The 115,343-nt window shown below is 33.6% G+C and carries 108 protein-coding genes and 2 tRNA genes (1 of these 110 running past the window's edge); 59 read left to right on the top strand and 51 right to left on the bottom strand.

Annotated features, from left to right (window positions below):
• From DMB71_RS06980 to DMB71_RS06990, 3 genes are all read left to right on the top strand, one after another.
• On the top strand, positions 1-2,140 hold a 2,140-nt coding region (locus tag DMB71_RS06980; protein WP_162614796.1), incomplete at its 5' end, for a T9SS type B sorting domain-containing protein.
• Between the two features lie 48 nt (positions 2,141-2,188).
• Positions 2,189-3,100, top strand: a complete 912-nt coding sequence (locus DMB71_RS06985) for a PorP/SprF family type IX secretion system membrane protein (RefSeq protein ID WP_111364844.1) — start codon at positions 2,189-2,191, stop codon at positions 3,098-3,100.
• Between the two features lie 8 nt (positions 3,101-3,108).
• Positions 3,109-5,121 (top strand): OmpA family protein, encoded by a 2,013-nt coding sequence (locus DMB71_RS06990; protein WP_111364846.1) that lies wholly within the window; start codon positions 3,109-3,111, stop codon positions 5,119-5,121.
• A gap of 57 nt (positions 5,122-5,178) precedes the next feature.
• Here DMB71_RS06990 and DMB71_RS06995 read toward each other — a convergent pair whose 3' ends face one another.
• Complete coding sequence (locus DMB71_RS06995; RefSeq protein WP_111364847.1) at positions 5,179-5,520, bottom strand: hypothetical protein; 342 nt, start codon at positions 5,518-5,520, stop codon at positions 5,179-5,181.
• Positions 5,521-5,635: 115 nt separating this feature from the next.
• Between DMB71_RS06995 and DMB71_RS07000 the strand changes: the two genes are divergently transcribed.
• The 17 genes from DMB71_RS07000 (at position 5,636) to DMB71_RS07080 (ending at position 26,288) form a co-directional block, all read left to right on the top strand.
• A complete protein-coding gene (locus tag DMB71_RS07000; RefSeq protein WP_008467378.1) occupies positions 5,636-5,851 on the top strand; it encodes a helix-turn-helix domain-containing protein in 216 nt (71 codons plus the stop codon).
• A 554-nt stretch (positions 5,852-6,405) separates the two neighbouring features.
• The gene (locus DMB71_RS07005) at positions 6,406-6,831 is read left to right on the top strand and encodes a CBS domain-containing protein (protein WP_111364849.1); all 426 of its coding nucleotides are present in this window, start codon (positions 6,406-6,408) and stop codon (positions 6,829-6,831) included.
• 154 nt (positions 6,832-6,985) lie between these two features.
• Entirely contained in the window at positions 6,986-9,277 is a 2,292-nt protein-coding gene (locus DMB71_RS07010; RefSeq protein ID WP_111364851.1) for an NADP-dependent malic enzyme, read from the top strand.
• A 79-nt stretch (positions 9,278-9,356) separates the two neighbouring features.
• A complete protein-coding gene (gene ruvA / locus DMB71_RS07015; protein ID WP_111364852.1) occupies positions 9,357-9,938 on the top strand; it encodes a Holliday junction branch migration protein RuvA in 582 nt (193 codons plus the stop codon).
• A gap of 25 nt (positions 9,939-9,963) precedes the next feature.
• Positions 9,964-17,181 (top strand): T9SS outer membrane translocon Sov/SprA, encoded by a 7,218-nt coding sequence (gene sov / locus DMB71_RS07020; protein WP_111364854.1) that lies wholly within the window; start codon positions 9,964-9,966, stop codon positions 17,179-17,181.
• An 86-nt stretch (positions 17,182-17,267) separates the two neighbouring features.
• Entirely contained in the window at positions 17,268-17,648 is a 381-nt protein-coding gene (gene gcvH, locus DMB71_RS07025) for a glycine cleavage system protein GcvH (protein ID WP_111364855.1), read from the top strand.
• Positions 17,641-18,024 carry a VanZ family protein gene (locus DMB71_RS07030; RefSeq protein ID WP_111364857.1) on the top strand — a complete coding sequence of 128 codons (384 nt, stop codon included), beginning with the start codon at positions 17,641-17,643 and terminating at the stop codon, positions 18,022-18,024. The genes gcvH and DMB71_RS07030 overlap by 8 nt, the downstream gene beginning before the upstream one ends.
• 115 nt (positions 18,025-18,139) lie before the next feature.
• Positions 18,140-18,883 (top strand): deoxyribose-phosphate aldolase, encoded by a 744-nt coding sequence (gene deoC, locus DMB71_RS07035; RefSeq protein WP_111364859.1) that lies wholly within the window; start codon positions 18,140-18,142, stop codon positions 18,881-18,883.
• Between the two features lie 19 nt (positions 18,884-18,902).
• Positions 18,903-21,023, top strand: a complete 2,121-nt coding sequence (locus DMB71_RS07040; protein ID WP_111364860.1) for an energy transducer TonB — start codon at positions 18,903-18,905, stop codon at positions 21,021-21,023.
• A 159-nt stretch (positions 21,024-21,182) separates the two neighbouring features.
• Positions 21,183-22,085, top strand: a complete 903-nt coding sequence (gene cyoE / locus DMB71_RS07045) for a heme o synthase (protein ID WP_111364862.1) — start codon at positions 21,183-21,185, stop codon at positions 22,083-22,085.
• Between the two features lie 2 nt (positions 22,086-22,087).
• Positions 22,088-22,675, top strand: coding sequence for a cytochrome c oxidase subunit 3 (locus DMB71_RS07050; RefSeq protein ID WP_111364864.1), 588 nt, complete (start codon positions 22,088-22,090; stop codon positions 22,673-22,675).
• A 42-nt stretch (positions 22,676-22,717) separates the two neighbouring features.
• The gene (locus tag DMB71_RS07055) at positions 22,718-23,701 is read left to right on the top strand and encodes a cytochrome c oxidase subunit 3 (protein WP_111364865.1); all 984 of its coding nucleotides are present in this window, start codon (positions 22,718-22,720) and stop codon (positions 23,699-23,701) included.
• 19 nt (positions 23,702-23,720) lie between these two features.
• The gene (locus DMB71_RS07060) at positions 23,721-24,071 is read left to right on the top strand and encodes a cytochrome C oxidase subunit IV family protein (RefSeq protein ID WP_111364867.1); all 351 of its coding nucleotides are present in this window, start codon (positions 23,721-23,723) and stop codon (positions 24,069-24,071) included.
• A gap of 79 nt (positions 24,072-24,150) precedes the next feature.
• On the top strand, positions 24,151-24,792 hold the full coding sequence (locus DMB71_RS07065) for a hypothetical protein (RefSeq protein WP_111364868.1): 642 nt from the start codon (positions 24,151-24,153) through the stop codon (positions 24,790-24,792).
• A gap of 11 nt (positions 24,793-24,803) precedes the next feature.
• Entirely contained in the window at positions 24,804-25,490 is a 687-nt protein-coding gene (locus DMB71_RS07070) for an SCO family protein (RefSeq protein ID WP_111364870.1), read from the top strand.
• Between the two features lie 2 nt (positions 25,491-25,492).
• Positions 25,493-26,035 carry a DUF420 domain-containing protein gene (locus DMB71_RS07075; RefSeq protein ID WP_111364871.1) on the top strand — a complete coding sequence of 181 codons (543 nt, stop codon included), beginning with the start codon at positions 25,493-25,495 and terminating at the stop codon, positions 26,033-26,035.
• Positions 26,025-26,288, top strand: a complete 264-nt coding sequence (locus DMB71_RS07080; protein WP_111364873.1) for a hypothetical protein — start codon at positions 26,025-26,027, stop codon at positions 26,286-26,288. The genes DMB71_RS07075 and DMB71_RS07080 overlap by 11 nt, the downstream gene beginning before the upstream one ends.
• An 18-nt stretch (positions 26,289-26,306) precedes the next feature.
• On the opposite strand, the gene DMB71_RS07085 is transcribed toward DMB71_RS07080, so the two are convergent.
• Positions 26,307-27,713 carry a DUF4403 family protein gene (locus DMB71_RS07085; RefSeq protein WP_111364874.1) on the bottom strand — a complete coding sequence of 469 codons (1,407 nt, stop codon included), beginning with the start codon at positions 27,711-27,713 and terminating at the stop codon, positions 26,307-26,309.
• 177 nt (positions 27,714-27,890) lie between these two features.
• On the opposite strand from DMB71_RS07085, the gene DMB71_RS07090 reads away from it, so the two are divergent.
• The 7 genes from DMB71_RS07090 to tsaB all read left to right on the top strand — a co-directional run bounded on the left by DMB71_RS07090 (position 27,891) and on the right by tsaB (position 35,865).
• Entirely contained in the window at positions 27,891-28,592 is a 702-nt protein-coding gene (locus DMB71_RS07090; RefSeq protein WP_111365123.1) for an ABC transporter ATP-binding protein, read from the top strand.
• The gene (locus DMB71_RS07095) at positions 28,585-29,829 is read left to right on the top strand and encodes an ABC transporter permease (protein ID WP_111364876.1); all 1,245 of its coding nucleotides are present in this window, start codon (positions 28,585-28,587) and stop codon (positions 29,827-29,829) included. The genes DMB71_RS07090 and DMB71_RS07095 overlap by 8 nt, the downstream gene beginning before the upstream one ends.
• A 2-nt stretch (positions 29,830-29,831) precedes the next feature.
• Positions 29,832-31,097: an ABC transporter permease gene (locus DMB71_RS07100; RefSeq protein ID WP_111364877.1), complete on the top strand. Its 1,266-nt coding sequence runs from the start codon at positions 29,832-29,834 to the stop codon at positions 31,095-31,097.
• Between the two features lie 37 nt (positions 31,098-31,134).
• Positions 31,135-32,256: an efflux RND transporter periplasmic adaptor subunit gene (locus DMB71_RS07105; protein ID WP_111364879.1), complete on the top strand. Its 1,122-nt coding sequence runs from the start codon at positions 31,135-31,137 to the stop codon at positions 32,254-32,256.
• A gap of 79 nt (positions 32,257-32,335) precedes the next feature.
• Positions 32,336-33,787: a TolC family protein gene (locus tag DMB71_RS07110; RefSeq protein WP_111364880.1), complete on the top strand. Its 1,452-nt coding sequence runs from the start codon at positions 32,336-32,338 to the stop codon at positions 33,785-33,787.
• 6 nt (positions 33,788-33,793) lie between these two features.
• Positions 33,794-35,086 (top strand): efflux RND transporter periplasmic adaptor subunit, encoded by a 1,293-nt coding sequence (locus DMB71_RS07115; protein WP_111364882.1) that lies wholly within the window; start codon positions 33,794-33,796, stop codon positions 35,084-35,086.
• 107 nt (positions 35,087-35,193) lie between these two features.
• A complete protein-coding gene (tsaB, locus tag DMB71_RS07120) occupies positions 35,194-35,865 on the top strand; it encodes a tRNA (adenosine(37)-N6)-threonylcarbamoyltransferase complex dimerization subunit type 1 TsaB (protein WP_111364883.1) in 672 nt (223 codons plus the stop codon).
• A gap of 2 nt (positions 35,866-35,867) precedes the next feature.
• On the opposite strand, the gene DMB71_RS07125 is transcribed toward tsaB, so the two are convergent.
• The 3 genes from DMB71_RS07125 to DMB71_RS07135 all read right to left on the bottom strand — a co-directional run bounded on the left by DMB71_RS07125 (position 35,868) and on the right by DMB71_RS07135 (position 38,218).
• Positions 35,868-36,680, bottom strand: a complete 813-nt coding sequence (locus DMB71_RS07125) for a mechanosensitive ion channel family protein (RefSeq protein WP_111364885.1) — start codon at positions 36,678-36,680, stop codon at positions 35,868-35,870.
• Positions 36,681-36,766: 86 nt separating this feature from the next.
• Positions 36,767-37,174: a YtxH domain-containing protein gene (locus DMB71_RS07130; RefSeq protein WP_111364886.1), complete on the bottom strand. Its 408-nt coding sequence runs from the start codon at positions 37,172-37,174 to the stop codon at positions 36,767-36,769.
• A 144-nt stretch (positions 37,175-37,318) separates the two neighbouring features.
• Positions 37,319-38,218, bottom strand: a complete 900-nt coding sequence (locus DMB71_RS07135) for a NifU family protein (RefSeq protein WP_111364888.1) — start codon at positions 38,216-38,218, stop codon at positions 37,319-37,321.
• 143 nt (positions 38,219-38,361) lie between these two features.
• Here DMB71_RS07135 and DMB71_RS07140 point away from each other — a divergent pair, with 143 nt between their 5' ends.
• Both DMB71_RS07140 and DMB71_RS07145 read left to right on the top strand, forming a co-directional pair.
• Positions 38,362-39,351 (top strand): PorP/SprF family type IX secretion system membrane protein, encoded by a 990-nt coding sequence (locus DMB71_RS07140; protein ID WP_111364889.1) that lies wholly within the window; start codon positions 38,362-38,364, stop codon positions 39,349-39,351.
• Between the two features lie 10 nt (positions 39,352-39,361).
• Complete coding sequence (locus DMB71_RS07145) at positions 39,362-39,880, top strand: gamma carbonic anhydrase family protein (protein WP_111364891.1); 519 nt, start codon at positions 39,362-39,364, stop codon at positions 39,878-39,880.
• 89 nt (positions 39,881-39,969) lie between these two features.
• Here DMB71_RS07145 and DMB71_RS07150 read toward each other — a convergent pair whose 3' ends face one another.
• From DMB71_RS07150 to DMB71_RS07170, 5 genes are all read right to left on the bottom strand, one after another.
• Complete coding sequence (locus DMB71_RS07150; RefSeq protein ID WP_111364892.1) at positions 39,970-40,683, bottom strand: LytR/AlgR family response regulator transcription factor; 714 nt, start codon at positions 40,681-40,683, stop codon at positions 39,970-39,972.
• Between the two features lie 128 nt (positions 40,684-40,811).
• Positions 40,812-41,927 (bottom strand): sensor histidine kinase, encoded by a 1,116-nt coding sequence (locus tag DMB71_RS07155; protein ID WP_111364894.1) that lies wholly within the window; start codon positions 41,925-41,927, stop codon positions 40,812-40,814.
• The gene (locus DMB71_RS07160) at positions 41,928-42,260 is read right to left on the bottom strand and encodes a DUF4907 domain-containing protein (protein WP_111364895.1); all 333 of its coding nucleotides are present in this window, start codon (positions 42,258-42,260) and stop codon (positions 41,928-41,930) included. It abuts the gene before it with no gap.
• The gene (locus DMB71_RS07165) at positions 42,247-43,254 is read right to left on the bottom strand and encodes a Kelch repeat-containing protein (protein ID WP_111364897.1); all 1,008 of its coding nucleotides are present in this window, start codon (positions 43,252-43,254) and stop codon (positions 42,247-42,249) included. Before DMB71_RS07165 ends, DMB71_RS07160 begins: the two co-directional genes overlap by 14 nt.
• A 14-nt stretch (positions 43,255-43,268) precedes the next feature.
• On the bottom strand, positions 43,269-44,111 hold the full coding sequence (locus tag DMB71_RS07170; RefSeq protein ID WP_111364898.1) for a DUF6268 family outer membrane beta-barrel protein: 843 nt from the start codon (positions 44,109-44,111) through the stop codon (positions 43,269-43,271).
• 231 nt (positions 44,112-44,342) lie between these two features.
• On the opposite strand from DMB71_RS07170, the gene DMB71_RS07175 reads away from it, so the two are divergent.
• The gene (locus DMB71_RS07175; protein WP_111364900.1) at positions 44,343-45,668 is read left to right on the top strand and encodes a DUF4270 family protein; all 1,326 of its coding nucleotides are present in this window, start codon (positions 44,343-44,345) and stop codon (positions 45,666-45,668) included.
• Positions 45,669-46,904, top strand: coding sequence for an aromatic hydrocarbon degradation protein (locus tag DMB71_RS07180; protein WP_111364901.1), 1,236 nt, complete (start codon positions 45,669-45,671; stop codon positions 46,902-46,904). It begins immediately after the preceding gene.
• Position 46,905: 1 nt separating this feature from the next.
• Here the strand turns inward: DMB71_RS07180 and murI are convergent, their stop codons facing one another.
• The 8 genes from murI to DMB71_RS07220 form a co-directional block, all read right to left on the bottom strand.
• Complete coding sequence (gene murI, locus DMB71_RS07185) at positions 46,906-47,682, bottom strand: glutamate racemase (protein WP_111364903.1); 777 nt, start codon at positions 47,680-47,682, stop codon at positions 46,906-46,908.
• 150 nt (positions 47,683-47,832) lie between these two features.
• Entirely contained in the window at positions 47,833-48,336 is a 504-nt protein-coding gene (locus DMB71_RS07190; protein ID WP_170830271.1) for an OmpH family outer membrane protein, read from the bottom strand.
• A gap of 14 nt (positions 48,337-48,350) precedes the next feature.
• Positions 48,351-49,385, bottom strand: a complete 1,035-nt coding sequence (locus tag DMB71_RS07195; protein WP_111364904.1) for an OmpH family outer membrane protein — start codon at positions 49,383-49,385, stop codon at positions 48,351-48,353.
• A 42-nt stretch (positions 49,386-49,427) separates the two neighbouring features.
• Complete coding sequence (gene bamA, locus DMB71_RS07200) at positions 49,428-52,166, bottom strand: outer membrane protein assembly factor BamA (protein WP_111364906.1); 2,739 nt, start codon at positions 52,164-52,166, stop codon at positions 49,428-49,430.
• Entirely contained in the window at positions 52,099-52,839 is a 741-nt protein-coding gene (locus DMB71_RS07205; RefSeq protein ID WP_111364908.1) for an isoprenyl transferase, read from the bottom strand. The genes bamA and DMB71_RS07205 overlap by 68 nt, the downstream gene beginning before the upstream one ends.
• Positions 52,840-52,842: 3 nt before the next feature.
• Positions 52,843-53,535, bottom strand: a complete 693-nt coding sequence (gene porG, locus DMB71_RS07210; RefSeq protein ID WP_111364909.1) for a type IX secretion system protein PorG — start codon at positions 53,533-53,535, stop codon at positions 52,843-52,845.
• 173 nt (positions 53,536-53,708) lie between these two features.
• Entirely contained in the window at positions 53,709-54,593 is an 885-nt protein-coding gene (locus tag DMB71_RS07215) for an NAD kinase (protein WP_111364911.1), read from the bottom strand.
• Positions 54,594-54,684: 91 nt separating this feature from the next.
• Positions 54,685-55,344 (bottom strand): CBS domain-containing protein, encoded by a 660-nt coding sequence (locus tag DMB71_RS07220; protein WP_111364912.1) that lies wholly within the window; start codon positions 55,342-55,344, stop codon positions 54,685-54,687.
• A 115-nt stretch (positions 55,345-55,459) separates the two neighbouring features.
• On the opposite strand from DMB71_RS07220, the gene DMB71_RS07225 reads away from it, so the two are divergent.
• From DMB71_RS07225 to clpX, 6 genes are all read left to right on the top strand, one after another.
• The gene (locus DMB71_RS07225; protein WP_111365125.1) at positions 55,460-56,173 is read left to right on the top strand and encodes a pyridoxine 5'-phosphate synthase; all 714 of its coding nucleotides are present in this window, start codon (positions 55,460-55,462) and stop codon (positions 56,171-56,173) included.
• A gap of 26 nt (positions 56,174-56,199) precedes the next feature.
• Positions 56,200-56,964 carry an alpha/beta fold hydrolase gene (locus DMB71_RS07230; protein ID WP_111364914.1) on the top strand — a complete coding sequence of 255 codons (765 nt, stop codon included), beginning with the start codon at positions 56,200-56,202 and terminating at the stop codon, positions 56,962-56,964.
• A gap of 54 nt (positions 56,965-57,018) precedes the next feature.
• Positions 57,019-57,363 carry a phage holin family protein gene (locus DMB71_RS07235; RefSeq protein ID WP_111364915.1) on the top strand — a complete coding sequence of 115 codons (345 nt, stop codon included), beginning with the start codon at positions 57,019-57,021 and terminating at the stop codon, positions 57,361-57,363.
• Positions 57,364-57,475: 112 nt separating this feature from the next.
• Positions 57,476-58,798 carry a trigger factor gene (locus tag DMB71_RS07240; protein ID WP_111364917.1) on the top strand — a complete coding sequence of 441 codons (1,323 nt, stop codon included), beginning with the start codon at positions 57,476-57,478 and terminating at the stop codon, positions 58,796-58,798.
• Between the two features lie 310 nt (positions 58,799-59,108).
• Entirely contained in the window at positions 59,109-59,783 is a 675-nt protein-coding gene (clpP, locus tag DMB71_RS07245; protein WP_111364919.1) for an ATP-dependent Clp endopeptidase proteolytic subunit ClpP, read from the top strand.
• Between the two features lie 172 nt (positions 59,784-59,955).
• On the top strand, positions 59,956-61,188 hold the full coding sequence (gene clpX, locus DMB71_RS07250; RefSeq protein ID WP_008467306.1) for an ATP-dependent Clp protease ATP-binding subunit ClpX: 1,233 nt from the start codon (positions 59,956-59,958) through the stop codon (positions 61,186-61,188).
• A 112-nt stretch (positions 61,189-61,300) separates the two neighbouring features.
• On the opposite strand, the gene DMB71_RS07255 is transcribed toward clpX, so the two are convergent.
• The gene (locus DMB71_RS07255; protein ID WP_111364920.1) at positions 61,301-62,266 is read right to left on the bottom strand and encodes a GlxA family transcriptional regulator; all 966 of its coding nucleotides are present in this window, start codon (positions 62,264-62,266) and stop codon (positions 61,301-61,303) included.
• A 140-nt stretch (positions 62,267-62,406) separates the two neighbouring features.
• Here DMB71_RS07255 and DMB71_RS07260 point away from each other — a divergent pair, with 140 nt between their 5' ends.
• The 6 genes from DMB71_RS07260 to serB all read left to right on the top strand — a co-directional run bounded on the left by DMB71_RS07260 (position 62,407) and on the right by serB (position 66,137).
• Positions 62,407-62,817 carry a VOC family protein gene (locus DMB71_RS07260; protein ID WP_111364922.1) on the top strand — a complete coding sequence of 137 codons (411 nt, stop codon included), beginning with the start codon at positions 62,407-62,409 and terminating at the stop codon, positions 62,815-62,817.
• A 50-nt stretch (positions 62,818-62,867) separates the two neighbouring features.
• Positions 62,868-63,272, top strand: coding sequence for an SRPBCC family protein (locus DMB71_RS07265; protein ID WP_111364924.1), 405 nt, complete (start codon positions 62,868-62,870; stop codon positions 63,270-63,272).
• Between the two features lie 110 nt (positions 63,273-63,382).
• Positions 63,383-63,793, top strand: coding sequence for a VOC family protein (locus DMB71_RS07270; protein ID WP_111364925.1), 411 nt, complete (start codon positions 63,383-63,385; stop codon positions 63,791-63,793).
• 1 nt (position 63,794) lies between these two features.
• Positions 63,795-64,232 carry an SRPBCC family protein gene (locus DMB71_RS07275; protein WP_111365126.1) on the top strand — a complete coding sequence of 146 codons (438 nt, stop codon included), beginning with the start codon at positions 63,795-63,797 and terminating at the stop codon, positions 64,230-64,232.
• A gap of 81 nt (positions 64,233-64,313) precedes the next feature.
• On the top strand, positions 64,314-64,751 hold the full coding sequence (locus DMB71_RS07280) for a VOC family protein (protein WP_111364927.1): 438 nt from the start codon (positions 64,314-64,316) through the stop codon (positions 64,749-64,751).
• Positions 64,752-64,907: 156 nt separating this feature from the next.
• Positions 64,908-66,137, top strand: coding sequence for a phosphoserine phosphatase SerB (gene serB, locus DMB71_RS07285; RefSeq protein WP_111364928.1), 1,230 nt, complete (start codon positions 64,908-64,910; stop codon positions 66,135-66,137).
• 308 nt (positions 66,138-66,445) lie between these two features.
• Here serB and DMB71_RS07290 read toward each other — a convergent pair whose 3' ends face one another.
• Genes DMB71_RS07290 through DMB71_RS07300 form a run of 3 tightly spaced genes read right to left on the bottom strand, consistent with a single transcriptional unit; the run spans position 66,446 to position 68,744 of the window.
• On the bottom strand, positions 66,446-66,940 hold the full coding sequence (locus DMB71_RS07290; RefSeq protein WP_162614797.1) for an STM3941 family protein: 495 nt from the start codon (positions 66,938-66,940) through the stop codon (positions 66,446-66,448).
• A gap of 37 nt (positions 66,941-66,977) precedes the next feature.
• Positions 66,978-67,220 carry a redox-active disulfide protein 2 gene (locus tag DMB71_RS07295; RefSeq protein ID WP_111364931.1) on the bottom strand — a complete coding sequence of 81 codons (243 nt, stop codon included), beginning with the start codon at positions 67,218-67,220 and terminating at the stop codon, positions 66,978-66,980.
• A 12-nt stretch (positions 67,221-67,232) separates the two neighbouring features.
• A complete protein-coding gene (locus DMB71_RS07300; protein WP_111364933.1) occupies positions 67,233-68,744 on the bottom strand; it encodes a GH3 auxin-responsive promoter family protein in 1,512 nt (503 codons plus the stop codon).
• Positions 68,745-68,985: 241 nt separating this feature from the next.
• Between DMB71_RS07300 and DMB71_RS07305 the strand changes: the two genes are divergently transcribed.
• Together DMB71_RS07305 and DMB71_RS07310 are read left to right on the top strand one after the other, a co-directional pair.
• Positions 68,986-69,780 (top strand): DUF2797 domain-containing protein, encoded by a 795-nt coding sequence (locus DMB71_RS07305; RefSeq protein ID WP_111364935.1) that lies wholly within the window; start codon positions 68,986-68,988, stop codon positions 69,778-69,780.
• A gap of 244 nt (positions 69,781-70,024) precedes the next feature.
• Entirely contained in the window at positions 70,025-71,107 is a 1,083-nt protein-coding gene (locus DMB71_RS07310) for a glycosyltransferase family 9 protein (protein ID WP_111364937.1), read from the top strand.
• Between the two features lie 95 nt (positions 71,108-71,202).
• On the opposite strand, the gene DMB71_RS07315 is transcribed toward DMB71_RS07310, so the two are convergent.
• The 3 genes from DMB71_RS07315 to sppA form a co-directional block, all read right to left on the bottom strand.
• Positions 71,203-73,806 (bottom strand): AsmA family protein, encoded by a 2,604-nt coding sequence (locus DMB71_RS07315; protein ID WP_111364939.1) that lies wholly within the window; start codon positions 73,804-73,806, stop codon positions 71,203-71,205.
• Between the two features lie 175 nt (positions 73,807-73,981).
• A complete protein-coding gene (locus DMB71_RS07320; RefSeq protein WP_111364941.1) occupies positions 73,982-74,929 on the bottom strand; it encodes an alpha/beta hydrolase family protein in 948 nt (315 codons plus the stop codon).
• A gap of 12 nt (positions 74,930-74,941) precedes the next feature.
• Positions 74,942-76,699 (bottom strand): signal peptide peptidase SppA, encoded by a 1,758-nt coding sequence (gene sppA, locus DMB71_RS07325; protein WP_111364942.1) that lies wholly within the window; start codon positions 76,697-76,699, stop codon positions 74,942-74,944.
• 139 nt (positions 76,700-76,838) lie between these two features.
• Here sppA and folK point away from each other — a divergent pair, with 139 nt between their 5' ends.
• The gene (gene folK, locus DMB71_RS07330; RefSeq protein WP_111364944.1) at positions 76,839-77,972 is read left to right on the top strand and encodes a 2-amino-4-hydroxy-6-hydroxymethyldihydropteridine diphosphokinase; all 1,134 of its coding nucleotides are present in this window, start codon (positions 76,839-76,841) and stop codon (positions 77,970-77,972) included.
• 92 nt (positions 77,973-78,064) lie between these two features.
• On the opposite strand, the gene DMB71_RS07335 is transcribed toward folK, so the two are convergent.
• The 3 genes from DMB71_RS07335 to DMB71_RS07345 all read right to left on the bottom strand — a co-directional run bounded on the left by DMB71_RS07335 (position 78,065) and on the right by DMB71_RS07345 (position 81,337).
• Entirely contained in the window at positions 78,065-80,251 is a 2,187-nt protein-coding gene (locus DMB71_RS07335) for an Ig-like domain-containing protein (RefSeq protein WP_111364946.1), read from the bottom strand.
• 42 nt (positions 80,252-80,293) lie between these two features.
• Complete coding sequence (locus tag DMB71_RS07340; RefSeq protein ID WP_111364948.1) at positions 80,294-80,830, bottom strand: RNA methyltransferase; 537 nt, start codon at positions 80,828-80,830, stop codon at positions 80,294-80,296.
• 75 nt (positions 80,831-80,905) lie between these two features.
• Positions 80,906-81,337: a DUF1573 domain-containing protein gene (locus DMB71_RS07345; protein WP_008467274.1), complete on the bottom strand. Its 432-nt coding sequence runs from the start codon at positions 81,335-81,337 to the stop codon at positions 80,906-80,908.
• Positions 81,338-81,494: 157 nt separating this feature from the next.
• On the opposite strand from DMB71_RS07345, the gene mutS reads away from it, so the two are divergent.
• The 4 genes from mutS to DMB71_RS07365 all read left to right on the top strand — a co-directional run bounded on the left by mutS (position 81,495) and on the right by DMB71_RS07365 (position 84,961).
• Positions 81,495-84,101: a DNA mismatch repair protein MutS gene (gene mutS / locus DMB71_RS07350; protein WP_162614798.1), complete on the top strand. Its 2,607-nt coding sequence runs from the start codon at positions 81,495-81,497 to the stop codon at positions 84,099-84,101.
• Positions 84,102-84,264: 163 nt separating this feature from the next.
• A tRNA-Gly gene (locus tag DMB71_RS07355) sits at positions 84,265-84,337 on the top strand.
• A 15-nt stretch (positions 84,338-84,352) separates the two neighbouring features.
• Positions 84,353-84,438 (top strand) — tRNA-Leu (locus DMB71_RS07360).
• 139 nt (positions 84,439-84,577) lie between these two features.
• Entirely contained in the window at positions 84,578-84,961 is a 384-nt protein-coding gene (locus DMB71_RS07365) for a DUF1508 domain-containing protein (protein WP_111364950.1), read from the top strand.
• 121 nt (positions 84,962-85,082) lie between these two features.
• Here the strand turns inward: DMB71_RS07365 and DMB71_RS07370 are convergent, their stop codons facing one another.
• Positions 85,083-85,298 (bottom strand): PG1828 family lipoprotein, encoded by a 216-nt coding sequence (locus tag DMB71_RS07370; protein WP_008467260.1) that lies wholly within the window; start codon positions 85,296-85,298, stop codon positions 85,083-85,085.
• 317 nt (positions 85,299-85,615) lie between these two features.
• On the bottom strand, positions 85,616-86,845 hold the full coding sequence (locus tag DMB71_RS07375) for a 3-deoxy-D-manno-octulosonic acid transferase (protein ID WP_111364952.1): 1,230 nt from the start codon (positions 86,843-86,845) through the stop codon (positions 85,616-85,618).
• A 136-nt stretch (positions 86,846-86,981) separates the two neighbouring features.
• Here DMB71_RS07375 and DMB71_RS07380 point away from each other — a divergent pair, with 136 nt between their 5' ends.
• From DMB71_RS07380 to DMB71_RS07400, 5 genes are all read left to right on the top strand, one after another.
• On the top strand, positions 86,982-88,115 hold the full coding sequence (locus DMB71_RS07380) for a DegT/DnrJ/EryC1/StrS family aminotransferase (protein WP_111364954.1): 1,134 nt from the start codon (positions 86,982-86,984) through the stop codon (positions 88,113-88,115).
• Between the two features lie 44 nt (positions 88,116-88,159).
• Complete coding sequence (gene galE, locus DMB71_RS07385) at positions 88,160-89,176, top strand: UDP-glucose 4-epimerase GalE (RefSeq protein ID WP_111364955.1); 1,017 nt, start codon at positions 88,160-88,162, stop codon at positions 89,174-89,176.
• Between the two features lie 77 nt (positions 89,177-89,253).
• Positions 89,254-90,159 (top strand): DMT family transporter, encoded by a 906-nt coding sequence (locus tag DMB71_RS07390; protein ID WP_111364957.1) that lies wholly within the window; start codon positions 89,254-89,256, stop codon positions 90,157-90,159.
• A gap of 52 nt (positions 90,160-90,211) precedes the next feature.
• On the top strand, positions 90,212-90,406 hold the full coding sequence (locus DMB71_RS07395; RefSeq protein WP_111364959.1) for a hypothetical protein: 195 nt from the start codon (positions 90,212-90,214) through the stop codon (positions 90,404-90,406).
• Positions 90,391-90,684 (top strand): hypothetical protein, encoded by a 294-nt coding sequence (locus DMB71_RS07400; protein WP_111364960.1) that lies wholly within the window; start codon positions 90,391-90,393, stop codon positions 90,682-90,684. The genes DMB71_RS07395 and DMB71_RS07400 overlap by 16 nt, the downstream gene beginning before the upstream one ends.
• A gap of 127 nt (positions 90,685-90,811) precedes the next feature.
• Here the strand turns inward: DMB71_RS07400 and fabD are convergent, their stop codons facing one another.
• Together fabD and DMB71_RS07410 are read right to left on the bottom strand one after the other, a co-directional pair.
• Positions 90,812-91,684: an ACP S-malonyltransferase gene (fabD, locus tag DMB71_RS07405; RefSeq protein WP_111364962.1), complete on the bottom strand. Its 873-nt coding sequence runs from the start codon at positions 91,682-91,684 to the stop codon at positions 90,812-90,814.
• Between the two features lie 70 nt (positions 91,685-91,754).
• Complete coding sequence (locus DMB71_RS07410; RefSeq protein ID WP_111364963.1) at positions 91,755-92,117, bottom strand: DUF983 domain-containing protein; 363 nt, start codon at positions 92,115-92,117, stop codon at positions 91,755-91,757.
• Positions 92,118-92,213: 96 nt separating this feature from the next.
• Here DMB71_RS07410 and DMB71_RS07415 point away from each other — a divergent pair, with 96 nt between their 5' ends.
• A complete protein-coding gene (locus DMB71_RS07415; RefSeq protein WP_111364965.1) occupies positions 92,214-93,077 on the top strand; it encodes a helix-turn-helix domain-containing protein in 864 nt (287 codons plus the stop codon).
• A gap of 214 nt (positions 93,078-93,291) precedes the next feature.
• Here the strand turns inward: DMB71_RS07415 and DMB71_RS07420 are convergent, their stop codons facing one another.
• The 6 genes from DMB71_RS07420 to DMB71_RS07445 all read right to left on the bottom strand — a co-directional run bounded on the left by DMB71_RS07420 (position 93,292) and on the right by DMB71_RS07445 (position 97,894).
• A complete protein-coding gene (locus DMB71_RS07420) occupies positions 93,292-93,825 on the bottom strand; it encodes a YceI family protein (protein ID WP_109191894.1) in 534 nt (177 codons plus the stop codon).
• Positions 93,826-93,968: 143 nt separating this feature from the next.
• On the bottom strand, positions 93,969-94,196 hold the full coding sequence (locus DMB71_RS07425; protein WP_111364966.1) for a (4Fe-4S)-binding protein: 228 nt from the start codon (positions 94,194-94,196) through the stop codon (positions 93,969-93,971).
• 167 nt (positions 94,197-94,363) lie between these two features.
• The gene (locus tag DMB71_RS07430; protein ID WP_111364968.1) at positions 94,364-95,080 is read right to left on the bottom strand and encodes a pirin family protein; all 717 of its coding nucleotides are present in this window, start codon (positions 95,078-95,080) and stop codon (positions 94,364-94,366) included.
• 427 nt (positions 95,081-95,507) lie between these two features.
• Positions 95,508-95,918, bottom strand: coding sequence for a DMP19 family protein (locus DMB71_RS07435; RefSeq protein WP_111364969.1), 411 nt, complete (start codon positions 95,916-95,918; stop codon positions 95,508-95,510).
• A 128-nt stretch (positions 95,919-96,046) separates the two neighbouring features.
• A complete protein-coding gene (locus DMB71_RS07440) occupies positions 96,047-96,406 on the bottom strand; it encodes a hypothetical protein (protein ID WP_111364974.1) in 360 nt (119 codons plus the stop codon).
• Positions 96,407-96,412: 6 nt separating this feature from the next.
• On the bottom strand, positions 96,413-97,894 hold the full coding sequence (locus DMB71_RS07445; protein ID WP_111364975.1) for a helix-turn-helix domain-containing protein: 1,482 nt from the start codon (positions 97,892-97,894) through the stop codon (positions 96,413-96,415).
• A 210-nt stretch (positions 97,895-98,104) separates the two neighbouring features.
• On the opposite strand from DMB71_RS07445, the gene aceB reads away from it, so the two are divergent.
• Positions 98,105-99,706, top strand: a complete 1,602-nt coding sequence (aceB, locus tag DMB71_RS07450; protein WP_111364977.1) for a malate synthase A — start codon at positions 98,105-98,107, stop codon at positions 99,704-99,706.
• A 120-nt stretch (positions 99,707-99,826) separates the two neighbouring features.
• Positions 99,827-101,107: an isocitrate lyase gene (aceA, locus tag DMB71_RS07455; protein ID WP_111364978.1), complete on the top strand. Its 1,281-nt coding sequence runs from the start codon at positions 99,827-99,829 to the stop codon at positions 101,105-101,107.
• An 80-nt stretch (positions 101,108-101,187) separates the two neighbouring features.
• On the opposite strand, the gene DMB71_RS07460 is transcribed toward aceA, so the two are convergent.
• From DMB71_RS07460 to DMB71_RS07495, 8 genes are all read right to left on the bottom strand, one after another.
• A complete protein-coding gene (locus tag DMB71_RS07460; protein WP_008467238.1) occupies positions 101,188-101,763 on the bottom strand; it encodes a Crp/Fnr family transcriptional regulator in 576 nt (191 codons plus the stop codon).
• A complete protein-coding gene (locus DMB71_RS07465; protein WP_111364980.1) occupies positions 101,763-102,083 on the bottom strand; it encodes a DUF6370 family protein in 321 nt (106 codons plus the stop codon). The genes DMB71_RS07460 and DMB71_RS07465 overlap by 1 nt, the downstream gene beginning before the upstream one ends.
• A 2-nt stretch (positions 102,084-102,085) precedes the next feature.
• Positions 102,086-103,261, bottom strand: a complete 1,176-nt coding sequence (purT, locus tag DMB71_RS07470) for a formate-dependent phosphoribosylglycinamide formyltransferase (RefSeq protein ID WP_262510411.1) — start codon at positions 103,259-103,261, stop codon at positions 102,086-102,088.
• A 223-nt stretch (positions 103,262-103,484) separates the two neighbouring features.
• A complete protein-coding gene (locus tag DMB71_RS07475) occupies positions 103,485-105,353 on the bottom strand; it encodes a peptidase U32 family protein (RefSeq protein ID WP_111364983.1) in 1,869 nt (622 codons plus the stop codon).
• A gap of 145 nt (positions 105,354-105,498) precedes the next feature.
• A complete protein-coding gene (locus DMB71_RS07480) occupies positions 105,499-106,086 on the bottom strand; it encodes a hypothetical protein (protein WP_111364984.1) in 588 nt (195 codons plus the stop codon).
• 123 nt (positions 106,087-106,209) lie between these two features.
• On the bottom strand, positions 106,210-106,665 hold the full coding sequence (locus DMB71_RS07485) for a ferritin-like domain-containing protein (protein ID WP_111364986.1): 456 nt from the start codon (positions 106,663-106,665) through the stop codon (positions 106,210-106,212).
• Positions 106,666-107,128: 463 nt separating this feature from the next.
• Complete coding sequence (locus DMB71_RS07490) at positions 107,129-108,319, bottom strand: pyridoxal phosphate-dependent aminotransferase (RefSeq protein WP_111364987.1); 1,191 nt, start codon at positions 108,317-108,319, stop codon at positions 107,129-107,131.
• Between the two features lie 74 nt (positions 108,320-108,393).
• On the bottom strand, positions 108,394-109,491 hold the full coding sequence (locus tag DMB71_RS07495; protein ID WP_111364989.1) for a fatty acid desaturase family protein: 1,098 nt from the start codon (positions 109,489-109,491) through the stop codon (positions 108,394-108,396).
• A 107-nt stretch (positions 109,492-109,598) separates the two neighbouring features.
• Between DMB71_RS07495 and rsmG the strand changes: the two genes are divergently transcribed.
• The gene (rsmG, locus tag DMB71_RS07500; RefSeq protein WP_111364990.1) at positions 109,599-110,228 is read left to right on the top strand and encodes a 16S rRNA (guanine(527)-N(7))-methyltransferase RsmG; all 630 of its coding nucleotides are present in this window, start codon (positions 109,599-109,601) and stop codon (positions 110,226-110,228) included.
• A 63-nt stretch (positions 110,229-110,291) separates the two neighbouring features.
• On the opposite strand, the gene DMB71_RS07505 is transcribed toward rsmG, so the two are convergent.
• The 5 genes from DMB71_RS07505 to DMB71_RS07525 form a co-directional block, all read right to left on the bottom strand.
• Positions 110,292-111,023: a hypothetical protein gene (locus tag DMB71_RS07505; protein ID WP_111364992.1), complete on the bottom strand. Its 732-nt coding sequence runs from the start codon at positions 111,021-111,023 to the stop codon at positions 110,292-110,294.
• 271 nt (positions 111,024-111,294) lie between these two features.
• Positions 111,295-112,920 (bottom strand): L-glutamate gamma-semialdehyde dehydrogenase, encoded by a 1,626-nt coding sequence (gene pruA, locus DMB71_RS07510; RefSeq protein WP_111364993.1) that lies wholly within the window; start codon positions 112,918-112,920, stop codon positions 111,295-111,297.
• 152 nt (positions 112,921-113,072) lie between these two features.
• Positions 113,073-113,459, bottom strand: a complete 387-nt coding sequence (gene apaG / locus DMB71_RS07515) for a Co2+/Mg2+ efflux protein ApaG (protein WP_008467225.1) — start codon at positions 113,457-113,459, stop codon at positions 113,073-113,075.
• A gap of 79 nt (positions 113,460-113,538) precedes the next feature.
• Positions 113,539-114,792 (bottom strand): type IX secretion system plug protein, encoded by a 1,254-nt coding sequence (locus tag DMB71_RS07520; protein ID WP_111364995.1) that lies wholly within the window; start codon positions 114,790-114,792, stop codon positions 113,539-113,541.
• A 74-nt stretch (positions 114,793-114,866) separates the two neighbouring features.
• On the bottom strand, positions 114,867-115,343 hold the final stretch of the coding sequence (locus DMB71_RS07525; RefSeq protein WP_111364996.1) for a DEAD/DEAH box helicase. Its footprint extends 2,430 nt past the window's final position; 477 of the gene's 2,907 nt are visible here — the last part of the coding sequence; the start codon falls outside the window, past its right edge; it ends in the stop codon at positions 114,867-114,869.

The following is a 115,343-nucleotide window of genomic DNA, read 5'->3' on the forward strand; positions in this document are numbered from 1 at the left end:
TGGAAAAGTTAAGTTTGAAATCGTGGGAACGCTTCCGACAGGATTAACTTTAAATTCAGATTACACCATCACTGTTGCGCCAAACACGCCAGCTGCAAATTATAATGTAGAATATAAAATCTGCGAAAACACAAATCCAACAAACTGCGATTCTGTAATTACAGTAGTAAAAGTTACAGGTGGAAATCTTGTAGCAAATGAAGATTTAGTGCCATCAGCAGTTGGAGTAAACATTCCGCAGAAAGTAATCAACGTTTTTGAGAATGATACTAAAGATGGAAATAAATTAACGCCATCAGACGTAGATCTTAAAGTAACTCAAGCAGATCCAAAAGGATATTTAACTGTAGATGCAGACGGAAATGTTGTATTAGCACCAAATGCACCTGCAGGAGAGTATGAATTGACATACACAATATGCGAGAAATTAAATCCAAATAACTGTGATTCAAATGTTGTAAAAGTTACCGTAACCGAACCAAAAATGACAGTAGTTGCAAATAGCTATTGTTCAAACAATGTTCCTTATGTTAATTATACAGTTGCACCAGAAAATTTCACAGCACATAATTCATTAACTGTTAGATGGATTGATAGCAACAATAATGTTGTGGCAACTCAGACCAATCTGCCATTAAGCGGTAACATTTTATGGCCAGGAGCAGAGATTGACAGTAACCAAAACGGAACAGATTGGCCAGGATGGATTTTAAATAACGGAATATGGGCAGAAGGAGCAGATGGATTTGAAGCTACTAGAAATGGAGTGAAAATTGAGTTTTCATTAAATCCGACGGTTACAGTTTCTGTTGCTTATCCGCCAGCTACGCCAGATTGTAACGCTCGTCCAACATTTAGCATAAAAGCAAATAATGATGAGGCGGGACCAGTAAATGCAAAGAAAGGGGTAAATGCTAACATTAATATTTTTGAAAATGACTTATTAAACGGAGCAAAATTTAAAGCTTCAGATGTTGTTTTATCAGTTCCAGTTGTACATCCAAATATTTCATTGAATGCAGACGGTTCAATCAACATTGCAGCAAATACACCAGATGGAGTTTACGAATTGACTTATCAGATTTGTGAAGCTGCAAATGCATCAAATTGCAGTCAAGCGGTAATTAAGATTACGGTTGACAATGTTGTAGATCCAACTCCGCCAACAGAAAATAAAATTATACTGAACAATGAAAATGATATTAGTGCTGACGGTATTAATGGTTCATTAGAATTTGTAAATGTTTTAGAAAATGATTTAATAAACGGGCAGCCAATAAATCCTGCAGATGTTATAATTAAGCCCGTAACAGAAAGTCCATATTTTGAATGGAATGCTGACGGAACGGTAAATGTTAAGCCAAACACGCCAGGAGGAAATTATCCGTTGACTTATCAGGTTTGTGAAAAAGCTAATGGGGCAAATTGCTCAACAGCTGTATTAAATGTTTTTGTTGAAGTGCCAGCTATTTCGGTAATCAAAACAGCAGTTTTCAATGACGAAAATAAGAGCGGTTTTGCAAATGCAGGAGAAACCATTACATACAAATTTACAGTAACCAATACAGGAAATGTGCCTTTAGTTGGAATTACAATAAACGATCCATTGTCAGGAGTTGTAGTTTCTGGACAAGCAATCAATTTGGGTGTAAATGAATCTAACGAAACGAATTTCACAGCGGTTTACAAAATCACTCAAGAAGACATTAACCGAGGCAGTGTGAGTAATCAGGCAACTGTAAAAGGAAGTAGTGTAAGAGGAGTTGTAGTCGAAGATCAGTCAGACGATGCAAGCAACAGTGGAGACAGTCCAACAGTTTTAGACTTAAACGGATGTTCAATTAAAGTAATGAATGCTTTCTCTCCAAACGGAGACAACAAGAATGCAAGATTCTATATAAGAGGAATAGAATGTTACCCAGAAAATACAGTAGAAATTTATAACCGTTGGGGAGTTTTGGTTTTCAATATAGATCAGTATAACAATAATGACAGAGTTTTTGTTGGATATTCTAACGGACGCTCTACGATCAAACAAACAGATGGTCTTCCAGTTGGAACGTATTTCTATATCTTAAAATACAAAGACAGCGCTCAGAAGTCTCACCAAGAATCTGGTTACTTATACCTAAATAAATAAAATGGAATACGGCTTAGTTAATTCTAAGCCGTTCTAAAAACTTAATAAATGAAAAAATTAATTTTAGTTTTTATGTTTTTTTCGATTGTGTCCAATGCGCAGCAAGACGCGCAGTACACACAATATATGTACAACACAATCGAAGTCAATCCCGCGTATGCAGGTTCACGAGGAGCTTTAAGCGTTTTTGGTTTATATCGTACACAATGGATTGGACTTGACGGAGCGCCAGAAACAAGCACGTTTTCTGTTAATACACCTTTAAATAACAGCGATTTAGGACTTGGAGTTTCTTTGGTAAATGATAAAATCGGACCAACGGTAGAAAATACTTTATCGGCAGATTTGTCTTATACAATTCCTACTTCAGAATCATGGAATTTATCTTTTGGTATAAAAGGAACAGCCAATCTTTTCAATATTGATATTAATAAATTAAGCTACGAAGATCAGGACGATCCGCAGTTTCAGAATCTTAAAAATAAGTTTTCGCCAAACGTTGGAGCTGGAATTTATTATCATTCAGATAGAGCTTACATCGGATTATCGGTTCCTAATTTCATAGAAACAAATCGTTATGATTCAGATGATGTCGCTATTTTCAAAGAGAAAATCAATTATTATTTAATAGCCGGTTATGTATTTAATCTGGATCGTTTAGAATACATCAAATTCAAACCAGCATTAATGACAAAAATGGTTGAAGGAGCACCTTTACAAGTCGATGTATCAGGAAATTTTATGTTTAACGACAAATTCGTTTTAGGACTTGCTTATCGTTGGAGTGCATCTGTAAGTGCAATGGCAGGATTTCAAGTGACAAAAGGAATGTACATCGGTTATGGTTACGATCATGAAACTACACAATTAAGAAAATACAATTCTGGATCTCATGAGATTTTCTTAAGATTCGAATTCTTTAATAATTACAATAAAATGATATCCCCAAGATTCTTTTAATACGACCTATGAAAGCTATAAAATTAATTTTGATTGTTTTACTGTCTAGTTTTATTTCAAATGTGAATGCGCAAAATCTATTCACTAACATGAATATAAAATATGCAGATAAAAAATACGAAGAATACGCTTACGCGGATGCAATAAAAGTTTACGAGACTTTGGTAACTGATCAGACTACCGATCAAGGAATAATTCAGCGTTTGGCAAATTCATATTATTTTAATGGAGAATTGAAAAGCGCATTAAAATGGTACGAACAGTTATTCGTGATAAACGAAAACCAAGATGCCGAATATTTGTATCGATATGCGCAATCGTTAAAATCAGTAGGAGACTATCGAAAGTCTGATGAGATTTTACAAAAATTCAATCATAAGGCAAGTGCAGAAAAAAGAGCAGATTTAATCAGAAATGATAAAAACTACTTGGAAGATATTAAAGAAAACTCAGGCAGATTTCAAATTGCTGATGCTGGAGTCAATTCTAGGTATTCAGATTACGGAAGCGTTGTTTACAATAACAAAATTGTTTTTACTTCTGCACGTGATACGGGTGGAGTTGTGAAAGCTAATTTTCAATGGACAAACAGATCGTTTTCTAGATTGTACACAGCCGATTTACTTCCAGACGGAAGCGTTGGAAAGCCAGAACTTTTGGTAAAAAGAAAAAAAGACAATTTTAATGAGTCAAGTCCGATTTTTACAAAAGACGGACGCACTATGTATTTTACGCGAAATAATTTTACAGATGGTAAAAGAAGAAGCAACGATAAAAACGTAACGCTTCTTAAATTATACAAAGCAGAACTTGTCGATAACACTTGGCAAAATGTAAAAGAACTTCCATTTAATAGTGATCAATACAGCACGGCACATCCAGCTTTAAGTGTTGACGAAAAAACATTGTATTTTGCATCAGATATGCCAGGAACGTTAGGTCAGTCTGATATTTATAAAGTTGCAATCAATCAAGACGGAACTTTTGGTACGCCAGAAAATTTAGGTCCATCTATAAATACCGAAGGAAGAGAAACTTTTCCTTTCATTTCTGGAGATAACGAATTGTATTTTGCTTCTGACGGACGTCCAGGCTTAGGCGGATTGGATATTTTTGCTTCTCGCATAAAGGCAAACGGAAGTTATGATGATGTTTTAAATGTTGGCGAACCTGTAAACAGCAAGCAAGACGATTTTGCTTTCAGTATTGACAGTAAAAGCAGAAGCGGTTATTTTTCTTCAAATAGAGAAAGCGGACTAGGTTTAGATGATATTTACAGATTTACAGAAACAAGAAGATTAATCTGCGAGCAAAACTTGTCAGGAACAGTTACCGATGCAGAAACAAACGAAATCTTAGCCAATACCTCTTTGACTTTGTTTAATGAAAAATTTGATCCAGTTGGAACAATCACTACAGACGAAAAAGGAAACTACATTTTTCCTGATTTAAGATGTGGCAAAAAATATACTATTAGAACTGCTAAAACAGATTACAATGCCAAAGAAGTTGCGGTAACAATCCTTAAAGAAAAAGGAGAAACTACTCAAATGATTGCATTAAACAAAGTTTTCAAACCTCTTGTTGCAAAAACTGTAGCCATCAAAAAAACGACAATTAGTCCAGTAAAAGTGGGTTCTATAAGAGTAGGAGTAGATATTGCAAAACTGTTAAATCTGCCTATGAATTTCTTTGATTTAGGTAAAGCGACTATTAAAAAGACATCAGAGCCACAATTAATGAAAGTGGTAAATCTTTTAAATGAATATCCAACAATGAAACTGGATATTCGTTCACATACAGACAGTCGTTCTTCTTCAGAAAGCAATCAGATTCTTTCAGAAAAAAGAGCGCAGTCAACCAAAAATTGGCTAATTCAAAAAGGAATCAGCGAAGACAGATTGACAGCTAAAGGTTATGGTGAAACGCAATTAGTCAACAAATGTGCTGATGGCGTAAAATGTACAGAAAAACAGCACATGCAAAATAGACGAAGCGAGTTTATTATTGTGTCGATGTAAAAGAATACTCATATAAAATTAAAAACCCTTTTCTGAATTTTAGAAAAGGGTTTTTATTTATGAATTAATGCAGTTTGAATCGTTCATTACTATTTCATTAATCTCACTTAAAAATTCAAATTCATCCAAAGGAATTAATTGCAATACAGTTTCTAATATTAAACTCACATTAATAGACTGTTTTTTATTATTCTCTAAAAATATATGAGCGTTTTGATCTAGAGCCAAAATAGATAGTTTCAGCATATCGGAAATAAAATAACCCATTTCAGAATAATTTTGAAATTTAATCTGAGCAACATTTGAATCGGTTTTATCATTTCCTGGTTTTAAAGTATGAAAATATAAAGTGGTTAATTTTTTTAGATGATCTAAATTTTTGATTTCGGTCGCTTCCATAATAATGTTTAGTATTTCTATGATGAAATTCAAATGTACGAAAAACTTTAAATAACATACTATAGTATGTTAAAAATAATAAATAGAAAACGCAAATTGTCTGAAATTAAAAGAAGTGGAGCAGTCAGAAGAATTAAAGCGTTTAGGAGCTCGAATTAAAGAGCTTAGAAATGCCAAAGGATTATCACAAGCTAAACTAGGATTGTTGATATTGAAAGATCAGCAATCTATACATAAAGTTGAAGCAGGTGAATTTAATCCTACTTATATTTATTTACTTGCACTGGCTAAAGGGTTAGAAATTTCAATAAGTGAATTGCTTGATTTTTAATCTAAAATATTATTTCCTTAGTCCCAGCGTGACGAAATATTTATAGAAAAAATATTATATCCCATCCAAAAGCCCCAGCGGGGTGATATGTCGCTCCTCTGGAGCTTTTTTCTTTTACCATGATTTTTTGGCTATAAATATTATGCTCCTTTGGAGCTTTTTTCTTTCGCTATAATTTTTACCTATAAATATTATGCTCCGGGAGCATTGTTAATGTTCAAAAAAAAAGAAAAAACTCCGTTAGGAGTTACAGATCGGTAGAACGCAAAGGTCTATCCGTGTTCATATGTCCCGTAGGGACATTTGATTGGATATTAAAAATCAATTAATAAAGATGAAATTTATATTTTGTTGTCTGTGCATCAGAACGTTAAAAAATCTACTTTTTCTCAAAAAACAATTCTAAACAAATTCATTCTTTAAACTATAATTTTGAAAATCTAAATTTTTATGTATTTTGTTTAAAATGAATCGGTTATGATTTTAAAAAATCGATTTCGTTGCAAATTGTGTTGGTTTTTGTTTTAACTTTATAAATCTAAAAATTTTTCATTATGACTGTAGATCAAATACTTAAAGCAAAAGGAAGAAATGTTTATTCGATTTTCTCCAATTTAACGGTTTATGATGCGTTAAAAGTGATGGGAGAAAAAAACATTGGGGCAATTTTAGTTATGGATGATAATATTTTAAAAGGAATATTATCGGAGAGGGATTATGCCCGAAAAATTGTACTGAAAGATAAATCTTCAAAAGAAACTTTTGTTCATGAGATTATGGAAAGTCATGTTTTTACAGTAAAACTTTCAGATAATCTTGAAGATTGTATGGAACTTATGAGCGAAAAAAGAATAAGACACCTACCTGTTTTAGAAGATGGAAATGTGGTTGGAGTTATTTCAATCAGCGATGTAGTGAAGGCAATTATAGAAATTCAGAAAGACACAATCAACCATTTGAATTCTTATATTTCTCAATAAAGCATACCTAAAAACGATAAAAATTCAAACGAGTCCAATTTCTATTGGACTTTTTCTATTTATTCGAATAAATTTTAGGAAAAGAAAACGCTAAAAAGACGCCATTTTAAAACAAGACTTATATCTTTGTAAGCTAGAATAAAAGCTAAAAACAATGAACAAAGAGAGTAAAAGAAGAGAAGCGTTACTGTATCACGCAGAACCAACTCCAGGAAAAATTCAGGTAGTTCCAACAAAAAAATATGCAACCCAGAGAGATTTATCATTGGCCTATTCGCCAGGAGTTGCAGAACCATGTTTAGAAATCGCAGCAAACAAAGAAGACGTTTATAAATATACAGCAAAAGGAAATTTAGTAGCCGTAATTTCAAACGGTACAGCTGTTTTAGGACTTGGAAATATTGGTCCAGAGGCAGGAAAGCCTGTAATGGAAGGAAAAGGTTTATTGTTTAAAATTTTCTCAGACATTGATGTTTTTGATATCGAAATTGACACAGAAAATGTTGAGGAATTCATTCAGACTGTAAAAAATATTGCTCCAACTTTTGGAGGTATCAATCTTGAAGATATCAAAGCTCCAGAATCTTTTGAAATAGAAAGAAGATTGATCGAAGAATTGGATATTCCAGTAATGCACGACGATCAGCACGGAACAGCAATTATATCTTCTGCAGCTTTAATCAATGCACTTGAATTGGCAGGAAAAAAAGCTGAAGATGTAAAAATGGTAGTTTCTGGTGCAGGATCTGCTGCAATTGCTTGTACAGATTTATATGTTTCACTTGGAGTAAAAGTAGAGAACATTTTAATGTACAACAGTAAAGGTCTTTTAACAAAAGACAATCCATCTTTATCAGATTTACAATTAAAATATGCTATCGATGGCGCTAAAATCCCTTTAGACGAAGCCGTAAAAGGTGCAGACGTTTTCATCGGATTATCTTCTGGAGATATTCTTTCACCAGAAATGTTATTGACAATGTCAAAGAATCCGATTGTATTTGCAATGGCAAATCCAAATCCGGAAATCGATTATAATTTGGCTGTAGAAACTCGTAAAGATGTTATTATGGCTACGGGACGTTCAGATTTTCCTAATCAGGTAAATAACGTATTAGGTTTCCCTTATATCTTTAGAGGGGCGCTAGACGTAAGAGCGACAAAAATTAACGAAGAAATGAAAATGGCGGCTGTAAAAGCCTTAGCTATTTTGGCAAAAGAACCAGTTCCAGAGCAGGTAAACGTAGCTTACGGTGCAACAAAACTTGGTTTTGGTCAAGAATATATCATTCCTAAACCATTCGATCCTAGATTGATTACCGTTGTAGCGCCTGCAGTTGCAAAAGCAGCAATGGAATCTGGAGTGGCAAAAAATCCTATTACAGACTGGGCAGCTTATGAAGATCATCTTCGCGAGCGTATGGGTAATGATAACAAAATGGTGCGTTTGATTACCAACCGTGCAAAATTAGATCCGAAGAAAATTGTTTTTGCTGAAGCAGATCAATTAAATGTTTTAAAAGCAGCTCAAATTGTTTACGAAGACGGAATCGGATTCCCAATTTTATTAGGAAACAAAGAAGTGATTTTAGAGTTGAAACAAGAATTAGGTTTCGATGCTGATCTTGAAATCATTGATCCTAAAACAGATGAAGAAACTGAAAGACGCAATAGATTTGCTAAATCATTTTGGGAAGCAAGAGGACGCAGAGGAGTTTCTAAACTTGACGCAGAAAAATTCATGCGCGAAAGAAACTATTTTGCAGCCATGATGGTGAATGAAGGAGAAGCTGATGCATTGGTTACAGGACATTCTAGAAGTTATCCTTCTGTTGTAAAACCAATGATGCAGCTAATTCCAAAAGCGCAAAATGCTTCACTTATTGCTACTGCAAACATGATGCTTACATCTCGTGGGCCAATGTTCTTGTCAGACACTGCAATCAACATTAATCCATCTGCGCAAGATTTGATTAATATTGCAATTATGACTTCTAAAACAGCAAAAATGTTCGGAATTGAGCCGGTTATAGCAATGGTTTCGTTTTCAAACTTTGGTTCTTCAACTAGCGAAAGTGCTTCAAAAGTTAGAGAAGCTGTAGCTTACTTGCATAAAAACCACCCAGAATTAATTGTTGATGGAGAAATTCAAGCAGATTTTGCTTTAAATCCAGAAATGCTTCAAGAGAAATTCCCATTTTCTAAATTGGCAGGTAAGAAAGTAAACACATTGATTTTCCCTAATTTAGAATCAGCAAATATCACATATAAATTATTAAAAGAATTGTACAAAGTGAACTCAATTGGGCCAATTATGATGGGTATGGGCAAACCAGTTCACATTTTCCAATTAGGTGCTAGTGTTGAAGAAATGGTTAACATGGCAGCAATCGCTGTTATTGACGCACAGGAAAAAGAAAGCAAGAAGAATAAAATAACACAATAAACGTTCTTACAAAGGATTGAACAAATTTGTCGTAGTTTTATGGCATTTTTGTTATATTTGATACTAATAAACTATATTTATGATAGCACAGTTGCAGGGGAGATTAGTAGAAAAGAATCCTACAGAGGTTGTAATTGATTGTGGAGGAGTTGGTTATCAGGTGAATATATCGCTTCACACTTTCTCCTTAATTCCAAATTCTGAAAATATAAAATTGTATACGCATCTTCAAATTAAAGAAGATGCGCATACTTTATACGGTTTTGTCGAAAAATCAGAACGCGAAATTTTTAGAATGCTGATTTCTGTTTCGGGAATTGGAGCCGGAATCGCAAGAACAATGCTTTCGTCTATAGAGCCAAAGCAAATTATAAATGCCATTGCATCGGGAGATGTAGGTATTATCCAGTCTATCAAAGGGATTGGAAACAAAACAGCACAAAGAGTTATACTGGATTTAAAGGAAAAAGTTGTTAAATTGTATAATATTGATGAAGTTTTTGCTGTTCAAAACAATAGAAACCGAGATGAAGCGTTATCTGCTCTAGAAGTTCTAGGTTTTGTGCGAAAAGCTTCTGAAAAAGTGGTAGACAGAATTGTTAAAGAAGATCCAGAAGCTACTGCTGAAACAATTATCAAAAAGGCTTTAAAAAGTTTATAAATTTCATTTTATATAAAAGAATTCTATGCGTAAAATTTGTATTTTGTTGCTGGTATTACTCTGCGGTAATGTTTTGCGCGCACAGGTTACACCGGTAACTCAAGATACAACTAAGACTCAGTTTTCAGTAGGTAAGATAGATATCGAAGATCCTCCAAGTGTACTTTCGGCATATAGATACGATCCTATTACAGATCGTTATATTTACACCACTTCGGTAGATGGTTTCTCTATCAATTACCCTTTAATTTTAACTCCAAAAGAATACGAAGATTTAGTTCTAAAAGAATCCAGACGGAATTATTTTAGAAAAAAATCAGATGCCATTGACGGCAAAAAAGCTGGAGCCGAAGCAGCCAAAAAAGATTTATTACCCAGATATTACATCAACTCGAGTTTATTCGAAAGTATTTTTGGAAGCAATACCATAGATGTAAAGCCCACAGGATCAGTAGAAATGGACTTGGGTATGCGTTATACTAAACAAGACAATCCTTCATTTTCGCCAAGAAACAGATCTTCTCTTACTTTTGATTTTGATCAAAGAATCAGTATGAGTTTAATGGGGAAAATTGGAACTCGTTTGGAGGTAAATGCTAATTACGATACACAATCTACGTTTGCTTTTCAGAACTTATTTAAACTGGCTTATACGCCTTCAGAAGACGATATTGTTCAGAAAGTTGAGGTGGGTAATGTCAGCATGCCATTAAACAGTACGCTTATTCGAGGCGCACAAAGTTTATTTGGGGTAAAAGCCCAGCTGCAATTTGGTAAGACAACCGTTACTGGAGTTTTCTCAGAACAAAAGTCTCAAACCAAAAGTATAGTCGCAGAAGGTGGAGGAACTGTGCAGAATTTTGATTTATTTGCTTTAGATTATGATAATGACCGACATTTCTTTTTATCACAATACTTTAGAAATAAGTATGATGCTTCATTAAAAAATTATCCATTAATAGACAGCCGTGTCCAAGTTACAAGAATTGAAGTTTGGGTAACCAACAAGCAAAATAGAATAACAACAGGAAATAATAACTTAAGAAATATTATTGCGCTTCAGGATTTAGGAGAAGGTCAAGTTACTGGTGTTCCTGATAACCAAGTTGTAGTAATTACAGATCCTACGGGTTTCTTTAATAATCCGATAGATTCTCCAACTGACAACACGAATAATAAATACGATCCTGCTGCAATTGGAAAACCTGGAAGTTATTTAAATCCTAATATTAGAGAAATTGTAACCGCAAAATCTGGATTTAATAATGCTAATACAAATGAAGGTACAGACTATTCAGTTCTCGAAAACGCTAGAAAATTAACTACACAAGAATATACTTTTAACCCGCAGTTAGGTTATATCTCATTGCAACAGCGTTTGGCCAATGACGAAATTTTGGCTGTTGCATTTGAATATACGGTTGGAGGAAAAGTGTATCAAGTTGGGGAATTTGGTAGTGATGGTGTGGATGGAACTGTAGTGACAGGAAACAATAACGGAAATCAAGCGATTGTAACACAGAGTTTGGTTTTAAAAATGCTAAAAAGCAGTTTGACAAACGTACAGAATCCAGTTTGGAACTTGATGATGAAAAACGTGTATCAAATTCCGCAAGCTTATCAAATCAAACAAGAAGATTTCAGACTTAACATTCTTTACACAGATCCTTCGCCAATCAATTATATTACGCCGGTTCAAGGAACTCTTTTCCCGGATGATGATCCTGTAAATCCTGATCCAAACAATTATTATATTACAAAGACACCATTATTAAATGTATTTAACTTAGATCAATTAAATTATAACAATGATCCGCAAAAAGGTGGAGATGGTTTCTTTGATTACGTTCCTGGAGTAACAGTTGATGTACAGAATGCACGAATTATTTTTACCACTAAAGAGCCTTTCGGAGAACTTTTGTTTAAAAAATTAAACACAGGTACAGGAGAAAATTATAATGATCCAACTACATACAACCCTAACCAGAAGAAATATGTTTTTAGGAACATGTATAGAAATACTCAGGCGGGAGCTTTGCAGGATAGTGATAAAAACAAATTCTTATTAAGAGGAAAATATAAATCTTCAGGAAGTAATGGTATTCCGATTGGGGCTTTCAATGTACCGCAAGGTTCCGTAGTAGTAACAGCGGCAGGCCGAGTTTTAGTAGAAGGTATAGATTATAGTGTAGATTATCAATTAGGAAGAGTGCAGATATTAGATCCTTCACTTCAGGCTTCTAATACCCCGATTGAGGTTTCGTTAGAAAATAACTCAATTTTTGGGCAGCAGACAAGAAGATTCATGGGATTCAATATTGAACATAAAATCTCTGAAAAGTTTGTTGTGGGTGGGACTTTCTTAAAAATGACAGAACGTCCTTTTACTCAAAAGTCAAGCTACGGACAAGAATCTGTAAATAACACTATTTTTGGATTTAACGGAAATTACTCTACAGAAGTTCCATTTTTAACAAGATTAGCCAATAAACTACCAAATATAGATACAGATGTTCCTTCTAATCTTTCGATTCGTGGAGAAGTTGCATTTTTGAAACCAGATGCTCCAAAAGCAAGTGATTTTGAAGGCGAGGCTACTATTTATATCGACGATTTTGAAGGTACTCAGACTACTATCGATATGAGATCTGCTTATGCTTGGAGTTTAGCTTCAACACCATTTATTAATTCAGCTAACGATAATACTTTTAATGCTAATTCAAATACACTAGAATACGGTTACAAACGTGCTAAGCTGTCTTGGTATACTATCGATCCGATTTTCTATACTTCAAAACCATCTGGAATTTCAAATGATGATTTATCTTTAAATACAACCAGAAGAATTTACAGTAAAGAGCTCTATCCAAATACAGATATTGCGCAAGGACAGATTCAGGTGATAAATACTTTGGATTTAACCTATTATCCATCAGATAGGGGGCCATATAATAATAACCCTGATTTTGCTTTGGGTAATCCATCAGCCAATTTTGGTGGAATTATGCGTGCGCTAAACTCTACTAACTTTGAGCAGGGTAATGTTGAATATATTCAGTTTTGGGTACTTGATCCTTATGTTGGTAATGGACAAGCACTGCCAACTAACAGCGGAAAAATCTATTTCAATTTAGGTGAAGTTTCTGAAGACGTTTTAAAAGACGGAAGAAAACAATATGAAAATGGTTTAGGTCCAGATCAAGTTATGGTAAATCCGCAACCAATTTGGGGAGATGTGCCAGCATCTCAATCATTGATTTATGCATTTGATACCAATCCAGACAATCGTAAAAATCAAGATGTCGGGTTAGACGGTTTGCCAGACGCAAAAGAAGGGTCGATTTATACCAATTATGCAGGAGAAGAAGATCCTGCGGCAGATAACTATAAGTACTTCTTAAATACAGAAGGAGACGTTTTACAGCGCTATAAAAGATACAACGGCACAGAAGGAAACTCTGCGGTAAGTATTGATGATCCGAATCGTGGTTCTACAACTCTTCCAGATGTTGAAGATATCAATCGTGATAACACCATGAGTACAATCAATGCATATTATGAATATAGTATTGATATGAGGCCGGGAATGGAGGTTGGAGAAAATTATATTACAGATATTCGTCCAACTACTGTAGATCTTCCAAACGGAGGTACAACCAATGCAAGATGGATTCAGTTTAAAATTCCTGTTTCTAAACCTCAAAACACTATTGGAAATATTACCGATTTTAGATCGATTCGTTTCATGCGTATGTTTATGACCGGATTTAATGATCAAATGACGGTTCGTTTTGGAGCTTTAGATTTAGTTAGAGGAGAATGGAGAAAATACACAGGAACATTAGATGCAAATGATACAAATCCTGATGATGACGGAACTCAATTTGATGTTGCAGCAGTAAATATTCAGGAAAACGGTACAAAATGTCCAGTGAACTATGTTATTCCACCAGGAGTTCAAAGAGAGCAGTTGTACAACAACAATACAATCATTAATCAGAATGAGCAGTCTCTAGCACTTCGAATAGGAGGTTCAGGATTAGAATATCAAGATTCTAGAGCAGTTTTCAAGAATGTGAGTGTTGATATGCGTCAGTACAAAAAATTGAAAATGTTCCTTCACGCAGAATCACTTCCAAACGAAACTCAGCTTCTGGACGATGAGATGATTGGATTTATTCGCTTTGGTAACGATTTTACCCAAAACTTTTATCAAATTGAGATTCCATTAAAAGTAACAAAAACTGGAGGGTCATGTACTATAAGCCCAGATCAAGTTTGGCTTGAAGAAAACAATATAGACGTTGCTTTAGAGTTGTTGACTAGAATGAAGATTTTGGGAATGAATATCGATATTAATTCGCCAAAAAGAGATATAAATGGTATTTATTATCCAGACCGAGATCCAGATGTGCAAGGAGGTGACCAAGATGCTAAATTAACTTTAGGTATTAAAGGAAATCCGAATTTTGGATTGGTTCGAAATTTAATGGTCGGAGTAAAAAGTGCGGCAAACCATAAAGATATTATGGGAGAAGTTTGGTTTAACGAACTTCGTATGTCTGATTTGGAAAACAAGGGCGGTATGGCTGCATTATTGAATGTAGATACCAATATGGCCGATTTAATGACATTGTCTGCTTCTGGTAAAAAGAGTACGATTGGTTTTGGTTCACTTGAACAAGGAGCAAACGAGAGAAGTCGTGAAGATATTCAGCAGTACAACATTGTAACCAATATTAATCTAGGGAAATTGCTTCCTCGTAAATGGGGTATTAATCTTCCGTTCAATTATGCTATCGGAGAAGAAGTTATTACGCCAGAATATGATCCGTTTAATCAAGATATCAAGTTAGATCAATTGATTAAAGAAACTACAGATCCAGCAGAAAAAGAAAATATTAGAACACGTGCGGTTGATTATACGAAGCGTAGAAGCATTAATTTTATTGGAGTAAGAAAAGATAGAGCGCCAGAGCAGAAGCCTCATGTTTATGATGTAGAAAACTTTACTTTTTCTCAATCATACAATCAAGTGGAAAGACATGATTATGAGGTTGAAAATTACAACGATGAACAATCTAATACTGCCGTAAATTATGCTTATACTTTTCAGCCAAAAGAAGTTGTTCCGTTTAAGCAGACCCAATTCATGAAAAAAAGTGATTATTGGAAAATGCTGAGTGATTTTAATTTTAATTATCTTCCTTCAAATATCTCGTTTAATACTAATATTTTAAGGCAAAGTAACCGTCAACAGTACAGACAAGTTGAAAACGTTGAAGGTATTGGGCTTGATCCACTTTATAGAAGAAATTTTGCATTCAATTATCAGTACGGATTTGGATTTAATTTGACAAAATCATTAAAGCTAAATTATACAGCAGCGTCTAATAATATTGTTAGAAATTTCTTGAACGACGATAATACACCAAAAGAAGATTTTAATATCTGGGATGATTATTTTGACATCGGTATACCAAATCAGCACTTACAGCAACTGGTTTTGAATTATGACATTCCAATCAATAAAATTCCAGTATTTAGTTTTGTTAAAGCTACTTATTCGTATACAGCCGATTATAACTGGCAGAGGTCATCAACTGCAATGTCTCAGTATATTGATGAAAATGGAAAGTCTTGGGATTTAGGAAATACGGTTCAAAATGCTAATTCAAATACGTTTTCGACGACTTTAGATATGAATAAGCTGTATAAATATTTAGGTCTAACGCCAGGCGCAAAAACTGCAAAAGCAAAACCTGTGGCACCGCCAAAGCCAGGAGAAAAAATTGTAAACACGGCTAAACCAGTTACAAGCAGTAATCCTTTTTACGATGGTTTAATTGGAGTTTTAACAAGTGTTAAAAACGTTCAAATTAATTATACGAAAAATAGTGGAACAGTTTTACCCGGTTATATTCCAGGTGTAGGTTTCTTTGGTACTTCTAAGCCTTCGTTAGGATTTGTATTTGGTAGCCAAGATGATGTGCGTTTTGAAGCGGCTAAAAACGGATGGCTGACCAGTTATCAGAATTTTAACCAAAACTTTACACAGGTAAGCAATAAACTTTTGAAGGTAACAGCAAACATAGATTTGCTTCCAGATTTAAAAATTGATTTGGCTATGGATCGTGCTTATTCTGAAAACTCATCAGAGCAATATAGTGTTGATCCTGCAACAAATCAATATATGCCTTTATCTCCATATACGTATGGAATGTTTTCTATTTCAACGGTATTAATTAAAACGGCTTTTTCGACAAGTACAGAAACTGTGTCCTCTGCATTTGATGATTTTAGAAGCAATCGTTTAGTTATTGCAAATCGTTTGGCAGAGCAGCATTATGGTTCAGCAGCAGCAATTCCGAGATATGGAGATGTAAATAACCCGATTCCGGCTGATACAGATCCTAATTATAAAATATATGTAGCCAATGAAGGATATCCTATAGGTTTCTCAAAAAGCAATCAAGCTGTTTTACTGCCTTCATTTATGGCGGCTTATACAGGAGCAGATGCTTCTAAGAGTTCAACTGGTATTTTTAGAAGTTTCCCTATTCCAAACTGGAATGTGAAGTATAATGGTTTAATGCGTTACAAATATTTCAAAGATCATTTTAGACGTTTCTCGTTACAGCACAATTATAGAGCGTCGTATACTATCAGCCAGTTTAGATCCAACTTTGATTATTTAGAAAATCCAACAGGGCAGGATGTAAATACAAACTTCTTTAATAAAACGATTATGTCAAATGTCAACTTAGTAGAGCAGTTTAGTCCGTTGATGAGAGTTGATTTTGAGTTGAAAAATTCATTCCGTTTATTAACAGAGGTTAAAAAAGATCGTGCTTTATCTATGAGTTTCGATAATAATTTATTGACAGAGGTTAGAGGAGTAGAATATGTAGTAGGAATGGGATATCGTTTCAAAGACGTAATCATTTCGTCTAGATTAGCAGATAACCCAACTGGAATTATTAAAAGTGATATCAACATAAAAGCTGATTTTTCATATAGAAACAATCAAACCTTGGTTCGCTATTTAGATTACGATAATAATCAATTGGCGGCAGGGCAGAATATTTGGACGTTGAAATTGACGGCAGATTATGCTTTCAGTAAAAACTTAACAGCCATATTCTATTATGACCATTCGTTCTCGAAAGCAGTAATTTCGACTTCTTTCCCTTTAACGAACATTAGATCAGGTTTCACACTTCGTTATAATTTTGGAAATTAAATTTTAGTTTCTAAACTAGATTTTATTAGAAGATTATTACATTTGTGGCTCAAATTTTAAACAATTAATTTTCAAACACAACTATTATGAGCATACCAGCAAATTTAAAGTACACAAAAGATCACGAATGGGTTAGCATCGAAGGTGATGTTGCAACAGTAGGAATTACTCATTTTGCACAAAAAGAGTTAGGAGATATCGTGTATGTTGAAGTAGAAACTTTAGATCAGACACTAGATAAAGATGAAGTTTTTGGAACAGTTGAGGCTGTGAAAACAGTTTCTGATTTGTTCTTACCATTATCAGGAGAAATCATCGCTTTTAATGATGATTTAGAAAGTGCTCCTGAAACAGTAAACTCAGATCCTTATGGAGCTGGATGGATGATTAAAATAAAAATTTCTGATGCATCAGAGATCGATTCTTTATTATCTGATGAAGCTTATAAAAATTTAATCGGTGCCTAAACAACTCTTATTAATTTGGGCAATTATCTGCTCTGGAATCATTACTTATTTTTGTCTGACAGATTCTAGTAATATACCAGTGGTTAATTTTCCAAGTATTGATAAAATTGTCCATTTCTGTTTTCATTTTGGATTTACGATTTCTTGGATTTTGTTTTTCAAAAAAGAATTAAAAGGAAAAGATGCAGACGATTATAAAGCATATCTGATTTCTTTTATATTTTCTGTTTTTTTTGGAATTACAATCGAAATTCTTCAAAGTGCTCTTACAGTTACAAGGGCTTCAGATGTTACAGATGTTTTAGCAAATGCGCTTGGAGCAGTTGTGGCAGTTTTTTCTGCAATAGGATTTAAAAAACAAATCGATAAAATATAATTTTAGAAACCCACTTCGGTGGGTTTTTTATTACAAGAAAATCAAGCGCTTAAAAAGCTATGTTTTTTCAATATAAAATGTACTTTTGTGCTGGTTTTCTGCAACTTCTATCAAAATGAATGTAAAGCAATATTTGGACTCTACGTATTTAAAAACTGCATCGCAAGCTGGTCTTTCGGAAGCAGAAAATACTACAGTGGTCAAAAATGCAATTGCCGAAGCTATTCATGAAGGTTTCAAGCTGATTATGATTCGCCCAGAATATGTTGCTCTGGCCAAACAAATGATCGTAGAAGCCAATTCTGTTTTATTAGTCGGAACCGTAATTGATTTTCCAGAAGGGAAGTCAAGTCTGGAAGATAAGATTAAAGAAGCAAATGAAGCCATTGCCAACGGAGCTGACGATTTAGATTTTGTCTGTAATTACGAAGCATTCAAAAATGGTGATCTCGATTTAGTAAAAAAAGAAATCCTGATCGGAACACAAATTGGACTGGCAAATGATAAAACAGTAAAATGGATTATTGAAGTTGCTGCCTTAACAGATAAAGAAATTATTCAGCTATCTGCCTTAATAAAACATATTGTAGTATCTAATTTTAAAGAAGACGATTTTGAATCTGTTTTTGTAAAATCGTCTACAGGTTTTTATAAAACTGATGATGGTGTTCCGAATGGAGCAACAGTCCCTACTATAATTATGATGCTCGAAAATGCTTCGCCGCTTTCAATAAAAGCAGCGGGCGGAGTTCGTTCATTTGAAGAAGCCGCCGAAATGATTCGTTTAGGAGTAAAAAGAATCGGAACTTCGGCTGCAAAAGCAATTGCCAACGGAGAAATTTCACCAAATCAATATTAAATAAATCCCCAAATTTTAAGTGAATAAGTTTTTTTTGTCCCTTGTTTTAGTTTTTTCTTTTTTTATTGTTTCCTCTCAAAATGGCAGTTCTTCTGTTCAGGCTGGTTTCACGTCAGAAATGTTTCCTGTTTTTCCAAACTGCGAAAATCTGGATGGCAAAAAATTAGAAACTTGTTTTTATAAAGAAGTTCAAGATTTTGTATTTAACAATTTTCAAGTTCCTGAAAAACTAAAACAGAGCAATTACAAAGGGACAGTAAAACTACTTTTTGAAGTAAATGCCGAGGGGGAGTTTAAAGTGATTTATGTTTCTGCCGAGACGGAAGAATTGTCCGAAGAGGCCAAAAGAGTATTTGGTACATTTCCAAAAATAAAACCTTCAACTTACAATGGAAAACCAACGTATTCTAAATACACGATCTCTATTGATATACCGTTAAAAAGCGCAGAACAACTTGCGGCAGAAGCTCAGGCAGCAGCAGAAATAGAAAAGCAGACGGCAAAACCAATGACAGAATTAGATAGCATTGTATACAAAAAATACAATAATCCAGAATTCGATAGTCATTTAAATATTCCTTTTTCGCACAGTTATTATGCTCAGTTTGATGCAGAAATGAATCAAGTTGGAAGCAATAACCATACAGCTTCTAAGCCTTACACTTATGTTGAGGTTTCAAAATATTATAATTTGAGAGCAGTAAATGAGTCGTTGCAGAAAAAAACATCGACTTGGTTAGGTAGAAAATGGTGGAATGAAAATTTAGTTCAGATTCAAGGAGAAGATTACTGGTTTGCCTTAAACCCAATTGTAGATTTGCAAATGGGTAAAGCTTCAGATCTTGATGCTTCTTATACTTACGTGAATACCAGAGCGCTAAATTTTAGAGGAGGTTTAGGAAAGCAAATCAACTTTACGACTACATTTTTTGAAAGTCAGGGACGATTTGCAGGATATTTTAACGATTATGCTGAGTCTATTAAGCCATCTGGAGGAAATCCAGCTATAATTCCAGGAATTGGAATTGCAAAAAGATTCAAGACAGATGCTTACGATTTTCCTTTAGCGGAAGCGAATATTACTTTCGCACCAGGAAAAATATTTGATTTCCAGTTAGGTTATGGAAGAAATTTTATAGGAGACGGTTATCGTTCTTTGTTGGAAAGCGATGGAGCAAGTCCGTATCCGTATTTTAAATTGAATACCAAATTCTGGAAAATCAAATATACCAATACCTATATGTGGATGAAAGATGTTCGTCCCGAAGTGACAGCTGAAAAGACTTACGCGACCAAATTTATGGCAAATCATTATTTGAGTTGGAATGTTTCTAATAGAGTAAACTTAGGTTTTTTTGAATCTGTAGTTTGGACTAATACTAATAATAGAGGTTTTGATGCTAATTTTGTGAATCCGATTATTTTTTACAGAGCGGTAGAATTCGGATCTTCTTCTAAAAGCGGAAATGCTCTTTTGGGAATTACAGGTAAATACAAATGGAATAATAGTATAAACCTGTATTCACAATTTTTAATTGATGAGTTTTCTGTTTCAGATGTTGGAGCTGGAAATCAAAGCTGGAAAAACAAATTCGGATTTCAGTTTGGAGCAAAATATTTCAACGCATTTAATGTGAAAGATTTATTGTTGCAAGTCGAGTTGAATCGTGTACGTCCTTATGTGTACTCGCATAGTGCCGTTATTACAAACTATGGACACAATAATCAGAGTGTTGGACATCAATGGGGAGGAAATTTTAAAGAACTTATTGCAATTGCAAGATATCATAAAGGACGTTGGCTTGCAGATGCAAAATTGACAGTTGGAACAAGAGGTCTGGATTTTGATACCGCGCAAGACTCTTATAACTATGGAGGAAATATTTATAAAAGCTACGATGAAAAACGTCCTTATAATACGGGTGTAAAAATAGGTCAGGGAAATAAGACGAATGTTTTTATTGCTGATGTTCAAGGTGGATATCTAATTAATCCAATGACAAACTTGAAATTATTTGGAAGTTTGATCTATAGAAATTTCGATCCAACTCAAGAAACGGCAACAACTTTTAAGCAAAGCACGACTTGGTTTAGTATTGGTTTGCGTTCGGATATTTTTAACTGGTATTTTGATTACTAGTGTTTTTAATAAGATTTTTCGAAATAATAGTGTTAAAGAATGCTGAGATCTTAATTTGTAAAGGATTTATTGAAAAAAATCTATTTTTATAGGTTAATATTCTACAATCTAATTTGTACATTTGCACCACTCAAAAAAAATACACAAAATACAACGGTATTGAACGCTGCAAAAAATACATTATCAATCAAATCAATATTTCTAGATTTTAAAGAGATTACTAAAGCTGGTCTGGCTATTAGTGTATTGTTCTCTTCTATTGCTGGATATTTATTAGGAGTAGATTCTGATCACCCTTTTAAATGGAGTGTTTTGGCTGTTTTGGCAATTGGCGGTTATTGTATGGTAGGAGCTTCGAACGCTTTTAATCAAGTAATCGAAAAAGATATCGATTCGTTAATGGATCGTACAAAAAATCGTCCAGTTCCTTCTGGGCGTATGTCTCCTAAAGTAGCCTTGCTTGTAGCAAGTTTGCTTACTATTATTGGGATTGCATTACTTTATACGATAAACGCGAAGTCAGCGATGTTTGCTGCAATTTCTATATTCTTATACACAAGTGTTTATACGCCATTAAAAACAGTTACTTCGCTGTCTGTTTTTGTTGGAGCTTTTCCTGGAGCGATTCCGTTTATGTTAGGCTGGGTAGCGGCGACAGGCGAATTTGGTATTGAGGCAGGAACCCTGTTTTTAATTCAATTTTTTTGGCAGTTTCCACATTTCTGGTCTATCGGATGGTTTTTGTATGAAGACTATGAAAAAGCAGGAATTTTTATGCTTCCGACAGGTAAAAAAGATAAAGGAACAGCTTTGCAAATCATATTGTATACAATTTGGCTTATCATAGCATCGTTATTACCAGTATTAGGTTTTACGGGGCAACTGTTTATTTCTCCAATTGCAGCAGTTTTAGTGTTTCTGTTGGGGATTTGGATGCTTTTTTATGCAGTTCGTTTGTATAAGCTAAGAACCGCAAAAGCAGCGAGAACATTGATGCTAGTAAGCGTTTCTTATATTTCGCTTTTGCAGATTGTATTTATAGTAGATAAATTTTTAAGATAGTTATGGAAATGACATTAAAAACAAATGAAGAACAAGTAAGGAAATCAAAATCAGCAAAACTGATTCTGCTTTTCGCAATGGTTAGTATGACCATGATGTTTGCTGGTTTGACAAGTGCATTTGTAGTAAGTAAATCAAGAGCAGACTGGTTGAAGAATTTTGAACTTCCTTCGGCTTTCTATTGGAGTACAGCAGTAATTATTGCTTGCAGTGTTACTTTTTACCTAGCAAAAAAAGCTATTCAAAAAGACAATAGAAGTGCAGTTACAGGATTGCTTCTTGGGACTTTGGCTTTAGGAATTTTATTTGTGGTACTACAATTCAAGGGATTTGGACAAATCGTTGCTGAAGGGTATTACTTTACAGGAGAAGGTAGTTCAATTACTACAACTTTTCTTTATGTGGTGACAGTTACACACTTGTTGCACTTAGCTGGCGGATTAATTTCACTTTTAATTATAATTTATAATCATTTTAAACAAAAATACAATTCGACTCAAACTCTTGGGATAGAGCTAGGTGCGATGTATTGGCACTTTTTGGATTTATTATGGGTATATTTATTTTTATTTTTATATTTCTTTAAATAAGAAAAAAACGTAAATTTGGGAACTTTTTAACGAATATCTTTTATGGGAGCGACAGTTACTACTGCAAACAACGACGAAAAAACTTGGGGAGGCGGTCACAATGAGCCTTTAGGAGCAAGTTATGGTAAAATGATGATGTGGTTTTTTATCGTATCAGATGCCTTAACATTCTCTGGATTTCTAGGAGCTTATGGTTTTTCTAGATTTAAATTTATTGAAACTTGGCCTTTGGCTGATGAAGTGTTCACTCACTTCCCATTTATGCATGGTGTTGCGGCTCCAATGTATTATGTAGCTTTAATGACTTTTATTTTGATCTTTTCTTCTGTAACAATGGTATTAGCTGTTGATGCAGGACACCAATTGAAAAAGACAAAAGTTGCTATCTACATGTTCTTAACTATTATTGGAGGTTTAATTTTCGTTGGTTCTCAAGCTTGGGAATGGAAAAACTTCATTAAAGGAGAATATGGAGCAGTTGAAACAGTTGGAGGTAGTTTACTTCAATTTGTGGATAAAGATGGTAAAAGAGTAGCTTTAGCTGATTTTGCTGTTAAATTGCCAGAACAAAGAGAGCCTTTGACAAGAAGCCACTCAACTTGGTTCATGGAAGATGCACAATCTCTGCCAACTTACACAGTAGCTGAAGTTCAGGCTGGTTTTAAAGCTCATCCTGAAATTTTAATCAGAACAGAAAAACTTACAGATAAAAAGAAAAAGACTGTTTTATCAAGAGAAGAATCTGAAAAACATTTAGCTAGTGCTAAATATGTAGTAGAAGGTGCTAACTTGATCAGAAACGAGTACGGTAATAAATTATTTGCTGATTTCTTCTTCTTTATCACTGGATTCCACGGATTCCACGTATTCTCTGGAGTTATCATCAATATCATTATTTTCTTTAATGTATTATTAGGTACTTACGAGAAGAGAAGAAGCTACGAAATGGTAGAAAAAGTTGGATTATACTGGCACTTCGTAGATTTAGTTTGGGTATTTGTATTTACAGTTTTCTACCTAGTTTAATTTTTAGAATTTAATTATTATGTCACACGAGCACGTATCAAATACAAAAAGAATCTGGTTTGTTTTCGGATTACTTTCAGTAGTAACTACAGTAGAAGTTATTTTAGGTATCTACAAACCTGGAGTATTAGAATTTAATCATTTTGTTGGATTGAATCTATTAAACTGGATTTTCTATATCTTAACAATTTTCAAAGCATATTATATTGTATGGGCATTTATGCACATGGAAGGTGAAAAAAGCAGCCTTAGATGGTCTGTAGTTTCTCCTGTTATCTTCCTAGTTTTATATTTATTGTTCATTTTGTTAACAGAAGGACATTATATTTATGGGGTTTTTAAAGATTCTACTATTAAATGGAATTTTTAACATGATATTAATTCGAAAAGAAGCTCCGATTAACGGAGCTTTTTTTATTTTTGTACCTCAATAATTCTCCGTTAATACAATGAAAAAAAATATAGTTCTCTTTGTACTTTTTGTATTGCCAATTGTAGCGTATTTATTCTTTGCTTCTGGTGTAAATAGTTTTACTACTCTTCCTGTAATAACGCCTAAAGTAGCTGATTTTGGAAATTGGAATTCATTAAACGGAAAAAAAATCTCCCTTGATAAAAAGATTACTGTATTAGGTTTTTCTGGTACAAATATTCTTGAAAATAGAGGTAATTATTTTAATTTAAACGAAAAGATCTATAAACGTTATAATGGTTTTGAAGATCTTCAGTTTGTAGTGCTGTGTCCAACAGGAACTGAAAAAGAAGCTCAAAAAATTGTTGATGCTTTATCTCCTTTCACAGATGTTAAAAATTGGAATTTTGTTTTTGCGTCAAAAGAAGAAATTCAGAAATTCTATGACGGACTTCATTTAAAAGAAAAGCTGAATCAAAACCTTGGAACTTCTAATGTTTATATTATTGATAAAGAACGTAATCTAAGAGGAAGAAAAGATTCAAAAGAGTATAAAGAAGGTTACGACACTTTTCATCCGTCTGAGTTGAGCAATGAAATGTTAGACGACTTCAAGATTATTCTTTACGAATACCGCGCAGCTTTAAAGAAGAATCATAATGCCACAAAGCAACTTTAAAATCATTTATAATGTTTAAGAACAAATCATATATCGGAATCTCTTTTATCATTCTGATTTTTGGGATCTATGCCATTCCTAAAATTGTCGATCGAGTTAAAAACGGTGACGTTGTAAAAGGAAACCGTTTGGATAATGTCGGAGTAAAATCTTCAAAAGAGGCTAAACTTTTGACTATTGGACCGGCACCAAAATTCGAATTAACGAATCAAGATAATGCAAAGGTTTCAAATGAAACGTACAAAGGGAAGGTATATGTTTTGGAATTCTTCTTTACAACTTGTCCATCTATTTGTCCGAAGATGAATATGAGTATGTTGGAAATTGAAAAGACCTTTTTTGGAAATCCAAACTTTGGAATTGTTTCTATTACTATCGATCCTAAACATGATACTCCTCAGGTTTTAAAAGACCATGCTAAATTGTTAGGTGTAAAATCTTCAAACTGGAATTTCTTGACTGGAGACAGAAATGTAATTATGGATTTGTCTAATAAAGGATTTAATCTTTATGCTGGAGAAAATGATAAAGTAAGCGGTGGATTTGAGCATTCTGGATTGTTTGCTTTAATTGACAAAGATGGAAACATTCGTTGCAGAAAAGATGAATTCGGAAATCCGAATATTTATTATGATGGTTTAGATAAAAAAGGAGTAAGAGATATTCAAGAAGACATTAAAATTTTATTAGCAGAATAAAAATGGAAGATAATACTTTAGAGAAGAAATTTAGTAAATTCATTATTGCGGTTTCAATAATAATTCCTGTAGTTGTGGCAATTTTGTTTGGGGTTAAATTAAAAGATTTTGGTATTGCTGTAGAGCCATTATCATTTTTACCTCCGATTTATGCAACTACAAATGGTATTACGGCTGTTGTACTTGTTTGGGCTGTTTTAGCAATTAAAAACGGAAAACAAAAATTGCACGAAAGATTGATGACGTTTGCTATTGCATTGTCGGTTGCGTTTTTGGTTATGTACGTAGCGTATCACATGACTTCTGATTCTACAAAGTATGGGGGAGAAGGAGCATTGCGTTATGTGTATTTCTTTATTCTTATAACGCATATTTTATTGTCAATTGCAATTATTCCGCTTGTGTTGATTACGTATGTGAGAGCGCTTGCAAAACGTTTTGATAGACACAGAAAAATTGCTAAAATAACTTTTCCGCTTTGGTTATATGTGGCAGTAACGGGAGTGATTGTTTATTTAATGATTTCGCCTTATTATGTACACTAAAAAAAATAATATTCAAATTTTAAAATCCAAATTCCAAGTTATAGTATTTGGGATTTGTATTTTTTTAATTGGAATTTCAGCTAATGCGCAATGTGCAATGTGCCGAGCAGCATTATCGGGAGATTCTAATACTAAAAAAGCAGAAGCGGTAAATGATGGAATTGTTTACTTAATGGTAATTCCTTATTTGCTAGTATTAATAATAGGATATTTGATTTATCGAATGTATTCTAAAAAGAAAAAAGCAGCGTAATCGCTGCTTTTTTTATGTTTATTTAAGTCCGTTTACTGAGACGTTTACTGTTCCGTTTATTTTGATGAAGGCTATAATGGCCTGATTGGTTAGCTGTATTTTGTCAAACTGAATATCTTCCATCTTTCCGTTTACAAATACGCCTGGCATTGGTGAATAATTTTTTAAATAACCTGCCATGCTCTTTTTACCTTCTTCCAAATTAGGCTGAATCGAATAGCGACAGCTTTCTTCCATTTTTCTTAGAATAAATCCTTGCGCAAGCCAATTTGCTGTACGCATCAATTTACTTTTGGTGTCCAAAACATAATCTAGCTTTTCAAAATAAATTTCTTTTGTCTGTGCATTATATGATGGAAACCCATTTAAATAAAGTGTTCCGTCTATAGATCCTAAAACGTCTAATGCGATAACCATTTTCCCCTCCTTGTGCCAGATTGAAACATTTTTCACTGTGACTTTTTTGCTTCCTGAACCAAATTCCTGACCAGCAAAATTCTTGGTCATAATCTTAGAGGCATCTACATAACTTGAAATAGCGGCAATATTAGCAGAAATCTGATTTGGAATTTTCGCGACAGGTTTCAGGACAATTTTATTAGCGTTATATTTTGATTCTGGTTGTTTGCCCACAATGGTTTCCATGTTGCATTTCATACCCATGTCAAGTAAGAATGAATCGTTTTTAAGTTTGGCGTTTGTCGAATATATTTCGATAGGAACAATTCGTAACCAACTTTCGTAAGTGTCGCTCATTTGAAAAGGCGTACAGATTTTTTCAACTGCTTGTAAAACATTCGGTTTAAAATCCATTGATTTTTCGATTGCTTCGTCTATTTTCTTTTCCAACTTGCTTTTAAAAATAGAAATAGCAGGATTTATTAAATAAGTAATTGGCATGTTTTTGCCAAATATAGACATAGTTGGGCTTTCGTTCCAATCTAGAGATTTGAACTCTGTTTTTGTTGTGAGTTTCCAATTTGTAAGAGTAGTTTCGCTAGAAAGTGTTATAACTCCGTTCAGGTTAAATTCTCTAACATCGTACAATTCTACACCTAATTTTTTTGTTCCAATTCGATACTTGATATTCGCTTTAAGCGGTAAAATGGTTCGGATTCTTTTATCAAGATTTGACGGATCATTTTGAATTTTGATCGGAGCTTGTTTCCAGATTTTCATCTCAATATCATCGTCTTCGATATTATTGTCTTCGTAAATTAATCCGTTAAGGAGAGAATTAGTCTGATTTTCAATATCGCTTAATTTGATTGTAATAGGAAGGTTTATAAAAGAAGGATTACTGTCATAAATTAACGGACTTGCATCGTCTGGTTCAGGCTTTAATGTTTCTAATTTTTGAGCCGATGAACAGCTCGTTAGCACCGCAAGTGCTGTAAACATTGAAATAATAGAACTAAGTTTCATTTAAGATGATTTTTATTACGAAGTAAAATTACGAAAACAATCATATTTTATTAAAAAAGTGTAACAATAACTAAAGAATGCAGTCTTATACAGAATAGGTAACAAAATTATTAACTTTTTATTATCATAAATTACTTAATAAAAACGTTATTATTGTCTAAAAAAATTAACAAAACCATGATCGAAATTAAAGATTTACATAAATCCTATAAGATGGGAAGTTCGGAATTACATGTATTAAAAGGTATAAATTTTAATATAGAAGAAGGAGAATTGGTTGCGATCATGGGGTCATCTGGTTCTGGTAAATCGACACTTCTTAACATCTTAGGAATTTTGGATGAAGCCGATTCTGGAAGTTATATTTTAGACAAAACGCCAATAAAAAAATTAAACGAAACAATTGCGTCAAAATACCGTAATAAGTTTTTAGGTTTTGTTTTTCAGTCTTTTAACTTAATCAATTACAAAACAGCATTAGATAATGTTGCGATGCCTTTGTATTATCAAGGTGTTAAAAGAAAAGAGCGTTATGACATTGCCATGAAATATCTGGAAAAAGTAGGTTTAGGTTCTCATGTTAACCACTTGCCAAATGAACTTTCTGGAGGTCAGAAACAGCGTGTGGCTATAGCAAGGGCATTGGCTTCAAATCCGAAGGTTTTGCTTGCAGATGAGCCGACCGGAGCTTTGGATACTAAAACTTCTTATGAAGTTATGGAACTTATTCAAGGAATTAATGATGAAGGAAAAACAATTTTAATTGTTACGCACGAACCTGATATTGCCGCAATGTGCAAAAGAAATGTAGTCCTGAAAGACGGATTAATTATCGATGATAAAAAAGTAGAACAAGTTAGAGCTTCGTCTTATGTTTAATATTGAACGTTGGCAGGAAATATTTGAAGCCATTTCTAAAAACCGTTTAAGAACATTCTTAACAGGTGTTTCTGTGGCTTCTGGAATTTTTATTTTGGTAATTCTGCTTGGTGCAGGTAAAGGGCTTCAGAACGGAATTGAAAAACAATTCGAACGCGATGCTGCTGGAATTATAGAGGTTTGGTCTGGAACAACTACTAAAGAGTACAAAGGACTAAATCCAGGAAGACACATTCAATTTCGCAATAGCGATTACAATCAATCGGTGCAGAAATTTGAGGATAAATTAGATCTGAGAGCTTCGACAAATAATTACTGGGGGCAAGCTTTTACTTATGGTAAAGAATCTGGAAGTTATCAGTTTAGAGGAGTAAATCCAGATTATGGCGGAATTGAAAATTTAACTATAGTTCAGGGACGTTACATCAATGCCAAGGATTTGGAAAGTAACGCCAAAGTGGCTGTGATCGGAATGAAACTAAAAACCGATATGCTTAAAGATAAAGAGGCAATAGGAGAAGAAATCCTGATTAACAATATCAACTTTAAAGTAGTTGGGGTTTTTACAGATCCTGGAGGAGAAAGGGAAGAAACTCGTGCTTATTTGCCATTGACTACAGTTCAGAAAACATTTGGCGGAGGTGATAAAATCAGCAACTTGTTTTTTACCTTAAAAAAGACACAAGATTATGATGAAGCGTTGGCGCAATCGGAAAAGTTTACGCAAGATTTAAAAGACTTATTAAAGAGTAAAAACGTTGTGGCTCCCGAAGATGATGGAGGTGTAGGGGTTTACAATTCTGTTAAAGATGCCAAACAATTTTACGACTTAAACTTATATATCAGGCTCTTTTTCTGGTGGGTAGGTATATGTACAATTATTGCTGGTGTAGTTGGAGTAAGTAATATCATGCTTATTATCGTAAAAGAACGAACAAAAGAAATCGGAATTAGAAAAGCACTTGGAGCTTCGCCTTTTTCAATTATCACAATGATTCTTCATGAATCTATCTTTATCACAACCATTGCAGGTTTTGTTGGATTATTGGCCAGTCTTGCCTTATTGGAATTCGTTGGTCCGATGGTTCAGAGCGAGTATTTTAGAAATCCCGAAGTAGATTTTAGTGTGGCTTTAACTACTTTGGTATTACTTGTTTTTGCAGGAGCAATGGCAGGATTTTTCCCAGCCTATAGAGCAGCCAAAATTAAACCTATTGTAGCACTTAGAGACGAATAATTATGTTTAAAAAAGATAATTGGGACGAGATTTTACAGGCCTTAACCGCCAATCCTTTCAGGACTATCCTGACAGCTTTTGGTGTTTTTTGGGGTATTTTTATCTTGGTAATTTTACTTGCTGCAGGTAATGGTTTGGAAAATGGCATTAAAAAAGGGTTTGATGGAATCGCGACTAATACCATGTTTATGTGGAGTCAAACTACGTCTAAAGCTTATAAAGGTTTGCCAAAAACAAGACGTTATGATTTTAGAAATAGTGATGTAACAGCTTTAAAAGCGGCATTGCCAGATTTATTATATGTATCGCCAAGGAATCAGTTAGGTGATTTTAACGGAACAAATAACGTTGTAAGAGGCACTAAAACTTCTGCATTTACAATTTACGGAGATTATCCAGAGCTGATTAAACAGCAGCCAATGGATATCATTAAAGGAAGATTTGTAAATCAGCAGGATATTGAACAACGAAGAAAAGTCTGTGTAATTGGAAAAGGGGTTATTAGCGAGCTTTATGGTAAAGAAGAGGAAGCTGTTGGAACTTATATCAAAATTAACAGCATCAATTTTATGGTTGTTGGGGTTTATAAATCTAAACAGCAGGGAGGAAATGCAGAGCAGGAACAAAAGAATATTTTTATTCCTTTTACAACTTTTCAGCAGGCCTTCAATTATGGAGACAAAGTAGGATGGATGGCACTTACGGCAAAAGATGAAACTTCTATAACCGATTTAAAGCCTAAAATTTTAGAGATTATAAAATCATTGCATTCTATAAATCCGACAGATGATAGAGCGGTTGGAAATTTTGATTTGTACGAGCAGTTTAATAAGGTGCAAAGCTTATTTAATATATTAAAAGTAATTGCCTATTTCGTAGGGACTTTAGTTTTGATTTCTGGTGTAATCGGAATTTCGAATATCATGCTGATTGTGGTTAAAGAGCGTACAAAAGAAATTGGAATCAGAAGAGCATTGGGCGCAACACCTGGAGCAATTAGAAGTCAGATATTAACTGAGTCTATATTTTTAACTATTATTTCGGGTATGCTCGGAATTGCTGTTGCCACAGGAATTATAGCAATTTTAAATATGGCATTGGACTCGATGCCTCCCGATCAAAATACTATGTTTGCGAATCCAACCGTAGATTTAGGAGTTGTATTTGTAGCATTAATTATATTAGTCGGATCAGGTTTACTTGCAGGATTTATTCCAGCACAGACCGCCATCAATGTTAAGCCTGTAGATGCTTTAAGAACAGAATAAATTATCAATCAAAATAAATCGATTAAACCCTAGACAAATGAAAAAAGGAGTAACCGTAACCATTTTAATATTTATCGCAGTTGTTTTTTTTGGCGCGCTGTACTATTTGTATGCTAAAAACCAAGAATCGCCGATTGTATTTAAAACGGAAAAAGCAGAAATCAAGACCATCGTAAAAAATACTATTGCGACAGGTAATATTCAGCCTGATGAAGAGGTTCTAATCAAACCAAATATTTCAGGTATTATTGAAGAAGTGTACATCAAAGCGGGTGAAAAAATCAAAGCCGGAGATATGATTGCTAAAATTAGAGTTGTAGCAAATGTTTCGAATGTAAGCAATTCTCAGAATCAGGTGCAGACCGCTAAAATAGCATTAGATAATCAGGAAAAAATCTATAAAAGACAGAAAACATTATTTGAGAAAGACGTAATTTCTGCAAATGACTATGATGCTGCTTTGTTGGCTTACAATCAGGCAAAACAAAATTATCAGGCTGCAAAACAAGGCTTAGATATCGTTAAAACAGGAACAACTTCTTCTTTGGGTAATTATGCTAATACTTTAATTCGTTCTACTGTAAACGGAATGGTATTAGATGTTCCAGTAAAAGTGGGTAACCAAGTTATTGAAAGTAATAACTTCAACGAAGGAACTACAATTGCAAGCGTTGCCGATGTGGGAAGAATGATTTTCATTGGAAAAATCGATGAATCTGAAGTTGGAAAAATTAAAGAAAAAATGCCAATTGAGATTACAATTGGTGCTATCGAGAATAAAAAGTTTGATGCAGTTTTAAATTATATTGCTCCAAAAGGAGTGACCGAAAATGGTGCAATCCAGTTTGAAATAAAAGCGCAAATGATTAACAGAGATGACACTTTTATTAGAGCAGGATTAAGTGCCAATGCCTCTATTATTTTGGAGAAAGCAGAGAAAGTGCTAGCAATAAAAGAATCTTTGGTTCAATTTGACAAAAAAACACAAAAGCCTTATGTAGAAGTTGAAACGGCTCCACAAAAATTTCAAAGAAGAGATTTGGTGCTTGGGGTTAGTGACGGAATCTATGTTCAAGTTAAAAGCGGTGTAAACGATACAGATAAAATAAAAATCTGGAATCAGGGCTTGATTAACGAAGGAGATAAGGATAAAAAATAATCTGATTATTTAGAAGAGTTTTTGGTTTTTTAAATTGTTAAATTTGCACGGCTTGTTTGCAGTGCTTTATTCAAAATATATGAAAATAAATAAAATAAATAGTCTTGTTTTTGCCATGCTTTTTGGATTTGGTTTATCAGGCCAAGCGCAGACAAAACAATGGACATTAGAGGAATGTGTGCGATATGCATTGGATAATAATATTACGATTAAAAATTCGGAATTAGATGTTCAAAATGCTGAAATAAATAAAAAAGATGCTTTTGGTAGATATCTTCCATCAGTAAACGGAAATGCATCGCATTCATGGAATATTGGTTTGAACCAGGATGTGACTACAGGTATTTTGCGTAATTCTACAACGCAATATTCATCTGTGGGATTAACTGCTGGAGTTGATATTTACAAAGGTCTGCAAAACCAAAATACATATAGACGAACAAAACTTGCTATTATTGCATCTCAATATCAATTATTGAAAATGCAGGAAGATGTTTCGTTGAACGTTGCGAATGCTTTTCTTCAAATTTTGGGCTATAAAGAAGATCTAAAAATAAAAACAGAACAACTTGCTATTGATGAAAAACGTTTAAAACGTTCTGAAGAAATGGTAAGTGCTGGAACAATTCCTCGCGGTGATTTATTTGATCTGAAAGCAACTATAGCAACCGATAAGCAAAATATTGCAGTTTCTGAGAATAATTTATTGATCTCAAAGCTTAGTTTAGCACAACTTTTACAGCTTAAAGAATTTGCAGATTTTGATGTTGTTGATGATACAAATGCAAAAGATGAAAACAATATCATGGCACAAAGCCCAATTGATATTTATAATAAGGCAAAGGAAACAAGAACCGAATTAAAACTGGCACAAACCAATCTTGAAATTGCCGAAAAGAATGTCGCAATTGCTAAAGGTGCTTTTCAGCCAACTTTGAGTGCGTACTACAATTTTAATACAAGAGCAAGTTATTCTGATATTATTACGGGAAGAGCTATTGATCCAGTAAATCCAACTACACAAATTGGTTATGTCCAAGGAACAAATCAACCTGTGTTGACGGACAATTACACTACTATGACAGGAAATGCCAAACCAATTTTTGATCAATTTAATGACAATAAAGGACAGTCATTCGGTTTGCAACTTACAGTTCCAATTTTCAATGGATTCTCTGTTAGAAATAATGTTGAACGAAATAAAGTAAGTTTAGAGAAATCTAAAATAGATTTAGAACAAAAAAGTTTAGATTTGCAACGTAACGTTTATACTGCTTTTACAAATGCAAAAGGAGCATTAAACACTTATGAAGCGGCAACAGTAACTTTAGAAGCTAGACAACAGGCTTACAATTATGCTAAAGAAAAGTATGATGTAGGATTGATGAATTCATTTGATTTTACACAGGCACAGACGTTGTTGACAAATGCGCAATCTGAAGTTATTAGAACGAAATACGATTATATATTTAAAATAAAAATTCTTGAATTCTATTTTGGAATTCCAATTGTTCCAATTCCTGCAAAATAATTTATTATGTCAAAAAAAACTGTTTATTTCTTATTAGGTGCTGCTGCAGTTCTTATTGTAGCATTAGTTGCTCTTAAAAATGGTGGAATAATAGGAGATAAAAACGAAGGAAAAGAGGTAGAAACTGCAAAAGTAACGGCTTCAACAATTGTTGAAACAGTCTCTGCAACAGGAAAAATCCAACCCGAAATTGAAGTTAAAATTGCCTCGATGGTTTCGGGCGAAATTATTGCACTGAATGTAAAAGAGGGGCAGGTAGTTAAAAAAGGTGATTTATTAGTAAAAATAAACCCAGATTTATATACCTCTGGGTTAGATAGATCTGTTGCAAATTTAGCAGGAACAAAAGCAAGTCTTACTCAATCTGACGCCAGTTTTAAAGAAGCAAAAGCAAATTACGAACGTAATAAAATATTATATGATAAAGGAGTAATTTCAAAATCGGATTGGGATAAAGCCATTTCTACTTTTGAAGTTGCCAAAGCAACAAAACAAAGTGCTTATTACAATGTTCAAAGTGCTTCGGCATCTGTTACAGAAGCTCGAGATAACTTAGGACGTACCACAATTTATTCTCCTGCGGATGGAACCATTTCTGTCTTAAATGTAGAATTGGGAGAAAGAGTTTTAGGAACACAGCAAATGGCAGGAACAGAACTTTTGCGTGTTGCCAACTTGAATAATATGGAAGTTGAAGTTGATGTAAATGAAAATGATATTGTAAAAATTAAAATAGGAGACGAAGCAAATGTTGAAGTTGATGCTTATTTGAAAAAGAAATTTAAAGGTGTTGTAACTAGTATTTCTAATTCTGCAAGCACTACATTAACTTCAGATCAGGTAACGAATTTTAAAGTTAAAGTTCGTATCCTGAAAGATTCTTATCAAGATTTGTTAGAAGGAAAACCAAGTGCGTATTCTCCTTTTAGACCTGGAATGACGGCTACAGTTGATATTATTACAACAACAAAAACAAATGTTTTGGCAGTACCAATTAGTTCTGTTGTAGTAAAATCGGACACTACGGCTGTAAAAGATTTTACGGTTGAAGATCCAAATGAAGATAAAAAAGCAGCTCCAAAAAGCGATAAAAAATTCGAATGCGTTTTTGTGAAAGTTGGAGACAAAGCTAAAATTAGAATCATTAAAACCGGAATTCAAGATGATACTAATATTGAAGTAATTTCTGGCCTAAAATCGGGGGATGTTGTTATTACAGGTCCATACACAACAGTTTCTAAAGATCTTAATTCTGGAGATAAAGTGAAGCTTAAAAAAGCCGAAGCTCCAAAAAAATAATATTCAAGAATATTGTCATCCTGAGCGAAGTCGAAGGCTTTAAAGCAAGAAAGGCTTCGACTTCACTCAGTCTGACATAAAACAACTAATTTTTAAAATTTAATACTTTGTCTTTTATTCTCAATATCGAAACGGCTACTAAAAATTGTTCTGTATCTATTGCAAAAGATGGTCAGACCATTGTTTGCAGTGAATTGGCTGATGAAGGATATTCTCATGCCGAAAAACTTCATGTCTTTATTGAAGAAGTAATAGCAAAAGCAGGAATATCGGCGCAGGATTTAAAAGCTGTTGCAGTTAGCCAAGGGCCTGGATCATATACGGGTTTGAGAATTGGTGTTTCTGCGGCAAAAGGCTTGTGTTATGCTTTAAGTATTCCGTTGATAGCTATCGATACCATGCAGACTTTAGCATCACAAGCGGAAGTTACAGACGGAAAAATTATACCTATGTTAGATGCGCGCCGTATGGAAGTTTACAGCGCTATTTTTAATTCAGATTTGACTCTTGAAAGAGCTATTAAAGCCGAAATAATAGACGAAAACTCATTTCACGAATATACAGACAAGCTTTACTTTGTTGGCGATTGCGCTGAGAAATGTAAAACGGTTTTGACTAAAGACAACTTTGTGTTTTTAGAAAACATAAAATATCCTTCTGCACAAGCAATGAGTAAAATCAGTTTTGATAAGTATCAAAAAAGCGACACTGTAGATGTCGCTTATTTTGAACCTTATTATTTAAAAGATTTTATGATTGCTCCTCCAAAGAAACAATAATATTATTTCTGTATTGTGTACGGTTGAATTGCAATTCCAGCTTCATCTAAAGCTATTTTACAATTCTCTAAAGTTTCAGAAAAAACAGCTCCATAATTGGCATTTTTTGCCCAAGGACGAACAGCAAAATCAATAGAACTTGCCGATAGATTTTTTACAAAAACCTCTGGCGCAGGTTTCTTTAAGACTTTAGGATTGTTGTTTAGAACATCTAAAAGAATTTCTTTTGCCTTTTTAATGTCTGAATCATAAGAAATAGCAAAAGTCAAATCTGCTCTTCTCTCTCCCTGCATTGAGTAATTGATAATATTTCCGTTAGATAAAGAGCCATTGGGAACAAATACAGTCTGATTGTTTGCAGTAAGCATTTTGGTTACAAAAATCTGGATTTCAAGAACCGTTGCAACGACACCTTGTGCTTCTATTGTGTCTCCAACTTTAAATGGTTTGAAAACAATGATTAGCATTCCTCCAGCAAAATTAGAAAGCGATCCTTGCAATGATAAACCAACCGCAAGACCCATTGCTCCTAAAATAGCCACAAACGAAGAAGTTTCTATTCCTAATTTAGAAATAAAGGTTACAAACAATAATATTCGCAGTGCCCACAATAGAATATCGGATAAAAATTTTGTCAGCGTCGGATCGAGATTTCGCTGAATCATTATTTTTTTAATAATTCGATTAATTAGTCTGATGGCGTATAAACCAACAAATAATATTAAAAATGCGGAAATCAGTTTTGGTGAGTAATCAACTAAAATGTCAATAAAACGGCTGATGTACTTACTGACTTGTTCTGGACTAAGATTCATAAATTTTAAAATAAAAAAACCTTCTCATAAGAGAAGGTGTATTAATACTGCAAATATAAAAATATTTACATTATCGGAAAATGTCTTTATGCTTTATCAGCATTGTCATCAGCTATTTCTTCTACTTCTGAGGCAGATTTTTCACTTGTATCAACAACAGTTTCAGAAATAGTTTCTGGTGCTTCACTTGTTAACGACGCAGTTTTTTGTTTAACAGAGTCAACGGCATCATTTATCGCTTCAGATGCTTTGTCTGCATACTCGCTTACCGTTTCTTTTGCCTTTTCAGCATACTCTGAAGCGCGGTCAATAATTGGTTCCGAAACCTCTTTTACTTTTTCAATAGTTTCTTCAGCAAAAGCTTCAGCTTTCTCAATATAAGGTGCAGCAGCTTCTTTTGCTTGTTCAAAAGTCTCTTCGGCATTATTTGCCAATTCAGTTACAGACTCTTTGGTTGAGCCAAATAAATTTTTAAAAAATGAAGATAATCCCATGGTTTTTAATTAATTGGTTAAGAATGCAATATTAATTAATTTTATAGAACCACTTGTTTTTTTAATGGCAAATAATTGATATCTAATGTTTAATAATAAAAAAAGCGCCTCATTGAGACGCTTTGTATGATATTTTTTATGGAATTAAGCGTTTACTGCTTCTACTTTTATAGCTTCATCATTCAGCATGCTTTTTAGCATATTTTCGATACCGCTTTTTAAAGTAAAGGTAGACGAAGGACATCCGCTGCAAGCACCTTGCAATAATACTTTTACCGTTTTGTCATCTTCATTATAAGATTCAAAAGCAATATTTCCTCCATCTGCAGCTACAGCTGGTTTTACATACTCTTCTAAGATGTTAATGATTTGCTGTGAAGTCACATCCAATTTATCAAAAGCTTCATCTTTTGTTGCTTCAGTTTTAGCTTTAGTTTCAATTAAACTTTCATCTAAAACAGTTCCTCCGTTTTCAATAAATTGTTTAATGAAAGTTCTTAATTCTAAAGTAATTTCATCCCAGTTATTGATTTCATATTTTGTAACTGAGATATAGTTTTCATCAATAAAAATTTCTTTCACATAAGGAAATTTGAATAATTCCTGAGCTAATGGAGAAGAAGCAGTCTGATCAATATTTTTATATTCTACGGCATTGCGAGTAAGCATTCTGCTCACAACAAATTTCAATGCAGAAGGATTTGGAGTTGTTTCTCCGTATACTGTAATAGGCTGTTTTTTAGGTTTTGTTTCATCGATTTTGATGATAACGCCGCCTTTGTCCACAAAAGCACTGATTTGCTCAGCAACGGCATCTTTTACATCATCCCAATCTACAATGCTGTATCTTTCGATAGCAATAAAGTTTCCTGAAATATAAACTGTTTTAACAAATGGCAGATAAAATAATTGTTGTGCTAGAGGAGAAGCCTGTGCTTCATCGATATTTTTGAACTCAAAGTTCTGGTTTTGAGTAATGAAATCCTCAAATTCAAACTTTAAAATAGTTGGATTTTGAGTCTCTTTTATAGTGATTTTAGTCATGGTAATATATTTTTTGCAAATTTACTAAAGTTATTTTCTACTAATGGCTATATTTGGTTTTTTAATGAAATAATTAAGACTCTTTTCAAATAAATCGTGTTAAATTGCAAGAGTGAAAATTATAAGGAAACAATATTGTCTTTATGAAATTAAAAATCAAGGTTTTATTAATTTTTCTCATTGTTGCTTTTCACTCTTATTCCCAAGAGGGAATACCTGTTTATTCTGATTATTTGTCTGATAATTATTACCTTATTCATCCTTCTATGGCAGGTGCGGCAAATTGTGCCAAAGTACGATTGACAGCCAGAAAACAATGGTTTGGAGAGGAAGATTCTCCATCATTGCAGACTTTGAGTTTTAATGGAAGAATTGGCGAACGTTCTGGAGCCGGGATTATTGTTTTTAATGACAAGAATGGATATCATTCTGAAAAAGGCGTGAAGCTGACTTATGCACATCATATTATGTTTTCGAGAGATGAACTTGATTTGAATCAGTTGTCTTTTGGAATCAGTGGAGGTTTAATACAAAACCAATTAGACGAAACAAAATTTGGCAATACTTTCGATCCAATAGTTTTTGGTTCCATTCAAAAAGATTCTTATTTCAATATTGATGTTGGGGCTTCTTATAATTATTTGAATTTCTATGCACACGCAACAGTTCAAGGATTATTAGAAACGAGAAGAGAATTATATTCAGATTATGAAAACGATAATCTTAGAAAGTTTTTATTTAGCGCTGGTTATGTGTTTGGTAAAAATGATAATTGGACTTGGGAGCCTTCGATTCTTTTCCAGCTATTTGATCAGACAAAAGAAAAGACACTTGATATAAATATGAAAGCCTACAAAAACATGGATTTTGGAAGTCTGTGGGCTGCATTATCTTATAGAAGAGGTTTTGATGGAGCGCAATATATTTCAGGAAGCGGAGTAGCATCTCAGAAATTACAATACTTTACGCCAATTATTGGAGTTAACTACAAGAACTTTATGTTTGCTTATACGTATTCTCAAGTAATGGGAGATGTTAAGTTTGACACTGGAGGATATCATCAAATTACTCTAGGGATTAATTTATTCTGTAAAAAAGAACGTTACGACTGTAATTGTCCTGCCATTAATTAAATTTATTTTTATGCTAATTAAATCTGTAAACGGAAAATCACCTCTTATTCCAGAGGATTGTTATGTGGCCGAAAATGCTACTATTGTTGGAGATGTAACTTTTGGAGAATCTTGCAGCGTTTGGTTTAATGCTGTTGTGAGAGGAGATGTTCATTTTATTAAAATTGGAAACAAAGTAAACATTCAAGATGGCGCTGTAATTCATTGCACATATCAAAAACATCCGACTGTGATTGGAAATAATGTTTCAATTGGTCACAATGCAATTGTTCACGGATGTACTATTCATGATAATGTTTTGATAGGAATGGGCGCTATTGTAATGGATAATTGTGTGGTTGAAAGCAATGCCATAATTGCTGCGGGAGCTGTAGTAACCCAAAATACGGTTGTAACTTCTGGAAGTATTTACGCTGGTGTTCCTGCTAAAAAAGTAAAAGACATTGATCAATCTGATTTTGCCGGCGAAATTGAACGTATTTCGAGTAATTACATAATGTATTCAAGCTGGTTCAAAGAAGAAAAATAAAAAATAAAAAATACCAAAATAGAAATTCCAAATTCCAAGAGTTTAAGCTTTTTGGAATTTGGAATTTTTTATTATTGGAATTTCATAAATTAGAGGTTGATTTTTTCGAAGAAAGTATTTTTATAGCTTTCGCTGATTGGAATTCTTTTATCGCTTATCAAAACTTTGTTTTTCTGAATCGATTTTACATGTTTGATATTGATAATATACGATCTATGAATTCTTGCAAAACCTTTGTTTGAAAGCAGATTTTCAAGCTTGATTAAACTGATTAAAGTCAGCGTAAATTTATTATCTGTAGTATAAATTTTGACATAATCTTTAAGACCTTCTATAAAAAGAATATCGGCAAAATTCAATTTTACGTTTTCATATTCAGCTCGAACAAACATAAAATCCTGTTCTATTTCAGGCGTATTATTATTTTCAGTAGGCACTTGAGTTGCCGCAGGCTGTAAAACCTGCTGCGCTCTTACAACAGCTTTTAAAAATCGATGAAACGGAATTGGTTTTACTAAATAATCGACTGCTCCTAGATTAAATCCTTCTACAGCATAATCAGAATAAGCAGTTGTAAAAATAACCAGTGGCTTTTTTTCTATGGTATTTAAAAAATCAATTCCAGAAAAATGAGGCATCTGAATATCGAGAAATATCAGATCAACATTATTCTGATTGATAAATGAAACGGCATCAATAGCATTATTGAAAGTGCTAATTAGTTCCAGAGTATCAACCTTTTTGACAAAATCCTGTAATAGATCTACAGCTAGAGGTTCGTCATCAATAATTACACATTTCATCTTTTCTGAATTGGTTTTTAAAATTTATTTTGCATCCAAAAGTAATTTGAAACCAGTAAATTAAGTTTTAAAATTTTCATAAAATACTGGTTTTTACAAATCAAATTAAGCGTTAACTGTTATTGTTTTTAATCTATTGCGGTTTTAATTTCGTCTAACTTTAAATTCAAATGAACTCGGTAATAGTTATCATCTTGTGTAATGGTCAGTTCGTGTGCATTTGGATATAGGAGATCAAGACGGTTTTGAATATTGACTAATCCAATTCCTGAATTTTCTGGATCTTTCACATAGTTTTCAATTGTATTTTCGATCCAAAAATCAAGATTATGATCTGTAATCAGGATTTTGATTTTTACGTGAGCTGCACCTTTATAATCAGTTCCATATTTAAAAGCATTTTCTACAAAAGAAATCAATAATAAAGGCTCGATAAACTTGTTTTTGGTATCGCCATGAACATTGATCACAATGTCTTCAATATTGTTTAATCGCAGTTTTTGCAAATCGATATAATTTTGAATATAATTGACCTCTTTTTCTAAAGCCACCGTTTTGTTGTCTGTCTCATACAGCATATAGCGCATAAGTTCGGACAAGGTTACGATGGCATCAGGGACCAAATCAGATTTTTTGTGTGCGAGAGAATAAATACTGTTTAAGGAATTAAATAAAAAATGCGGATTGGTTTGTTTGCGCAAATAAATTAATTCTGTATTTGTTCTATGAGTTTCGGCAATCAGTTTATTTTGCTGATTATTATAAAATTCAGTTAATGTTCTAATAATTGCTGAGATTGTAATAATGAGAATATAGAAAAATGAAGGAGCAATTTTGAAAAAAAACGGTTGTCTCATTTCTATTCTGTGATGCATTTTGCCACCTTTAGGAAAAAAATGTGGGTCACGAATAATGGTTTCAGAATGCATCATATTTTCGGGTCTTAAATGTCTAAATTCTGGAACAAAATAATTTAATCGTATTGCCATAAATAGGACAATCAAGCCAATAGCAAACGCACCATACAGCCAATATTTTTTTTGCAGCAGATAATTTGGAACCAAATAAAAATAGTTCAGATAAAACAAGAAAATTCCTGAAAGCCATTGGGCATAAAAATCGTTGTCGAGCTTAAACGGACTTTCATAAAACTGAATTAATGAAGTCAGAATAAAGAAGATCCAAATCATGAAATGGAATAATATTTTGTTGTAGCCTGTATTTTTAATGGTATCGATCTGCATTTACAATTTTATTTTTAATAAAATTAGTTCATTTTTGGTTACCGTTGGAGATAAGTTTTGTTTGAGTTTTTGCTTTACTAAATCAGCAACTTTCAAAGCATCGCTCTCTGTTTCAAAACTTTTAGTATCGCTTATTACGGGAATAATAGATTGTTTAATTAAAACTCTTTCTTGGTAGGTAATTGTATATCCCCATCCAGAATTTGTTTTAAAAGACGCGGTAGTTAAGGCTTCTTTTTTTGCGCACGCAGTAAAAAGTAAAAAAAGTGCAAAAACGATTAAATTCTTCTGGATAGTAATCCAGAAGAATTTTTTAATTTTAGTTATCATCATCGCTTTGTTCGTCTAATGGCTTGAATTCCCAAGCATCGTCAAAGTAAGTAGATCCAACTCTTCCTAACATATAAAATCCGCGGTTATTGATTGAGAAGCCAACAGCATCCGTTCTTGTAGCGCCTTCCATCGGAGTTCTTTCTGTCCATAAATCAGTTGATGGATTATACTCCCAAACTGTTTTGATGTTTTCGCCTCCTACAATATATCCTAAACCATTCATAGAAAAACTTGAAGCATTAGAACGAACAATCGCATAATCGTCGTTGTAGCTGTAATCGTCATCAGTATCTTTATCAATGTCTCTTTTTCTTGTCCAAACATCTGTTGATGGATCAAACTCCCAGAAATCTTCCTGATAAACGCCATTGTTTACGCCAGTTACTAAATATGCTTTGTCTGCAATTGTAAACACTGTCGCATTGCGTCTTTTGTTACCGCTAAAACCATTTACAAGAGTCCAAGTATTGGCTTGATCATCGTATTGATAAAAATCTTTTAAATAGTTTCCGTCGTAACCTGTTCCAAAATACGCTTTGCCACCAACCTGAAAACCTACGGCAGCGTAACGAGCTGTTCCTGCAAAATCTGTTTTTTGTGTCCAGCTGTTTGTAGAAGGATCATATTGATAGAAATCCTTCAGTTTGTTTGTTCCGTCATAACCAAGGCCAACATAGCCTTTTTCGTTTAATGCAAAACTAGAAGCAGAACTTCTTCCAATACCGCCAAAATCAGCTTTCTGTTCCCAATAATCTCCATTTGAGTTGTAAACCCATAAATCTTTTAAATAAACGTCGCCAGTATAGCCGCCTACTACATAAGCATAATCTCCAATAACGAAACTTGTAGCACTAGATCTTGCAGGGCCATCAAAGGCTGATTTTTTAATCCAGTTTCCTACCAAATCATCATCGTCATCATCATTGCTGCAGCTTATAAAAAAGAGGCTTGAAAAAAGCGCTGCGAATAAAATTCCTTTTTTTAGATTAATCATAGTGTATTTAATATTTATTGTTTGTATTTGATCCCGATTCCTAAAACGTAGCCATTTCCGGTATTATAGTCGTATATTTTATGGTCATTGCTATCTAGTAAATTGTATTTTTTGTTGAAATCATAACCAGCTTTAAAATTTAAAAACCAATTGCCTCCAACATTTCTTTCGTATTCTAAAGCCGAAGTCATTTGCGATAAAGCCGCTTTTTCGGCATTGTCATCTGCACTGGATGTTTCGTCTAAATGATAAAAGTTTCCATTAAAACTATTTGTCAGACTGAATTTGTTTCGATCGTTATTGGAATATGAAATTTTTGAGTCTGGAAATCCAATTCTAAAATCGGTTTTATCATTCATTTTATAATCAAAAGCAACAATCGGTGTAATCTTTGGTGCTCCAAAAATTGATGTTCGGCCAAATCCAGCAATTAAACTTAGTTTTGAACCAATCTGTTGGCTGATTTCTAAACTTCCTAAAACAGTAACATCTGAAAAATCCAGTTTGCTCTGAAAATTAGCTGTTGGAATAACTGAAAGCTTACATTTTGTTTTTTCTGCTATTTCAGATGAATATTCAAACTTGTTTTGAATTTGATTGTACTTATCTTGATCTGCATAAAAATCATAAGGATTCAATTCATAATTCACCTTCAGATTAGAATATTCTAACGTGTTCGCTATTTTGCTTTTTGTTTCTATTTTTTTCTGATAAAAAACAGCAATGTTTGTTTCGCTAAAATTTATCTTTTCTGTTGGCTCAGTTTTGAAATTAATAGCGGCGCTAAAATTTTCCTGAGCTTTCAAACCTAAAAAGGAAATCAAAAAAAGAGAACAAACTAAAAACCTTACTTTCATTATTTATTTTATTGGTTCAAAATTAGATGGATGACGCCCTTAAAAAAAAGAAGATATATGTATGACGTGTTTTGATAGACAAAATCGTCGTTTTTAAGGCCGAATTAAAATTTTAGAATATAATTTAGATTATAGATTGTTTTATGCTGTTTGTAGCCTAAAAAAGCGCAGTAGTATATGTTATAGTGTGTTGCCAAAGTGTGCAATTTATATTTGCTCAAAAATTAGATTATGCACAAGTTTATATTGATACTGCTTTTTATACTGACCTTATTTTCATGTGGTACAGATACAGATACTGGAGAATTTACTGTTGGGTCAGATTATTTGGCTTTAAGCAATAAAGTGATTATGATTGATACGGTGACAGTCAATATGTCGACAATTAATTTTGATTCACTCGCCACTTCTAACCGAGGAAGAATTCTGATAGGGAATTACGATGATCCTATTTTCGGAAAAGTAAAATCAGATAGCTATTTTCAGCTTTCTACAAGTAATTATGCTTTGTCTAGCGTGGGTTCAGATACAGAGTCGGTGAATTATGTATTTGATTCGATTTCTATGATTCTTAAGTACGACAAATATTATTATGGAGACACGACGAGAGTTCAGACATTTAATATTTATAGATTAACTCAAAAAGTTAAGCCCAACAAAGACGATAATAATTTCTATAATAACTCAACGCTTACTTACAGTCCAGAAAGCCTAGGTAGAATATCTTATAAACCGAGACCGAAGGAAAAAGATTCGATTAATATTCAGATGAGTAAAGAATTTGGCGAAGCTCTTTTTCAAAAAATAAAGAAAAGAGAAGTTACAGATTTTGATAGTTTTACAGAATATCTGAAGGGATTTGTACTGGTTCCAGAAAATTCAAGTTCTTCGAATGTTATCGGATTTAGTGTTTCTGAAAGTAAGGTTCGGTTATATTATTCGAAGTACCAAACAGACAACGAAACTCCACTTATAATAGATTTTTCAATTTTAGATGCTACTAAGCAGTTTAATTCTATTTCGCTCGATAAAACAGGAACATTACTGCAAAACCTACCAGTATCCACGGGTACATTATCTAGTACATTACTCAATAATCAGGGATTTATACAATCGGGAACAGGAGTTGCTTGTCGGATAGACTTTCCTAACATAAAACAGTTTAAGAATATTTCTGCAAATGGTGCTATTGTAGATGCAGAATTAATTCTTAAGCCAGTTAATAATACGTATTCAGAAAAATATCCTTTGGCAGATTCGTTAACTGTTTATGTAGGGGATAATTTAAATAGAATAAGCGGAACGCTTCTAAATGCAGCAGGTTCTTCAGTTTATGGAAAGCTGAGTAAAAGCAGAGATGAGTTTAATGAAAATGTTGGGTATTCCATTCCGATCGGAAACTTTCTCCAGAAAGAAATGCTAAAACAATCTGATTCAAGATCATCGCTCATCTTAACATTGCCCGGAATTGCACAATCTGTTGATAGAATCGTTTTGGGCAATCAAAAACACGCGAACAATAAAATTCAGCTGAAAATTTATTACATCTCTTACTAAATGAAAAATAAAATTGTTCTATGGAGTGGCTTCCTTTTAATGTCGCTAACTTCATTTTCTCAAAGCATTTCAAGCTCTCCATATTCACTTTATGGCGTAGGAAGTTTGTATGATTCAGATTTTGGTTATCTGTCTTCAATTGGCGGTTCAGGAATTGCTTTGCCTTCAGATACTTTTATCAATAATTTAAATCCAGCATCGTTAGGATCCATGTATCAGAATCATTTTCTTTTTGATATCGGAGGGAAAGCTATCCAAACAACTTATCAGAGCAGTAATCGTACAGAGAAGCGAAATAATTTTCAGTTTTCTCATTTGGCTCTTGCTTTTCCAGTTACAAAAAATTCAGGTTTTAGTTTAGCGCTTAGGCCATATTCTAGTTCTGTGTTTAAAATCTCAAATTTAAAACTTCCAATTGCAGATAGCCAGGAATATTATTACGTTACGGCACAAGGATCGGGAGGTTTGAATAATTTAGATTTTTCATACGGATATCGACTTGGAAAAAAATTGACAGTAGGAGCAACTGGAACAGTGCTTTTTGGAAATACAGTTGATGATCGTGCTTTTTTAATTTCGAATGCTATTACTACCATTCATAAGCAAACAGATTATCGAGGAGTTCGTGCAACATTAGGAGCTCAATTTAAAATAGATTCTACATTTACAATAGGAACGACATTCAAAGTTCCTACAAGAATAAATGCTTCCAAAGTACAATCTGTAACAAGTATTGCAGATGAGGTAGAATCTTCTATAGAAACCGATAAAGCTTCAGATACCGACGATTATTATATGCCTCTAGAAATAGGTTTTGGAGCCAGTAAGCGATTTAAAAATAATTTGAATGTGACTTTAGATTACGAAAAAAGCTTCTGGGGAAACACCAATCAATCTGAACTTTACGGAAAATTTGTAAATCAGGATCGTTTTGCGCTAGGATTTACGTATAGTGCCAATAAAAATGTTAGAAGATATTGGGATAGAGTTGGGTATGCAGCTGGTGTTAATTTTGATAACGGTTATTTAGAAATTGACAAACAGCGCGTCAATAGCGCATCTATTTCTATTGGACTAAATCTGCCAATTGATAACACCTTTTCGTCACTTAATATTTCTTATTCTTATGGACAGAAAGGCAGAATCGCAAATGATCTAATAAAAGAAAACTACCACAAAATATCATTCAATCTATCGTTGGACGGAATTTGGTTCGTCAAGCGAAAGTTTGAATAATCTAAAAGTCTTTTTTGATTACGGGATATTTATACTCTAAAATTGATTCTAAGACTTTAGGGTCCGAATTGACATAAAATACAGGGTCAATATCTGTACTTTCAGAAAAGCCAACTTTGTCTTTAAGCAGATTTTTAGTTTGGCGTGCAACAGCTTCTCCTGAGTCTATTATTTTAATATGATCTGGGAGAATTTTTTTTATTTGAGGAATCAGATAAGGGTAGTGGCTGCATCCTAAAACTAAGTAATCGATATTAGCTTCAATCATAGGCTGTAGATAAGATTCTAGCAACTGCGTCATCTCTGGCGAGTACAAATTACCATCTTCAATCAGCTGTACAAGTCCGTGTCCAACCTGCTCAACGATTTTGGTGTTATGAAACATCTCAGCAGTTTTATTGAATAGCTCACTGTTTAGTGTTCCTTTTGTAGCTAGAATCCCGATAACCTGAGTTTGAGAATTGTTTGCCGCTGGTTTGATAGCAGGCTCAATTCCAACAAACGGAACATCATAATCTGCACGCAGTTCGACTATAGCATTTGTTGTAGCCGTATTGCAGGCAACAACAATTAGTTTGCAATTATTTTCTAGTAGAAATTCTACGTTTTTTTTGCTTAATGCAACAATCTCATCTTTGCTTCTTTGACCATAGGGTGCATTTTTACTGTCAGCTAGATAAATGGTTTTTTCATTTGGAAGAAGGTCATGAATGGCGCTCCAGATGGAAGTTCCGCCAATGCCAGAATCAAAAACGCCTATAGGATTATTGTTTATCATAAAGCAAATTTACTATTTTTTAAATATAATTCGTAATTCTAAGTTAAGTGAAATCTTGAAATAATACCAAAGATTAGGTTTAATTTTTTGTAAAAAAAAACTGCTCAAATTATACAAAATGAGCAGTTGAATTTTTTAAGATTTAATTTCTTAGAATCCTAAATCTTTTTTAACGTCAGCGGTGATGTTTGGACCATCAGCTAATAATAAAGTAGAACCATCTAAAACATATTGGAAACCTTTAGCTTTTCCAACTTTTTGGATAGAAGCTCTTACTTTTTCCATTAATGGTTTTACGATGTCAGTTTCTTTTTGTTGTAATTCTTTTTGAGCATTGTCTCTGTAGTCAACAATTCTCTTTTGCATATCTTGAACTTCTTTAGAACGCTCACCGTTTACAGCATCAGTTACAGTTGCAGCTTCAGCTTCGTACTTTTTGATTTTTACTTGATATTCGTCAACCATTTTTTTGTATTCAGCATCATATGTACCACTTAATTTTTGCAGTTGATTTTGAGCATCTAGCATAGCAGGCATTTTCGACATGATCTCGCTTACATCAACATGAGCTACCTTCGCTTGCGCGTTCATTGTGTTACTTGCTCCTAAAATAAGAATTGCAGCAATTAGTAAAGTTTTGATTTGTTTCATCATTTTTAAAATATTAATTAATTATTGGTCGTATTTGTTTTTTGTGTTTCGGCTTCTTTTGCTTTTTTAGCCGCTTCTCTTTCTTCTAAAATTTTCTTTCTTCTTTCTTCCAATTCTTTTTTACGCTGTTCGTAAAGCAATTGTCTTTCTTCTGCTTTTGTCATTGCAGGCTGCTCAGTGGTCGGTGTTGCTCCAGTTGCTGTTGGCGTTGCTGTTTTAGCAGTTGAGCTTGTTTTGGCAGCATCTGTTGCAGCAGCAGGAACTGCTGTTGCTGGAGCTGTTCCAGAAACCGTGCCATTTTTTTTAGCTTCTCTTTCCTCTAGCAAAGCTTTTCTTCTATCGTCGTATTCTTTTTTCTTAGCTTCCTGTTCTAATTTTCTGTCTTGAATTAGTTTCTCTCTCGCGGCTCTTTTCTCGTCAAGTGCTTTTTGTCGATCGGCCATTGCTGGATTCTCGTCAATTGCATTCTCAATATTTTCTTTAGCTTCTTGCTCTTTCAATTGTTTTTTGGTCAGCTGCTCACGTTTTTCAGTACGGTTTAAGATTCTTAAAACCTGATCGCTAATATCAAATCTTTTATTGCTGAAAAGCATTGTAAGATCTGACGATTTATCAAAAACAAAATCATAATTTTTTGCTTCGGCTATATCTTGTACAGCAGTAAAAACCTGATCTTGTATAGGCTTTGCTAAAGCTGCTTTTTGTCTCATTAGATTTCCATCAGAACCAAATTGTTTCTGCTGATAATCCATCATTTCTTGTTCAAGAAACTTAATTTCTGTTTCTCTTTCTTCTATTAATTCCTTTGTAAGTAAAGCTTTTTCTGTTTTTAAGCTTTCTTTCAAATTATTTATATTTAATTTTTTGGCTTCAACTTCTTGTTTCCACTTTTGGGCTTTTTGCTCTAATTGTGATTTAGCTTCTTTATAATCGGAAACATTTTCTAAAATATATTCCATGTCGATGTAGCCAATTCGAGTAGTCTTTCCTTGCGCCTGACTTGTATTTGCTACAATCAAGGCTAAAAATATAAATAAAAATTGTTTTCTCATAACATAACTTTATTTGATGATTTTTAACCAAACGTTATTTCTCTAAAATTGTTGTCCAATGATAAAGTGTGTTTCCCAACCATTAGCTTTTGTTTGTCCTGGAAGAGCGTCAAATCCGTAACCAAAGTCAATACCTAATAATCCAAATGCAGGCATGAATACACGTAAACCAGCACCAGCAGAACGATTTAAATCAAATGGGTTGTAATCTTTGAACGTTGGATATGATGAACCTGCTTCTAAGAACGTTAAAGCAAAAATAGATGCCGATGCTTTTAATGTAATTGGGTAACGTAATTCCATAGAGAATTTGTTGTAAATCGTTGCTCCAATTGCATCACCATTTGCATTTACAGGAGTCAAAGAGTTGTTAGGATAACCTCTCAACTGAATTGTCTCTCTACCGTCCATTGAATAGTTTGCCATACCATCACCCCCTAAGTAAAAACGCTCAAACGGAATCACACCTCTTTCTTGGTTATAAGCTCCTAAGAAACCAAACTCTGTAAGGGTTCTTAATACTAGTTTTCCATAAACTTTAGTATACCAGTCTCCTTTAAATTTAACTTTATAATATTCTAACCAGTTGTATTTTTTCTGATCGACTTTTGCTACATCGGTATCAGCGCTTGCATAATCAGATCCAACACTTGTAATTTTTCCAGAACTATCAGTTTTGTAATAATCACCTTTATTAAGAGGCTGACCATAATCATCTGATCTGCTTTCACCAGTATATTGTGTTTTATATTCTTTTTGGTTTTTCAAATCACCATAATCAATACCGTTAAATAATGAATATGGAGGTGTAACTTTTGCAGTAATACTAAACTCAGAACCATAAGTCGGGAATATTGGGTTTACCCCTTTATTACTTCTTGAAAGTCCAATAGTATATGCTAAGTTTCTAGATGCACCATTACCAAAAGTAAACAAACCAGTGTTATAATTGTTCAAGTCGTAGTGCTGATAACTTAAAGATTGTGATAATACAAAATAGTCATCTGGCACTGTTAATCTTTTTGCTAGACCAACTTGAATTGTAAAAATATTAAAACTTTTGCTTTTATCAACAGTTCTGGTGATGTAATTGTTAAGAAATTGCTTACTGTATGAAATAGATGAACTAAATTGTACAGGTTTTTTCCCTCCAAACCATGGTTCTGAGAAAGATAAACTATAGGTTTGGAAATAAGTACTTCCTTGCAAACGAAGCGCAACTTTTTGTCCGTCTCCCATTGGTAAAGGCTTGTAAGCTTCTTTGTCGAACAATTTACGTGCCGAGAAGTTGTTAAACGAAAGTCCCAATGTACCAATGAAACCTCCACCGCCATAACCTCCTTGAAGTTCAACCTGGCTAGATCCTTTTTCTACTACATGATATTCAATATCAACAGTTCCTGCTCCAGCATCAACATTTTTAAATTTAGGATCGATTGCCTCAGGGTCAAAGAAACCTAATTGACCAATCTCACGAATTGTTCTAACTAATTGCTCTTTACTATATTTTTCACCTGGTTTGGTTCTTAACTCGCGGTAAATAACGTGGTCGTTTGTTTTATCATTTCCAACAACAGTAATTTTGTTGAAATAAGCGATAGGGCCTTCAGTTACTCTAATTTCAAAATCGATAGTATCATTAACTGTTTTTACCTCTACGGCATTAATATTCGAGAACAAATAACCATTGTTTTGGTATAAGTTGGTAATATCTTCTGCATCTGGCTTGGACTTATCAGCAATTCTTTTTTCTAATAAAACTCCGTTGTAAGTTTCTCCTTTTTTGATTCCTAAATAACGGCTTAATAGCTGATCAGAATAAACGGTATTACCTAAGAATTTAATATTTCCGAAGTAATATTTATTTCCTTCTTCTACATTAATCTTAATTGCAAGCGTATTTTTTTGCTTGTTATATTGTACAGAATCGTAAATAATACGAGCATCGCGATATCCTTTTTCTTTGTAGGCTGCGATAACTTTTTCTAAGTCAGTTTTGTATTTCTCTGGAATAAATTTAGAAGCTTTAAATACGCGAATGAAATTTTTCTGTTTGGTATCTTTCATCGCGGCACGCAACTGGGTATCTGTAAGTTGTTTATTTCCAGTAAAATCAATGCTGCTGATTTTTACCTTATCTCCTTTGTCTATTCTGATAAGCATATTAACTTGATGCCCATTAATGGTGTCAGGAGTATTTGTAATAGTAACTTTTGTATTATAAAAGCCTTCTTTTTTGTATTTGTTTTCGATGTAATTTTTAGTAGTTGTAATTAAGTTTTCGTTGACAATTTTGTTCTTTGTCAAGTTGTTATCCTTAATTAGTGCTTCGACTTTACTTTTCTTGACACCAACAATTTTAACCTCATTTAATTTAGGAAGCTCAACGATATCTAAGTCTAAATAGATACTGTCATTTTCTACTTTATTAACGTAGAATGCGATTTCATCAAAAAGCCCCAGTTTTCCTAATTTTTTAATTGCGCTGCTTATTTCTTCTCCAGGTACAGTAATTTCCTGTCCTTTTTGAAGTCCTGAAAAGGTAACAACAGTCTGTTCATTGAAGCTTATTTTACCAACAACAGAAACTTTAGCTAGAATATATTTTTTCCCTTGATCAAAAGGAACTCTTTCTTGTGCTTTAATTTGTGAAAAACTACCCAAAAGTAAAAGGGTAAGGACTATTTGTATTTTTTTTTGCAACACTAAAAAATTATTTAATTTGTTCACTGGTTTTTCCAAATCTACGTTCTCTTTTTTGATAACTAATAATAGCCTCATATAAATCTTGGTCTTTAAAGTCTGGCCACAAGACATTAGTAAAATACAATTCTGCGTAGGCAATCTGCCACAGCAAAAAATTACTTATTCTATGTTCTCCACTTGTTCGTATTAATAAATCTACGTCTGGTAAATTTTGCGTGTAAAGATGCTCATTTATAATTGAATCGTCAATAGTGTCTATTGAAATTATATTATTTTTAACTTTATCACTAATTGCTTTTACAGCATTTACCAGTTCCTCTCTGGAGCCATAACTTAAAGCGAGGGTAAGGGTTAAACGAGTATTATTTTTAGTTTTTTCCATAACATCCAAAAGTTCTTTTTGGGCTGTTTTTGGTAATTTATCAAGATTTCCAATTGCATTAAGTCTGATATTGTTTTCTTGAAGGGTAACAAGTTCTTTTTTTAATGAATTGATCAATATTTTCATCAATGCCTGAACCTCCAATTTTGGTCTATTCCAATTTTCTGTAGAAAAAGCATATAGGGTTAAATACTCAATTCCAAGTTTGGCTGAGGTTTTAATGATTTCCTTTACAGATTTTGTTCCATTTTCATGGCCAAACGCGCGTAAAAAGCCTTGTTGTTTTGCCCAGCGCCCGTTGCCGTCCATGATAATGGCAAGGTGTTTAGGTAAGTTTGTGTGATCTATTGATTCTATTAAATTCATTTTTTAGTATGCGCAATAGCATGGTTTTTTTCCAAAGGTATACGTTAAAGTAAGACCTGAGAAAACATACCAGTCATTATTATTTAAATTTCCAAATTTTAAGATATTTGGACTAGTTGTATTAGGATTGCTTCCGTCAATATTATCTGTAAAAGTGTAACGTGCTCCAACTTCAGCTGCTAATATAAAGCGTGGCGATATATTTGATTTTATACCTAATATAATAGGTATCGCTACTGAACTACGATTTTTTTGAGTGTATATTATATTTGGACTTGTAGTATATCTGTATAAGTTGTCAAAAACAAAGTAACTTAAACCTGTAAATACATAAGGACTTACCTTGGTATGGTAGTCATGCAGATTAAAGTCGAAAAAATTGAATTCTAGTCCCGCTGAAAGCTCTTTAATGTCATTGTCAAAACGATAGCCTCTCTGATTTCTTCCGGTTTCATCTGATTTAAAATCATTTCCACTAATGTTTGATTGTGTGTAAGAAAATCTCCATGCGTGTCTTGGACTTCTATTCCATTTGTAAAGAATACCAAAAGCTGGTTTTTCTGGGGAGATGTAAGTTGTTTTTCCAACATCGCCTACAAAGTTACTTCCGCCAAAAAAAACACCAATCTCGTTTATCTGAGCATTTAGTGTAATAAGAGGGAAAAAACATAACAATAAATTAAAAATTTTCTTCATTTAATTCAAAATTGCGTGCAAATATAATAATTATCGATACGAATCAAAGTTCCTTTAGTTAAATGTGCTTTTTTTTCAATTTACATTATGATTTTGAGCCATTTAATGATGATTCACTACATGCAGAACGAGAAAATGTGGTATTATCGTATAGTGAAGAATCAGAAAAGAGTTTAATTTCTTTTATCTTCTCCCCAGAGCAGTTTGTTTCTTAAGGTCTTTAAGAAAGTTTCTCCTGGTATTTCAACCATTTTAATTTTGTAATCTGTTTTTTTAATTTTTAAAATAGACTCGTTTTTCACTGAAGAGATTCTCGAATCTAAGGAAACCAAATATTGATCTTCTCTCCCTGTTACTCGCAGTGTGATTTCGGTATCGTCTGGAATAACAAGCGGTCTGGCGGTTAAATTATGAGGGGCAATCGGAGTGATAACCAGGCTTTTGACATCTGGTGTTAGAATTGGTCCACCACAGCTTAAAGAATATCCTGTAGAGCCAGTTGGTGTTGAAATGATTAATCCATCAGCCCAATAAGAATTTAGGTATTCGTTATTCAAATAAGTTTCTACTGTGATCATCGATGTTGTATCTTTTCTGCTCACGGTAACTTCGTTCATGGCGAAATTAAGTTCTTTGAAAGCTTCATTGTAAGGCTCACATGTAATCCCTAATAAAGTACGTTCTGAAGTTGTATAATTTTTACTAATAACATATTGAAGCAAAATATCAATGTTTTCCTTTTGAACTTTAGCTAGAAAACCTAATCTTCCTGCGTTGATTCCCAATAAAGGAACACCAGAGTTACGAACAAAAGCAGCGGCTCTTAAAATTGTACCATCGCCTCCAATACTAATAAGCATTTCGAAACTATTGTCTAAAGCAGTACTTGGCGAAAAAGTTTTGTATTCTTTTTTTACAAGCTGTTTTTCATAAAGCATGTTCAGGAAGTTTTCTTCAATTACCATCTCGACATTATTGGCATTAAAGAAATTGAAAATGTCTTTTATAATAGGTTCGGTACTGTTCTGATAATATTGTCCGTAAATGGCTATTTTCATTCGTTTTTAAATTAGAGAATTGGTCAATGTGTCAATTAAATAATAGGAAAATTATCTAATCAACTAATTTTCTCATTGGCACATTCAAAACTTATATATTAAGATACTTGTCTAAATAATCTGATCGTTCTTTTAAGCTGTTAATATAGGTGTCTTCCTGATGTTCAGAAATAATTTCATAACCATATCTTCTGTAGGTTTGGATGATTTCATTAATTGCTCCTAAACCAATTTTTACAGTAATCTGAACATTTTCGGTATCAGCCTCAGAAACAAAACATCCTAAAACCTTACCATTATTGCTTTCTACAATTTGGTTCACCTCACTCATAGAATAATCCAAAAGGCCTTTTTGAACAATAATTATGGCGCCTGGTTCTTTTAAAAACGGAGTCTCTTGAAAGAATTTCATGATGTCTTCCATTTCATAATAACCAATATAGTTATTATTTTCGTCAAGAATTGGGAGAAGGTTGGTGTGGTTCTTGGCAAAAACTTCTAGAACATCAAGCCAGATCATCGATTTTCTGGCAAAAAAACGTTCTAAAGTATATTTGTAATCAATTGCTTTTTTTTCAATGTCAAATGTTTCAACATCGTCAGAAGAGATGCTTCCAATAAAAACACCATCTTCTAAAATCGGGAAATGAGAAAAATTTACATCGATAAAAAAGTCCTGAATCGAGGCTATCGTTTCCTGACTGTCAATCGCTCTGAAATCGTTTGTGATATAGTTTGTAATTTCTGTCATAAATCAATTGAAGATATTTGATGCAAAATAATCAAAAAATACCGAAAACTGCTCTGTTTTACTTTGTATTTTTGTCGTAACAAATATAATGTTACTAGAATTAATATCAATTTATATGACAAAATTAAGTGTAAATATCAATAAAATAGCAACGCTTCGAAATGCCCGTGGCGGAAATGTTCCAGATTTATTAAAAGTGGCAGCAGATATTCAGCGATTTGGAGGGCAGGGAATTACCATTCATCCTCGTCCAGACGAGCGTCATATTCGTTATCAGGATGCACGCGATTTAAAAGCGGTTGTTACAACAGAATATAATATTGAAGGAAATCCGCAGCATAATTTTATTGATTTGGTTTTAGAATGCAAACCAGATCAAGTGACATTGGTTCCAGATGCAATTGGAGCAATAACTTCGTCTGCTGGTTGGGATACTATTAAAAATCAAGATTATTTAACAGAAGTTATTCAGGAATTTCAAAGAAACGGAATCAGAACTTCAATTTTTGTTGACCCGATTTTAGAAATGATCGAAGGAGCAAAAAAGACAGGAACAGATAGAATTGAATTATACACTGAATCTTTTGCGCACCAATATAGTTTAGGAAACGAAAAAGGAATTGAACCTTACACTAAAGCTGCAGAATTGGCAAACGAACTAGGTTTAGGAATCAATGCTGGACACGATTTAAGTTTGGATAATATTAAGTTTTTCAAGCAAAATATTCCAGGATTATTGGAAGTTTCTATTGGTCACGCTTTAATTTCAGAGGCACTTTACCTTGGTTTGGACAATACTGTAAATATGTATCTGAATAAATTGAAATAATTCTTTAAAAGGAAAAAAATAAAAATATGCTTTATTCAAAAATAGAAGGCGAAGGAAAACCATTTATCATCATGCACGGATTTCTGGGAATGTCCGATAACTGGAAAACACTTGCCGGGCAATATGTAGAAGCCGGATTTCAAGTTCATATTTTAGATTTAAGAAACCATGGTCGCAGTTTTCATTCAGATGAGTGGAGTTACGAAGCGATGGTTCTAGATGTGTATGAATACTGTCAAGCAAACAATCTTACACGAATTGATATTCTTGGGCATTCAATGGGAGGAAAAGTGGCAATGCTTTTTGCGACAACACATCCAGAAATTGTAGATAAATTGATTGTAGCAGATATTGGTCCGAGATTTTACAAACAGCACCATCAGGATATTTTGGCAGGATTAAATGCTGTCGATTTTTCAGTAAAACCAAGCCGGAGTGATGTTGAAGAAATAGTGTCCCAATATGTTTCAGATTTTGGAACAAGACAATTTCTGCTGAAAAATTTATATTGGAAAGAGCCAGGACAATTGGCTTTTCGATTTAATTTAGAAGCTTTTAATAATAATCTGGATGCAATTGGAAAACCTTTGGCAGATGATTTAGTTTTTGATAAACCAACTCTATTTATTCGTGGAGGAAATTCTGGATATATTCAAGATGAAGATGTTGACGGAATTCGCAAGCATTTTCCGAATCTAAAATTAGAAACCATTCCAAACGCTGGACATTGGCTTCACGCTGAAAATCCGAAGATGTTTTTCGAATTGACAGCTACGTTTTTAAAAGAGTAGTCGTTTTTGATGAAAATTTTATTACTTTTAAATAAATTTTAAACCTCAAGAACCATGAAATTATTACTTAGACTCCTTGTTACTGCTGCTTTAGTTTTATTGTTGTCTAATATTTTGACTGGAGTACACGTTGCTAGTTTTGGTACAGCTGTAATTGTTGCAGTAGTTTTAGGATTGCTGAATGTTTTTATAAAACCAATTTTAGTTATTTTGACTCTACCTGTTACTTTTGTTACACTAGGTTTGTTTTTACTGGTGATCAACGCAGTAATTATTTTGCTGTGCACTAATATTGTAGGCGGTTTTGCAGTAAATTCATTCTGGACAGCATTAATATTTAGTATTATTTTGTCTATACTTCAATCTCTTACTTATAAAATACTGGGAGACGATAAATAAAACAAATAGGCAGATTAAAACTGCTTCAAATACAATAGATTAAAAACTTGGTTGGGTTGCAAAAATTTTATAATTTTGCAACCCAATTTTATTACGTAAATTAAAGAAGAAGATGGATATTAAAAGAGTAGCAATAGACGCTGTAAACGAGACAATCGTTATGAACGTTGTTCATATGGATTATAAAGGTCAAGTAGCAAAAAGAATTAACGAAAAAATGCCTTTAGCGCAAGTAAAAGGATTTAGAAAAGGACAAGTGCCTAAAGATCTTGTTGAAAAACAATATGGAAAAGCTATTAAGCAAGAAGAGATCAAAAAAGTAGTTGATTTGGCTTTAGAGCGTTATATTCAATCTGAAAGATTAAATCTTTTAGGAACTCCGCTTCCAAAATTTGGAGAAGATTTTAACTGGGATGCTGAAGAATTAACTTTTGAATATGAAATTGGTTTAGTGCCAAACTTCGAAATTGATCTTGAAGCTAAAAACAATATCGTAAAATATATCGTTACTGCTGACGATAAATTAATCGACGGACAAGTTGAGCGTATCCAAAAACAATTTGGAAAAGCAGTTCCACAAGAAGTATCTGATGCAAAATCTGACTTAACTGGAACTTTCTCAAACGAAGCAAACGGAATCAACAATACTACTACAATCTCTGTTGATACATTCAGCAAAAAAGCTCAAAAACAATTCATAGGTAAAAAAGTTGGAGATGTTGTTACAGTAAGCACAAAAGGTTTATTTGAAGACGATCACCAATTAATGGATTACTTAAAAGTAGGTCACGAAGGTGTTCACGGTTTAGATGTTGAAGTAAACTTTACTATCAGCGCTATCAACGGTTCTGAGCCAGCTGAATTAAACCAAGAATTATTTGATAAACTTTTTGGTGAAGGAAAAGTAGCTTCTTTAGAAGATTTAAAATCTAAAATTAAAGAAGATGCTGAAGCACAATTCGCACAGCAAGCTGACCAAAAATTATTATTAGATGTTCAGGATTTCTTAATCGAAAACACAAAATTCGATTTACCAGCTGAATTCTTAAAAAGATGGTTGCAAACTGTAGGAGAGAAAAAATTAACTGCAGAAGAAGCTGAAGTTGAATACGCTAGATCTGAAAAAGGTTTACGTTTCCAATTAATCGAAGGAAAAGCATTAGCTCAAAGCAATATCCAAATTACATTTGAAGATTTGAAAGAGTTTACATCAAACGCGATCAGACAGCAAATGGCTCAATTTGGTCAAACAAACCCAACTGATGAAGAAGTTCAAGGAATCGTAGCTAGAGTTTTATCTAACCAAGACGAAGTGAAAAGACTTTCTGAGCAAGTTGTGGCATCTAAAATGTTAGATATCTTCAAAGAAAAAGCTAACCCAACAACTAAAGAGGTTACTTACGAAGAATTTATCGCTGCTTCTTACGGAGAATAAATTTTAGTCTGAAAGTCAAAAGTTGTAAAGTCGCAATTTAAGAAGTATACTTTTTAAAAATTAAGATTTTATTACAGAAACCGAAAGATAAAAATAATTATATTTGAACGTCAATGGAATTTTTTATTCTGTTGACGTTCTTTTTTTTTGTTTCAGGTTTCACGTTCTTTGAAGCTAACTTGAAACTTTAAACCTGAAACAAAAGAAACTTTTTCAGACAAATTGACATCCTTTATAAAAAGGTATGAACTTTGTTTAATTCGTTTAAGTCACTTGCTGACTTTAGACTTTTCAACTTTAAACTAAAAATATGAACTACGGTAAAGAATTCAAAAAATTTGCTACAAAGCACCAAGGAGTAAACGCAATGTATTACGATAAAATCGTAGCAGCAATGACTCCAACAAACATGACTCCATATATTATTGAAGAGCGTCAGCTGAATATTTCTCAATTGGACGTTTTCTCAAGATTAATGATGGACAGAATTATCTTTTTAGGAACTGGTATTGACGATCAGATCGCTAATATCGTTCAAGCTCAGTTATTGTTTTTAGAAAGTGCTGATGCTTCAAAAGATATTCAAATTTACTTAAACTCTCCAGGAGGAAGTGTTTATGCAGGTTTAGGAATTTACGATACTATGCAGTACATCAAACCGGATGTCGCAACAATCTGTACAGGAATGGCAGCTTCTATGGGAGCAGTTTTATTATGTGCAGGAGCTGCAGGAAAACGTTCTGCATTACCTCACTCAAGAGTAATGATTCACCAGCCATCTGGAGGAGCTCAAGGTGTTGCAACAGATATGGAAATCAACTTACGTGAGATGTTGAAATTAAAAGATGAACTTTATAACATCATCTCTCAACATTCAGGACAATCTTTTGACAAAGTGCACAAAGACAGTGAGCGTGATTACTGGATGAAAGCAGATGAAGCAAAAGAGTACGGAATGATTGACGAAGTATTGAGAAGAAGTTAAAAAAAAGTTTCAGTTTTCAGGTTTCAAGTTGCAGCGGTTAACTTGAAACCTGAAACAAATAAAACTTGAAACAAAAAATAAAATATTAAGCTGTAAGGAGTTAAGTTTTAAAGTTTTAATTTAAAAAAGCTTAGAAACTTAGTATCTTTGCAGCTTAGTAACTAAATATAGAATGGCAAAAGTAGTATTAGAATGTTCGTTTTGTGGAAGAAAGAAGCCAGAAACTAATTTATTAATAGCAGGTATCAATGCACACATTTGTGATAAGTGTATTGAACAGGCACACGGAATTGTTTTAGAAGAATTAAAATCTAGCGGAAGCGCAAAATTAGTTGGGGACTTGATTCTAAAGAAACCAAAAGAAATTAGAGCTTTCCTAGATCAATATGTTATTGGACAGGATCAGACCAAAAAAGTAATGTCTGTTGCGGTTTACAATCACTACAAACGTTTAATGCAACAGCAATTAGATGATGAAGTTGAGATTGAAAAAAGTAACATCATCATGGTAGGTCAAACAGGAACAGGAAAAACATTAGTAGCAAAAACGATTGCTAAAATGTTAGACGTTCCGTTGGCAATTGTTGATGCAACTGTATTGACAGAAGCTGGATATGTTGGAGAAGACGTTGAAAGTATTTTGACTCGTTTACTTCAAGCTGCTGATTACGATGTGGCTAAAGCAGAAAGAGGAATCGTATTTATTGACGAAATTGATAAAATCGCTCGTAAAAGCGATAATCCATCAATCACTCGTGACGTTTCCGGAGAAGGTGTTCAGCAAGCATTATTGAAACTATTAGAAGGAACAGTTGTAAACGTGCCGCCAAAAGGAGGGCGTAAACACCCAGATCAAAAGTTTGTTGAGGTAAATACTCAAAATATCTTGTTTATTGCTGGTGGAGCTTTTGATGGAGTAGAACGTATTATTTCAAAACGTTTAAATCGTCAGGCAGTTGGTTACTCAACTTCTAAAAACACTGACAATATTGACAAAGACAATTTGTTACAATATATTATTCCAAAAGATATTAAAGATTTTGGTTTGATTCCTGAGATTATTGGGCGTTTACCAGTTTTAACGCACATGGATCCTTTGGATAAAGCAACGCTTCGTGCGATTTTAACGCAGCCTAAAAATGCATTGATTAAACAATATCAGAAGTTATTCTTGATGGATGATGTTGAGTTTACGATTACCGATGAAGCTTTAGATTTTATTGTAGATAAAGCTTTAGAGTATAAACTTGGTGCTCGAGGATTACGTTCTTTATGTGAAGCTATCTTAACTGATGCAATGTACGAACTGCCAACATCTGATGATATTAGTTTGACAATCGACAAAGAATATGCAGAACATACGCTAAGTAAAAACTTATTGAAGCGTATGGAAATTGCTTCTTAAAGTAATCAAATCACTTTGTCAAAGTTTTAAACTTTGACAAAGTTCAATTATAGAACCTGTTCATTTATTTGAGCAGGTTTTTTTATTGCCTTTTTTGTTCAGTTTTATGAAACTATTGCACTCTAAATTTCTCTCGATATTCAATTGGTTTCATGCCAACCATTTTATAGAACACTTTTCTAAAGGCTTTTGGGTCGTTATAACCTGTTTTTTCGATAATTTCTGAAATAGAAAGCTGGGTTTGCTCTAAATATTTCTTCGAACTTTCAACCCTAATATTTTGTAAATATTCAATTGGAGGAATTCCTGTCACTTGTTTGAAACGGCGTGTCATGTTTCGGGTACTTGTTGGGATATCTTTTGTAATTTCTTCTAGTTTTTCGATGGAATGGTACTGGCTTTCAATTTTTTGCTGCAACATGGCTACTAGAGAATCATTGTGTAGATGATTGGGTCTAAAAGTGCTGAAATAGCTTTGTTTGTATCGGTTCAAATCGATAGAGAATATTTTGGCGATTTTAACTGCCATTTCGTTACCACAGAATTTCTGAACCAAAAGAATCAGTAAATGAAATGTTGAGGTCGATCCGCCGCTAGTATATAAACTTCCGTCTGCTGTTAGAGTTTCTTCTGGTTTTAAATTTACCATAGGAAAAGCTTTTGTAAAAGCGCTGCAGGCGTCAACATGCGTTGTGGCTAATTTTTCGTTTAGTAAACCAGAAGCAGCAAATAAAAAGGCTCCAGTACAAAAACTCGCTAATTCGGCTCCAGCCTTATGCTGTTTTTGTAACCACGGAATAAAACTTTTATTCTTTTTAATCATCTCGCTCATATTATCAGTCGTAAAAGCGGGAATTAAAATTAAGTCTAGAATGCTATCTGAGGTTTCAATTGCATTGCTTTTATATCCAAATAAATTTCCTTGATCTGACTGCTCTTGAGATTGAAAAATCATAATTTGGAATGGTTTCTCATCTCCAGCAGTAAGTTTATTCGTGGTTTCAAATACTTCTAATATCGCAGCAATGCTCAGTAATTTATAGTCGTGAGGTACGATTAATCCTAGTTTCTTGCTCATGATTTTTGGTCTTTTGGAATTTCAATATCTTACAAAAATAATCAAATTGTCTCAAATGCCCCTAAAAATGACTTTTATTGACATTTTTAAGTAATCTTAAAAAATTAAATTTGTTTTAATTAATTCGTAATTTTATAAAGATGAAAACAAAAATCTTCTTAAATCTTGCTGTAAAAGATTTAAACAGGGCAGTGTCTTTTTATAACGGACTTGGTTTTTCGACCAATCCAAAATTCACAAATGAAAAAGGAGCTTGTCTGGTTATTGATGAAAATATATTTGTGATGATTTTGGTAGAAGAGTTTTATCAAACCTTTACCAAAAAACAAATTTGTGATTCAACAACAACTAGTGAAGCTCTTATTGCTATTTCTGTAGACACTCGGGAGCAGGTTGATGAAATGATGGAAAAAGCCATCAAATCAGGTGGAACAGATTATAACCAGACAAATGATTATGGCTGGATGTATCAAAGAACTTTTCTAGATGTAGACGGACATCATTGGGAAGTTTTCTTTATGGATGAAAGTCAGATTCCAGAAAACATGTAATTAAGTAAGAACAAATCAAACGAAAAATAAATTATTAAAAAACTTAAAAAATGATCACAATTAAAAACACCGTGAATGCATCTCTTGACAAAGTTTGGAACTTTTGGAATACTCCAGAACATATTACAAAATGGAGCTTTGCTTCTCCTGATTGGCATACGCCTTACGCGGAAGCTGATTTGAGAGAAGGGGGAAAATTCAAATCGACTATGGCGGCAAAAGATGGAAGCATGAGTTTTGATTTTGGAGGTGAATTTACTCTAGTAAAACCAAACGAAGCACTTTCGTATGTTATGGGAGATGGGAGAAAAGTGGAAATCACTTTTACAGAAACTCCAAATGGTGTTGAAATTGTAGAAAGTTTTGACCCAGAAACACAAAATCCAGAAGAAATGCAGCGTGCTGGCTGGCAGGCTATTTTGGATAATTTTAAAAGTTATGTTGAAGCCAATTAAGGTGCAAAGGCGCAGAGTAACAAAGGCTCAAAGGTTGAAAATAGAATGCTAAATAATACTTATATGGTTTAAAAAGAAATAAATATCTAACCCAACAAAAAAAACAAAAAATGACAAAACAAATATGGTTGAATCTTCCTGTAAAGGATGTGGCAAAAGCGAAAGATTTTTTCTGGAAAATTGGTTTTTCGTTTAATGAACAGCATGATACGCCAAGTTCGACGTGCATGGTTGTAGGTGAAGGACATTTTGTGATAATGCTTTTTGAAGAGATGCTTTTTTCAAGTTTTTCAAAGAACAGCATTACCGATACGAATTTGAGCTCAGAAGTCTTGATTTCTATCGACGCAGAAAGCAGAGAAGAAGTTGATGAATTAGCTGAAAAAGTCAAAGAAGCTGGCGGAAATGTTTTTGCTCCTCCTGCAGAAAGTCAAGGCTGGATGTACGGCTGTGGTTTTACCGATTTGGATGGTCATCGTTGGAATGTTTTATTTATGGATTTTAGTAAATTACCAGATTAAGATGGAAAAATTAGTGTTTAATACCGAGATAAAGGCTTCTAAAGAAAAGATTTGGAAAGTCTTATGGGATGATGAAACTTACAGAAAGTGGACAAGCGCTTTTTGTGAAGGAAGTTATGCGGAATCGAATTGGAACGAAGGAGATAAAATTTATTTTTTAGGTCCCGGAGGGGCAGGAATGAATAGTCTGATTGAGACTAAAATTCCGAACGAATATATGGCTTTTAAGCATCTTGGCGAAATCAAAGATTTTAAAGAAGTGCCACCAAATGCCGAGACTGAAAAATGGAGCGGTGCAATGGAAACTTATAAACTGACTCAAAAAGGAGATGCTGTAAATCTTCATGTTGAGGTAGATGTAATCGAAAAACATATTGATTATTTCAAAGATGCCTTTCCAAAAGCGGTAGAATTAATTAAAGAATTGTCTGAGAAGTAAAAGCTTGGGAGAAAGAGAATAAAAAGAAAGACAGATAATTAACAATTTAAAATTTATAATTAACAATTAAAAAGTAATATCATGGCAACAGCAGTAAACCCATATTTAATGTTTAACGGAACTTGCGAAGCAGCATTTCTGTTTTATAAATCAGTTTTTGGTGGAGATTTTCCCTATATCGGAAGATTTAAAGATGCTCCAGCGGAAGAAGGCGAAGTGCTTTCTGAAGAAGTTTTGAATAGAATTATGCACGTATCTCTTCCAATTGGGCATAGTATCTTGATGGGAAGCGACACGCATCCAAGATACGGAGATGTTGGTATTGGCGATAATTTTTCTGTTTCTATTAATGCAGAAAGCAGAGAAGAGGCAGATAAAATCTTTAACGGACTTTCTGCAGGAGGAAAAGTAGAAATGCCGATGAATGACACTTTCTGGGGATCATATTTTGGAATGTTTAAAGATAAATTTGGCATCAACTGGATGGTGAGTTTTGACAAAAATGAACCAATGAAATAATCGAAAAGTTACGTTATTTTAATAATAAAACAGAAATGTTAAATTACTCTAAAAAGCACATGAAAATGTGCTTTTTCGTTTCAAAAAAACAATGATTATTCTTTTTTATCAACAAGAGATTGCCGATTTTTGTCGCTTCATAATCAAGAAAGAAAAATGGCAGCAGAAGACAAAGAAATCATTTTATTAAAAGTTTCTGGACACGATAAAATTGGAGTTACAGCGGGATTAACAGCTGTATTGGCAACATACGATGCCAATATTTTAGATATCGGACAAGCCGATATTCACGATACGCTTTCTTTAGGAATTTTGTTCGAAATTGCCGCAGGTTCTTCATCCGCACCCGTTTTAAAAGATCTTTTGTTTAAAGCATACGAATTAGAAATTAAAGTAAAATTTATTCCGATTTCTATTGAAGATTACGAAACGTGGGTGAAATCACAATCAAAACAACGTTATATCATCAATATTTTAGGTGAGAAACTCGCAGCTTCACAATTGTCTGCAGTGACTCAAATATTGTCAGATCAAAATTTAAATATCGATTCTATTATCCGATTAACAGGAAGAACTTCTGTGGTTGAAAAAGAAGAATATCCTCGTTCTTGTATTCAATTGTCTGTTACTGGAGAAATTGTAAACAAGATTATCATGACGGCAAGTTTTATGGAGATTTCCAGAACACTAAACGTTGATATTTCTTTCCAAGAAGATAATATTTACAGAAGAAACCGCCGTTTGGTTTGTTTCGATATGGATTCGACTTTAATTCAAACCGAAGTAATCGATGAACTGGCAGAATTGAATGGAGTAGGAGATCAAGTGCGAGCTATTACAGAATCGGCTATGAACGGTGAAATTGATTTCAACGAAAGTTTCAAAAAGCGTATGGCGCTTTTGGAAGGTTTGAGCGAAGAGGTTTTGCAAAACGTTGCCGTTAATTTGCCAATAACTCAAGGAGCACACCGTTTGATGAAAGCTTTAAAATATTATGGTTATAAAACTGCAATTCTTTCAGGAGGATTTACATATTTCGGAGAATACCTTCAAAAAGAATTAGGAATAGACTACGTTCACGCCAATCAATTAGAAATAAAAGATGGTAAACTGACGGGAAAATATTTAGGAGACATCGTAGATGGCCAGAAAAAAGCCGAATATCTAAAAGCAATCGCAGAAAAAGAAGGAATTCACATCAATCAGACAATCGCAGTTGGAGATGGAGCCAACGACTTGCCAATGCTAAACTTAGCAGGTCTTGGAATCGCTTTCCATGCGAAACCAAAAGTAAAAGAAAGCGCCTCAACATCCATCTCAAGTTTAGGTCTTGACGGTGTTTTATACTTATTAGGATATCACGATAGATATATCGATATGATGTAATTTGCAATCTGTCACCCTGAGCGAAGACGAAGGGCTTTCATGTAAAAAAGGGCTTCGACTTCGCTCAGCCTGACAAAGTAAATTCGTCCATTTTTTGTCATCCCGAGGAACGAGGGATCTCCACAAGTAGCTCGACAATCAAAATAAAAAAAAAACAAACCTCAGTCTCTTCAAATAAAAGGCTGAGGTTTTTTATATGGGCATGTCCCGCCAGAAAAAGGCGGGTCGGGCTATCCGTTACAATCTTTTGTGGTGAACCCCACCACAAAAGGATTTCCACTTCTATCCCTCATGCGGGCTTAGTGGAATTAACGTGATTTATGTTTTTTCCATTCTTTATGCAGTAATTTCTCGAGATCTTCAAAATTATAATTTAAACTATTAGAAGTAATAGAAAGAGGAGTTCCATATATTCTTAAGTTAGCTTTCATCAAAAATCCTTTTAAACGAGAGCTTTTCTCAATAAATTCTTTTGGATTTGAAACATCAATCAATAAAAATTTAGTAGACTTTATTTGTCGTGTTCTTATGTCTTTGATTTCTGACCAAGCAATTAGTCCAACACTGCAATAATGGGAATTATCATTAATTCCTTTGTCATTAATTATTAAACCTGGTTTTGTGTCAAAGATTTTGAAAAAAATATAAATCAAGCACATTCCGCAGAAAGATAATGAGGCAAAACCAGTAATTTTTATAAGTTCAACGCTTCTACAGACGGGTGAAATATACTGCTGAGAATTTAAAATAAATTGAATTCCTAATGCCACAAAGATTGCGGAAGCGACAAAAGCTAAAGCCATTTTTCTTTTGCTTAATCCAATTTTAATTTCGTTTATTTTATCCACGAGATTCCAACTCCTTTTTCATTTCCTTTAAATTTCTAAGATTCAGGAAAAGAATTGGCAACAAGGTAACAGGAATAACATTCATCGCACTAAAACCTTTCATGAAAACAATGAATATGTTAAGCGCAAAAAGCATAAAAAGCACAACACAAAAAATAGTATTTACTGTTTTTAATGTCTTCTGATTTTTAACCAGTTCTTCAGTTGTCATTTCGCTAAATTTTGTGTCTTTCATTTTATATTGTTTTTAGCACATTTCTTTCAATTGTTCCAAATAATCTCTCTGATTCGAAAGTCTCGGAATCTTATGTTGACCGCCCAATTTATCTCTTTCTTTCAGCCAATCATAAAATAGGTTCTCTCTGGCAACATTAACCACCAAAGGATTTAAAGTCATATTGTTATAGCGTTTCGCCTCGTAATCTGAATTTAGGGTTTGCAAGGTTTCGTCCAGCACTTTTTGGAAAAGACCTACATCAGCGGGATCTTTCTTGAATTCGATCATCCATTCATGAGCGCCTTTTTCTTTGTCATGCATAAAAATAGGAGCCACCGTATAATCGATAACTTCAGTTTGTGTCACCTGGCAAGCTTTTGCAATAGCTTGATCGGTGTTTTCTACCATTAATTCTTCACCAAAAACATTAATATGATGTTTTGTTCTTCCCGTAACTCTAATTCTGTACGGATTTAAAGAAGTAAAACGAACCGTATCGCCAATTAAATAACGCCACAAACCAGAATTTGTAGTAATAACAATTGCATAGTTTTTATTCAATTCAACATCGGCCAAACGAACCACTTTTTGATTTGGAGTTCCAAAAGTATCCATCGGAATAAATTCGTAGAAAATGCCATAATCCAGCATTAATAATAAATCACTTGAATTATTCAAATCCTGAATGGCAAAAAAGCCTTCAGAAGCATTGTATATCTCGTAATATCTAAAATCTTTGCTTGGCAAAAGTTTTTTGTATTGTTCTCTATAAGGAGAAAAGCTTACGCCTCCGTGAAAATAAACTTCTAGATTTGGCCAAAGTTCCAATAAGCTTTGTTTGCCTGTATTTTCAAGAACTTTATTCATCAAAACCAGCATCCAAGAAGGAACTCCAGCAAAACTGGTTACATTTTCATTTTTAGTTTCGTTGATAATAGCTGCAATTTTGGTTTCCCATTCGCTCATCAGCGAAGTTTTGCTGCTTGGCGTACTGCTGAATTCAGCCCAAATAGGCATGTTCTCAATCAAAATTGCCGATAAATCTCCGAAGAAAGTATTGTTATTTTCGTAAATCTGAGAGCTTCCGCCTAAGCGAAGACTTTTTCCCAAAAACAATTCAGAATCTTCATTATTATTTAAGTAAAGACACAGAAGATCTTTGCTGCCTTTATAATGACAGTCTTCAAGAGCTTCATTGCTTACAGGAATAAACTTGCTTTTGGCATTTGTAGTCCCGCTCGATTTGGCAAACCATTTAATCGGACTTTCCCAAAAAACATTTTGCTCACCCAAACGCGTGCGTTCAATAAGTGGCTGCAGTTCTTCATAAGTTGCAATAGGAACTCTTTCAGCAAATGTTTGATAAGAATTAATGCTCGAAAACTCATATTTTTTTCCAATAACTGTATTTTCAGATGCCGTCAATAAGTTGTGCAATAATTCTTCCTGAACTTCATTTGGGTATTTTAAAAAAAGTTCTATTTGGTGAATCCTTTGTTTGAGGACCCAGGATGCAAACGAATTGATAATAGATAAAGGCATGAATTTGTTTTTTAGTTAACGGATTTTAGGTTTTAAATCTCACAATCTTTGCAAAACAAAAAACTTAAAATTTGAATATCGATAGACAAATAGTAACTTTGTCTTCATATCAAAAATAATATTTTTTTGTAAAAAACAATTCTATTTGAAGTAAAGATTCTACTTAATAAGTCGAATTTTAACACAAAAAACTTTAAATCTTTTGATAAATCTAAATCAGCAATTATAAATAAAAACACAAATGCAATATCAAGGCGTACTTACAAAAATGGAAACCGAACTTGGAAGTCCAATTCAATATTATTTGGTTTTCGAGGATAGTTTCTTAAACATGAATCAATTATTGGATAAAGAAATTGAAATCAATTTTGTAGGTTGCCAATGCTTGAATTGCGGCAAAAAGAAAAAAATATACCGACAAGGTTTTTGTTATGAATGCTTTTATTCAAGTCCAGCTGTTGGAGATTGGATTATGAGACCAGAATTGAGTACAGCACATTTAGGAATTGCAGATAGAGATTTAGAATATGAATCAAAAGTTCAGTTGCAACCTCACATTGTTTATTTGGCTTCGGCATGCGAAATAAAAGTTGGTGTTACCCGTAAAACTCAAGTTCCGACACGATGGATCGACCAAGGCGCTTCTCAGGCGATTGCAATTGTTGAGGTTCCGAACCGATATTTGGCTGGAATAACTGAGGTGGCATTAAAAGATCATTATACAGACAAAACAAATTGGAGAAAAATGTTGCAGAATTCTGTTGAGACTTTTGACCTGATTGCAGAAAAAGCCAAAATCGAAAGTTTGATTCCTAATGAAGTTAAAGAGTATTTTTATGCTCAAAAAAATGATGTTTACGAACTTCAATATCCAGTTTTAAGTTATCCTGCAAAAGTGAATAGTTTAAATTTGGATAAAACACCTTCTTTCAGCGGAAAATTAACTGGAATTAAAGGTCAGTATTTATTATTTGAAAACGGAACGGTATTTAATATCCGCGGATCAGAAGGTTATGTGGTCACAATAGACGTCTAGAGTTTCTAGGGAGTGGTCGATGATTTTGAGTTAATTGTCTATTATATTGTTAATTAGGTAATAATTTATTGTAATTTTAACTCAATTCCAGAGGCAAACATGTGAATATTGATACATTTGATTACAATTTTGTAACAAATGCTTATTGGAAGAATTTATTTTTAAAAAGTAAAAGAAGGTAGATTTGAAACTGCCACTGTTTTTAAAAATTAATAAAGGTTTATAATCGTAAATTATTCCATAAATGAGTGTTTTAAACAAAATAAATGTACACAGACGTAGCATAATGCGGAGCCTGACAAAGAATGTTGGAAAGGCAAATATGCAGGACGATTTCATTTTGGTCGACAAGAGCGAAATCAAAAAAGTTCTTATTTGCAGACCAAATGGAAGATTAGGAAATCTTTTATTGATTACGCCACTCGTTCAGGAAGTGTCCGAAATGTTTCCAAATTGTAAAATTGATTTATTTGTAAAAGGCACATTGGCTCCTATTATTTTTGAGAAGTATGACGTTGTCGACAAGATAATTCATCTGCCCAAAAAACCATTTAAAAGTTTATTGGAATATTCAAAGGTTTGGATTTCATTAAAAAGAGCACACTACGATTTAGCTATTAATGTAGATCAAAATTCTTCTTCGGGCCGATTGGCGGTTCAATTTTCAAATGCAAAATATAAGTTTTTTGGAGATTCTAGCGAGGAATCAGCAGAACAAAAAAGTGATTTCGAGCACATCGCAAAATATCCTGTTTACAACTTCCGAAATTTTTTATCAAAACTGAGAATGCCTACAAACAGCAATAAAATAATTGCTCCTATTGATCTCAAATTATCGGCTTCTGAAATTACAGAAGGTAGAAAAATACTAAAAGATCTAACTAATAACGATAAAAAAACAATCTGCATTTTTACTTACGCAACTGGAGCAAAATGTCTTTCAGAAGAGTGGTGGGAAAAATTTTATTCTCAGCTAACTGCAGAATATAAAGATTATAACATTATTGAAATTCTGCCTGTAGAAAATGTATCTCAAATCGGATTTAAAGCTCCAACATTTTACAGTAAAGATATCCGCGAAATAGGATCAGTCATAGCAAATACTGAGTTGTTTATTGGTGCCGACAGCGGAATCATGCATTTATCGAGTGCTGTGCATACGCCAACGATTGGACTTTTCTCTGTTTCTAACCTGAAAAAATACGAACCTTATGATAATTGCAGTATCGGTATAGATGTAAATCTCTACACGAAAAAACAATACATAAAAACAATAAACTCAATTTTGAATAACGGTAGATTGGGCGGCTTGTCAAAAGCAATATAAAAACAAAAAATCCTGTTCGAAAGAACAGGATTTTTTGTTTTTTAAGATGCTAAGTTTCTAAGGTGCTTAGCATCTCAGTACCTCAGTACCTTTTTTTATGGATTCTTTTTCTTAAATAATCCGTTTAATAAATCACTTGCTTTTTTAGTTACTTCTTGAGTTTTCTGCTCTTTTTCAGTTTTAGCTGCCTGAGTAGTATCTTTTGCTTTAGTGTTTTTGTTAATTAGATCAGTAAGTGCAGAAGTTCCTTTTTGAGTCAGTTTTTCTTTTTGCTGATTTACCAATTGAGTAGTCAAATTGCTCACTGCAGTTTTCATATCTGTACTAATTTTAGGATTTGAAAAATTACCCGTCAAAGAAGCATTAATCGGAATATTATCCAGTTTTGCAGCATCGGCAGGAGACATTTTTGCAATTAAATTATTGGCTTCAGTTCCTAAATATTTGGCAGGAACATCAAATTTTAGAGTGTAATTCATAGTTTGATCAAAACCATGAGTTCCTCCAACAGTTACTTTAATGTCTTGGTATTTAATGTCAAAAGGCTTAACATTTACTTTTCCGTTATCAAAAGTTAAAGCAGCTTTAATGTCATTCAGATTCACTTTATTTAAATCAAGAAATTTCACATTAGAACTTAATGCAGTAAGTAAAGTAGAGTTACTCGAGTTTACTGTAGTAGACAGTAATTGTCCGATTAAATCTCCTGAAATAGATTTTAAATCTGGAGTCAATTCTTTTGCATCCAAATTACCATTCAGTTTGATAGTCGAATTCAGTTTTCCGTTGATGATTCCAGCAATTGGAGCAATTTTTTTCATCATATCCAACTGCGTAAATGTCTGTGCAATATCAACTTGATTAAAGCCTAGGTTCATATCAAAAGTTGGCACTTTTTCTTTTGTAGAAACCGCTCCGTTAAGACCAATCTGTCCTCCAAAAATATTTGTTTTAAAGTTTTCAAGAGTTGCTTTTTCGTCTTTAATAAGCAATCTTCCTGAAACATCTTTTAATTTTAGATTATCATATAAAACTGTTGTTGCTTTTGCGTTTAACGTACAGTTTAAGAAAGCAGGAATCTTCATTGCATCAGCAGGTTTTGCTGGAGTTTTGGTCTCCTCTTTTGTAGGTTCGCCAGCAGTCATGAAATCATCAACAGCCAATTGATTTGAACTCATATTGAAGTTTCCTTTTAGTTCTTGTTTTTTAAACATAAAACCATAGAAATTCTCTAAAACTCCGTTAATGCTGATGTCACTTTTTCCAGTCGTTGCATCAAATTGTTTTAAGTTAATTCTGCTTGGATTAAATTCAACCATCGCCGTGCTGATGTTCATTGATTTATTGTTTTCGTCAGTATATTTAAATCCTGACAAACTCATTGTACCAGCATTTTTGATGTTTTGGTATTGGCTTTTTTCTACAGAAGCCATATCGAAATTGGTAGTAACATCTGCTTTTAAAATACCTGCCAAAGGTTTATCCATTTTAATTGGATATGCTTTTGAAAGATTAGCCAAGTTAATTGTTCCTTTTAAAGCAGCATCAATAATAGGATTTACCGTTATGTTTTTGATATTCGCTTTAGCATTGAAAACATCCTGATCAATTCTAAAAGATAACTTGTCTAGGTTCACATAAGTATCATTTAAAATTCCAGTTTCATTGATGATTTTCGTATCAATTACAATATTTTGAACCGATTTTGGCAAGTTTGGATATTGGAAAGAAGAATTGTTTGATGCAATTTCTATATTGAATTTAGGAACAGTTGTATCTGTTAATTCACCTTTTGCAAAACCATTTACGGTGAAATCTCCAGTCGTTTTTACGCCTTCTAAACTAGATGCATAAGCAGAAGGAATTAAGCCTAAGAAATTGGTAAAAGATGAAGTAGGAGTCTTAAACTTTAAATCATAAATCTGAGCTTTTTCAGCCATTTGAATGAATCCGTCAAATTCTAATGGCAATTGATTAATTAAAGCTTTATTTTCTTTGAAAGTATATTTGCTTTTCTCTAAATCGATTCCAAGAACGGCATCAAGAGTTAGTTTCACATTTTTCATGTAATTTATCTTGTCCATGTCCAATGAAACTTTTGCAGTAGATTTTGTAGCCAGATCTAGTTTTGAATTGGTAAAATCTCCAGTTCCTTCGTGGTTTAAACTGTCAATTACCATTTTAATTTTAGAACCTTGATCGATGTATCTAAAAGTAAAATTCTCAATTTTATAGTTTTGGATTTTCAATGTAAGAGGTTTGCTTGCATCGTCTTTTTTATCTTCTTTTTTGTCTTTCAAAGCAATATCGAAGTTTCCGACACCATCTTTATTGAAGATGATGTTTACTAATCCGTTTGTAGAACTAATTCCCTGAATGCTTAAAGGCTCTTCTTTTCCTTTGAAAAGCTCTTTTACACTCATTTTTAAATTCAATTCTCCTAATGAAACCAAAGTGTCGCCTTCAAAAGGAGCTTTGTTAATGATAACTAATTTTTCGATTCCAACTGTCGCGTTTGGAAAATTCTTAAACAAACTTAAATCGGCATCTGTAAAACTTACTTTAGCATCAACACTTTCGTTGATAGCTTCGACGATTTTAGCCTTGATTTGGTCTTTAAACAAAAACGGAATGGCAAACAATGCAGCAACAAATACCACAAGAACTATGGCACTTATTTTTAAAACTTTTTTTAGCATATAAATAGATTTGAGGGTTTACATTTTTTAAAATCGACTCCTGCAAAAATAGTTTTTTTTACTAGAGTTTGACGATAAAGTTTTCTTAATTATGTAAGAATTTTATTAAAACTGTTAAATAAAAAAATCCGTTGAGAACTATTTTCAAAACGGATTTTTTAGGGTGTTTATTTTATTATTTGTCAATAAAAGAGACAATCTTCTCAACTAGGACCTCGGAAATTGGAAGTGTTTCGTTATTATAGGTGGCTAAATTAGCCTCCTGGCCACCATCAACAATTTTCATTATATGATTCATTTTGTCAATAATCTGCAAGTCTGCATTTTTATTTGCCTGTTTTAAATTTTCGGCATCTTTTACCGCAATCTGAATATCATTATTTCCCTGTACTATTAAAACAGGAATAGTAAGCTTTTGTATTTCGGTTTGCGGATTGTATTTGAACCAAGAAATCAGATAAGGCTGAACGCTTGGTCTGAATAGGGAATTTAGCATCGGGTCGACTTTCTTTACCTCAAATCCGTTTTTTAAACTATCAATAATTGGAAAAGTCATGTCATTAAGCTGTTTCATTGACTTCGCTCCAATCTGCGTTTTTAAAATCTGATCTGCCGGTTCGCCTGCGCCTGCAATCGAAACAAACTTATCGGCTTTTCCGCTCGCAACCATTCCAATTAAAGAACCTTCACTGTGACCAATTATAATTATTTTAGAAAAACGTTTGTCTTGTTTTAAATAATTAATCCAGCTTTTGGCGTCTTGAATATAATTTTCAAAAACCAAACTGCTTTCAGATCCGCCAGCAGCTTTACTTTCTCCGATAGCTCTTTTATCGTAACGCAAAGATGCAATTCCGTTTTTAGCCAACGCTTCTGCCAGCATTTTTAACGAATTGTTTTTCATCATCGGATTATTTCCGTTTCTGTCCGTTGGGCCAGAACCAGCAATGATTAAAGCAACCGGAAACTTTTTGGTTAAATCTGGAGTTGTCAGCGTACCAAAAATCTGATCGTTATTTATTTTTAAAATCGCTGGCGTTTCCTTAAACGTGATTTCTTTTTTGGTTTGGGCGTTTAAGAAACTCCAAAACAAAACCGTTAGAAAAAGAATTACTTTATTCATCTTTTAATCCAATTAATAAATATTGATTCCGTAAGGCAATATGGCTTGTATTCCTTTTTGTTTTTGGAATTTTTTCACCTGTTCAATAAGAAGATAATTCTCTTCTCCGATTTCTTCTTTTATAAACGCTTCTTTTGATTTTGCAAAAGGAAGATTACCCAACAAATCGTTTAAAGTCTTTTCGTATTCAGGATAATTCTGAGTACTGTATTTTTTTACTTTAGCGATTTTTGCAGCTTCAGCAATCGCATCGTTCAATCCGCCAATTTTATCCACTAAACCAATTTTTAAAGCTTCAGTTCCAGACCAAACTCTACCTTGAGCAATAGAATCAACTTGAGCAAAAGTCATTTTACGACCTTCGGCAACGTGAGTTACAAAAGTGTTGTAGATTTTTTCGACTCCTTCTAAAGTAAAGGCTTTGAATTTTTCATCAACAGGTAAAAATGGACTGTAGTTTGCAGAATTCTCATGCGTTTTAACCTGCTCAGAATTGATTCCTAATTTATTAGCCAATGGGCTAAAGTTTGGCAACATTCCAAAAACCCCAATAGATCCTGTGATGGTATTGTTTTCTGCAAATATTTTATTAGCGTTGCAGGCGATATAATAACCGCCAGAAGCAGCATAATTACCCATAGAAACTACAACTGGCTTAACTTTTTTGGTGATTTCGATTTCTCTCCAAATTAGATCAGATGTTAGAGCGCTTCCGCCTGGGCTGTCAATTCGAAGAACGATCGCTTTAACGTCGTCATTTTTTCTTGCTTCCTGAAGAGAACGTCTCATAGAACCTTCTCCAATAGTGTTTACATCACCTTCACCGCTTCCAATTTCGCCTTGAGCGTAAATAATAGCAATCTGATCTGACGCTGAATTTGCTATAGCTGTTGTTATATTATTTTGAGTATAATCTGAAATCGAAATTTTATTGTAATCTTCGTCTTTGTCTACTTTCAGGGCTTTTCTGATAGCATCATGATAAACATCTTCATAAGCAACAATATCAACCAAATGCTGTTGTTTGGCCATTTCTGGAGTTCTTGCCAAAAGTCCGTTTGCAATTTCGTTTAATTTAGGCAACGGAATATTTCTGCTTTTTGAAATATCAGCTGAAACCGTTGTCCAAATAGAGTTTAAAAGTGCAGTAATCTGTTCTCTATTGGCATCACTCATTTTGTTGTCTAAGAAAGGCTCAACGGCACTTTTATATTTTCCGTGACGAATAACTTCCATGTGAATTCCCGATTTATCCTGAAAATCTTTGAAAAACATAACTTCAGAAGAAAGACCTTTAAAATCAAGATCTCCCGCAGGATTTATATAGATCGTGTTGGCAACAGAATTTAAATAATATTCTTTTTGAGAATAAGTGTTGGCATAAGCCCAGACAAATTTTCCAGATTTTTTAAAGCTTTCAAGAGCATTTCTTAAATCTTTATATTGAGCAAGACCAAGAGAAGATTCATCATTTAAAATCGAAATTCCTTTGATGTTGTCGTCTGTTTTAGCAGCTTCGATAGCATTGATGACATCAGTCAGACCAATGCCCTTTTTGTCTGAAAAGACAGTTACCCAAGGATCTTTATATTTTCCTGCGTAATCATTTTTAATTTCTTTTAAATTCAATTCAATAACCGAATCCGATTTAACCGAAACACTGTCGTCTCCACCAAAAATGGCGCCGATAAAGATTACTCCAAAAAAGAAGAGCATAATAAATACAAAAATACCAATTACAGTGGCAATTACATTTCCTAAAAACTTCATATGTATATTTTTTTTAATAAGTAGCGAAAAAGGGCAAATTGTTACAAATTAGACTTCTAAATTTATGATTGGGTTTGAGACGTCGTTTCACAAATATATTGGTTAATTCTAAAATAGTTTTAGTTAATTTGCATTAATTATGAAATTACAGCATCAAGTCGTTTTATCGATAGGCAGCAACCAAGGCAGCAGACTAGAAAACATTCAGAAATGTATTGATTTAATACACCAAAATGTGGGGACTGTTATTGAGGTTTCAAAACTTTATGAAACTCCTGCATGGGGTTTTGAAAGTGATGCTTTTTATAATTGTGCACTACTTTTGCACACCTATTCATCCGCACAAAAAATACTCAATCAGATTTTAAAAGTTGAAAAAGAACTGGGAAGAATCCGCTTGAATCAAGAAGGATATCAATCTAGAATTATTGATGTTGATTTGATTGCTTTTGATGCTGAAATAATTGATACAGAAAAACTTCAAGTTCCGCACCCATTAATGCAAAACAGAAATTTTGTTTTACTGCCAATGCAGGATTTAAAGTTAAATTGGAAGCACCCGATTCTGCAAAAAACAGTTTCGGAACTAATTGCCATTACTCCAGACGGCAGTGTTTGTACGGTTGTTCAGGATTTGAAAAGTCCGATTAGTGAAATTCCGTTAGACCAATTTAATTATGTTGCTTTTGAAGGCAATATTGGAGCGGGAAAAACGACTTTAGTACACAAAATTGCAGAAGATTTTAATGGAAAAACGGTTTTAGAACGATTTGCAGACAATCCGTTTCTGCCAAAATTTTACAAAGATCAAAACCGATATGCGTTTCCTTTAGAAATGTCTTTTTTAGCGGATCGCTATCAGCAGTTAGCTGATGATTTGGCGCAGTTTGATTTGTTTAAAGATTTTATCGTTGCCGATTATCATATTTTTAAATCGCTGATTTTTGCAAAAATCACGCTTGCTGAAGATGAATATCGTTTGTATAGAAATCTATTCGACATTATTTACAGAGAAATGCCAAGACCAGATTTGTATATTTATTTGTATCAAAATACAGAGCGTCTTCTTCAAAATATCAAAAAGCGCGGGCGAGTTTATGAACAGAATATCGAAGCGGTATATTTAGAAAAAATAAATAATGGTTATTTAGAATACATAAAATCCCAAACCGATTTGAATGTTTTAATCATTGATGTTTCTAATCGTGATTTTGTGAAAAACCATGAAGATTACCTTTATATCTTGAATGAAATTAAGAAGAAGCTTAATTGAAATGTGGCAATTTGATAATTAGAGAATGAGACAATTAGATAATTGTTTTATAATTATCTAATTATCAAATTGGCACATTGACTAATTAAAAATTATCTTTTTAATGTAAAATGTCCTCTTAAAACGGGCATTGAATCATCTACTTTTAAAGCATACCAATAATCAGATGCAGGAAGCGGAACTTGGTTTAAAGTACCGTCCCAGCTCATTTTGAAACGGCTTAATTGAGCTATTAGTTTTCCGTAGCGGTCAAAAATCGTCACGACAGCCTGAGGATAATTTTCCATTCCCGTTACTTCCCAGACATCATTATAAGAATCATTGTTTGGCGTAAAAAAAGCAGGGAAAACAAGAACTACGAATTGTTTAGTAGTTCCGATGCATCCTTTTGCTTTTGCGTAAGCAGTTTGTAATCCACCAGGGACATCGTAAAAAACTGTTGAATCTTGGTAATGGACACCATCAACAGAATACTCAAAGTAATCTTCTTCTTTTACAGGATAAATAATGGCTCTTGTTCCGTCGACATCAACACGCGCAATTTGAGGAATCATATGTTCTTCAACCGTAATTGTTTTTGTGTTCGAACAGCCTTCTGGACTTGTTACAAGTACAGTATATTTACCTCCTTTGCTAACGGTAATTTGCTGAGTAGCTTCATTGGCATTTGACCACAAATAAGTCATTCCAGAAACTCCCGCATCTAATGTTATGGTTTGAAATTGGCATAGAGTCAAGGTTTCGTCTGTAACGGCTGGAGGGGTATAGATTACAATGTTTACTGGAGTTCTGGTCGGATTATTACATCCATTATTTGATGCTTCAGCATAGTAAGTCGTATTGGATGAAATTGTTGGAGTTGTAAAAGATGTTCCTTGAGATATAATGGTTTGGTCAGTTGCCGAAGCATACCAGTTTATGGTTCCAATATTTGAAGTTGCTTTAATTGTTAAAGTTCCTGGACCGCAATTAGTATAAGTGTCTTTTTCAGCTATTGGAATTGCAGGAGTCGCATATACGGTTGCATTTACTGCTTTTCGGTTAGATTCGCATCCAGCATCAACGTAATAAGTTGTAGTTGCAGTTATTGGTAGTGTAGTATAAGTTGGTCCTGTTGCCAATAAATTTCCGCCAACAGCAGAATCAAACCATCTAATTGTTGCTCCAGCGGTTGCGGTTGCATTAAAGATAAAGCTTCCAGAATCGCAAACCGGAGTTGGATCAATAGATGGAGTTGCTACAGGAATAGTGATTTTTGTGCTCGCCGCAATTTGCAACGTAGGTTCACCTGGCATTCCACCATATTCCACCACATAGCCTTTTGGCTGATAAGCATCTCCAGATGTAAGTGATCCTGTATTTGATAAATCATTCCAAGAGCCTCTTATTCCAACGCCTGGTTGAGTAATGTGAGCATAATCTTCATCACCTTGCTGGTTAGGTTCACCTGTGTTCCAAAAAGCAAAATTAGGAGTTGAGCCATTTGCATTTCCTCGCCAAAAAACAGTTCCGGTTTCTGGGCCAGTAACCCATTTCCAGATGCCTTCTGTTTCGGCATCACTTCCTCCAATCCATCCAGTTCCAGAAGCTTGCTCGCCAATTAATTTGGCTTCATCAGCTGATAGTATGGTTGCTAAATAACCTTGAAGACCATAATAGGTGCTTGATGTAGCCAAATCTCGTGCACTTGTCCAAGTAACACCAATATTTGGAATAAAGAGATAATAATGTCCTGTTGAGGGCAAATAATTAGCTTGTCCGATTGTAATAGAAAAAGTTCTTGTGCCACTAGCCGTTGCAGAAGAATTAGTAAATACAACATCTTTCACTGCCGAGACAAAATCAGCATAAGGAATATCAGCAGAAGTTGTTCCTGACAATCTTAGTTTTCCAGATGTAGCGTCCCAGCTGGTTACAATATTAGAATGTAAGGTTGGATTTGTTAGTTCTAATCGATCAAAACCATTTGAATACCCAGAAGAAATCTGGATGTAAAGTACTTGTGTTCCGTTTTCGGCAATATCATGATCAATTCTAAAATCGGTTACAATGTGAATTGATGTCTGTGGACAATAAAATTGATCTCCTTCAGCAATAAGTTTTGGAGGATCAATTGCAAAATTGTTTTTCTTTTGTTTTTTTATTTTTAAATTTATTCTGGGTTTTGAGAAGTGTGTATTCTTTTTGTTAAAAGTTTTTGTATTTTCATTTGCATTAGAAAAATTAAAACTTAAAACGGAAAATAAAAAGAAAAAGATTGCTGATTTGATATTCTTCATTCGCTAAAAATATCAATTAATTGAGAATAAAAAAATAAATTTTTATTCAGGCCAATTTATTTTTTGAAATAAATCCCAAACAACAATTCCGGCACTTACAGAAATATTAAGAGAGTGCTTCGTTCCAAGCTGAGGAATTTCAATGCATCCGTCGCAGATTGCAACAGCTTCTTGTGATACACCATAAACCTCATTTCCAAAAACCAAAGCATATTTCTGGTTCTTTTCAACTTTAAAATCTTGAAGAAAAATCGCACTTTCAACTTGCTCAATAGCCATAGTCAAAACATTTTCTTTCTTTAAATTTTCAATCACTTCCAAAACATTCTCATGATGCTCCCAAGCAACAGTTTCTGTTGCACCAAGAGCAGTTTTGTGGATTTCTTTATTTGGAGGAGTCGCAGTAATACCGCACAGAATTATTTTTTCGATCAAAAACGCGTCAGCTGTTCTAAAAACAGAACCAATATTATGCAGACTTCGAATATCGTCTAAAACTAATATTAAGGGAGTTTTCTCCGATTTTTTAAAATCTTCAATTGATTTACGGTCTAGTTCGCTGTTTTCGAGTTTTCTCATTGTTTTTGAATTGTAGTCATAAAAAAAGCTTCCAAAGATAAGGAAGCTTTTTCATTATTTTAAATGTTTTTCAGATTAGCTTTTTACTGGATCTGGTAAAACAGTACCTTTAATAGTAAGGATTTTTGTTGGTTGTCCTTCTGCGTTAGAAGTAACAGTTACAGTTTTTGTAAAAGCACCAACTCTGTCAGTAGCATATTTTACACCGATAACACCTTTAGCACCTGGAGCGATTGGTTCTTTTGGAGTAGTTGGAACAGTACATCCGCAAGATCCTTGAGTGTTTGTAATGATTAATGGTTTAGTTCCGTTGTTAACAAAAACAAACTCACGTTTTCCATCAGCATTGTGTGCGATAGTTCCGTAATCAATAGTTTCAGTTTCGAAAAGCATTCCAGCTCCTTCTACTTTAGCAACTTTAGCAGCTTTAGCTTTTTTAGTTGTTTGCGCGTTAGTAGCTGTAATACCAGCTACAGCTAACATAGCGAATAAAATTATTTTTTTCATCTTAGGGTCTTTTTTTTAAATGATAAACAAAGCTATATAAAAAACTTAAATCAGTAACTAAAAATGTCTTAAAAATATTTTAATTTTTGAAGCTTTCGATATTCTTTCAAAAAATCATAAATTCGCTGTCTTAATTTTTCATTTAAAATATAATAATTTGGCAGCTAAAGAGAAAGTGGTGAAAGAAACACCCTTAATGAAACAGTACAACGAAATCAAGGCTAAATATCCTGATGCATGTCTGCTTTTCAGAGTAGGAGATTTTTATGAAACCTTTGGAGAAGACGCCATTAGAGCTTCTAAAATTTTAGGGATAACCTTAACTAAAAGAGGAGCAGGGTCTGATACCGAAACAGCACTGGCTGGGTTTCCGCACCATTCTGTAAATACTTATTTGCCAAAATTGGTAAAAGCAGGACTTCGCGTGGCGATCTGCGATCAGCTGGAAGATCCGAAAATGACCAAAACAATCGTAAAAAGAGGAGTGACAGAACTTGTAACTCCAGGAGTTTCTTTGAATGATGAGGTTTTGCAGTCAAAATCAAACAACTTCTTAGCGTCTGTCTATTTTGCTAATAAAAATATCGGAATTTCTTTTTTGGATGTTTCTACGGGAGAATTTTTAACCGCTCAGGGAAATGCTGAATACATTGATAAATTATTGCAAAACTTTAATCCAAGTGAAGTTTTGGTTCCAAAGAATAATAAAAATGATTTTAAAACTGCTTTTGGAGAAGATTTTCATAGCTTTTTCTTAGAAGACTGGATTTATAAAGAAGATTATGCCTTAGAAACCTTGACAAAGCATTTTCAGACGAATTCCTTAAAAGGATTTGGTGTTGAAGAATTAAAAGAAGGAATTATTGCTTCTGGAGCAATTTTGTACTATTTGTCAGAAACGCAGCATAATCGTGTGCAGCATATTACAGCGATTCAGCGTATTGCGGAAGATGCTTACGTTTGGATGGATCGTTTTACGATTCGAAACTTAGAATTATATCACAGCTATAATCCAAATGCAGTTACACTTTTGGATGTTATTGATAAAACGCTTTCTCCGATGGGAGGGCGTTTGCTTAAGCGTTGGTTGGCTTTGCCTTTAAAAGATGCAAACAAAGTAAAAAGCCGTCACGAAGTTGTGGCATATTTGAAATCGAATCCTGAAATTCTGCACAATATCCAATATCAGATTAAACAGATCTCAGATTTAGAACGGTTAATTTCTAAAATTGCGGCAGGAAAAGTTTCTCCTCGTGAAATCGTGTATTTAAAGGAATCTTTGGATGCGATTATTCCAATTAAAACTCTTGCGTTAGAAAGTCCGCAAGAAGCAGTAAGAGTAATTGGAGACAGTTTGCATGCCTGTGATTTGCTTCGCGAAAAAATTAAAACAACTTTAAATCAAGATGCTCCAGTTGCCATTTCAAAAGGAAATGCTATTGCAAGCGGAATAAATGAAGAGCTGGATGAACTTCGTGCGATTTCAACTTCAGGAAAAGAATTTTTAGAAGGAATTGAAAAAAGAGAATCTGAAAGAACAGGTATTTCTTCATTGAAAATTTCTTTTAATAATGTTTTCGGATATTATATTGAAGTTAGAAATACCCATAAAGATAAAGTTCCAGAAGAATGGATTCGTAAGCAGACTTTGGTAAATGCAGAGCGTTATATTACCGAAGAATTAAAAGAATACGAAACCAAGATTTTAGGAGCAGAAGAAAAAATCTATAAAATAGAAAGTGAGCTTTTTGAGCAATTGGTGGCTTGGATTTCTACTTATATTAAGCCTGTTCAGATGAACGCGTATTTAGTTGCACAATTAGATTGTTTATGTTCGTTTACGCAAATGGCTGTAGAAAATCAATATGTGCAGCCTGAAATCGATGATACATTTGAATTGGATATTAAAAACGGAAGACACCCTGTAATCGAGAAGCAATTGCCTGTTGGTACGCCATATATTGCAAATGATGTTTTCTTAGATAGAGAAACACAGCAGATTATTATGATTACTGGGCCTAACATGTCGGGTAAGTCGGCAATTTTAAGGCAAACGGCTTTAATTGTGCTTTTGGCTCAAATGGGAAGTTTTGTTCCTGCTGATAGCGTTAGAATGGGAATTGTTGATAAGATTTTTACCAGAGTAGGAGCTTCAGATAATATTTCAATGGGAGAATCTACTTTTATGGTCGAAATGAATGAAACGGCTTCTATTTTGAATAACCTATCGGATAGAAGTTTGGTGTTGTTGGATGAGATTGGAAGAGGGACTAGTACTTACGATGGAATCTCGATTGCCTGGGCAATTGCAGAATTCTTGCATGAGCACCCAGGAAGAGCAAAAACGCTTTTTGCAACGCATTACCATGAGCTGAATGAAATGACGGAATCGATGCCGAGAATCCAGAATTTTAATGTTGCAGTAAAAGAATTGAAAGATACCGTTTTGTTTGTTAGAAAGCTGGTAAAAGGTGGAAGCGCGCATAGTTTTGGAATTCACGTGGCAAAAATGGCCGGAATGCCACAATTAGTTATTTCAAAAGCACAAAAGCTTTTAAAGAAATTAGAAAAAAATCATTCAAGTGATGCTCTAAACGGAATAAAATCTGCAAATGATGAAATGCAAATGAGTTTCTTTAATTTGGACGATCCTTTGTTGGAAGAGATAAAAGAAGAGATTCTGAATCTCGATATTAATGCTATTACGCCAGTAGAAGCATTGATGAAACTGAATGAGATCAAAAGAATGCTGGTTAAAAAATAAAATTCAATTTTTTTTTCAATTTTAAACTTTAGGTTATCAGAATGTTATAAAATAAGTCGATTTTTTTTTGAAAAAACGCTTGTGTAATTGAATAAATGTCCTAAATTTGCACTCGCAATACGAAACAAAACAAGTGTTGCGGTTCTTAATAAAATTTGAAAATGCGAAAATAGCTCAGTTGGTAGAGCGCGACCTTGCCAAGGTCGAGGTCGCGGGTTCGAGCCCCGTTTTTCGCTCTAAAACCATACAATGCTCGGATGGTGAAATTGGTAGACACGCTGGACTTAAAATCCAGTGAACAGCAATGTTCGTGCGGGTTCAAGTCCCGCTCTGAGTACTAAAGCCTCTTCTTTTGAAGAGGCTTTTTTTATTTGCAGACTTGCAGATAATAAATTTACACGGTAAATTTATTGGAATCTCAGAATCTCAGAATCTCAGAAATCTAAAATCAACAATCTAAAATCTAAAATTAATAAATGGGTGCTTTTGTAATTAGCAAACGGTTTAATGATGAATATAAGTTTACGTTTACTTCTCGAAAGGGGAAGGTAATTTTTACAAGTTTAAGTTATGAATTGAGGTTTGAGTGTGAAGAGGATATTGAGAAGTTTAAAGCGAATATTGATCTTGCTAAATTTTTGAAATTTAAAGGCTCGGGTGGAAAGTATTTTTTTAAATTGATGCTTGGAGATGTTCATTTTGCTACAAGTCGAAAATACAGTACGGAATTGCTTCTGCAGAAAGGAATAAAAGAAATTGTCACTTATTCTTCGAGGTCGGAGATTTTGGATTTCTCTTCGAGTGAATCGATTTTTGGTGATGATGAGGTTGAAGAGGAAATGGAGGAAGCGGCAGAATAAAAAAAAGCGTTCGTAATTACGGACGCTTTTTTTTTATTGTTTGTGATTAATGGAAAAATTAATCATAAAAAAAAAACCATCTAAAAAGATGGTTTTAAAATCGTTAGAAACTAGGTTCTAATTATTTTTTTACTTCTTCTACTTTAGCAGCAGCAGAATCAACTTTAGCAGCAGCAGAATCAACAGTTGCAGCAGCAGAATCAACAACAGCAGCAGCTGAATCAACAGCAACAGCAGTAGAATCTACAGCAGGAGCTTCAGCAGCAGCGTCAGCTTTTTTACAAGATACAACAGTTAATACAGCAACAACAGCTAAACTTAAAAATACTTTTTTCATCTTACTTTATTATAAAAGGTTAATTATTAATTCGTGGCAAAGATATAAATTTTTTAATATGTAAAATATTTTTTCACTTTTTTTTTAAAATATTTTCCTTGCTCACGTTTATCTTATTTATCAAAGAATATGCCAAAATTATAAATTTTTCTTAAATTATCTAATTTCTAGCCTAAATTTTTTTTTATTGAATAATCTCTATGAAAATCAGTTGTTTAGTTTCTGTGATTTAGGGTTTATTCTATTTTTTAAGAGTATTTAGGTAGAATGGTTTCTATTTATTTCTTCAAATTTAACATCTTTATGAAGTCAAAAGGTTAGGAGATGAGTTTCATGATCGTTTCAGTGGCTCCTTTGTTGTTTTGAATAAATGATCTGCAGATTTCGCTTTTTTCAGCCAAAAAGTTTTTGTCGTTCAATAATTGATCAAAAATTTCTTTAAGTTCCATACTTGTTGAAATTGGTATGCAACCGCCAATATTCACTAAATCGACTGCTTCTGCGAAATTAGAATAATTAGGTCCAATTACGATTGGGATTCCAAAAGTAGCAGGTTCTAATATATTATGTATTCCAGGATTTCCGAATCCGCCGCCAACATACGCTATCGTTCCATAACTGTAAATTTTAGTAAGGATTCCAATAGTATCAATTATAAAGACATTATAGGTTGATAGATCTTTGTTTTCTTTTTCTGAGAATAAAATGGTCGGTTTTGTAATTTTTGATTGAAGATCTGAAATTTGATCGGGCTTAATATTATGTGGCGCAATAATGAATTTTACATTATCAGGAGCCTGATTAATATATTCAGCAATTAAAACTTCATCTTTTGGCCATGAACTTCCAATAACTATCGTAGGCTGGTTGTTTTTAAAATTCTCAACATAATCCAGTCGGTTGTTTCTTTCTAAAATAGCATTTACACGGTCAAAACGTGTGTCGCCAGAAACAATTACATTGTTAAAGCCTAGACTTTCTACTTTTTGTTTTGATTTTTCGTTTTGAACAAAGAAATAAGTAAAAGCATTTAGCGCTTTTCTGTAGAAACCGCCATACCACTTAAAAAACATTTGGTTGTCTCTGAAAATTCCTGAAATCAGGTAAGTTGGCGTTTTGCTTTTTTCTAGTTCCTTTAAATAGTTTAGCCAAAATTCGTATTTGATAAAAAAAGCAAATTCAGGATGAACTAGTTTTAAAAATCTTTTGGCGTTGCTTTTGGAATCAAGCGGTAAATAAATTGTCACATCTGCAACTGTGTTATTTTTACGCACTTCGTATCCAGATGGCGAAAAAAAGGTTACAATTATCTTATGCTCAGGATGTTTTTCTTTAATTTTTTCGATTACAGGAAGTCCTTGTTCATATTCCCCCAGTGAAGCCGAATGAAACCAAATAGTTTTATCATCTGCTTTGATTTTCTCTTCTAAAATTGAAAACACATTTTTTCGGCCTTCAACAAAAAGCTTAATTTTCGGACTAAATAATGCTATGATTTTTAAGAAAAACCCTGCAAGATATATGGCTAGATTGTATAAAAAAAGCATGTAATTTTTTTTGCAGCTAAATTACATTTCTTTCGACTATTTTCATTGGTTTGAACCTATTAATAACTATTTTTGTTCCTCCTTTTAGAGATTTCTGTTAAAAAAGAGTCTTTGAATTTTTAAATATTATTCGAAAATGAAAAAAATACAAATGGTTGACTTAAAAAGTCAATACGAGAAAATAAAATCTACTGTAGATGCTTCAATTCAAGAAGTTTTAGATACAAATACTTACATCAACGGACCTTTAGTTCATCAGTTTCAAAAGAATCTTGAGGATTATTTGGGCGCAAAACATGTTATTCCTTGTGCAAATGGAACAGATGCGTTGCAGATTGCAATGATGGGATTGGATTTAAAACCAGGTGATGAAGTTATTACTGCCGATTTTACTTTTGCAGCGACCGTTGAGGTTATTGCATTATTGCAATTAACTCCAGTTTTAGTTGATGTTGATTTGCATAATATGAACATCGATATTGAGGCTGTGAAAAAAGCAATTACGCCAAAAACAAAAGCGATTGTTCCGGTTCATTTATTTGGACGTGCGGCGAACATGGATGCGATTATGGAAATTGCTAAAGAACATAATCTATATGTAATTGAAGATAATGCGCAAGCAATTGGAGCTGATTATATTTCGAAATCTGGATCAAAAGTGAAAGTAGGTACAATTGGTCACGTTGCAGCAACTTCTTTTTTCCCTTCTAAAAACTTAGGATGTTATGGAGATGGAGGGGCGATTTTTACAAACGATGATAAATTGGCGCACATCATCCGAGGAATTGTAAACCACGGAATGTATGAGCGTTACCACCACGATGTTGTGGGGGTAAATTCACGTTTAGACAGTATTCAGGCGGGAGTTTTAAATGCAAAATTGCCTCTGTTGGATGAATATAATAAAGCTCGTCGTTTGGCGGCAACTAAATATAATGCAGCTTTCGCTGGAAATGCAAAAATTGTAACTCCAGATTTTGATGCAAACGAAAATGATCACGTTTTTCATCAATATGTATTGAGAATTTTAGACGCAGACAGAAATGCTTTAATGCAGCATTTATTGGATAAAGGAATTCCTTGCGCGATTTACTATCCAATTCCATTGCATTCTCAAAAGGCATACTTGGATCCTCGTTACAAAGAGGAGCAATTCCCAGTTACAAATCAATTGGTTCAGGAAGTAATTGCTTTGCCAATGCACACAGAACTTGACGACGAACAAATTAAATTTATTACCGATTCTGTTTTAGAATTTTTGAATAAATAAAAAGCTTTAAACTAAAATAACCACTAGAAAAAACAACCAACAAAATGAAAGTATTAGTAACAGGAGGATTAGGATTTATTGGTTCTCACACCGTAGTCGAATTGCAAAATGAAGGCTTCGAAGTTGTGATAATTGATAATCTTTCAAACTCTTCAGAAGATGTTTTAAAAGGAATTACAGCCATCACAGGAAAAACGCCTTTATTCGAAAAAATTGATTTAAGAGAAAAAAGCGACGTTCGGAATTTCTTTAAAAAACATAATGATGTTACTGGCGTGATTCATTTTGCGGCTTCAAAAGCTGTTGGTGAAAGTGTTGAACAGCCATTGTTGTACTATGAAAACAACATTAGCAGTTTGGTTTATCTTTTACAGGAATTACAGCAAAAACCTGAAGCAAGTTTTATTTTCAGTTCTTCTTGTACGGTTTACGGTCAAGCCGAAAAAATGCCGATTACAGAAGATGCTCCGGTCCAAACTGCGATGTCTCCTTACGGAAATACAAAACAGATTGGAGAAGAAATTATTACAGATACAGCTAAAGTTACCAATATCAGCGCTATTTTATTACGCTACTTTAATCCGGTTGGAGCACACGAATCTGTACAGATTGGTGAATTGCCATTAGGAGTTCCTCAAAACTTAGTTCCGTTTATTACACAAACAGGAGTTGGTTTACGTCAGGAATTATCAGTTTTCGGAAATGATTATCCAACGCCAGACGGAACTGCAATTCGTGATTATATTCATGTAGTAGATTTGGCAAAAGCACACGTAATTGCTTTAAAGCGTTTATTAAATAAAAAGAATTTAGCAAAAGTTGAAACATTCAATTTAGGAACAGGAAAAGGAAGTTCTGTCCTTGAAGTCATTCACAGTTTTGAAAAAGTCAGTGGTAAAAACTTACCTTATAAGATGATGCCTCGTCGTGAAGGAGATATTACTGAAGCTTACGCAAATACAGATAAGGCAAATAATGTCTTAGGATGGAAGGCTGAACTAAGTTTAGACGAAGCAATGGCAAGTGCATGGAAATGGGAACAAAAAGTGAGGAATAAGTAATTTTAATAAAATTATAAATTTTTGAAATCCCAGATTATTGCAATATAGTTTGGGATTTTTTTTAGCTATTAATTATCATGAAACAAAGTTTAGATTATAAATTAATATTTGCCCTAGCGGCTGTTGGAATTATTTGGGGAACCACCTTTTTGGGAATTAGAGTTGCAGTTGAAACTATTCCGCCTTGGTTTGTAACTTCAATTCGTCAAGGTCTTGCGGGATTTATTATGATGGCTATTTTATTATCCAAAAAAGAATTAAAATGGATTGGATGGGGAAATTTTAAACAGCAGCTTATTGCTTCGGTTTTAATGCTTGTAATTGCAAATGGTTTTACGACAATTGCAGAGCAGAATATCCCAAGTGGATTAGCATCGGTTATTAATGCGCTGACTCCAATCCTCATTTTCTTAGGAAGTATTCTTTTTGGATTGCAAAAAATGAGTTTAAAAGGATTTGTAGGTGTAATTATTGGATTCTCTGGTGTAGTTTTTATCTTTAAAGATGGACTAGGTTCATTTTTAGATGTTAATTACAGAACAGGAATGATGTTTATGGGATTTGCAATTTTGGCTTGGGCGACTGGAACAATTTATACCAAAATGCATGCTAATAAATCGAAAAATATAACGCTTAATCTGTTTTACCAATTTACAATTGCGTCTTGTATTCAGTTGGTCCTGGCTTCAATATTCTCACCAAATCCAGATTTTAACTCGTGGAGTTCAAAAAGTATTTTTGCAGCTCTGTATTTATCAATATTCGGATCTGTAATTGCTTTCTTTTGTTATAATTATGCACTAAAACATGTTACAGCTGTTCAGGTTTCTATTTTGTCCTACATTAATACAATAATAGCTGTTTTCTTGGGCTGGTTGCTTTTAGATGAAGTAATTACAGTTGATTTTATTATTGCTACGGTTCTTATTATTCTTGGAGTTTTTATTGTGAATTACAAGAAGAAAGAAAAGCAAACTGTCTAAATTTCGATTCAATTTATTTTGTAAATTTGTAAGAATTAAGAATGTAGGAATTATGGATTCGGATAAAGGAAATAAAAAAAACAATAAGGTTGAAGAACCTGCAATAGAATATGAAATTCAAAAACCAAGACGGCAAGGTATAGATCCCGAAACTTTTGATTTTGATGCTGAGTTTGCAAAAGGATTAACTCTTGAGGAAGCAAAAGCAGAATCCATTAGAAGAATTCGAGAATGGTGGGGGAAATAGAAGTTATATTTACACCAAAAGTATTAGAGTTTTTAGATGATTTAATACTTTTATTATATAAAAAAGAATATTTTGGATTTCTTGGATCTGCGGAAAATTATGTTTTATCAATGTATAATGCAATTCCAGAGAGGTTGAAGAAAACAAGGCATTGTCAAACTCCTAGTTCAATTAAATATTTAGGGACAAATTATATTTTTTTCAAAACAAATTCCAGAACTACTTGGTATGTTTTTTTTGAAAAAAGAGAAAGAAATTATTTGGTACTACGATTATAAATAACAACTCTGTCGAAGTTGGATATCTCTAAAACAAAATCCTCATAAACCAATTTCAAAGTCTATGAGGATTTTTTTATGTATATAGTTTTTTTAACTGAAAACTGAGACCGCGACGGAAAACTAATTAAGCATTAGCAACAGCCGCTTCTTTGTCAATTTTATTAATCAAACCAGTTAAAACTTTTCCAGGACCAACTTCAGTAAACAAAGTAGCACCGTCAGCGATCATTTGTTGTACAGATTGTGTCCATCTTACAGGAGCAGTTAACTGAATAATTAAGTTCTTTTTAATTTCGTTAGCATCAGAAACTGCATTTGCAGTTACGTTTTGATACACAGGGCAAATTGGAGTAGAGAAAGTAGTTGCTTCAATTGCAGCTGCCAATTCTTCTCTCGCTGGTTCCATCATTGGAGAGTGAAAAGCACCTCCAACAGGTAAAATTAAAGCACGTTTTGCTCCGGCAGCTTTCATAGCTTCACAAGCTTTTTCAACTGCTGTAGTTTCACCAGAAATTACTAATTGTCCAGGGCAGTTATAGTTAGCAGCAACTACAACTCCGTCGATAGAAGCACAAACTTCTTCAACAACATTATCAGCTAATCCTAAAACAGCGGCCATTGTAGATGGAGTGATTTCGCAAGCTTTTTGCATTGCTAAAGCACGCTGAGAAACTAATTTTAAACCATCTTCAAAAGATAAAGTTCCATTAGCTACCAAAGCCGAAAATTCTCCTAATGAATGTCCCGCAACCATTTCTGGTTTGAAATCTTCTAAAGTTTTAGCTAAAATAACTGAGTGTAAAAATACAGCTGGCTGTGTAACTTTAGTTTCTTTTAGTTCTTCGGCAGTGCCTTCAAACATGATATCTGTAATTCTGAAACCTAGAATTTCATTAGCTTTTTCGAATAATTCTTTGGCTAAAGCCGAATTTTCATAAAGGTCTTTACCCATTCCTGTGAATTGCGCACCCTGACCTGGAAATACGTATGCTTTCATTTGTCTAATTTGTTTTTTATTTTTTTGAATTGAAAATTAGCTTCAATTGAAAGGCAAAAATAATACTTTTTTATTTCGAATAATCCTTAAACATGTAAATCCACGCTAATCGTGAAAATCTCAGGTTAAAAGGAGTAAGTAAAGTGATAGAAACAGCAATAATTGGAAGAATTCTTAAATCGAAATTTTTCTCAAAGAAAAACTGTGCAATGCAATACGTTGCAATTCCTTGAGCAACAGTTAGTCCGTAGTTTACATACATTGCGCCAAAGAAATAACCAGGTTCTTTTTGAAATTTATAATTGCAGTGACTGCAATATTCATTCATTTTAGGAAAACTAAAATTTAAAAAGATATTTTTATCTGTAAAAACTTTTCCTTTATGACAAACAGGACATTCGTTTTTTAAAATATGAGTTAATGCGCTTGACATGATATTGTTAATTTTTGTTTAAACAAAGGTAATTCAGAGCCTTATAAAAGTCTTTTTAGTATCTTCGCTTATTGTAGCACAATAAAGACATTTGTTATGAAAAAATACCCCATTTATAGTGTTCAGAATTTTAGTTGTAACGATATTCACCGCGATTTTTATCTAAATACTTTTACGGAACATCTAAAAAATCACAGTTTTGTCGAGGAACCGCATCGTCATGATTCTTATTTAATGGTTTTTTTTACAAAAGGTTCAGGTTTACATGAAGTTGATTTTGATCAATTCGAAATCAAAAGAGGAAGCCTGTTTGTGCTACAGCCTGGACAAATGCACCATTGGAATTTATCAGAAGATATAGAAGGTTTTGTAATTATCTTTTCGCAGGAATTGTACAATTTGTATTTCGGACAGAAAAAAATCAATGATTACAACTTTTACCATTCTATTCAAAACCGACCTGAAATGATTTTTGAAGAAAAAGAAATTCCAAAAATCCAGCCTTATTTCGATTTGCTTATTCAGGAAAATAGCCAAGACAACAAATACCAATTAGATAAATTATTGAACTTATTGGATTGCATTCATATTGAAGTAGCGAGAAAATATGGAGAAACCTATTCGCATCAAACCCATTCGTACAATATTAAAATCAACAAGTTTGAGTCGCTTTTAGAAGAACATTTCAGAACTCAAAAATTGCCTTCGTTTTATGCGGAAAAGCTAAATATTACGTTGAAACATTTAAACAGAATCTGCAACGAAATCCTTCAAAAAACAGCGACAGAAGTAATTATGGACAGAGTAATCTTAGAAATAAAAAGAATGCTGATTGATAGGCAATTAGCTGTAAATGAAGTCGCATTCAAAGTTGGCTACGAAGACTATTCCTATTTTTCCCGCTTTTTCAAAAAACAGACAGGAATGTCGCCAACAGAATTCAGAAATACCGAGAGATAAGTTTTTTTAGCCACGAATTCACGAATTATTTTTCTTTTGCCGTAGATTGAAGGATTTTTACAAATTTAATCCGAATAATCATTTTAATCTGTGGCATTAAAATTTCCAGTATTTAGGACAAATAAATTCGTGAATTCGTGGCAAAAAAAATTACCCCTTGCGTCCTCACGCAAGGGGTTCAATAACCAACCAATTAAATCTAAAACCAAATAGATTAGGCTTGTTTTACAAATTGTAATTCAATGTTTAAACGAACTTCTTCACCTACCAAAACACCTCCTGTTTCAAGAGCTGAGTTCCAGTTTAAACCCCAATCTTTACGATTAATTTTTCCTTCTATGCTTAAACCAACTTTAGTATTTCCCCAAGGATCAGTCATGATTCCGCTAAACTCAACTGGGAATTTCACAGTTTTAGAAACACCTTTAATGTCTAAATCTCCAGTTAATTCAAATTCCCCATCATTAATTTTTTTGAAAGCAGAAGATTTGAAAGTTAATTTTGGATGATTCTCAGCATCAAAGAAATCACCGCTTCTTAAATGTCCGTCACGATCTGCATTTGCAGTGTCGATTGAAGCGATATCAGCAGAAAAACTAAAATCTGCATTGTCAAAACTTTCACCTTCTGTAATTGCAGAAGCATCATAAGTTCCAAATTTTCCTGAAACATTTGTAAACATCATGTGTTTAACTTTAAAACCAATTTCTGAGTGAGTTGGGTCAATTGACCATTTTGTAGTTGCCATAATTTTATTTTTTAAATAATTAATTTATTTGTTTCATTTTGATAGGACAAAGTTACAGTGACAGTTGTCCTGAAGCACTTAACCTAGATTAAGAAATGTAAAAAGACCTAACAGGTTTTTAAAACCTGTTAGGTCTCCCGGGATTATTTTTTATTCATGTAAAATGTCAAAGCTCCCGACGGACATTTATTAACAGTCGAAATTATTTTCTCAGTTGTAGATTTTTCTGGAGTAATCCAAGGTTTTTCCTTTGGGCGAAAAACATCTGGATTGTTTTTAACGCAATTAGCCGAATGAATGCATTTTCCAGATTGCCATACAATCGTTACTTCTCCGTTTGTATATTCTTTAGTGAGATTATTTGGATTCATGGTTTAAAATTTTTAAGAGTTAGTTTAATTTTAAAGTCAGACCAATTTTTTAATTATAAAGTTAGTCTTTCTTTTTTGAAATGGAATAAAAAAAGAAACGATAATAAATCTGTAAACCAGATTATTATCGTTTCAAAGTACAGGTGTTAATTGTTTTTTTGTTTGAATTAATAATTCATCGGAACATCCATTAATAAAAATTCAGCATCTGTGTTAGCTTTTATATTTAAAGTATCAGTTCCTGAAATTCCAACCGCATCACGAGAGTTTAATTCCTGACCGTTGATGGTAACATTTCCTTTCAAAACGAAAGCATAAACTCCGTTTCCTTCTTTTTTGATTTTATATTCAGCAGTAACTCCAGAATCGAAATTACCCATATTGAACCAAGCGTCTTGGTGAATCCAAACTCCTTCATCATCTGCATTTGGAGATAAAACCTGAGACAATTTATTATGTCTGTCGGCAACATCCAAAGTAATTTGCTGATAACGTGGAGTAGCATTTCTTTTATTTGGAAACAACCAAATCTGCAACAATTTAGTCTGCTGATCTGCATTTGGGTTAAACTCGCTATGCTGAATTCCAGTTCCGGCACTCATTACCTGAATGTCACCATTTTTGATGATTTCAGTATTTCCCATGCTGTCTTTATGAGCCAAATCACCTTCCAACGGAATCGTAATAATCTCCATATTATCATGAGGGTGAGTTCCAAATCCCATTCCGGCAGCAATCGTATCATCATTCAAAACACGAAGCGCTCCAAACTGAATTCTGTCTGGATTGTACCAGCTCGCAAAACTAAAGCTATGATAAGCATTTAACCATCCGTGATTTGCATTTCCTCTTGATTCTGCTTTGTGCAATACTATATTTTCCATGATTTTGTCCTTTTGTTATTTTTATAGTACAAAGATACAGCCGATGTAGAAAAAAGCACTTAATCTAGGTTAAGAAAAGATTCTAAGGTTCTAAGATGCTGAGGTTCTAAGTTTTTTTTTGAAGCAGAGATTTTGGTTTCCAAAAGACGTTTAGTCCCGCTATCCGTTTCAATCTTTTGTGGTGAACCCCACCACAAAAGGATTTCCACTTCTATCGGGGCTAGATTAGAAGTTTTTATTTTCAGAAGAATTTATTGAGACAAAAACTTAAAGATTTCAGTTTGTCATCCTGAGGAACGAAGGATCACACACGAAACTCTACAAAGATTAGAAATTACAAAGTTTTCATGCCAAAGTAACCACGCAGTTTTGTCATCTCGACGAAGGAGAGATCTCCACAAGTAGCTCTACAAAGATTTGGGAAAGATTATTCTTGTAAATTTCCATCAGCATATTTATAAAACTCTAAATCCAAGAGTTCTAATTTTGCATTTATTTCTTCATTGTCTAGTTCTTCTACTTCTTGATTTCGAAGTTTTATAATTAAATCTTCATTAGATAGTTTTTTCGGATTAATTAAATTAATTGCCGATTCAAGAATTTTCGCGGTTTTAAACTTTTTATTTTTCTTCAATGCTTTTAATGTTTTGAAACAATTTTGTCCGCTAGAATTGAAAAAATATTGATTAAATCCTCCGTTATTTACTTCCATTTCTAATTCTTCAATATTAGCTGTAGACTTTGAAATATGGGTTTTCTCTTTCTCTGATGTAGCTTGGCCTAAACAACTTGAAAATGTCATTAGTAATAAGGATAAAATGAAGTTGAATAATTTCATTGTTTTTCGTTGTAGATTTTACTTTGTCGAGCTACTCGCGGAGATCTCTCCTTCGTCGAGATGACAAGATTGTGTTAAAAAACAATCTTTGTGCCTTAGCGTCTTTGCGAGATTATTAAAAAGCCTTATTATTTAATCCTAACCAATTTCCCTTTCCCAACCACTTCATCAAGATAATTTGCAGAAGAACTTTTCTTGTCATGCATAAAAAAAGGAATAGTATCTTTTTTAATTTGATCTCTTGGAATGCTGATAATCAAATCAGTATTAATGAAATTATCCAATAATATCACGTTACTGTAAGAAACTTTTCCTTTTGGCAGATATTTGTTATCAAAAACAAAAATACTATCCTTAAAAGTGATTTTATCTTTTAGGATATAAGCATTGTCGTCTTCAATCAAATAATTATAACGACCAGTAAGTTTATCTGTTTTCTGGTTGAAGTTGATAAAAAACAGAGTGATTATTATAGCAAAATATTTCATGGCATTCTAACTGTATTGATTTATAAACTGCTGTACAACAGTGTCTGTATTTTGATTGCGTTTCTCTCTCTCCAAAACTGTCGGTGGAGCGCTTCTTTCCAAACAATCCTTTACAGCACAAGTTTCGCAAGTTACACCAACAATTCGTTTCACCAAAGGTTTTCCGTCAATAAGCTTGAATTTCTTTTTCATTGTTGGATTAATCAAAATTCCAACAGAAATACTGCGAATGGTATCATGCAAAAATGGATCTTTTGTGGCCGATGAAAAAACTAAATATTCATTTCCGCTGTTAGCGTAACTCGAAATTTGAGCATCAAAAAAATGAGGTTTATTTTGTTTGATGGCTTCGTCGATTGTTTTTACCGAAACCCATCTTCTGCAATAATGCTCATTGGTTTCGTTGGCATGCGGTTCCTGTTGATGCGTAATATGTAATTCTTTATTAATTTGATAAAAATCAGAACCGATTTTATGCGATAATCTTAAAAAGAATAAGTTTTTCAGTTGAAAATCCTTCGGTAATAAATTAGTCAATCGTTGATAAAAGGATTCAGGAGAAACTTCAAAACTTTCAATCAATTGAACAAATTCTTCTGGCTTTGGATTTTCATTTTCTAAAAAAGAATTGATTTTGTCTACAACCAATTTTCTCGGCAATAATAAAGCGCCAGCAAAATAAGAGGCGTAAAAATTATGTAGTACCTGATCAAAATTTTCAAACTTAATCCAGCTGAAAGTCAGCAAACGATCTGATATTTTTAAATAATTATAGGCAATTTCTTTAGCCAAAATAAAGGCTTTCTGCGGAGTATCCAATTCTGTAGAAAGCAATAAAGTTTTACTTTTTGGAACATAAATCGAACGCAAATCGTCCAAAGCTTCCTGATCTGTAAAAGCAATTTCCTTTATGTTGTATTCGTATTCTTCTTTTAGAATCGCTTCCAATTCTTCAATGCTGATTTTAGAATCCAGATTAATCTGAAACGACTTCGAAAACGCAATTACTTTTTCTTCTAAATCTTCAAAATAATTGCTGTGCGCTTCCTGATACGAGCGCAAAGCAGCCAAAAAGAAACTTTCTCGGCTTAAATTATAATGCTGTGCAATTTCGATTATCGTACTAATAAACGCATTGACTTTCGCGGGAGCATTGGCAATAATATCAATTAAATCAGCTTCCTGAATTCCAAAAAGCTCTAACGGAATCTCTTTTAAAATTCCAGATTTTAAAATTTCGCCAATAGGAGCGAGGTTGTTATCGAGTTTTAAAGATACCATTTGATCATAAGTCACGTCCAAATGTTCGCATAAAAGCAAAATTTTATCTGTTTTGGGATATTTTTTTCCCTTTTCAATCTCGTTTAAATACGATTTTGAAAGATTGGTCAATTTTGCCAAGCCAAAAAGAGACAAGTTTTTTTGCGTGCGAACTTGTTTCATTTTTAGCCCAAAAATCAGCTTTATATAGTCTTTTTCGATATCCATAATTCAAATGTAAGTAATCTAAGAATAATCGCCAAAAAAATATTTTTTAAATTTAGCGAACGTTCGCTTGTTTTGTAAAAAACTTTTTTATAACATTGTATCGTTGAAACTTGTTAGTTATGAATTAGTTATGATTGAGTTGTTTTGATAGAATAAAACCGATTGAATAGAAAAACTATTTAATCAAATTAAAAATTAAAATCTGCAGCTATGAAAAACCAATTAGAGATCACTGAAATGGCTATAGAATTCCTAGCCGACAAAAAGCTTGTTTATCCAAAAATCTGGACAGAAGAAGCGACTGCGTTTATTATCGAATTGCACAAAAAGTTCGAATCGCAAAGAAAATTATTGCTTTTACAGAGAGAACAAAAACAAGTCACTTTTGATCAGGGAATCATGCCGGTTTTTATTCCAGAAACCAAAAGTATCAGAGAAGGTAATTGGACAGCTGGAGAAATTCCGAAAGATTTGTTAGACAGAAGAGTTGAAATTACTGGGCCAGTTGATCGAAAAATGATAATCAATGCTTTGAATTCGGGTGCGAAAACTTTTATGGCTGATTTTGAAGACAGCACCTCACCAACCTGGCAAAATTTAATGGACGGACAAGTAAATTTAATTGATGCTGTAAACAAAACAATCACGTTTACAGATTTGGTAAAACAAAAGTCCTATCATTTAAATGAAAAGATCGCAACATTGATTGTACGTCCAAGAGGTTTGCATTTGCCAGAAAAGCATGTTTTAATTGAAGGAAAAGAAATTTCGGGTTCTTTGGTAGATTTTGGTTTGTATGTTTTTCATAATCATAAAAGGCTTTTGGAAAATAACTCAGGACCGTATTTCTACATTCCGAAATTGGAACATTATTTAGAAGCAAGATGGTGGAATACTGTAATTGATTTTACTGAAGATTATCTAAATCTGAAACGCGGAACTATAAAAGTGACTGTTTTAATTGAAACCATTACCGCAAGTTTTCAATTGGACGAAATTATTTATGAATTAAAAGAGCATATCGTTGGTTTGAACTGCGGACGCTGGGATTATATTTTCTCATATATCAAAAAGTTCAGAAAAAATCCAAAATTCATTGTTCCAGATCGTGATCAAGTAAATATGACTTCGCCTTTTATGAATGCGTATTCAAATCTGGTAATTCAGAGATGTCATAAAAGAAGAATTCATGCAATTGGCGGAATGGCTGCTCAAATTCCAATTCGAAATAATGAAGAAGCAAACGCCATCGCTTTCGCAAAAGTAAAAACCGATAAAGAGCGTGAGGTTCGAAATGGCCACGACGGGACTTGGGTGGCGCATCCAGATTTAGTTTCAATTGCAAAAGAAGTTTTTGATGAAGGAATGCCAACTCCTAATCAGATTCATATAAAAAGAGAACATCGAAAAATTACAGAAGCAGATTTAATCGAACCGCCAATTGGATTAATTACAGAAAATGGAGTTCGAAAAAATATCAACGTTGCAGTTTTATACTTGGCTTCATGGTTAAACGGACAAGGCGCAGCTGCTTTGCACAATTTGATGGAAGATGCAGCAACTGCAGAAATTTCAAGATCTCAACTGTGGCAATGGCTTCAGAATAAAGTGATTTTGGATAATGGGCGAAAATTAGATTTAGCGTATTACCACGAATTGGCTTTAGATGAATTTAGAAAACTCAAAGAAGAATTAGGAGAAGAGAATCACGAAAAACAGCAGTTTCCATTAGCCGAAAAATTGCTGGAAAGATTGGTCGTAAACCTACACTTTGTGGATTTCTTGACGATTGCGTGTTACAAATATTTATAAAAAAAAATCCGCTTAATCTGCTAAATCTGCGAGAGAATATTTTTTTTCACGCAGATTTAGCAGATCAGGCAGATAAAATGAGACTGAAAACCTTACTAACCACTTTAACTAAACTATATTATGAAAACAACAGAAGACAGAATTCAGGAATTGATTAACGATTGGATTACGAACCCGAGATGGAAAGGGGTTGAGCGTCCTTACACTGCGAGTGAAGTAGTAACGCTTCAAGGGTCTTATAAAATTGAATATTCTATTGCCAAAATGGGTGCGGAGAAATTATGGAGAAAGTTAAAAAGTCAGGATTATGTTGCGGGTTTGGGAGCGTTGACTGGAAATCAGGCGATTCAGGAAGTCGATGCGGGTTTAGAAGCAATTTATTTAAGCGGATGGCAGGTTGCAGCCGATGCAAATCTGGCGGGAGAAATGTATCCTGATCAATCGCTTTATCCAGTAAATAGCGTTCCGATGGTGGTTAAAAAGATCAATAACGCTTTATTGCGTGCCGATCAGATTCAGACTGTAAATAATATTGAAGATAAAAAAGATTATTTAGTTCCCATTGTAGCCGATGCCGAAGCAGGTTTTGGCGGAAATTTAAATGCTTTCGAATTAATGAAATCGATGATTGAAGCTGGAGCTTCTGGAGTTCATTTTGAAGATCAGCTGAGTTCTGCTAAAAAATGTGGACACTTGGGCGGAAAAGTTCTGGTACCAACTCAGGAAGCAATTAATAAATTGATTGCTGCAAGATTGGCATCAGATGTTATGGGAGTTTCAACTTTAATCGTTGCGAGAACAGATGCTGATGCTGCTAATTTATTAACGAGTGACGCAGATCCAAGAGATAGAAAATTTTTAACTGGAGAAAAAACTGCGGAAGGTTTCTTTTACGTTAAGAACGGAATTGATCAAGGAATAGCTAGAGGTTTAAGCTACGCGCCTTATGCCGATCTAATTTGGATGGAAACCAGTAATCCTGATTTGGATTACGCTAGAAAGTTTGCAAAAGCCATGAAAAAAGAATTTCCAGATAAAATGCTGGCGTATAATTGTTCTCCATCTTTCAATTGGGCAGCAAAATTATCAGTTGCTGAAATGGAAACGTTTAGAGAAGATTTAGCTGAAATGGGATATGCTTTCCAGTTCATTACTTTAGCAGGTTTCCATGCTTTAAATACAAGTATGTTTGAATTATCTAAAGCGTACAAAGAGCGCGGAATGGCAGGATATTCTGAATTGCAGGAAAGAGAATTCGCTTTACAGCAAAACGGATTCAGAGCGGTAAAGCACCAAGCTTTCGTAGGAACTTCTTATTTCGATGCGGTTCAAAATACAGTAATGCTAGGAAAATCAGCGATAACAGCGATGGAGCATTCTACGGAGGTTGAACAATTTTAATTTTTTTTCGCCACGAATTCACGAATTTTTATTTTCAATGATTGTCAAAAAATAATTCGTGAATTCGTGGCGGAAAAACTTTATTTTTTCAAAAGCCTTGCTTTCATTTTGCTGAAGAATTCGGGTGTTACGCCAATGAAAGAAGCGATTTGTTTTTGAGGAACTTTGTGAACCAATGATCCATATTTTTTTGTGAATTTTTCGAAACGTTCTTCTGCAGGTAAACTCAAGTTGTCCATTAATCTTTGTTGATTTGCTACTAAAGAATTTTCAATTAAAATCCTGAAAAAACGTTCCAGTTTTGGAATTTCAAGATACAATTGCTCCTGATTTTCTTTGGATAAAGAAACAACTTCGGCTTCTTCTAAAACTTCAATAAAAAGCTGTCCTGGTTTTTGTGAAAAGTAACTGTACATATCGCTCATCCACCAGCCTTCGCAAGCGAAAGAAAGAACGTGTTCAACAATATTATCGTTGATATTGAAACTTCTTAAAATTCCAGAGTTTACAAAATAAGAATGCTTGCAGACTTCTCCAGCGTTCAATAAAAGCGTTTTAGCTTTGTAAGTGTTCGTTTCCAGTTTAGATAAAAAAAGCGCCTGTTCTTCTGGTGTCAGAGAAACGTGTTTGGCAATATTTTCGAGAATTAATGCCATTATTTTTTATCGTCTATTAAGGTAAATGAAGTTGCTTTGAATCTGTCTCCTTTAATTTCTCCTGTAACTAAAGCTTTGCTGATGGCATTGCAGAAGCCTTTTTCAGCGTGTGCATCTCCGTGATCGTGAATTGTGGTTCCGTCAACGAAATATGATTTTCCGTCAATACGAACGGCTAAATCACAGCTTTTGCCTTTCATTCCGAATTGGCATTCTCCACATGAAGCTTCTACAATTGTTGGTTTATCAAATTTCTTTTTGCTTTGTGCTTGCACAGCGATTCCAATAAAAAAGAAAGTTGCTAATATTATATTTTTCATAGTTAAGAATTTACAGTTATTAATTTTGCCGTTTCCTTAGCGCGCTCTGTTACTTCGTTGATTGGAGTTGAAAGTGTATCGTGACTTAAAACAACGCCCATTCTTCGGTAAGGTCTTGAAGTTGGTTTCCCAAAAATTCTGAAATCGGTTTTAGGTAACGCTGCAACTTTTTCTATTCCAGTAAAAGTAGGATTAGTTGAATCTTCTGAAGCTAAAATTACAGCACTTGCTCCAGTTTTTTCTAAAGTAATTTCGAAAATTGGAAGACTTAAAATAGCTCGTAAATGCAATTCAAATTCGTTGAAATTCTGCGTTCCTGCTAAAGTTACCATTCCGGTATCGTGTGGGCGTGGAGAAAGTTCAGAGAAATAAACGCCTTCTTTTGTTAGGAAAAATTCAACGCCAAAAAGTCCTGCACCGCCAAGCGCTTCGGTAATTTTTTCGGCCATATCTTGCGCTTCGTACAAATCTTTTTCTGAAACCAAAGCGGGTTGCCAACTCTCTTGATAATCTCCTCTTTCTTGTCTGTGTCCAATTGGAGCACAGAATAAAGTTGGATTATTATTTTGAGTAATTGTTAAAAGTGTGATTTCTGAATCAAAATTGACAAATGCTTCTACAATAACTTCGATAACATCACCACGTGAACCTGCAACGGCATATTGCCAAGCTTTTTCAATATCACTTTCTGTTTTGATTGTAGATTGTCCTTTTCCTGATGAAGACATTAAGGGTTTTACAACACAAGGAATTCCAATTTCCTGAACGGCTTTTTGAAGCTCTTCAGCTGAAGTTGCGTATTCGTATTTTGCAGTTCTTAATCCTAATTCTTTTGATGCTAAATCACGAATGGCTTTACGGTTCATGGTAAAGTTTGCCGCTTTCGCTGAAGGGACAACGGTAATGCCTTGTTTTTCGTAATCGTAAAAACGTTCGGTGCGAATGGCTTCTATTTCTGGAACAATAAAATCGGGTTTGTGTTTGGCTACAATTCGGTCAAGTGCTTCGCCGTCTAGCATATTGATGACTTCGAAACCGTGAGCAACTTGCATGGCTGGTGCATTTTCGTAACTGTCAACTGCAATTACCGTTTGTCCAATTCGTTGTGCGGCAATGACAAATTCTTTGCCTAATTCGCCTGAACCTAGGAGTAGTATTTTCATTTTGGAGTGTTGTATTGTTTGAGTAGTAAAAGTAGGGAAAAAGCTTTTTTTAACCACGAAGTTCTCGTGCTGATTTTGCAAATTAATTTAACCGCAAAGAGCGCAAAGATTTACGCAAAGGACGCAAGGTTTTATTTAGATGTAAAAAAGGTTCGCAAAGATTGGTTTAAAATCTTTGCGAACCTTTGCGTAATTCTTTGCGCTCTTTGCGGTAAAAAAACGTTGCGGTTAAACAATATTAATGAAAATGATCTTCTTCAATTTCAAATTCAGCATCTTTTTCCCAGATTTCCATTTCGCAGGGTTTGCAGTTGAATTTTAGTTTGTATTCCAATTCTCCCTGTTTTAAAACCAATGGTTCTTTTACCTTAACACCAACAATGTCTTTTTGGTGAATTGGACATTTTTTCAATTCGTATTTGATGCAATATTTAGTTGTCATTACACGAGATTTTCCTGGATCCCACTGTAATTCGAATGCTTTTTCGATTTCGGTAACACCATGTCGTTCGTAGAATTTACGAGCTGTTTTGTTCGAAACGTTGTACATGAAATCCAGTTTGGTTTCTGGATACGGATGTGACGTTTTTACTAATTGGTGTTCTTCACGAACGTAATTTGCCAAACGAATTTCTGATAATTGTTCGTAAACATTTCTTCTCATTTCGTTGATTTTTGAAATAGGAAGGAACCAGTTTTCAGAGAACATTACGTTGATTTCATCAGCGCTGTAAGGTGTAAAACCTGTTTTTGCCAATTGAACTTTAATGTTTTCTTCGATCGAATCGCCTGTTTTAGTTTTTTCTTTCGGATGCTCTAATTTTACTGTGCTTACGTTTCCGTCTTCGTCGGTTGCGATTAATTCAAAACCGTTTTCGTTTTCAGTAAGCAATAAAGTCGTTCCGATTTTACGGATCGCACTGTCTTCTCTTTCTACAATTTTGATGAAAGCAGCGTCATTATTTCTATATATGAAAGTCCCGTCTTTGATTTCTTTTAAAACGTTTGGATAAACTTTTCCGTTTTCGGCTTTGTTTACATAGATTCCGTCGGCTTCATTATTTTCGTTGATGAAACAAAGTCCGTCACCGTTGTTTAATAATTCGCCGTTTTCAATTTCGTAAGCGTTTCCAATAGTTCGGATTAATTTACCAATATATTGCCCTTTTGATTTTGGACTTTCCCAAGAACCAATAGAACTGTGTCTTTCGTTCACAAAATAATCAGTATAACCACGGTTGAAAGTTCTGCTTAAAGTAGAATCGAAAGTATAAGTACATTTTCCAGAAGAAGCTTTAATATATTTATCACTTCCTTCTAAAAAGCTGTCTAATTTTTGGCGTAAATAAGAAACGTTGTTTTTAACGTAAGCAACGTCTTTTAATCTTCCTTCGATTTTGAAAGAAACGATTCCAGCTTCAATCAAATTCGGAATCTGATCTGAAACATCTAAATCTTTAATCGAAAGCAAGTGACTGTTTCGGATTAAAGTATCTCCGTTTCCGTCGATTAAATTATATGGTAAACGGCAGTTTTGTGCACAAGAACCTCGATTCGCACTACGTTCTCCGTTTGCCACACTCATATAGCAGTTTCCGCTAAAAGAAACACATAAAGCTCCAGTTACGAAAAACTCTAACTCAACATCAGCGTGATCGTATATTGTTTTAATTTGATGTAGGTTTAACTCACGTGCTAAAACGACACGTTTAATACCAGCGTCTTTTAAGAATTTAATTTTATCTGCATCACGATTATTGGCTTGTGTACTTGCGTGAAGAACAATAGGAGGCAAGTCCATTTCCATAATCGCCATATCCTGAATGATCAGGGCATCAACACCAATATCGTATAATTCCCAAATCATGGCACGACAAGTTTCTAATTCGTTATCATATAAAATGGTATTGATAACAACAAAAACCTGTGCGTTAAATAAGTGCGCATATTTTACCAGCTCGGCAACATCTTCAATAGAGTTGTTAGCATTTGAACGTGCACCAAATTGAGGTGCGCCAATATATACAGCATCTGCACCACTATTTATGGCGGCTATTCCTCCAATTAAATCTCTAGCAGGAGCTAATATTTCGATTTTCTTCTTCATTTCTAAAACTTTAGACTTTTGTGGTATTCCCGAAAAAAAGTGTGCAAAGGTCTAATAAATTATTTGAGTTTGCTAGCAATGAAACGATTTTTTTGAAATTGTTAACTTAATATGGAATGATGATAAACGAAAAAACAAACTTATATCAATCAAGCGGGAAATTGTATCCAAGAGCAAAAACTGCATTTGACTGTTTTGCAGCTGGATGAAAATATCCAGAAATACCAATTTCGAAATTATTATGCCTGCCCACAGCTAATCCAATACTAAATGGAATGTGTAATAAAACATCATTTTTATTAAAATTAACATTGGGTGTAAACGTTTCAAATTTACCTATTGAAGTTCCAATTCCACCTTCGATAAATGGTGCTACCCATGGAATTGGTGCGCAAAAACGTACTTTTCCTCCCAATAAAAAAGCATTAGTGGTTACTTTGTATTGAGGTTGATTTTGAATATTTTGATTTTTATCAACAGATGTAAAAATTGCACCAGCATATGGTCTTACGCTAAACCATGATTTTAATCCTATAATATATTCGCCTTGTAGATAGAGTCCGCCTCCCATAACGTCAACCTCTTCTTGATTTCCATAATTTTCGATGTAATAAGAAGCGCTTGATGCGAAACCTATAGAGGCTTTTATAGAATTGCCTGTTGTTTGGGATTGTGTTTGACTTGAAAAGAGAATTATAAAAAGAATAAAAAAATGATTTAAAGTTAATTTCATATTAGTTATGGATTCGGTTGTTGGATTTAATTGGGTGCGAATGTAAGAATTAATAGTAATTAAAAAAAAACCGCCCGATCCGAAGACCGAGCAGTTCTCAAAAAAAAAGCATGAATCGATCGATTAATTTGCTCTCATTTTAATTTGTGATAAAGTATTTTGAATACTGTTCAATTGTTTTGAAACGATGTAGATCTGTTCGTGCTCTAGGTGATTTTCTTCGAGTGCTTTTTTATATTTTTCAATTGCGGCTTCTTCACCAGTTATGCACGCGTTTATAATGGCTTCGGTATCGCCTCCTGTAAAAGCTGATTTGATATCGATCCAAGTACGGTGTAAAGCTCCAAGCGGACCTCCGCCAGAAGTATCTGTAGATTTTCCTAGTTTATTGATTTGGTTTTGTAACTCTACAATAAATAAAGCTCGTTCGCGGGCATATTCAAGGAAATCGGTTTTTATAGCGGGATTTTCTACATGCTCAGCTGCATCTGTATATCCTAGTTTTCCATCTTCAAGAATTGAAATTAATCCTTCTAAAGTTTTAATGGTTTCTGTTGTGGTTTCTTCTGCATGTGTCATGATATATAATTTTTTGAAATTAATATGCTACAAAGTTTGTAATTATAACATGCTTTGTTTTACAGAATTACATTTGAAGTTTTATAATATTGTGGAGTGGGAATTTTGAAACTTGTATTTTTGTTTCAATTGCCTCTAGCTTTAGCTGAAGGAAGATAAATGGATCAAGTTAGTGGCTTCAGCCGAATCCATAGTTTGGCTAAAGCCTTTATGGAAGTTTAATTATAACCTCCAGCTAAAGCTGGAGGCAATTGAATTAGAAATTGTTTTCTTTTAAAAATGATATTTCTTGATGAACGTTTTGCGTGAGGGATAGGAGCGATATCCTTTTATGGCGGGGTTCGCGATAAAAGATATAGCGGATAGCCCGGCCGTAGGACACGCCCATAAAAAAACAGCTTAAAGTATAAAAGTGATGAAACTTTTGAACCTTAAGCCGTTTTTATAAAACTTTAGAATATTCTTATGCAGTCAAAGCTTCTTTGATTCTGCGTAATGCTTCTTTTAAAATATCGTTGCTTGTTGCGTAAGAGAAACGAATACAGTTTGGATTTCCAAAAGCGTCTCCAGTTACTGTAGCTACGTTTGCCTCAGCTAAAAGATACATCGAAACATCGTTTGCATCTTTAATTTCGTGTCCTTTTAATGTTTTTCCAAAGAAAGAAGAAACGTCTGGGAATACATAGAAAGCTCCTTCTGGAACGTTGATTTTTACTCCTGGAATTTCTTGTAATAACCCAACTACTAAATCTCTACGGCCGTGGAAAGCCTGAACCATTTCGTTTAATACACTTGGATCAGCATCTACAGCAGTAATTGTAGCGCGTTGAGCCACAGAATTTGCACCAGAAGTTACTTGTCCTTGAATTTTTGTACATGCTTTTGCAATAAATTCAGGAGCTCCGATATAACCAATTCTGTATCCTGTCATGGCGAATGCTTTTGCAACTCCGTTTACAGTAATTGTTTTCTCTAACATTCCTGGGATTGAACCGATACTGCAGAAAGTTCCTGAGAAATTAATGTGCTCATAAATTTCATCTGAAACTACATAAATATTTGGGTGTTTTTCTAAAACTTTAGCAAGCGCTGTTAATTCTTCTCTGCTGTAAACTGAACCTGAAGGGTTACATGGAGAAGAGAACCACATCATTTTTGTTTTTGGCGTGATTGCAGCTTCTAATTGTTCTGGTGTCATTTTGAAATCTGTTTCAACAGATGTTGGAACTTCAACAGGAACTCCACCAGAAAGTTTTACGATTTCATAATAAGAAACCCAGTATGGTGCTGGTAAAATAACTTCGTCACCATCGTTTAACATTACTTGCGCAATGTTGTATAAAGATTGTTTTGCTCCTGTAGAAACTACGATTTGAGTTGGTTTGTACTCTAAATCATTATCTCTTTTGAATTTTCTGCAAATTGCTTCTCTCAATTCTAGGTAACCTTCTACTGGAGAATAAGTGCTATAATTTTCGTTAACTGCTTTAATTACTGCTTCTTTGATAAAATCAGGTGTATTGAAATCTGGTTCACCTAAACTTAAGCTGATAATGTCTTTTCCTTGTGCTTTTAATTCTCTTGCCAAAGCGGCCATTGCTAGAGTTTGCGATGTCGCAAGGTTGTTGATTCTGTCCGAAAGAATATGATTCATTATAAAATTTTTGAATGTCCTTAATTTGCTGTTTATTAAGGAAGGTTAATTATTAATAGATTTCTTTTTAGTTCTTAAACTGCTAATTCCGGTTTCATTCCCAATTCACGTAAATGTTTAAAGTGAGCAATAACAGCACTTCGCATTGTTTTGTATTCGTAATAAGGCAAATTGCATTCTTTTGCTGTTTCTTTTACAATCTTAGCAATTTTGCCATAATGAATATGACTGATATTTGGGAAAATATGATGTTCGATTTGATGGTTTAATCCGCCTGTGTACCAATTTACGATTGCATTTTTTGGAGCAAAGTTGGTTGTAGTATACAATTGATGAATAGCCCAAGTATTATCCATTTCTCCCAAATCATTTGGAGTTGGATTTGTAGTATGATCAACTACGTGTGCTAGTTGAAAAACTATACTTAAGATCAATCCAGCTGTGTAGTGCATTGCAAAAAATCCGACAAGCACTTTCCACCATGTAATTCCAATTACAATTGGTAAAATAATCCAGATTGAAACATAAATCATTTTAGTAATAATAAGCGTTGTCCACAAAATTTTTGGATTTTTTGGCTCGCCATAAGATAGTTTTCTCTTTAAATAGTTTCTCATCTGCTTAAAATCGGTAGTTAATGCCCAATTGAAAGTCAATAAACCATATAAGAAAACAGAATAATAATGTTGGAAACGGTGAAAACGATGCCATTCGGCATGTTCTGTAAAACGAATAATTCTTCCTGCATCTAAATCTTCGTCATGTCCAGGAATATTGGTATAAGTATGATGCAATACATTATGCTGCACTTGCCAGTTGTAAACATTTCCAGCCAGAACGTAGATTGTTCCGCCCATAAATTTATTAATCCAACTTTTAGTAGAGTAAGAGCCATGATTTCCGTCATGCATAACGTTCATTCCGACGCCAGCCATTCCTACACCCATCACAATTGATAAAAGTAACATAACCCAAAAAGGCATGTCAAGCGTAAGAATTAAAAAGTATGGAGTTAGAAAAACGGCAAATAGAATAACAGCTTTTAAGTGTAACTTCCAGTTTCCGGTTTTTTTGATATTATTTTCTTTAAAGTAATTGTTTACGCGAGTGTTAAGCGTTCTAAAAAACTTTAAATTGTCTTGCCGTGCAAAAGTTGGAGCAGTGTTATTCATAATTAATTTAAATAGTTTTCAAAGGTAATTATTATAAATTTTCAATTTGCAAAATTGAGTTAAATATTTCAATCGTAAAGTAGTACTTTTGTTAAAAAATTATAGCAATGGATGAGATATTGAAATATTTTCCCAATTTGACCGATCTTCAAATTGAACAATTTCAAAAATTAGACTTTTTATACCACGATTGGAATGAAAAAATCAATGTTATTTCGCGTAAAGACATCGATTCATTATATACAAAACACATTTTACATTCATTAGGAATTGCGAAAGTTATGAAGTTCGAACCAGGAGCGACAGTTTTGGATGTTGGAACAGGCGGAGGTTTTCCAGGTATTCCGTTAGCGATTCTTTTTCCAGAAACCCGTTTTTATCTAATTGATGTTATTGCCAAAAAAATAAAAGTAGTTCAAGGTGTTGTTGATGCGCTTGAGTTAAAGAACGTAAAAGCAGAGCAAAAACGTGCCGAATTAGTAAAAGGCGATTTCGATTTTATTGTAAGCCGTGCTGTAACCAATATGCCTGATTTTGTGTCATGGATTAAAGACAAAATCAAGAAGCAGAATAAGCATCTGTTGAAAAATGGAATTTTGTATTTGAAAGGTGGTGATTTAAGTGAAGAGCTGAAAGATTTTCCAAATGCTACTTTATATGATCTAGCGAATATATTTGAAGATGAATTCTTTGAAACTAAAAAAGTGGTTCATCTACCACTAAAGTTTAAACCTTAAATAAAATAACCCGAATAGAACTTTCTAAACGGGTTATTTTTTTGAACAAAACTAAGGTTAAAATTATGAAGCTTTTTTAGGAAGATTCAGAAAGCTGTTTGCTTTATAATCTAAATTATCAATCATACCATGAATCGCATTTTCTGATGCTTCAACAGAATATTGGAATTTTTCATCGAAGAAAAACTCTCTACAAATTACAGGTTCGTTTGATGAATCATATACAGATTCGTCACTTTCATCTAAAATATCATTTTTATATGGATTAGGATGAGAGTGAGTTAAGCTGATAATAGTTTGAGCAAACCAATTGTCAAAGTTTTTCTTTTTTGGCGTAATATGGCGTGCCAATAATACCAATCCCACAAGATCATTTTGTAAAAAGTAAGAACCTTTTCGGTATCTTACGTCTATCATTCTCACATTCATTAATGCAATCCAAAGTGCACCATTTACTGAACCAGTTGCAGGGATTTCAAAATCGGTGTCAAATAATAAAGGATTTGTTTGTTCACGATTATTGACAGAACACCATAATGCTTCAATTCTTTTTTGAGTATCGTTTGTTGCTTGGCTGTATCCTGTAAAACGCCAATAAACCCACTCTAATAATGCAGCTGTCAGACCAATTGAACCTTTATGATTTATTTGCATTAAGGTATTTTCAAGATCATCATTTCCTTCAATAGGATCCAAAAGTTTGTTTATTTTCTTTTTTGTCCATTTGTAGTCAATAGGATGTCCTATGCTTTTTGATTCCATAATAACTTTAGGAACATTGTTTAAATTTCTCATACTTATTATTGCTTATTTTATTAGATCTTTTAATATTGTTTAATATTGGAGCAAATTTATAAGGATGAGTTTTTTTTGACTGGAACAAAAAGTTTTTAAAGTATTAAAATAAGGCATTTAAGTGTTTTAAAGTGCTGATTTTTAAATAAATAAGAAAAGTATTACAAAAATAACAATTAAATGAAAGTAAGTAAAAATAAAAGCCGATCTTCAAAGAAGATCGGCTTTATATATGGTCAGATTTATACTAAACCTGAAATTTTAAATTGTATTAACCCAAGAAAGGATATCTGTAATCTTCTGGAGTTACAAAAGTTTCTTTGATAGTTCTTGGAGAAGCCCAACGCAATAAGTTTAATGCAGAACCTGCTTTATCGTTGGTTCCAGAAGCTCTTGCTCCACCAAATGGTTGCATTCCTACAACAGCTCCAGTTGGTTTGTCATTGATATAGAAGTTACCAGCAGAGTTTTGTAATTTAGTTGTAGCTACTTCAATAGCATAACGATCTTGGCTGAAAACTGCTCCTGTTAAAGCATACTCAGAAGTAGTATCTACTAATTCTAAAGTTTCTTCCCATTTAGCATCTTCGTAAACATAAATCGTGATAACCGGTCCGAACAACTCAGTTTCCATTGTAGTATATTTTGGATTTGTAGTTACAATAACTGTCGGTTCAATAAAGTATCCAACAGATTTATCGTAATTTCCTCCAACGATGATTTCAGCGTCAGCATCTTTTTTAGCTTGATCAATATAACTAGCTAATTTGTCAAAAGACCCTTCATGGATAACTGCTGTAATAAAGTTTCCGAAATCTTCTGGAGAACCCATTTTCATAGATTTTACATCAGCAATTAATTGTTCTTTTACAGCTGGCCATAAACTTTGCGGAATATAAGCTCTAGAAGCAGCAGAACATTTTTGTCCTTGGAATTCGAAAGCTCCACGAGTAATTCCTGTAACCACCTGTTTTACGTTTGCACTTGGATGAGCAATGATAAAATCTTTACCTCCAGTTTCACCAACGATTCTTGGGTATGTTTTGTAATTGTGGATGTTTGCACCAATTTTTGCCCAGATATCTTTAAATACGTGAGTTGATCCTGTGAAGTGAACACCTGCAAAATCACGGCTTGCTAAAACAGTATCTGTAATCATTAAAGCATCTCCGAAAACTACGTTGATAACTCCGTCAGGAACTCCAGCTTCTTTGAAAACTTCTAAAATGATTTTTGTAGAAAATACTTGACTATCACTTGGTTTCCAAACCACAACGTTACCCATCATTGCAGCACTTGCAGGAAGGTTTGCAGCGATTGCAGTAAAGTTGAAAGGAGTAATAGCGTAAACAAAACCTTCTAATGGTCTGTATTCTACACGGTTCCAAACAGAAGAATCTGATTTTGGCTGATCGTTGTAGATTTGAGTCATAAACTCAACATTGTAACGTAAGAAGTCGATTAATTCGCAAGAAGCATCGATTTCTGCTTGGTGAATATTTTTAGATTGACCAATCATTGTAGCTGCGTTAATACGAGCTCTGTATGGTCCAGCGATAAGTTCAGCAGCTTTTAAGAAAATAGCAGCACGCTGTTCCCATGCCAAGTTTGCCCATGCTTTTCTTGATTCAAGTGCATTTGCGATTGCTTTCTCGATATGTTGTTTTTCAGCTAAATGATATTTTCCAACTACATGCTGGTGATCGTGAGGTGCTGTAATGTTTCTTGTATTTCCAGTTCTAATTTCTTCGTTTCCAATATATAAAGGAACGTCAATTTGAGAATTCCACATTGTGGTGTAAGCAGCTTGAACAGCAACTTTTTCTGGTGAGTTTGGTGCGTAGCTCTTTACAGGCTCGTTTACCGCTTTTGGTACATGGAAAAATCCTTTAAGCATGTTATTTAAATTTGTGAATTAGACAATTTAAAGTTAGACGATTTGATTTGTTACGAATAATCTAACGTTGCACAAAAGTACAAAGGATAAATTAATAAATTGACAATTTTATGATTAAGATAACGATAAAAGCAATAGTTGTAAACTATATCTTAATTTAATGCAAAAGGAGCACACATTCTAAAAGTAGGAACAATTACTTTGAATGTTTTTGTTGTAGTAAAATTGATCATATTGAAATGACCTTTCATTGCGCCATAAGGAGACGATAATAAACAGCCAGAACTGTAAGTGTGGTTTTCACCAGGTTTTAGAACCGGTTTTTTACCAATTACCCCCTCACCATCTACAACTTCTAAATCATTTAAAGAATCGAAAATTTCCCAGTGGCGAGAAGTTAATTGTACAGAATCTTTACTATGATTTTCGATGGTAACTACGTAGCTAAAAGCAAAATGAATCTTGTAGTTTTTGAAGTAAGTGCCTTCAAAACTAGTCAAAACAGATATTTTTATGCCTCGTGTAATTTGAGAAACCATACTAACGCCGTATATATGTGAGTGTTATAAAGGCAAAGCTACAAAAAAAAATCGTTTAATCTAAAACCTTAACATTGTTTTAATTGACTATATTGATAGAGTTTGCATTTCCTTTTCCAATTACACGCTGATAACGATCTGTTGCTTCTTTATAATACACTAAGATCGTGTACTCGTTTTCAGTCTGATAAAAGTTTCCGTCAACGGCATTTTCAAAATCGACGACGCCTTTTTTGTCAGCAACTGTATACTGAAAATTAGTAAAACCTTGCTTAATCATAATGGCTTTTTCAAAAACTCCTTTATCATTGTTGTAGTCCATTTTATATTCTGGAGAAAGACTGTAGTTATTAAACATTCCAGAAATATAAATGTCTTTATTCATTCTAAAAGCAGGAGCAGAGAGGCTAAAATAAACCCAAGCATAATCGGCTTCAATATCATTGTTAGAACCGTTGATGTTCTTAACAACAAAATTTCCGTTTACATCTTCATAATTCGTATAAATCTGATTTCCTCTTGCGGCATTGGTATACAAAAACGAATTGTAAATATCGTTGTTAGAACCTACTTTGGCAACATTATTACTGGCTGCTCGAATGTCCTTGTTTTCAAAATACAAAAACTCATTTCCGCCCCAAAATTGAGTTTCTTTATCATATTTATAGACCAGCTGATTACCAATTGTATATTGAGGAACAATATTTTTTATTTCCGTATGAAAATTTCCGTTTTGCAGTAAAAGAACTTTTACATTTTGCAATGGAGTTTGAAATACAATATCATTAGATAAAATAGCAAAATCAAGATTCTGTTTGTAATCGATATTGCTTAAATTTCTGCTTCTTTTTACCTGCACGCCAACCGTACAATGATTTTCATGTAAAATAAATTTTCTTGAGAAAACAACTTCTCGGTCTTCATTAAGAATTCGCAACATATAATTCCCCGAAAGCTTCAATAATTGCGTAAACTGATTCGGAAAAGAAAGTCTATAATGTGTATAAACCTGAAGCGTATTAAACGAATTCGAAAAATCGGTAATTCTCTGATTATCCATTCCAAGAATATAGTCCGTTTTTGGGATTTGCGTTGGGAACCAATTGTAGTCGCAATGAATAACTTCAAAGTAATAATTGGCTTCATTACCAAACAAATCATCAAATTGAAATGTAAACGGAGAACCTAATTCGAAAATAGGCGGAACATTACTGCCATTCTGAATAAAAGAAGCAGTTTTAATATTGTAAGGAGGATCGATTTCTTTTTCTTGAGCTTTCGCTAAAGTGAAAATGAAAAGAAAAATAAAGCTTGTATATAAAAATTTTGGCATCTTAAAACTTTGTAAGATTGTAAATATAACAATTTTATATAACGAAAAAGATGCCGATCTATTGGATTTAACGATTAATTTCCTAAAATATACTCTAAGTTGCCTTCAATCTCATCATTGATATAACTTTCTTCTAAAAGTGAGTCAGACAATAATTTTTTGTTTTCCTGCAATTTGATGATTTTTTCTTCTACTGTATTTTTAGAAATAAAACGAATCACATTTACTTTATTCAATTGCCCGATTCTATGCGCACGTGCCACACCTTGTTTTTCAGCAAAAGGGTTCCACCAAGGGTCCAAGAATAAAACATAAGAGGCCTTTGTAATATTCAAACCAACTCCACCCGCTTTAAGCGAAATAAAGAATAACAGCGGATTTTCTTTTTCCTGAAACATTTTTACCTGCTGTTCTCTTTTGTCTGATGGAGTTTCGCCTGTAATTTCGCAGAACTCAATTTTGTTTTCCTTGCACCAATCGGTATAAAAATTTAGATTTGTAACAAACGAACTGAAAATGATAACTTTCTGTTTTGCTTTCACTAAGTTTTC

Origin of the sequence: Flavobacterium tistrianum (assembly GCF_003254545.1) — a bacterium.
Classification (GTDB): domain Bacteria; phylum Bacteroidota; class Bacteroidia; order Flavobacteriales; family Flavobacteriaceae; genus Flavobacterium; species Flavobacterium tistrianum.

Bases quoted from the DNA above. Each gene is read 5' to 3' on its own strand.
- deoC (WP_111364859.1), top strand. From the start codon at position 18,140: ATGAATGTAAAGCAATATTTGGACTCTACGTATTTAAAAACTGCATCG.
- DMB71_RS06985 (WP_111364844.1), top strand. From the start codon at position 2,189: ATGAAAAAATTAATTTTAGTTTTTATGTTTTTTTCGATTGTGTCCAAT.
- pruA (WP_111364993.1), bottom strand. From the start codon at position 112,920: ATGCTTAAAGGATTTTTCCATGTACCAAAAGCGGTAAACGAGCCTGTA.
- aceA (WP_111364978.1), top strand. From the start codon at position 99,827: ATGAAAACAACAGAAGACAGAATTCAGGAATTGATTAACGATTGGATT.
- DMB71_RS07225 (WP_111365125.1), top strand. From the start codon at position 55,460: ATGACAAAATTAAGTGTAAATATCAATAAAATAGCAACGCTTCGAAAT.
- DMB71_RS07440 (WP_111364974.1), bottom strand. From the start codon at position 96,406: ATGAAATATTTTGCTATAATAATCACTCTGTTTTTTATCAACTTCAAC.
- DMB71_RS07520 (WP_111364995.1), bottom strand. From the start codon at position 114,792: ATGCCAAAATTTTTATATACAAGCTTTATTTTTCTTTTCATTTTCACT.
- DMB71_RS07080 (WP_111364873.1), top strand. From the start codon at position 26,025: ATGTACACTAAAAAAAATAATATTCAAATTTTAAAATCCAAATTCCAA.
- DMB71_RS07395 (WP_111364959.1), top strand. From the start codon at position 90,212: ATGGATTCGGATAAAGGAAATAAAAAAAACAATAAGGTTGAAGAACCT.
- DMB71_RS07265 (WP_111364924.1), top strand. From the start codon at position 62,868: ATGATCACAATTAAAAACACCGTGAATGCATCTCTTGACAAAGTTTGG.
- DMB71_RS07135 (WP_111364888.1), bottom strand. From the start codon at position 38,218: ATGACTAAAATCACTATAAAAGAGACTCAAAATCCAACTATTTTAAAG.
- DMB71_RS07495 (WP_111364989.1), bottom strand. From the start codon at position 109,491: ATGAATAACACTGCTCCAACTTTTGCACGGCAAGACAATTTAAAGTTT.
- DMB71_RS07095 (WP_111364876.1), top strand. From the start codon at position 28,585: ATGTTTAATATTGAACGTTGGCAGGAAATATTTGAAGCCATTTCTAAA.
- DMB71_RS07315 (WP_111364939.1), bottom strand. From the start codon at position 73,806: ATGCTAAAAAAAGTTTTAAAAATAAGTGCCATAGTTCTTGTGGTATTT.
- bamA (WP_111364906.1), bottom strand. From the start codon at position 52,166: ATGAGGCTATTATTAGTTATCAAAAAAGAGAACGTAGATTTGGAAAAA.
- DMB71_RS07125 (WP_111364885.1), bottom strand. From the start codon at position 36,680: ATGAATCTTAGTCCAGAACAAGTCAGTAAGTACATCAGCCGTTTTATT.
- sppA (WP_111364942.1), bottom strand. From the start codon at position 76,699: ATGAAGTTTTTAGGAAATGTAATTGCCACTGTAATTGGTATTTTTGTA.
- DMB71_RS07160 (WP_111364895.1), bottom strand. From the start codon at position 42,260: ATGATGATAACTAAAATTAAAAAATTCTTCTGGATTACTATCCAGAAG.
- DMB71_RS07150 (WP_111364892.1), bottom strand. From the start codon at position 40,683: ATGAAATGTGTAATTATTGATGACGAACCTCTAGCTGTAGATCTATTA.
- DMB71_RS07420 (WP_109191894.1), bottom strand. From the start codon at position 93,825: ATGGCAACTACAAAATGGTCAATTGACCCAACTCACTCAGAAATTGGT.
- DMB71_RS07380 (WP_111364954.1), top strand. From the start codon at position 86,982: ATGAAAAAAATACAAATGGTTGACTTAAAAAGTCAATACGAGAAAATA.
- DMB71_RS07485 (WP_111364986.1), bottom strand. From the start codon at position 106,665: ATGACACATGCAGAAGAAACCACAACAGAAACCATTAAAACTTTAGAA.
- DMB71_RS07170 (WP_111364898.1), bottom strand. From the start codon at position 44,111: ATGAAAGTAAGGTTTTTAGTTTGTTCTCTTTTTTTGATTTCCTTTTTA.
- DMB71_RS07300 (WP_111364933.1), bottom strand. From the start codon at position 68,744: ATGCCTTTATCTATTATCAATTCGTTTGCATCCTGGGTCCTCAAACAA.
- DMB71_RS07205 (WP_111364908.1), bottom strand. From the start codon at position 52,839: ATGAATTTAATAGAATCAATAGATCACACAAACTTACCTAAACACCTT.
- DMB71_RS07260 (WP_111364922.1), top strand. From the start codon at position 62,407: ATGAAAACAAAAATCTTCTTAAATCTTGCTGTAAAAGATTTAAACAGG.
- DMB71_RS07400 (WP_111364960.1), top strand. From the start codon at position 90,391: ATGGTGGGGGAAATAGAAGTTATATTTACACCAAAAGTATTAGAGTTT.
- sov (WP_111364854.1), top strand. From the start codon at position 9,964: ATGCGTAAAATTTGTATTTTGTTGCTGGTATTACTCTGCGGTAATGTT.
- DMB71_RS07365 (WP_111364950.1), top strand. From the start codon at position 84,578: ATGGGTGCTTTTGTAATTAGCAAACGGTTTAATGATGAATATAAGTTT.
- DMB71_RS07090 (WP_111365123.1), top strand. From the start codon at position 27,891: ATGATCGAAATTAAAGATTTACATAAATCCTATAAGATGGGAAGTTCG.
- DMB71_RS07435 (WP_111364969.1), bottom strand. From the start codon at position 95,918: ATGAAATTATTCAACTTCATTTTATCCTTATTACTAATGACATTTTCA.
- rsmG (WP_111364990.1), top strand. From the start codon at position 109,599: ATGGATGAGATATTGAAATATTTTCCCAATTTGACCGATCTTCAAATT.
- DMB71_RS07235 (WP_111364915.1), top strand. From the start codon at position 57,019: ATGAAATTATTACTTAGACTCCTTGTTACTGCTGCTTTAGTTTTATTG.
- DMB71_RS07310 (WP_111364937.1), top strand. From the start codon at position 70,025: ATGAGTGTTTTAAACAAAATAAATGTACACAGACGTAGCATAATGCGG.
- DMB71_RS07335 (WP_111364946.1), bottom strand. From the start codon at position 80,251: ATGAAGAATATCAAATCAGCAATCTTTTTCTTTTTATTTTCCGTTTTA.
- DMB71_RS07490 (WP_111364987.1), bottom strand. From the start codon at position 108,319: ATGAATCATATTCTTTCGGACAGAATCAACAACCTTGCGACATCGCAA.
- aceB (WP_111364977.1), top strand. From the start codon at position 98,105: ATGAAAAACCAATTAGAGATCACTGAAATGGCTATAGAATTCCTAGCC.
- DMB71_RS07070 (WP_111364870.1), top strand. From the start codon at position 24,804: ATGTTTAAGAACAAATCATATATCGGAATCTCTTTTATCATTCTGATT.
- DMB71_RS07075 (WP_111364871.1), top strand. From the start codon at position 25,493: ATGGAAGATAATACTTTAGAGAAGAAATTTAGTAAATTCATTATTGCG.
- DMB71_RS07100 (WP_111364877.1), top strand. From the start codon at position 29,832: ATGTTTAAAAAAGATAATTGGGACGAGATTTTACAGGCCTTAACCGCC.
- porG (WP_111364909.1), bottom strand. From the start codon at position 53,535: ATGAAGAAAATTTTTAATTTATTGTTATGTTTTTTCCCTCTTATTACA.
- DMB71_RS07175 (WP_111364900.1), top strand. From the start codon at position 44,343: ATGCACAAGTTTATATTGATACTGCTTTTTATACTGACCTTATTTTCA.
- DMB71_RS07130 (WP_111364886.1), bottom strand. From the start codon at position 37,174: ATGGGATTATCTTCATTTTTTAAAAATTTATTTGGCTCAACCAAAGAG.
- murI (WP_111364903.1), bottom strand. From the start codon at position 47,682: ATGATAAACAATAATCCTATAGGCGTTTTTGATTCTGGCATTGGCGGA.
- DMB71_RS07445 (WP_111364975.1), bottom strand. From the start codon at position 97,894: ATGGATATCGAAAAAGACTATATAAAGCTGATTTTTGGGCTAAAAATG.
- DMB71_RS07275 (WP_111365126.1), top strand. From the start codon at position 63,795: ATGGAAAAATTAGTGTTTAATACCGAGATAAAGGCTTCTAAAGAAAAG.
- DMB71_RS07305 (WP_111364935.1), top strand. From the start codon at position 68,986: ATGCAATATCAAGGCGTACTTACAAAAATGGAAACCGAACTTGGAAGT.
- DMB71_RS07060 (WP_111364867.1), top strand. From the start codon at position 23,721: ATGTCACACGAGCACGTATCAAATACAAAAAGAATCTGGTTTGTTTTC.
- DMB71_RS07270 (WP_111364925.1), top strand. From the start codon at position 63,383: ATGACAAAACAAATATGGTTGAATCTTCCTGTAAAGGATGTGGCAAAA.
- galE (WP_111364955.1), top strand. From the start codon at position 88,160: ATGAAAGTATTAGTAACAGGAGGATTAGGATTTATTGGTTCTCACACC.
- DMB71_RS07465 (WP_111364980.1), bottom strand. From the start codon at position 102,083: ATGAAAAATATAATATTAGCAACTTTCTTTTTTATTGGAATCGCTGTG.
- apaG (WP_008467225.1), bottom strand. From the start codon at position 113,459: ATGGTTTCTCAAATTACACGAGGCATAAAAATATCTGTTTTGACTAGT.
- DMB71_RS07005 (WP_111364849.1), top strand. From the start codon at position 6,406: ATGACTGTAGATCAAATACTTAAAGCAAAAGGAAGAAATGTTTATTCG.
- DMB71_RS07320 (WP_111364941.1), bottom strand. From the start codon at position 74,929: ATGAATAAAGTAATTCTTTTTCTAACGGTTTTGTTTTGGAGTTTCTTA.
- DMB71_RS07220 (WP_111364912.1), bottom strand. From the start codon at position 55,344: ATGACAGAAATTACAAACTATATCACAAACGATTTCAGAGCGATTGAC.
- DMB71_RS07505 (WP_111364992.1), bottom strand. From the start codon at position 111,023: ATGAGAAATTTAAACAATGTTCCTAAAGTTATTATGGAATCAAAAAGC.
- DMB71_RS07425 (WP_111364966.1), bottom strand. From the start codon at position 94,196: ATGAATCCAAATAATCTCACTAAAGAATATACAAACGGAGAAGTAACG.
- DMB71_RS07105 (WP_111364879.1), top strand. From the start codon at position 31,135: ATGAAAAAAGGAGTAACCGTAACCATTTTAATATTTATCGCAGTTGTT.
- DMB71_RS07340 (WP_111364948.1), bottom strand. From the start codon at position 80,830: ATGAGAAAACTCGAAAACAGCGAACTAGACCGTAAATCAATTGAAGAT.
- DMB71_RS07290 (WP_162614797.1), bottom strand. From the start codon at position 66,940: ATGGCTTTAGCTTTTGTCGCTTCCGCAATCTTTGTGGCATTAGGAATT.
- DMB71_RS07055 (WP_111364865.1), top strand. From the start codon at position 22,718: ATGGGAGCGACAGTTACTACTGCAAACAACGACGAAAAAACTTGGGGA.
- DMB71_RS07050 (WP_111364864.1), top strand. From the start codon at position 22,088: ATGGAAATGACATTAAAAACAAATGAAGAACAAGTAAGGAAATCAAAA.
- DMB71_RS07460 (WP_008467238.1), bottom strand. From the start codon at position 101,763: ATGGCATTAATTCTCGAAAATATTGCCAAACACGTTTCTCTGACACCA.
- fabD (WP_111364962.1), bottom strand. From the start codon at position 91,684: ATGAAAGCATACGTATTTCCAGGTCAGGGTGCGCAATTCACAGGAATG.
- DMB71_RS07475 (WP_111364983.1), bottom strand. From the start codon at position 105,353: ATGAAGAAGAAAATCGAAATATTAGCTCCTGCTAGAGATTTAATTGGA.
- DMB71_RS07065 (WP_111364868.1), top strand. From the start codon at position 24,151: ATGAAAAAAAATATAGTTCTCTTTGTACTTTTTGTATTGCCAATTGTA.
- DMB71_RS07110 (WP_111364880.1), top strand. From the start codon at position 32,336: ATGAAAATAAATAAAATAAATAGTCTTGTTTTTGCCATGCTTTTTGGA.
- DMB71_RS06995 (WP_111364847.1), bottom strand. From the start codon at position 5,520: ATGGAAGCGACCGAAATCAAAAATTTAGATCATCTAAAAAAATTAACC.
- DMB71_RS07215 (WP_111364911.1), bottom strand. From the start codon at position 54,593: ATGAAAATAGCCATTTACGGACAATATTATCAGAACAGTACCGAACCT.
- DMB71_RS07190 (WP_170830271.1), bottom strand. From the start codon at position 48,336: ATGATGAAACAAATCAAAACTTTACTAATTGCTGCAATTCTTATTTTA.
- DMB71_RS07370 (WP_008467260.1), bottom strand. From the start codon at position 85,298: ATGAAAAAAGTATTTTTAAGTTTAGCTGTTGTTGCTGTATTAACTGTT.
- DMB71_RS07085 (WP_111364874.1), bottom strand. From the start codon at position 27,713: ATGAAACTTAGTTCTATTATTTCAATGTTTACAGCACTTGCGGTGCTA.
- DMB71_RS07345 (WP_008467274.1), bottom strand. From the start codon at position 81,337: ATGAAAAAAATAATTTTATTCGCTATGTTAGCTGTAGCTGGTATTACA.
- DMB71_RS07180 (WP_111364901.1), top strand. From the start codon at position 45,669: ATGAAAAATAAAATTGTTCTATGGAGTGGCTTCCTTTTAATGTCGCTA.
- DMB71_RS07145 (WP_111364891.1), top strand. From the start codon at position 39,362: ATGCTAATTAAATCTGTAAACGGAAAATCACCTCTTATTCCAGAGGAT.
- DMB71_RS07295 (WP_111364931.1), bottom strand. From the start codon at position 67,220: ATGAAAGACACAAAATTTAGCGAAATGACAACTGAAGAACTGGTTAAA.
- DMB71_RS07410 (WP_111364963.1), bottom strand. From the start codon at position 92,117: ATGTCAAGCGCATTAACTCATATTTTAAAAAACGAATGTCCTGTTTGT.
- DMB71_RS07255 (WP_111364920.1), bottom strand. From the start codon at position 62,266: ATGAGCAAGAAACTAGGATTAATCGTACCTCACGACTATAAATTACTG.
- DMB71_RS07375 (WP_111364952.1), bottom strand. From the start codon at position 86,845: ATGCTTTTTTTATACAATCTAGCCATATATCTTGCAGGGTTTTTCTTA.
- DMB71_RS07280 (WP_111364927.1), top strand. From the start codon at position 64,314: ATGGCAACAGCAGTAAACCCATATTTAATGTTTAACGGAACTTGCGAA.
- DMB71_RS07010 (WP_111364851.1), top strand. From the start codon at position 6,986: ATGAACAAAGAGAGTAAAAGAAGAGAAGCGTTACTGTATCACGCAGAA.
- serB (WP_111364928.1), top strand. From the start codon at position 64,908: ATGGCAGCAGAAGACAAAGAAATCATTTTATTAAAAGTTTCTGGACAC.
- DMB71_RS07165 (WP_111364897.1), bottom strand. From the start codon at position 43,254: ATGATTAATCTAAAAAAAGGAATTTTATTCGCAGCGCTTTTTTCAAGC.
- DMB71_RS07230 (WP_111364914.1), top strand. From the start codon at position 56,200: ATGCTTTATTCAAAAATAGAAGGCGAAGGAAAACCATTTATCATCATG.
- DMB71_RS06990 (WP_111364846.1), top strand. From the start codon at position 3,109: ATGAAAGCTATAAAATTAATTTTGATTGTTTTACTGTCTAGTTTTATT.
- clpX (WP_008467306.1), top strand. From the start codon at position 59,956: ATGGCAAAAGTAGTATTAGAATGTTCGTTTTGTGGAAGAAAGAAGCCA.
- DMB71_RS07390 (WP_111364957.1), top strand. From the start codon at position 89,254: ATGAAACAAAGTTTAGATTATAAATTAATATTTGCCCTAGCGGCTGTT.
- DMB71_RS07155 (WP_111364894.1), bottom strand. From the start codon at position 41,927: ATGCAGATCGATACCATTAAAAATACAGGCTACAACAAAATATTATTC.
- gcvH (WP_111364855.1), top strand. From the start codon at position 17,268: ATGAGCATACCAGCAAATTTAAAGTACACAAAAGATCACGAATGGGTT.
- DMB71_RS07415 (WP_111364965.1), top strand. From the start codon at position 92,214: ATGAAAAAATACCCCATTTATAGTGTTCAGAATTTTAGTTGTAACGAT.
- ruvA (WP_111364852.1), top strand. From the start codon at position 9,357: ATGATAGCACAGTTGCAGGGGAGATTAGTAGAAAAGAATCCTACAGAG.
- clpP (WP_111364919.1), top strand. From the start codon at position 59,109: ATGAACTACGGTAAAGAATTCAAAAAATTTGCTACAAAGCACCAAGGA.
- DMB71_RS07195 (WP_111364904.1), bottom strand. From the start codon at position 49,385: ATGAGAAAACAATTTTTATTTATATTTTTAGCCTTGATTGTAGCAAAT.
- folK (WP_111364944.1), top strand. From the start codon at position 76,839: ATGAAATTACAGCATCAAGTCGTTTTATCGATAGGCAGCAACCAAGGC.
- DMB71_RS07240 (WP_111364917.1), top strand. From the start codon at position 57,476: ATGGATATTAAAAGAGTAGCAATAGACGCTGTAAACGAGACAATCGTT.
- DMB71_RS07115 (WP_111364882.1), top strand. From the start codon at position 33,794: ATGTCAAAAAAAACTGTTTATTTCTTATTAGGTGCTGCTGCAGTTCTT.
- DMB71_RS07430 (WP_111364968.1), bottom strand. From the start codon at position 95,080: ATGGAAAATATAGTATTGCACAAAGCAGAATCAAGAGGAAATGCAAAT.
- DMB71_RS07480 (WP_111364984.1), bottom strand. From the start codon at position 106,086: ATGAAATTAACTTTAAATCATTTTTTTATTCTTTTTATAATTCTCTTT.
- DMB71_RS07140 (WP_111364889.1), top strand. From the start codon at position 38,362: ATGAAATTAAAAATCAAGGTTTTATTAATTTTTCTCATTGTTGCTTTT.